Genomic DNA, 115,343 nt, shown 5'->3' on the forward strand with positions numbered 1-115,343 from the left:
CACCCTTTACCAAGTGTATGTTTCCCGAATTTCGCCAGCAATTCTTCCTTCGAAGTGAAATTAGTCGCCATGTAAAGTGTAATTGCATTACTTCGTGGTGAAAACCCGATCAACGGAGCGTCGCCTTCATGTCCACTTTCATACTTATAATGGTAGCTTCCAAATCCCACAATGCCCGGGCCCCACATTTTTGGCTCCTTTCCCGTACATTTCCTCATCATCTCAATGATCTCAAAACTATCGCGCCGCTTAATTTCGTTCGGGACAGCATTGATAAAGTCGGTCACACTTCCGGTTGTTTCGGTTGTTTTATTTTGGGCCATCGACTGTAATGATTAAGTAGTTATGACAAAAGCAAGTTTCAAGCAACTTTACTGATATAGAAATAATTCTATAAACATGTAGCTAATGTACTTAGCGCACCCTTGGCTCTTTAAAATATATTATTTAATGGCATAACATTTTAATTGATTTTAGTAACGTTCTAAAATCTTCAAATTCAATGGTTACGTTAAACTTTGTAAAAGACGACTGGGTGAAGGAAAAGAACGGATCGAGAACAATGAGGGTAGACGAGTACCAAATTGTGGAGACCGTTACTTACGCAAACGGCAATTTATCGATGCCCATAATCAAACGGGCGTATAGTGGTAAAGTTTGGTGCACCTGGATTAATGAAAACAAGGCTGTGGTTACCCAGCCTTTTTGGGAATATGAGCTTGAAGCAGCCATTCCCGAAGCAAGTCAGGGTTGAGATATCCTGACGCAGGTACCGCACACACCCCTTGAAATTTTGACATCCATACACATGTTTACAAAAAAGCCCGGACTAACCGGGTTTTTTCATGCATATTCCTCTCATTTTCGGCATAGTCGCCGGATCAAGGCTGAGTATTTGACGATGTCGTATCGCCTGTTTCAGCAGTTCCTTTTCTATCTTTACGTCTGTTCATCCCATCTTTTTTCCGATCTGCTGAGGGAGTTACAGAGTCATGTATAACTGCCCCGGAACTTCTTTGTCCTTTAATCAACGTATCTTCAGACGGGGTTTGGGGTGATCTGGTAGGTGACTGCGGTGAGTTGAAATCGACTTTCTTATCATCCGTAGTTGCAGGTACGGGCGTTTGTTGTGTAGACGTTTGTGGCACCTGCTGACTTGCCGTAGCAGGGGCTGTTTGTGCAAATGCCGCACTTGTCGCAGCAAGACAAACTAAAATCAGAGTCGCTTTTAATTTTCTCATTTCAGTTTAATTTTAGTTGATGAAATCCTGATAATCGGGTTTTAATACTACTAAAACTATTCCAGAAGCAGAAAATCAAAATTTCCCAAAGGACTGATAATGAGATTGTTTTGAATTATTGAAGTTTTATTTTTAAGATAAAAGCCCGTTGATAGTTCAAGAACGATGGTTATCCACACTATGCGGTAGTGATTACCCAAAAGGGTTAAGTTTTGAACTTCATCAAAAAGAAATAACATGGATAACTAAGATCGAAATATTTCGATGCCATCCCTCCACAGCAATCCATTCCAAATGGAGTTAAGCTCAATTCGAATTTAAAATGTATAAAATTCGTAATTGATTTGCCAAGTAATTTCATGTCCGGGCTGAACTGAAAGTTTGATATACGGTTCTGGGCAAGAGGTTGTCGGGCAGGCCCAGTACACCAGCTTTTCGAGTGGATGATCCCCGTTAATCCGAACACCAGCGCGCGTTTTTGTATTTTCAATCCGGATATCATAGTCTTTTGAAGTTGGCCCAAATCCCTGCAAACCAGCACTAAAAACCTGATCTCCCTTTGTCACTTCCCGACTGTAACTCAATGTCTTCTCTTTTGCATGAATAATAGTCCCAAACCCTCTGCCCTCGCCAGTAACTTCAAAGGGAAAAACTATGCGGATATTTTCATTCGACGGTTCATTGTCGATCATGAAAAAGTTGTGATTGTAGGTACTTGTTGAAATCGCTTTTGTTCCGGTGTTTTTGAGACTGTGCTCCAAAACCAGCTCGGGTTTGCCTTTTGCCAGTTTTAATACCTTTTTATAAATATATGAGTAGCCCATTTCGTCTTTTAATAAATGGGTAAATTCAACCTGATCTTTTCCGGGCTTAACTGTCCATTTGCCCCCGTTTTTCACCGGATAATTGGTGGCGAAAGAATATTTCTTATCGTCCGGTTTTACTAAAACCCCCACTCCTATTTTCACAAATGACTCGCCGGGCTTTGCTTCATCGAAATTTAGAGGTGTAAATTCTTCAACCGGGCCCATGATCGCATCATGCAGTTCCGGATCGTAAGGTGCCTGGTTCCATTCGCCAAAATAGGAATGGCCCTTGTATTCCAGGCTCGCCATTACGCCCGCCCAGTCGAACCGCGCACCTCTGTAATAGCCATTTGAAGAATCGGGCAAAAGCAATTTCGCTTTGATTATTCCATTCGAAATTTCAGTCGCGGGAAAATCCGCAAGCCGGAATGCACTGATGCACAGACTGATTAAAGCAAAAATCAATAGAGCGTTCTTTTTCATTTAGGCATTCAAGTTTAGATGAGGCTGGACAAGCCGAAGAATGTATTTAAACAAAAACAGTAAGGTAAAATGCGTATCACATTTTCACCTTACTGTCTGTTTATTTGTCTCAATCGTTTTAAGAAATCCCTTTAAACGCTTCTTCGTTTATAAAAGGCTGATTACGTAAACGTTGCTTTGTCGCTTTGTAAAATGCATTAGCTGCCGCACCTCCGGCAGGCGGCAATGCAGGTTCTCCAAGGCCAGTTGGCGAAATTCCATTGTCCACAAAGTGGACATCTACCTCAGGAATTTCACTCATTCGGATCAGGCGAAAGCCATTGAAATTGGTTTGGTCGGGAGCTCCGTCTTTGAAAGTCATATTTCCATACGTGGCGTGACCAATTCCATCCACAACACCTCCCCGAACCTGCTGTAATGAACCACTTTTGTTAATTACAATTCCGCAGTCAACAGCTGCAATGACGTTTTTCAGTACAGGTTTACCTTTTTCCATTTTCACCTCGCCCACCTGCGCAACGTAGGACCGGTGAGAGAAATACACGCTAAATCCTTGATAAACATCCTTCTTTTTTCCCCAGTTACTTTTTTCGGCTGCCAGTTTGATCACAGCAATCATCCGATCTATATCATATTTTACTTCCCCGGCAGGTGCTTTTTTAGCTTTCTCCAGAAGTTCCAGCCGGAATTCGATCGGATCTTTGCCGGCGGCTTCGGCAACCTCATCTATAAAGGATTGCTCAGCGTACGCCAGGAAATTCGTAATCGGGGCTCGCCACGGACCAGTGGTAATGGGAGATTTGTGCTCAACTGAATCGATCAGAAGGTTATCTACGGAGCCGGAAGGGAAGTTATCCTCGCGGGTAGAGTTACCGGAATTCATGCCCACGCCTCGCAATTTGTACCCGATCAATGTACCGCTTTTATCCAGCGCAGCCTCAAATCGGTACCGTACAGCCGGGCGATAAATACCTCCTGCCATATCGTCTTCTCGTGTCCAGATCACTTTGACCGGCGCCTTCATCAGCTTGGATACATGGGCCGCCTCGATCACAAAATCAGCAGCCAGCCTTCTTCCAAAACCGCCACCCTGCCTTGTAATCTCAACGGTGATCTTTTCGGGTGCTATACCTGTAATTTTTGCAACTTCTGTACGGGCACGGTCCGGGGTTTGTGTTGGCCCCACCAGTTCAACGCCGTCCTCGCGAACGTGAGCGAAGAAATTCATTGGTTCCAATGGGCTGTGAGGAAGAAATGGGCATTGATATTCAGCCTTAATCACCTTTGCGGCATTTTTAAAAGCTGCTTCAACATCGCCATCTTTTCGGCGCACCGTAGCTTCTCCACCATCCATTAACTGAGAAAAAATCCGGTTATGGTCTGCTGAACTTTCCAGATCTGCAATTTTCTCATATTCGATTTTCAACAAGTCTTTGGCCTTTTTAACCTGCCAGGTAGATTTCCCCACCACTGCGACGCTGTTATCAAATGTTACGACGTCGACAATGCCCGGCATCGCTTTCGCTGCGTCGGAATTAACAGACTTCAGTTTCAGTCCAAATGCTTTCGGTCGTTGGATCAATGCGAACAGCATTCCTTCGCGATAAAAATCAAGGCCGAAGAGAGGTTTGCCGGTAGCTATATTTTTATTATCAACATTTCGGATCGATTGTCCGATCAGTTTGAAATTCTTTTCATTCTTTAATGTGATTTCGGTCGGCGCTTTAAGCTTGGAGGCTGCATCAGCAAGTTGACCGTACGATAGCGATTTTCCGGAAGTTTTATGAATAACCTTGCTGTTCTCCGTACTGCATTCGGCTATCGGCACTTTCCAGGTTGTTGCGGCGGCTTCCACCAATAAATACCTGGCTGTCGCCCCTGCTTTTCTCAAACGTTCCCAGGAATGCGGCACGGCTCCGCTACCACCTGTAACCTGTCTTTCAAAAATAGTTGTATCAAGATTGCCCTGAACCGTTTTCACAAGTTTCCAATCGGCGTCCAGTTCTTCCGCGACTACCATGGGAAAGGCAGTCTTAATTCCCTGGCCAATCTCTGGATTTGGAGAGATGATAGTGATACTATTGTCGGTTCCGATCGAGAGGTAACTATTGAACTTAATTAGCCCTGCAGCGATGTCCTTTGCATCCACTACAACTGGTAATGCATTTGAATTAGACCAATTGAAGCCTAAAAACAATCCACCACCTGCTGTCGCTGCGATCTTCATGAAATCGCGCCTCGAAGTTTGATTCAATGTTTTCATGGTCAGTTGGTTTTTGAGGCTGCTACTTTCACTGCTTCTTTAATGCGATGGTAAGTACCACAGCGGCAAATATTGGCGCTCATCGTCGAAACGATCTCCTCGTCGGTAGGCTTGGGTTTTTCTTTTAATAATGCGGCCGCGGTCATAATCTGCCCGGCCTGGCAGTACCCGCATTGGGCCACATCTACTTCGTCCCACGCCTTTTGAACCGGATGATCTCCCTTTTCCGATAATCCTTCGATTGTAGTCACTTTAGATTTCCCGACAGCTGAGACCGGTACAACACACGATCTTACAGCTTTCCCATCCAAATGAACGGTGCACGCACCGCACTGTGCAATACCGCATCCGTACTTGGTTCCTACCAAACCAAGGTTGTCCCGCAACACCCACAGTAACGGAGTGTCACTCTCCACATCTGCACTGAGCGTGCGGTTATTGATTGAAAGTTTGAATAAAGCCATGGTGAATGATTGAGAATTGAATTTGATGATCGTGTGTATGCACTTCTAAGGTAACGAATTTATCAAACTACTCTGACAATAAGCGGTTTAATTATGCTTCCCCACCGGGTCCGCCGAAGCTGATCGGAAAATTGAAGTTCGGTTCATTGTCCTGCGAACTTGGAATGGGACCATACTGATCCTCGTATTTATCAATATTGTCTTTTAATGCGGCAACCAAACGTTTCGCATGTTCAGGAGTTACGATTATGCGCGCTTTCACTTTTGCTCTGGGAACTCCTGGCATCAGGCGGATGAAATCAAGTATAAACTCGCTGTTTGAATGGGCGATCATTGCCAGATTGGAATAAACTCCTTCTGCCATTTCTTCGGACAACTCTACATTGATTTGCTGTTCGTTTTCTTTGTCTTCTTTCATTTGTTGGTTTTTTAAATAGCAGGGAGCCTAAATGACCGATTTAATAGTCGGGAAATTACTAAAAATAAACAGGATGGAAAAGCAAAGAGCCGGCACTGCAGATGCAGCCCGGCTCTTTTCATATACTATTCATTCTTACACTAACTCTCTCTTCTTACGTGATTGTTTGTCACGCGATTCAGTCAATGCATCGAACTCATCTTTAGATCCAACGATCAGACCTTCGTACTGACGCATACCTGTTCCGGCCGGGATAAGGTGACCAACGATCACGTTTTCTTTCAAGCCTTTCAGTTCATCGCGTTTTCCACGTACTGCCGCCTCGCTAAGTACTTTCGTTGTTTCCTGGAACGAAGCCGCAGAAACGAAACTTTCAGTACCTAATGAAGCTTGTGTGATACCCATCAAAGTAGGTTTCGCGACAGCTGCCTGTGCATCACGTGCAGTAACCAATTTCAAGTCACGACGTTTCAAGCTTGAATTCTCGTCACGCAGACGACGAACGGAAACGATCATACCTGGTTTCAGCGTCTCAGAGCTACCAGCATCTTCAACAACTTTCAGATCCAGGATCTTATCATTTTCTTCACGGAATACAACGCGGTCAACCGGCTGCATTTCGAGGAAGTTCGTGTCACCTGCATCAAGGATCTCCACTTTCTGCATCATCTGACGAACGATACATTCAATGTGTTTATCATTGATTTTTACACCTTGCAGACGGTAAACCTCCTGGATTTCATTCACAAGATATTCCTGAACCGCAGTTGGTCCTTTAATCGACAAGATATCAGCAGGAGTAATTGCTCCGTCCGAAAGTGGATCACCCGCTCTCACGAAGTCACCATCCTGAACCAGAATGTGTTTCGAAAGTGCCACCATATAGCGACGTTGGGTACCATCTCTTGACTCAATGTGAATCTCGCGGTTACCACGTTTTACACCACCATAGGAAACTACTCCGTCGATTTCTGAAACAGTAGCTGGGTTAGACGGGTTACGAGCTTCGAAAAGTTCAGTCACACGTGGCAGACCTCCTGTAATATCGCGTGTCTTACCAACTACACGAGGGATTTTTGCCAAAGGCTGACCTGCTTTAATCGCTACCCCATTTTTCACTACCAGACGAGCTCCAACCGGAAGGTTATATCCTTTTTCTGTCTGGTCTTTCAATAACGTGCTTTTACCTTTTACCACTAATGCAGGGTTTTTGGTTTTATCACGTGTTTCAATGATCACAGATTCCTGGAAACCAGTTTGCTCATCAAATTCTTCACGATATGTAATTCCTTCTTCAATCGCATCGAAAGAAACTGTTCCGGTGAATTCAGAAAGGATTACTGCGTGATATGGATCCCATGTACAGAGTTCTTGTCCTTTAAGAACCTTGTCGCCATCTTTTACTAAAAGGTGTGCACCATAAGGAACGTTGTTTGAGATCAGCAATTGGCCTGTTTCAGGGTTTGTAATTTTAACCTCTCCTGAACGTCCCATTACCACTGTTACGTCATCGCCTTCTGAATTAACAGACTGAACAAGACGAAGATCTTCAAAACCAATGACACCGTCGAATTTCGCCTTGATGTTTGCTTCAACAGAAATGTTAGAAGCGGTACCACCGACGTGGAATGTACGAAGTGTCAACTGCGTTCCTGGCTCACCGATTGACTGAGATGCAATTACACCCACAGCTTCCCCAATGTTAACCATATGCGCAGAAGCAAGTGAACGTCCGTAGCATTTCGCACAAACACCATTACGCGTTTCGCAAGTCAATACCGAACGAATTTCAACTGTTTCAATGCTCGTTTCGTCAATATAAGACGCGATTTCCTCAGTAATTTCCTGACCGGAAGCCAGGATCATTTCATTAGACAAAGGATCAAATACATCGTGAACACTTACACGACCTAAAATACGCTCAGAAAGTGGCTCAACGATATCTTCATTGTCTTTCAAAGCAGAAATTGCAATTCCACGAAGTGATCCGCAATCTGTTTCGATAACAACCACATCCTGCGCAACATCATGCAAACGACGTGTCAGGTAACCAGCATCAGCCGTTTTCAAGGCTGTATCGGCAAGACCTTTACGCGCACCGTGGGTTGAGATAAAGTATTCAAGAACGTCCAAACCTTCTTTAAAGTTAGAAAGGATCGGGTTCTCAATGATTTCACCTGCACCACCGGCGATGTTTTTCTGAGGCTTGGCCATAAGACCCCTCATTCCACCCAGCTGACGGATCTGCTCGCGCGAACCACGTGCACCTGAGTGCATCATCATATAAATTGAGTTAAATCCGCCTTGGTCAGTTTCCAATTGCTTCATCAACGTCTCTGTAATGCGTGAGTTAACACGTGTCCAGATATCAATAACTTGGTTATAACGCTCGTTTTCAGTGATAAGACCCATCAAGTAATTGCTCCAAACATTTTCCACGTCCAGTTTCGCTTGCTCGATCAGTTTCACTTTTTCGTCTGGCACCATTACGTCGTTCAATCCCATTGACAAACCGCCTTTGAAGGCCATTTGGAAACCAAGTTCTTTGATTTCATCCAGGAACTGCGCTGTACGGGCAACACCAGCCAGTTTGAATACAAGACCAATGATCTGCTGCAATTTTTTCTTAGTCAGCAACTCATTAATGTAACCAACTTCCTCAGGAACAGCCTGATTGAAAAGGATACGTCCTGCAACAGTGTCAATCAATTTTGTTTCAAATGTTCCGTCGTCATTACGAACACGCAGACGGCATTTGATATTAGCATGTTTTGAAACTTTGCCTTCGTTGATTGCAATGATCACTTCGTCAGGACCGTAGAAAATCATTCCTTCTCCAATAATCGGATAATGGTCTGTGCTCACGCGGCCTTTTGTAACATAATACAAACCCAAAACCATGTCTTGTGACGGAACCGTAATCGGTGCGCCATTCGCAGGGTTAAGGATGTTATGTGACGAAAGCATCAGCATTGAAGCTTCCAAAACGGCTTCCTGACCCAATGGCACGTGAACGGCCATCTGGTCACCGTCAAAGTCAGCGTTGAATGCAGTACAAACCAATGGGTGCAACTGAATCGCTTTTCCTTCAATCAGCTTAGGTTGGAATGCTTGAATACCCAACCTGTGCAATGTTGGAGCACGGTTAAGCAGAACAGGGTGTCCTTTCAAAACGTTTTCCAAGATATCCCAGATCACAGGATCTTTACGATCTACAATTTTCTTCGCTGATTTTACTGTTTTAACAATTCCACGTTCGATCAGCTTGCGAATGATAAACGGCTTGAATAATTCTGCCGCCATATCTTTTGGCAAACCGCATTCGTGCAATTTCAATTCAGGTCCAACGACAATAACCGAACGACCAGAATAATCGACACGCTTACCAAGCAAGTTTTGACGGAAACGTCCTTGCTTACCTTTCAGCATGTCAGAAAGTGATTTCAATGCACGGTTACCTTCTGAACGCACCGCGTTTACTTTACGGCTGTTATCGAAAAGCGAATCAACCGCTTCCTGCAACATCCGTTTTTCATTACGCAAGATCACCTCAGGTGCTTTAATCTCGATCAGACGCTTCAAACGGTTGTTCCGAATGATCACACGACGATAAAGGTCATTTAAATCGGAAGTCGCAAAACGACCACCATCCAAAGGCACAAGCGGACGAAGTTCTGGCGGAATAACCGGAACCATCTTGATCACCATCCACTCAGGACGGTTTTCAATGCGTGTATTTGCATCGCGGAATGCTTCTACAACTTTCAGACGCTTTAATGCTTCTGCTTTACGTTGCTGCGAAGTGTCCGTTGCTGCCTGGTGACGAAGTTCGTATGAAAGCTCATCCAGTTTGATCCGGTTCAAAAGCATTTCAAGCGCATCAGCACCCATTCTTGCGATAAACTTATTTGGATCCGTGTCCGGAAGCATTTGGTTTTCGCGAGGCAATTTGTCGATGATATCCAGATATTCATCTTCGGTCAAGAAATCAAGATAGCCAACGCCATCTTCTTCCTTGATACCAGCCTGAACAACTGCATATCGCTCGTAATAGATAATTTGATCCAATTTCTTGGTCGATAATCCCAACAGGTAACCGATTTTGTTCGGTAAGCTGCGGAAATACCAGATATGTGCAACAGGAACTACGAGTTCAATGTGACCCATACGCTCACGACGCACCTTTTTTTCAGTAACTTCTACGCCGCAACGGTCGCAGATGATTCCTTTGTAACGGATACGTTTGTATTTCCCACAATGACATTCCCAGTCCTTCACAGGTCCGAAGATTCTTTCGCAGAATAATCCGCCCATCTCCGGCTTGTAAGTCCGGTAGTTGATGGTTTCAGGCTGGGTTACTTCACCGAATGAGCTCTCAAGGATAGACTCAGGTGAAGCCAGACTGATCGTCATTCTGGAAAAATCACTATTAAGTTTTTTGTTCTTTTTGAAAGACATAATTAAAAAGTCGTTTGTCTGTTAGTCGAAACTCAATTGATTTCATTAATGGCGCGGTTTCCCGCGCCAACGACTAAATATTAGTCCAGCGTAATCTCCAATGCTAATCCACGAAGCTCGTGAACAAGTACGTTGAATGACTCCGGAATATTTGGTTTCGGAAGGTTTTCACCTTTTACGATTGCTTCGTATGCTTTGGCGCGGCCAACCACGTCATCGGATTTAACTGTCAGGATTTCTTGAAGAATGTGAGATGCTCCAAACGCTTCAAGCGCCCAAACTTCCATTTCTCCAAAACGCTGACCTCCGAATTGTGCTTTACCACCCAATGGTTGCTGTGTAATGAGCGAGTATGGCCCGATAGAACGCGCGTGCATTTTATCGTCAACCAAGTGACCCAGCTTCATCATGTACATCAAACCAACTGTAATCGGCTGATCAAAACGGTCTCCACTCAATCCATTATAAAGGAATGTACGTCCCCAATCCGGCAATCCGGCTTCTTTCAACTCAGCCGCAACTTCTGCTTCCGTAGCTCCATCGAAGATCGGAGTAGCATAGCGACGACCCAGTTTCAGACCTGCCCATGCAAGAATCGTTTCATATATCTGACCAATGTTCATACGTGAAGGCACCCCAAGTGGGTTCAACACGATATCCATTGGTGTTCCGTCTTCAAGGAATGGCATATCTTCATCACGAACGATACGGGCAACAACCCCTTTGTTACCGTGACGACCTGCCATTTTATCCCCAACTTTCAATTTACGTTTCTTGGCAATGTATACTTTCGCCAATTTCACGATTCCAGCTGGAAGCTCATCACCTACTTCAAGCGCAAAACGATCGCGTTTAAAACGGCCCATGATTTCGCTTCTTGCATTCAGATAGTTTTTCAAAACAAGTGAAACCTGCGCATTAGTATCGGAATCTTCAGTCCATGAATCGGTAAGAACGTCACCGATCAAATTTACCTCTTCCGGTACTGCATACTGGCTTTCGTCGCGATACGGGTTATTGGCAGGGAACAAGTTCTCCGAGATGTTTCTTACGTTGAACTTCATTCCTTTGCTGATCAACTCATCACCGAATTTATGCTTAACACCCTGAGTTGTTTTGCCATCGGTCAATTGGACCAGTTTTTCAATAATTCTCCCACGAAGTGCTGTCAAATCACGCCCATATTTTTTCATTAACAGACGCAGTTCATCTTTATGTTTGGCGCGCTCCTCTTTAGTAGGGCGGGAGAAAAGTTTCGTATCGATAACAACACCTTTCATTGATGGCGGCGCCTTTTTGGAAGCATCCTTAACATCACCAGCCTTATCACCAAAAATGGCACGAAGAAGTTTCTCTTCTGGAGTTGGGTCGGATTCTCCTTTTGGAGTGATCTTACCAATCAGAATATCACCTTCTTTTACTTCTGTTCCAACCTGAACAATTCCATTTTCGTCAAGATTCTTAACTGTTTCCTCGCTTACGTTTGGAATCTCAGCAGTAAGTTCTTCTTCTCCACGTTTCGTGTCACGCACTTCCAGTTCAAATTCTTCAATGTGAATGGAAGTAAAGATGTCATCACGAACTACTTTTTCAGAAATTACAATCGCATCCTCAAAGTTGTATCCTTGCCAAGGCATGAACGCAACCAAAAGATTACGTCCCAGTGCAAGTTCTCCTCCTTCTGTACCATAACCCTGGCAAAGTGCCTCTCCTTTTTTCACCTTTTGTCCTTTAAGAACCATTGGTTGAAGGTTAAGGCAAGTGTCCTGGTTTGTCCGACGGAATTTCACAAGGTCATAAGACACACTATCCTCAATAAAGCTAACGAGACGATCGTCGTCGGTCCTATCATATTTCACGACGATTTTCTTAGCATCAACGTACTCGATCACACCATCGCCTTCTGCAACCACTAGTGCACGAGAATCCATTGCCACACGCTTTTCAAGACCAGTTCCAACAATTGGCGCTTGCGGGCGCAACAAGGGAACACCTTGACGCTGCATGTTAGATCCCATCAAAGCACGGTTTGCATCATCATGCTCAAGGAATGGAATAAGAGAAGCTGCAACAGATACAATTTGATTAGCAGCAACGTCCATAAACGACGCCTGTGAAGGATCCACCATCGGGAAATCACCTTCGAAACGTGTTTTAATTTTATCAACGGTAAAGTTCCCCTTCGAGTCTACTGAGGCATTTGCCTGAGCGATGTACTTAGAATCTTCTTCCTCCGCTGTCATGTAAATCAGCTCATCTGTTAGCTTTCCAGCTCCGTCGATAACGCGGTATGGAGTTTCAATGAAGCCCATTCCATTCACTTTCGCAAATACGCAAAGAGATGAAATCAACCCGATATTTGGCCCCTCAGGAGTTTCAATTGTACAAAGACGGCCGTAGTGTGTGTAGTGAACGTCACGTACCTCGAAACCGGCTCTTTCACGAGAAAGACCACCAGGTCCAAGTGCGGACATACGGCGCTTATGTGTGATTTCAGCCAATGGATTGGTTTGATCCATAAACTGCGACAACTGGTTTGTACCAAAGAATGAGTTGATAACTGACGACAAAGTCCTCGCATTGATCAAATCAACCGGTTTGAAATCTTCGTTATCACGTACATTCATACGTTCTTTAATGGTTCGCGCCATACGGGCTAGACCAACACCGAATTGAGCATAAAGTTGTTCACCAACAGTACGCACCCGACGATTTGACAAGTGGTCAATATCATCGACAACCGCTTTTGCATTAATCAATCCGATCAGGTATTTAACGATCGAAACGATATCGCCGGTTGTTAAAACGCGAACATCAAGACTTGTGTCAGAACCAAGCTTTTTATTAATCCGGTAACGGCCAACATCACCAAGGTCATAGCGCTTATCACTGAAAAACAAGCTCTGAATAACGTCTCTGGCTGTTTGCTCATCAGGTGCTTCTGCATTACGCAGCTGACGATATATCTGCTCAACCGCCTCTTTATCAGAGTTAGAGCTATCTTTTTGCAGCGTATTATAGATAATGTTATAATCCGCCACATTCATGTCTTCCTTATGAAGGATTACTGATTTCTGACCAGATTCAGTAATTACATCGATGTCGTCCGCAGAGATGGTCGAGTCACGCTCCAGCAAAACCTCGTTACGCTGGATAGAAACTACTTCACCTGTATCTTCGTCCACAAAATCCTCTGTCCAAGTACGTAAAACCCTAGCAGCGAGACGACGACCTACCGCTTTTTTCAAGTTGGCAGGGGTAGCACTGATTTCTTCAGACAGTCCGAACAAATCAAGAATGTCTTTGTCTGAACCAAAACCAATCGCTCTTAAAAGTGTGGTAACAGGGAACTTTTTCTTACGATCGATGTATGCATACATCACATTATTCACGTCCGTTGAGAATTCAATCCACGAACCTTTGAACGGAATAATACGTGCAGAATATAATTTTGATCCGTTTGTGTGCTTACTCATAGAGAAGAACACTCCTGGCGAGCGATGAAGTTGCGAAACGATAACACGCTCCGCACCATTGATAACAAATGAGCCTCTTTCAGTCATATAAGGAATGTTTCCAAGGAAAACCTCCTGCTCAATGGTTTCAAATTCCTCATGATCAGCATCATTACAGATCAACCGTAATTTTGCTTTAAGCGGAACTGCATAAGTCAGACCACGATCAATGGACTCATCAACTGAATATTTCGGTGGTTCAAGGAGATAATCAATGAATTCCAAAACAAAATTGTCGCGTGAATCGGCAATTGGAAAGTTTTCAGCGAAAACTTTGTACAGTCCTTCTCCAGAACGATCTTCTACCGATGTGTCCAAACTGAAAAAATCCCGGAACGATTGTACCTGGATTCCTAGCAGATCCGGATAATCAATAATCTGATTAATCCTCGAGAAATTTTTTCTAGGTGTTGCTTTAATTGTAGCCAAGGCTATGTTTGATTTGGGTTAGCAAAAAACCAATCCGTCAAGTGGAACTTAAACGCCTGGTATTAATAATAATAAACCTAATCTATTGCCTCGTAGAGAATAATAACTGTCCCTTTTCTATCTTTTCTACGAGTAAAGAAGTGTTTCGGACAAGTTATTGGAAAGAAGATATGCCATCCAAATGTGGCTGGTGCCTCTAATCCTAACGTCAAACAGGTGTTTTTCGTTTGGCAAAGACACAAAATAAGAAATAGACCCGACGTATGTCGGGCCTATTTCCCTAAGATTATCGGTTGCCGAGATGCAAATTACTTCACTTCAACCTCTGCACCTGCTTCTTCAAGTTGTTTTTTCAAAGCCTCAGCTTCGTCTTTCGCAACTCCTTCTTTAACTGGTTTCGGAGCACCGTCAACTAGTTCTTTTGCTTCTTTCAGTCCAAGACCAGTAAGGTCTTTAACCAATTTCACAACAGCCAGTTTGCTTGCACCAGCTGCTTTCAAAATTACATCGAAAGATGTTTTCTCTTCAACAACAGGAGCATCAGCACCACCGCCAGCAGCAGGACCTGCTACCATTACTGCACCAGCAGCAGCAGGTTCAATACCGTACTCGTCTTTAAGAATTGTAGCCAATTCGTTCACTTCTTTAACCGTAAGGTTAACAAGCTGTTCTGCGAAAGCTTTCAAATCTGCCATTTTTATTTAGATTTTTGATTATACAATAAGATGATTTAAAAGCTCTATTTTATTTAAACCCGGAGAGCTAAAACCTGGCTATTTAACTAGTCTTCTTTTTCAGATAAAGTTTTAAGTATACCGGCCAATTTGTTTCCACCGCTAGAAAGCGCTGAAATAACATTTTTAGCAGGCGACTGCAACAATCCAATTACTTCCCCGATCAATTCTTGTTTCGATTTCAGAGAAATAAGAACGTCAAGCTGGCTTTCACCGACAAAAACAGATGAATCAACAGAAGCTCCTTTGAACTTGAGTTTGTCACTACCTGATTTCTTCTTGAATTCTTTAATTAACTGTGCAGCAACTTTACCAGACTCCGGATGAAACATTACTCCAGAAAACCCTTTTAAAATTTCGTCAAAAGGGGAATAATCTGTATCTAATGTTTCTAGTGCTTTTTTGATCAACGTATTCTTAACCACACGATACTCAATGCCCTTTTCAAAGCATTGCGCTCTTAAGGCATTTACCTCTTTAACGGACATGCCGTTTGCGCTGGTAATGTAGAAGTATGGCGTGTTCGAGAATTTTTGACTTAACTCGTCAATAATTACTGCTTTCTCTTCCCGTGTCATATTATAGTCCTGGAATCGTGTTTTTATCAATAGTAACACCCGGGCTCATCGTGCTTGACAAGTGAATGCTTTTTACGTAAGTACCTTTTGCCGAAGACGGTTTAAGGCGGATCAAGGTGTTAATCACCTCAGTCGCATTCTGTGCAAGCTGGTCCGGCCCGAAAGAAACCTTTCCAACGCTGGTATGTATAATTCCAGTTTTATCAACTTTGAAATCAATTTTACCAGCTTTTACTTCCTTAACAGCTTTAGCTACATCCGGAGTTACAGTTCCTGATTTAGGGTTCGGCATAAGTCCACGTGGGCCTAATACTTTACCTAACCGTCCCACTTTTGCCATAACACTTGGCATCGTGATAATTACGTCAATGTCAGTCCAGCCTTGCTCTATCTTTTGGATATACTCATCAAGACCAACATAATCTGCGCCAGCTTCTTTCGCCTCTGCCTCCTTATCGGGAGTACACAGAACCAAGACGCGAACTTCCTTTCCGGTTCCATGTGGTAAGGTTACCACGCCACGAACCATTTGATCCGCTTTACGGGGATCGACGCCCAAACGGACATCAATATCCACCGAAGAGTCAAACTTCGTGTAAGAAATCGTCTTAAGTACGTCCGCTGCCTGCTCAAGTGAGTAAACTTGGTTTGCGTCGAATTTCGAAAGAGCTTCTTTTTGCTTTTTGGTCAATTTTCCCATGTTCTTTGTTTCTTTGGCGTAATGATTAATCTACGCTCAGTTGTTTTCTTCCCACGGGGCTTTGCCTGCTACGGTAATACCCATACTACGAGCCGTTCCCGCAATCATTTTCATAGCAGAATCAATTGTAAAGCAGTTAAGATCTGGCATTTTAGTCTCAGCGATCGTACGAACCTGATCCCAAGATACTGAACCTACTTTTAAACGGTTTGGCTGAGCCGAACCAACTTTTACTTTTGATGCTTCCAGAAGCAGAATTGCGGCCGGGGGGGTCTTAATGACAAAGTCAAAAGACTTATCCTTATAGTACGTAATTACTACCGGCAATACCACACCCATTTTATCCTGGGTACGGCCATTGAATTGCTTGCAAAACTCCATGATATTCAAACCCTTCGAACCCAATGCAGGTCCAATCGGAGGTGAAGGATTGGCTTGACCACCTTTTACCTGTAGTTTGACGTATCCACCTATTTCTTTTGCCATTGTTTTGGAATTTGTCGGTTCATTAATTGATTAACGGCTCACATGCAAGTGGAAGCTTACCCTGCCCGTTAGTCTCTCAACTATCCTTTTCTACTTGTGCGTAACTGAGTTCCACGGGTGTATTACGCCCGAATATTTTTACAACTACATTGAGTTTTTTCTTCTCATCAAATACCTCTTCAACCAGGCCTATAAATCCGCTGAAAGGGCCGTCTACTACTTTAACCGTTTCTCCTTTAATAAAGGACATGCTTGGAGCTTCTTCATGCTGCTCGGCTTCGTCTACCTTACCAAGAATTCTGTTAATTTCAGATTGTCTTAATGGAACCGGAACTTTGGAATTCCCCTCTGCATTGCCAAGAAAACCAATTACTCCCGGTATACTAGTAATAATGTGTAGAACCTCACCTTTGGACAAGTCAGCCGAAATAATGATATATCCCGGGAAAAAATTCTTTTCCCTAACACGTTTCTTACCATTACGCATCTCATATATTTTCTCAGATGGAATGAGTATCTGCGGGACAAATTCATTAAGCTTTTGGCGTGTTATTTCATTTTCAATGTAGGACTTGATTTTCTTTTCCTGTCCTGACACTGCTCTTAATACAAACCAATTTAGACTACTCATACCATTGGGGGGTTAAAAATAGTCTTAGAAAGACTGATAAAACAGTTTTAATGCGTTTTCAAAAACGAAATCCATAACGCCCACAACAAACGCAAAGATCAGTGACCCAACAAGCACTAATGTTGTATTGGCCTGAAGCTCGTTAAAAGGAGGCCATGTCACATGCTGGGTCATTTCTTCCCAGGAAGCTTTCAAAAAAGAAGTAAATTTTTCCATTTGTCCTTTTATTATGCACGGGTGGAGAGATTCGAACTCCCATCAACGGTTTTGGAGACCGCTATTCTACCCTTGAACTACACCCGTTTATCACACAACCCAAACTTTCGGGCTGCAAAGATACGATTTATTTATAAAAAACAAGTGCACCTCACAGGAAATGCACTTGTTTTAATATTACATTCTTGACTAGTCAAGAATTTCTGTAACCTGACCAGCGCCTACGGTACGTCCACCTTCACGAATCGCGAAACGAAGACCTTTTTCCATAGCAATCTTGTTGATCAATTTTACGTCAATTGTGATGTTATCACCTGGCATAACCATTTCAACACCTGCTGGCAATGAAATCTCACCAGTAACGTCCGTGGTACGGAAGTAAAACTGAGGACGATATTTGTTAAAGAATGGAGTGTGACGTCCACCTTCTTCTTTCGAAAGTACGTAAACCTCGCCTTTGAAAGCAGCATGAGGCTTCACTGAACCTGGCTTGCAGATTACCATTCCGCGACGGATATCTTCTTTGTTGATACCACGAAGCAAAAGACCTACGTTATCACCAGCTTCTCCACGGTCAAGGATCTTACGGAACATCTCAACACCAGTCACTACTGATTTAAGACCCTCTGCACCCATACCAAGGATATCAACTGCTTCGCCAGAGTTGATTACACCTCTTTCGATACGACCAGTTGCAACAGTACCACGACCAGTAATCGAGAATACGTCTTCAACAGGCATTAGGAAAGGAAGATCAGTCATACGTGGAGGAATTGGAATGTAGCTATCAACAGCGTCCATCAATTCTTCAATCGTTTTAACCCATTTTTCTTCACCATTCAAACCACCCAAAGCAGAACCTTGGATTACAGGAATGTTGTCTCCATCGTAATCGTAGAAGCTCAAAAGCTCACGAATTTCCATTTCGACAAGTTCAAGAAGTTCTGGATCATCAACCATATCCACTTTGTTCATGAATACTACAAGCTGAGGAACACCAACCTGGCGTGCCAAAAGAATGTGCTCACGAGTTTGTGGCATTGGTCCATCAGTAGCAGCAACTACGATGATAGCACCGTCCATTTGGGCAGCACCAGTAACCATGTTCTTTACATAATCCGCGTGACCTGGACAGTCAACGTGAGCGTAGTGACGGTTTGCTGTCGCGTACTCAACGTGGGATGTGTTAATTGTGATACCACGCTCTTTCTCTTCAGGAGCATTATCAATTGAGGAGAAATCACGTAGTACAGCTAGACCCTTTTTAGCCAACACAGTTGTGATAGCTGCAGTAAGGGTAGTTTTACCGTGGTCAACGTGCCCGATAGTACCGATATTTACGTGGGGTTTCGAGCGGTCAAACGTCTCTTTTGCCATGACTTAAGTACGCTTAAAATTTAAAAAAGTTATTACGAATTTATTAAACACTATTATTGATCCTGTATGGCTTCAAAATCAAGCCCTCCATAAATCAACTCAACCAAATACAAGAATCAAAAGTCTTCCTGACCATTGAGGGGATTAAACGGCACCAGTCGCCCTGACCTCTTCCTTAACAAGGAAATGCTTCGGCTCAATTCTCAGATCTTTCGAGCCATTGAGGGGATTTGAACCCCTGACCTCTTCCTTACCAAGGAAGTGCTCTACCCCTGAGCTACAACGGCAAAACTCCATTAGAACCAAAAAGCGACTAGCGAAAAAGTTTCTATTGAATGTTTTCGCTAATCGCTTCGATGGTGTTTGTTAATGAGCGGAAGACGAGGTTCGAACTCGCGACCTATAGCTTGGAAGGCTATCGCTCTACCAGCTGAGCTACTTCCGCATTTGTTTTTTGCCTTTCCTGATCTGGTATCACAAGAGTAAATCCGGCATAAACTGTGGGGGCGGATGGATTCGAACCACCGTAGGCATACACCAGCAGATTTACAGTCTGCCCCATTTGGCCGCTCTGGTACACCCCCTAACAACATTTCAACACAACCGTGAAAAGCGCTCTCTTCACTTTTTGGAGTCGCAAAATTATACCCTTTTCTTAAATTCTCAAATTGTTTGAACAAAAAAATAAATAAAAAAATAAGGGTCTAAATGAAAGTCTCATTCAAGCCCTTATAAACAAGCATTTAGCCTTCAAAATAATCTCACTCCAAAACTAAGCATGCGAACCGAAGGCCCTTTTGCATCTTGGTAAAGATTGTTAAGATCGTAATTCACGAATAAATCAGGGAACTTCCTTATTCCGATCTCTGCCGCCAATCCGTATCGCAGGTCTTCCAGGTAAAAATTCTGTCTTACATGATCCACATCCTTACTGCCTTCGCGACGAACTTTTGTATAACTTCCAATTCTATATCCCCCATAAACTCCTGCACTGACATAGGATACAAAAGATCTGGGAAAGCTCAGTGTCGGCATAAATGATAGGTTTACATAAGGGACGACCAGTTTACTTTTTCCCAGATTGACTTCTTTTGCCGCCTCGTCCAACACTGGCGCAAATATTACGCCGTCGACATTCTTTGTAATCGTATTATTACCATCGAACATCATGTTGTACCAGGAGAAATCTGCGCCAAAATCGAGATGTAATCTGGCGTTTTTTCCTCTAATTATTGTGGCGCTTGCAATGTACCCCAAGCTTACGAAACGCGATCCAAACGGTTTTAAGTCATAATCCGCTTTATCGAAACCGGGAGTTGTTTCATTTGCCCCATATGCATTCAGTCCGACAGCAATATTAAACCCTTTTCTCGGGCTGGAATTTCGGGTAGATTTATAAAACCGCTTTCCAGTTCTTCGATAGGTGGAATCTGTCGACACGCTTACTTCATCATCTCTAATCTCTACCCCTTTTGCGTTGATTGTCACTTTAGTATCTCCATCCTTGACATGAATGCCCCTGAGACCAATTCGGACGTAATCTTTTTCATCATCGTCTGACTTCTTTTTAAGATATGCAGTTCCGTTTACTTCTTCTTTTAAGTATGTGGTATCCGCTTGCGTACTGTCGAGGCGTATTTTCAAATCTCTTAACAATGCATTCAAATCGTACTTCATGACTTTTTCAAGTTCTTTCCTATTCTCTCCAAAAATAATCAGGCGAGTTTTGTCACCAAATGTGACAATGATTGAATCTTTGTCTGAGGGATTTTCTGTAACGATTTTGTCCGGAATATTCCCATTCGCACCGGCAAATACAAGCAACAGACTTAGTATAAGATATAATTTTGTTTTCATGGCTAATTATAATTTATTCTTTGTTTCACACTTTGATCCTTTTCATGACCACGATCTTCCTTATTACGCAGGCGGTCATCAACCCTCGCAACCATGCTTTTTGGATTGAAACCTACCTCATCCCAATCTACGCGTTCCCCAGCTCTCGCATTTTTTAACTGACGAAATACACGCGATAATTTTGAAGCCTTAGGCTTTTCTGCAACTTCATTGTCGATTGATTCAACTTCGACCACAATAGTGATCGCTGGCTCAGCTACATTTTGGACTGTCCTAGTCGAAGCCAAAGACTCATTCCCGGGTCTTATAGATTCCACTTTTGGCAATTCCAGCACCTCAACCGATTTAACACTGCTGATCTGGTCGACCGGCTTATTTGTAACAGCTATTTCGATCTCATTTTCAGCCTCAACAATTCTCTGCTTATCAAGGGCATTTACTTCTGATACTTTCTGATTTTTAATGGGAGAATTCGATGGCCTGCTTTTTAAAACTTTGCCCTCGTCTATCGCCAGCATTACTGCATTAGAATCGCTCATCCCCTTTTCGGGCTTTTCCGCAACATTACTTTTTGCGGGCAAAACAGCAACCGTTTCTAATTTTCCAGATTTGGAGAATCGGTCTTCTCTAGTATTTTGCCATACAACATAACCTGCAACGAGGGTAATCGCAACACTTGCAGCTGCATACCAGATCCAACCGCCTCGCCGCCTAGTTTGGGTATTTTGCTGAATTTTAAGCCACGCTTTATCAGACGGTTTCTTGTCTAAATCTGTCAATCTGCGTTTAAAAAGATCATCAACAGGATGCTTCTTCATATGCTACTTTTTTTTTATAATCATTTTCCCAATCTGAAACCATCTTTTGCAACAATGCACGTGCACGGTGTAATTGCGACTTCGATGTACTTTCAGTAATCCCGAGCATTTGCGCGATCTCCATATGTGCGTAACCTTCGATCGCGTACAAATTAAAAACGGTACGATAGCCAACAGGCAATGTTTCGATCAGTTTTAAAAGCTCTTCTGTCTCCAAGTTCTGATCTGCATAAACATAATCCGGAATGTTATTTGCATCGTCAGATAGTGTGTCTTCCAAAATTCTTTTTTGCTTTCTTAGATATCCCAGCGCCTCGTTAACCATAATGCGACGTATCCATCCTTCGAAACTGCCATCACTGTTAAACTGGTCTATCTTGCTAAAAACTTTAAGAAAACCTTCGACCATTACATCCTCGGCCGCCATTTCATCACTTACATAGCGGAAGCATAAACCCAGCATGCGAGCGCTGTATTTATCATAAACTTGTCGTTGCGCTTTCGCGTCCGCTTTTTTTAGCGCTTTTACAAGTTGTCCTTCCTGGCTAAATAATGCTAAAATTCGACCCATTCCATTGGTGGTTTCATTAGCAAGATGCTTATTCTTCCTGACGAGGTTGCACGGGTCATAAATTTTATTTTAGCTTTGAGCAAATACTTGGGAAAAGTATTAATTCTGTACTTATGATTGACTCTTCTGCGCCGATTGGAATATTTGATAGTGGAATTGGCGGAATGACTGTTGCCAGCGCAGTAACCAAGCTTTTACCGCTCGAAAACACGATTTATTTTGGCGATACTGCCCATTTGCCTTATGGCGACAAATCTACTGCTGCCATTCAGGCCTATTCGATCAAGATCTGTAATATGCTTTTGCAGCAAAACTGTAAGCTGATTTTGATTGCCTGTAATTCTGCATCTGCAGCTGCATTTGAGCTTGTTAAAGAATATGTGGGAAGTAAAGCAAAAGTCTTTAATGTGATCGATCCTGTGGTGGATTACATTAAAGAGCATTATAATGGCAAAACGATCGGACTAATCGGAACCAAGCAAACCGTTTCCTCCAATGTTTACAAAAAGAAGGTGGACGCATTGGGAAAGAATGTCGATCTGAAATCACTGGCAACTCCATTGCTTGCTCCGATGATCGAGGAAGGATTTTTTGATAATAACATCAGTGAGAGCATTATTGCGAGCTATTTGTCAGATCCTTCACTCGCTTCGATTGAGGCATTAATTTTGGGCTGCACACATTACCCGCTGATCAAGAATCAGATTGGTAAATATTATGGAGATAAAGTTGAAATACTCGACACCTCCGAAATTGTTGCTAATTCGCTCCGTGCCTGGCTTGAACAACATTACCTGATCAACGAAAAAGGATCCGGTGCTCGACAATTTTATGTTTCCGACTACACTCTTTCATTTGAGCAATCCACGGAGATATTTTTTGGACGACAAATACAGCTGGCGCATTACCCACTTTGGGAATGATCAGTAATAGATAAATCGGATTGGGCCGAGCAGACCAGAAGGCATCGGCTCCCATTTTAGCGCATCAAACTTCTTATATGTAATATCTACGATATTGATATCTTTGAATTTCTTCCAGTCGGGTGTTAGCTTATCTCGCAGACGCATATAATTCGCAGATAAGTTCGTCACTTCAATTTCCAGTATATTATCCTTTTGCTTCAAAATCTCGGAATAAAGAGGCAACTGATATGGAATGCACCAGGCTGTACCTATTTCTCTCCCATTTAATTTAACTTTTGCTGTTTCTCTGACATCTCCAAGATCTAACATTTTCGCGTTTCTGAAAACATCCTCTGGAACATCAAAACGAAGTGAGTAAGATGCTGTTCCGGAAAAATACTCTGCCGAATCCGGTAGTGAGGCCCAGGATTGTAATTTAGAGAATTTAGCGTCTGCAGGAAGCGTGGGCTTTCCATTTAAGAACTTCAATTTCCAATCGCCAGAAATCTCAAAGTACTTTTCAGGCTCATCCGTGAACAAAAACTCTGACGCATCCGCACCATCTTGCAGGAAAACCGATTTTCCAGGCGGTAACGATAAGAAAAATTCATTACCCTTCTTCCCTTTTCGATAACTGAGCAAAGATTCCCCGGTCATGGGATCGTCTTTGGAAAAAGTCCCCGTCGTCCCAAGCCGCAGCCAGCCTTCATTAAATTGATCTCCCAGATTTGTAATGAAGTACATTGTACCACCGTTTCGTATTTTCTTTCGGATAAAGCTCAACCCGTTTTTTGCCAGGTCCGTTTCCCGGACAACACCGTTTGAGGTAAGATCTTTTCCAAGATTGGCGGAGATTCTCACATTGCCTTTTTTTATCAGCGCATTTAATGTCTTATCAAATTGCTGTTGATGTTGTTGGTGATTCCCATAGCCCGTCGCATTCGACGGCGATTTTTCCTCGAAAATGATTTTGCCCCCAGCATCGGCCAGGCGTTTTAGCTCATTTAATGTCTCGGCCGACATGTAAGTGCTGGACGGGATGAGCAAAGTCTTATAGGTAGTGCTACCGGAATTGAGTAATCCATTTTTGTCAAGAGACAATTTCCGTAGCTGTAAGTCGGAGACGTAGTCGAAAGCATATCCCTCCTTCCAAAGTTTTTGGGCTAATTTCCCAAATGGCAAATCCAGTAGCCAGCGATCGACATGATGTACTTCCAGCAAATGCACATCGCCCGAAGACTTCGCTTTTGTAGCCCACAAATCCTGGATGGGGAAATATACCAACACATCATTATCCGGCTTACTGTTTTGCAGCAAAGTTTGGCACCGCTGCACATATTCATTTAGCAGATGAAATTGATCGGCAAAATGGGACGTTTTACCAAAATTGGTTGATGCATAAAATAACCAACCCGGGTAAGCTTCTTTTTCAGGTGAATAGGTGGTGCCATGATAAAAGATATGGTTAATGCCGGCTACAAACAACTCGTCAACCTGCGGCTTGATCTGCGATAGCGAGACTTTAAAATGATTCGCTAACCACGTGCCGGTTTCAGAGCTAACTAATTTTTTCCCGCTGAAATTGGCTGCAGAAGACGCAAACTTCATGGCCAGCGGATTGGGTGTTCCAAATTGATCTATAGAATAATCAGGGTCGACACGCACGCCAGGAATCGGAAAACGGCTGGATCCAAATGACTCTGTTTCGGGAATGTCTGCGGCGTCATACAGATCCAAAAGGTTGCCAGGTGAACCGTGAGCTTGATATCTGGTAAGAAATCCATGTTTCTTACTCCACTTCGTCCAAGGTTTAGCATATCGCTCAAGGAGAAGTTCGGATAAAGTCTGATGATAGTCGATCCGCACCAGTTCGGCAGCAGCATTATTTGTTGAGTCTATTAATAATGCGAATTGTTTATCAAGATCATATCCTCGCATCTCTTTGAACTTTTCGAGAAAGTCATTTGTCCAGTTAGCACCGTAAGCCTCATACGAGTCCATATACATAGATCTTGGTCTGTTCAAAACGCTGGAAAAAGCTGAGTCAAACCTCGTCAGGTATTTCGACATCGCATCCGAGTGAAAAGGATCGAGTACCAGACCTTCGCCACCCGGGGCGGCTCTCTTTACTTTTTGATTTGTAGGGTTGACAAGCATCTGACCATCTTTCAAAATCATATTTCTTGCAGCCAGATCAGCCGTAACATTAGGTCCGCCGAAAGGCCATCCAGTTCCCGTAGTCAAATCCACACCCAGCCCAAGTCGCTGTCCTTCCTTCACTGTAAATTGCATTACATCGAGCCACTGGGGACTCAGGAAACGGATCGATGCTGATTCATTTCCTTTAACACCATAAATGGGAATAATATGAACGCCACCCAGGCCGGACTTTTTAAAAAACTGCAATTGGGCAGAAATATCCTGTTTCGTCACTTCGCTCCCCATCCACCACCAATAAGTCCATGGTTTTGCTGTGGAGATATCCTGTGCAGATAGAAATGCACATTGTAAGAACACAATGGAAAAAAGAAGGCTCCTCTTCATCTTTTATTGTTTTTGAGTAAAGTCCGCAGATTATTTTTCTACGCTTAGATCTTGCATTTTCTTACCGATCATAACCTATAAAAAAAGCGGAACCGGTCTGGTTTCGCTTTTCTGTGATCTGTCAATATCTAAATGCTTATAAAGCCTGCTTCACCCGCGCTGAAATAAAGTTACGTTCCTGCTGATATTTCTTACTGCGACGATACCAAAGATATCCGATAACCGCAACAAGCAGGTATGGCATCACGAAGAGAAACATGATACCTGTATTCAAACCTACGCCTACGTTATTTCTTCCATTACCCATTGAACTTTCTACCGAACCGCGGCACATTGCGCATTGCGCCCACGACTCGCTTCCCAGCATGATGAATCCGAGAATCAAAATTGATATGATCAAAAGCTTTTTCATACGTAATATGGACTAATCATTAAATAAACGACAACTCCGCTAATACTGACATACAGCCAAATTGGCAATGCCCATTTTACGGCCTTTCTGTGCTGACCGATTTGATTCGTATACCCGAAATATACAGCTCTAAGCACAAACCAAACTACTCCAATCGACAATAAGATATGTGATATTAGCAGAAAATAATAAATAGGTCTAAGGAAACCTTCCCCACCAAATGTGGTTGACTCGTTAGAAATGTGATACAGAATGTAACAAACCAAAAACACTGCTCCAAGCAAAAACGCCCCTGTCATTGTCTTTCGGTGGGCGATCACGTTTTTAGTCTTGACAAAATAAAATCCAAGAATGAGTAAAATTGCCGTTAGAGAATTGATTATACCTATCAGATGTGGCAAAACCTTCGTCCATTCTCCCAGATAAATCTTTTGCCGTAATCCTAGCATAACCGCAACTGCCAATGGTATCGCAATTGCAAGAATATTAATTATACGCTCGTATTTTGGCTTTTTTTCGATGATCAATGTCGCCATGACTATTTTTTGCTTGTTTTTGTCTCGTAATCCAGGATTTTGATTTCCGCCATTAACCGGTCCGTTTCCGCCTCAATACTTCCATCATAAAAACCTCTTACAAAACCTTCATTATCAATTAGTACGAGCCTGGAATCTCTCCCAATTTGAACGTTCCCTTCACTTTCCAAACAATCGCTAAGACCTTTCGCCTGAACAATCACTTTCCATCCGTCTTTCCCCATTGAATCCGGTAATTTTCCATTTAGCGTCGGCTCTTTGTCTGTTATAGTCAAAACACCAAGTTGGGGTATTCCCTTTTGCAATGCAACAATTCGTTCCAGCTGGGACAGCACTGCCTGGCAATGATCGTCGCAAGATGCAGGCAGGGTACTAACTACAGTTAGTCTTTTGTCTATTCCAACACCGTTCAATTGCGGACATATACTACCGATTTTTCGAAAAAGCGTATCACCATTTTGGACGATTACATTCCCCTGTAAATCTTTTGACGGGAAAAAATAAGGTAAGATGTAGTGATTTTTAGCGAAAAAATTCAGGTACGCAAAAATCAAAGCCGGAATTACTAATGTGACGATCAGTAATCCGGCTTTGGAAAAGTTCTTCATTTAATGTTAGCCAAAAATCGCGTCAAAAATCGCATTACCTTCCAGCATCAATGCCAGGATCAGCCATGCAACGAAGACGATGGGTACCAATATACTCCAGATTAACGATTTCGTTTCGTGTTTCAAGTGCATGAATTCACCGACGATATAAAACGCTTTGACGATCGTCATTACAATAAACACCGAAACCTTGAGTGTTCCGTGGGGAACTGTAAAGGCAATAACAAATTCCAGTGCTGTTAAAATAAGCAAGATCCAGAATGTTTTCCATATTGCCTTGCGTTGCTCTGCGCCAGCATTAGGATCTTGATTATGAACATGGTGATGGTGTACTTCTGCCATTTTACTTCGTATTTATATGCTGAATAGTTTAAACCAGATAAAAGAATGTAAATACAAATACCCACACCAAATCTACAAAGTGCCAGTAAAGTCCCACTTTTTCCACCATTTCATAGCTTCCTCTTTTATCATAAAACCCGGTAGCTGCACGGAAAAAAATCAGAATATTTAATATTACACCACTAAAAACGTGCGTTCCGTGAAAACCTGTAATAAAGAAAAAGAAATCTGCAAATGCCGGAGGACCATACTGGTTTTCCGTAAGATTGGCTCCAAATATCGTCTTATCTACCCAAGTACCATTCTGCATTACCTTCATAACACTACCTGTATCTGTGCCGTGAATAAAGTGAGCCCATTCCCAAGCCTGGCAACCAAGAAATGTAAAGCCACCAAGAATAGTCCACAACATGTATTTCTCAACATTGGCACGATCCATGCGGTGGCCGGCTTCCACTGCAAGAACCATTGTTACACTACTCGCAATAAGAATGAAGGTCATGATACCTACAAAAACCAATGGCAAGGATATTCCGTGTAAAAACGGTACTGCTTCGTAAACCTTTTCAGGTATCGGCCAATACAAATTTGAAAACGTGAAATCAGCTACTTCTCCTCCAAATGCAGGAAAACTAAACCTTGCTGTGCCATATGCCACCAATAAGGCGGAGAAAGTGAACGTATCTGAGATGAGAAAAAACCACATCATCAGTTTCCCGTAACTCGCTTTCATAGGCTCAATACCCCCCAACCACATTTTGGGTTCTACAGCGCCAGGTGTTGTTACATTTGCAGCCATCAGAAAAAATTATTAATTAAAGGTCAATAAAAAAACAAAAAGGTATATCCAGAGAATATCTAAAAAATGCCAGTATGTAACACAAATCTCAATTCTCCTCAAATTCTTCGAATGAACTCTGGTCCGAAATGCAGCAGTCCATGCCGTAAATAAAACAATCAGCCCTGTAATGATGTGAAAACCGTGTAGTCCGGTAAACACGTAAAAAAAAGAGCCCGAAGGATTACCAACGAAATATACATTCATTTTTACCAGCTCCTTCCACCCCTCAAATTGCATCCAAAGGAAAACCAGGCCAAGTACAAAAGTAATAGAAATTGCTATTTTCAATTGTTTGAACTCATCTTTTTTTGCCGAGTAGAATGCCCATTGCATAGCCGCACTGCTGATTAATAGCACTGCCGTACTATACCAGAAAATCACGGGCATTTCGAATTCCAGCCAATTCCCTTCCGCCCTGCGTACCAGATATGCACTGGTTTGCGATGCGAAAAGCATTATAATGCTTACCAAAAACAACCAAAGGATAAACTTCACTGGATCCATTGCCAGTACTGCCTTAGGTTCTTTCTCTATACTATACTGCTGAACATTTTCCATTTTCACTAATTATTTCTTTTCACAATTTATCCAACAAGAATGCAATCTGTACAATTGGCAAATATAAAAACGAGCCAAACATAAGTTGACGGGCTGTTTTATCTGTACATGTCCGCATCAGGTGAAGCGTTTGCGCTAAAAACAGCACGCCAAAAACAGTTGCTACAAATGCGGAATTGATGCCTGTCATTCCGAGCTTATACGGCAGCCAGCCGATAGGCAGCAGAAATAGCGTGTAAATCATGATGCGGAAGGTAGTATCCAGATCTTTCAATCCGTTTGCCGGCAACAACTTAAAGCCTGCTCTTTTATAGTCTTCATCCAACACCCATGCAATCGCCCAAAAATGCGGGAATTGCCAGAAAAACTGAATTGCGAACAGTATGCCTGGTTCTAACCCAAAGTGGTTCGTAGCAGCAACCCAGCCGATCATTGGCGGGAATGCACCCGGAAACGCTCCAACAAACACTGCAATCGGCCCGACGCGCTTTAACGGTGTATACACAAATCCATATAGAACCAGGGAAAGCAATGATATCAGACCCGTGCTTAAATTAAAGACCAGAACAAAAATTGTGAGTGATATAACTCCCAGCACAACTGCCCACAAAGCCGCTTGTTCAACCGTTATCCTACCACTAGGTAATGGTCTGGCAGCCGTTCTCTTCATCATCTTATCATAATCCTTTTCAAGAATCTGATTGATGATATTCGCTGCCCCAGTTATCCCAATTGAAGCAACTACAAAAAGAATAAGATCGGCCGCGTTCACTTCTTTTGCTCCTAAACAATATCCCATTGCTCCCGAAAACGCAATCAGTGAGGCCAGACGAAATTTAAGAAGTTCAAACAAGATGCCTGCAATCTCTCTAAGTCTGTCGAAACCTGTTATTCTCTCCTCAGCTGATATCATACTTCTTAATTAATTCACACTGTCTGGTGTCCAACCTGAACTCCACCGTCATACTTTAAATACTTACTATCATTCACAACCAGCCAAACGACAAATTGCAGACCGATTAACAGAATGGCAAGCGTCAAATGGAGCGGCTGGGCAAAAGCTGGAACTCCAAAATAGGCCATTGCCAGCCCGGTAATAATTTCCAATATCAAGATCGCCAGGCAGCCAAGGACAATTTTTCCTGCTATTGTCGAACTTCCTTCTACTTTGATCACTCTGTAAATCCAGAGTAGATTAACCACAAATAGCAAAATAGAGAATGACCTGTGCACGTAGAACATCAATCCTAATTGTCTAATCCACAAATCTCTGGCCCCATATCCCAGCTTGGCAATAACCTCATCCATTATTTCCCTCACTTGTGTTCCAAATAAGATCTGCACAAGAGATAAACTCATCACAACCAAACCCAGATTACCAATCGCCTTCCTGCTTTCCTCCTTAATTCGAATGCGTTTTTCAACATATCCAGCCCATGTTACAAGATACAGCAGCATTAACACAATGATAATTGCCACTAACATATGCAACGTTACTACGATCGGCAGTAGCTCAAAGGAAACAACCTTAGCCCCAAGCCACCCTTGAAACCCAACCAGAATAAAAGAAGCAAGACTCAGAAAAAAAATCTTCCTGTTTCCGGACTTCAAAAATGGAATAGAAGCAAGCAGCGTGAAGAATATCATTACTCCTGTAAATGCTCCTAACAAGCGATTCAAGTATTCGATCCAGGTCTTCACAGGATTAAATTCTATCTCTCCCTTCAACTTGGCACCATAAATCGCCTTATAATCAGCTGGCAGTTGAGATGCCTCTGTGGGAGGGACCCATCTTCCGAAACACTTCGGCCAGTCGGGACATCCCATACCTGCTCCCGTGCTTCTCACCACTCCTCCCGCTATAATCAGGAAGTACAATGTGATGACAGTGTTTAAAGCCAGTCGCCGAAAGCGACGACTGGCTTTTGAACTAATGGGATTTGAACTGGTCATTGAAGTTTTGTGACTCAATCGCCTTTTCCGTAGCAATCAGCTCATTTTCATGAGGGAAGTTGGATTCAAGCGTTTGAGAATACGGAACATTCTGAGGAATAAAATCTTCCTTAGCTCCCGGCTTGCTATAATCATATGACCAACGGTAAACCGCAGGGATCTCGCCGACCCAGTTACCATGTCCAGGATTAATAGGAGTTGTCCATTCAAGTGTATTAGACCGCCACGGATTTTGAGGAGCTCTTCTTCCTTTAAAAATGCTATAAAAGAAATTCCAAAGGAATATGAACTGCGCAAGGAATGAAAGTATTGCAGCGATGGAAATGAACATATTCATGTCCAAGAACTTGTTCGTAAAATCATAGCTGGTAAACTGGTAATACCTGCGAGGAAATCCAGCGATACCGACATAGTGCATTGGAATGAACACCAGATAAATACCAATAAAAGTAAACCAGAAGTGTATTTGACCTAATGTCGTATTCATCATTCTACCAAACATTTTTGGGAACCAGTGATATACACCAGCGAAAAGTCCGAAGGCCGATGCAGCTCCCATTACCAGGTGAAAGTGGGCTACAACGAAGTAGGTATCATGTAATTGAATATCCAATGCGCTGTTCCCAAGAATGATACCCGTTAACCCGCCCGACACAAAAAGTGACACAAGGCCGATTGAGAAAAGCATTCCGGGAGTAAAGACGATATTTCCTCTCCACAGCGTCGTGATATAGTTAAAACCTTTCACCGCAGAAGGTACCGCAATGATCAAAGTGAGGAACATGAACACAGAGCCAAGGAATGGGTTCATACCTGTTACAAACATATGGTGAGCCCACACGATGAACGCAAGGAAAGCAATTCCGAGCATGGATGCGATCATCGCACGATAACCGAAAATAGGCTTGCGTGAGTTGGTTGCAATAACTTCGGAAGTGATTCCCAGACCTGGTAACAATACGATATACACTTCAGGGTGTCCCAGGAACCAGAATAAATGTTGGAACAAAATTGGGCTACCACCTACGTTTGGAAGTGCTTCACCATTGATATAGATATCAGATAGATAAAAGCTTGTGCCAAAATGACGATCGAATATCAGAAGGAGAACAGATGACAAAAGAACGGGGAAAGATATCAGACCTAAGACTGCTGTGATCAAAAAAGACCAGATCGTCAAAGGAAGACGGTCAAAAGACATTCCTCTTGTACGCAGGTTAATTACGGTAGTAATGTAGTTGATCCCACCCAAAAGTTGCGAAACGATAAACAGAGCCATACTAGCCAACCAGAGCGTCATACCCATTCCCGAACCTGGATGTGCCTGCGGCAGTGCACTCAGCGGTGGATAAATAACCCAACCACCGGCCGCCGGTCCCTGTTGCAAGAACAATGAAGCGAACATGATCACACTGGCAATGAAGAAGAACCAGTAAGACAACATATTCATGAAGCCAGAGGCCATATCACGGGCACCAATCTGCAGCGGAATCAAGAAATTACTAAAAGTACCACTAAGACCCGCAGTCAAAACGAAGAATACCATGATTGTACCGTGCATGGTTACCAATGCCAGATAGAAATTCGGATCCAGTTTACCAGAATCACTAATCCATCCGCCTAAAATCGGTTTTAACCAGGAGAGGTTTGAATCGGGCAAGCCAAGCTGAATACGGAAGATGACCGACATAGAAATACCGACCACTGCCCACATGATACCGGTAATGAGGTATTGTTTAGCAATTACCTTGTGATCTTCACAAAATATATATTTCTGCCAAAAGTTTTGTGCTTCATGGTGGTGTTCATGCTCGTCTGCGTGATGGTGAGCTGTTTCCAATCCTTCAATAGCTGACATATACTTTTAATGTATTTAAATTATTAATTAGCGTAGACTTGTACTCGTTCCTGCTGCTCCCACAGAACCTGATGAACTATCAGCCGGGGTTGCCGCTTCTGCCGGCACATATTTCATTGCCTTGGCCTTCAAATTCTCAGGTACTTTTGCAAGATATTCAGGGTAAGTCTGGAGGAAAGTAGCTTGCTCCGCACACCATTTTTTATAAGAAGCCTCGTCTTCTACGATCAATCTCATTTTCATGGAAAAATGACCTTGACCACATACCTCTGCACAAGCAATTTCGTAATCAAATTTTGGGTCATTTAATTCAGCTCGCATGTCAGCCGTAGTCTTATCGGGAACGAACCAAAACTTGGTCGGCATACCAGGAACCGCATCCATTTTAACTCTCATGTGCGGAATAAAAACACTATGTAAAACATCCCGGGCCCGGATTCTTAACAAGATAGGCCTGCCAACCGGAATATGCATTTCACTTGGATTGGTAAAGTCATCGAAAGAATTCTCGTCAGACAAGTCAATACCAACCTCATTCTGTGCGTCGATCAGTTTGTAATTATAGTTACCAAGTTTATTGTCACTTACACCAGAATAACGGGCAATCCAGTTGAACTGCTTGCCAGTAATTTCGATCACCTCAGCGTCTCGCGGTGCATCAGACGTAATATCAGACCAAGCCTTCCAACCAGTAAATACCAACAAAGCCATCACAATTGCCGGAACAATCGTCCAGATTAATTCAAGTCGGTGATTTTCAGGATAAAAAGATGCCCGGTGGTCTTTCTTATGCTGATACTTCCAGGCAAAGAAGAAGATCAAAAAGTTTACAATGATGAATGGGATAGTTAAGATTCCCATAGAGAACCAGAACAGGTCATCAGTACGTCTCCCGTGTACGGATGAAGCCTCAGGTAGAAAAAACTCTCTGGCGTGCAGGTACGACCAAGTAATAGAAACCGCGCCCACAATCAGAACCACGATAAACATAGCCCCATTTACCTTATTTCCACTTGTATCAACTTCGGTGGAATCAGACTTATTAATACTCTTAAGTACATTTTGCAACCGGGAAATCACAACACCTGTGAGAACCACGAAAACAAGAGCAACTAATGCGATAATAATATACATGATAATAGACTGGTTTTGCAATTAGGCAATATCGTGGTGCAGAGACTCTTCCAACATTGGATGGTTTCTTGGTATTAAATTCGCCTTTTCCAATTGACTGGCAATGGAGTAGGCAAAGGCACAAAGGAATATCAGGAAAAATCCCCATTCCAAGGCACCGAGCTCAGCTCCGGCTCCCACCGTTCCCGGCATTATATTCGTATAAAAATCCATGTAATGACCAATAATCACACTCCAACAAGCGACTTTAAGAATAGAATGTGTAAACTTAGAGTCCCTCGTCATTAACACCAGGAAAGGAAAAAAGAAATTCAGAAACAGGGTAATAAAGAATGGCGCCTTGTAGAATCCGCCATAGCCCCGGAAACGCTCCAGGTAATAAATCGTCTCTTCAGGAAGGTTGGCATAATAAATTAGGAGAAACTGCGCGAACCAAACATATGTCCAGAAAATACTAAATGCGAAAATGAATTTTCCAAGATCGCGCAAATGACTTGCATTAACGGCACGCAGATATCCGCGTTCTCTCAGCATTACAACTGTTAGCGTGATAACGGCAAGTCCAGCTACATGCCAGCTAGCAAGGGTGTACCATCCAAACATGGTGCTAAACCAGTGGGTATCTATGGACATTATAAAATCCCAGGCTGAGGTAGATGACGTAACCCCAAATACAACCAAAAATGCTGTCCCAAAACGGATAGACTTCTCATAAAATTCAGTACCACCGATCTCGTCCTCTTGTAAAGACAGATTACGTATGACACGCCACAATCCATACCATAATGCGAAGTACAGTACCAATCGGCCAACAAAAAATGGTGTGTTCAGATAGCCTCTTTTACCAGCAATGATTTTATCATACTCAGAACCACCCACTTCATATAGTCCCTCATGAGTCCAGTGGAAAAGATCATGACCGCCAAAGAAAAAAGTAACCAACAAAACGATTCCTGTAAAAGGAAGAAACGCCGGTAAGGCTTCGGGCACTCTTTTGAATACTGCTGACCATCCCGCCTGCGCCAGATAGTTATAAGAAATAAAGAACATTCCAATAACCGAAATTCCGGCAAAGTAAACGCCATTAACCCAAAGGTTTGCCCAAATCCTCGCTACCCAGCTTTTTGCGTGATGTCCTTCCGCGGCAGCAGCAGCCTCATGCCCACTCGCGGCATGTTCTGCTGTGGCGTGCCCGATTGCATTCGCGGCATGTTCGGCACCGTGTGCCGCAGCCTCATGTCCTCCGCCAGTAGCTGCCAGGTAAGCTCCCAATGCAACAAGAGCCAATCCTACGCCGCCACCAATGAGTAAATTCCGTTTAGCTCCTGATGTGAATTCAAACCGTTCTTCAATAGAAGGAATCGAATGTGCTGATGCCATTATTTAAATCAATTTCTCTGTTAATCAAAAATATACTTATGCGCCTTTCTGTAGTTTTTGTACATAATGTACAATCTTCCAGCGTTCCTCAGGATTAATCTGAGAACCGTGAGGCCACATGCGAGCTTTACCGTGCGTAATTACGTGGAAAATATGACCTTCGTTTAAATTCTTGTAAGCATCACTCGCGTAGTTTGGAACACCTTTATACATGGCCCCAACTTTACCGTCACCGGTACCTGTCGCTCCATGACAGTGCTGGCAATATCTGTCATATAAAACTTTTCCTTCGGCTAATGTCGATTCATTAAGCGGAATTGGATTTTTTAAAACTCTTGCGGAAATTGTAATGCTGTCAGCTGGTATATTGTAAACCATTAAGTCAACCGTTGCGGAATCAGTCTGACCAAATGAGGTCTGGTAATTTCTTCTTGCCACTGTACCTTCAACTGGAAGCCTCATTGTCAAACCCATTGGGTTGATCGGATTCGCCTTTTCTTGTTTATAAGGCTCATAACCAACCGGCAAATACATGTTTGGAGCATATTCTTTACCCGGATCGTTTGGATCCTTTTTACAACCGGCAGTAACCAGCAGAACAGCGGCGATTAACAGATATTTATTCAAACTTTTAAATTTCATTGCGTAAAACTCCATTAAAATTGTTTAATGTTTACTTCCTCTGCGCCACTGTCTTTCAAAGCCCGTGATATCTCCTCTTCACTCATTGAGTTTCTTCCCAGATCGATCGCCATGACAAACTTGTTATCGGTAGAGCGAACATCAAATCTGGGATGGAAATGCGTACCTGGCCCAAGTCCATTTGATATAAAAAATGTGATAACCATGCCAAATGCTGTAAACAGTACAGTAAGCTCGAAAGTAATCGGGATATAGTTTGGAATAGAAATCGGATCCTTACCCCCGATAATCATCGGCCAGTCAATGCCCATTGTCCAGATCATCAGCGTTAGAGCTGTAATACATCCTGTCACACCAAACATAAAAGCAGCGATCCCGATTCTTGTTCTTGGGTGGCCTAATGCCTCGTCCAGCCCGTGAATCGGAAATGGAGAATAAACTTCTTTAATTTTCACTCCCGCTTTTCTCAGCCTAGGCACTGCGTGAAGAACGGTGTCGTCATCGTCATAAACTCCGACCAAATATTTACCAGATAAGTCTGCCATACTATTACTTAATTAATATCTGTATATCTCTTTTATTCTTTATCAGAATTGAAAACCGGCTCTGCCGTCCCGCGTTGTCTCACCTTTGCCACCCCGGCAATTTTTGCTGGCAACTGGGCAGAGGTTGAGCGAATAACTGACTTCACTTCAGCCATATTGACCACCGGCAAATATTTAGAGAATAGCAAGAATAAGGTAAAGAACAATCCGAATGAGAAGATGTAGTCACCAATATCGAACATCGTCGGCGAAAACATAGCCCAGCTCGAAGGCAGATAATCTCTGTGCAGAGATGTTACAATAATTACAAATCGCTCGAACCACATTCCAATATTCACAACTACTGAAATAAAGAATGTAAAAGTGATGCTGCGACGTAATCTTCTTGACCAGAATAGCTGTGGAGAAATTACGTTACAAGTCATCATGGCCCAATATGCCCACCAATAAGGTCCGGTCATACGGTTGAAGAATGCGTAATATTCATACTCAACCCCACCATACCAAGCTATAAAGAACTCGGTAATGTAGGCAACACCAACCACCGAACCGGTTAGGGTAATCACCTTGTTCATTGTTTCAATGTGCTCCAGTGTTATGTAATCCTCGAGACGGTAAACTACCCTGGTGATTAACATCAGGTTTTGAACCATTGCAAATCCGGAGAAAATCGCACCGGCAACAAAATACGGAGGGAAGATAGTTGTGTGCCAGCCAGGGATAACGGACGTAGCAAAGTCCATACTTACAATGGTATGAACTGAAAGTACGAGTGGTGTAGAAAGACCAGCCAGGATTAAGCTAATATATTCATATCTGGACCACGTTTTTGCCGATCCGTCCCAACCCATTGCAAATGTTCCGTACATAAGACGAGAAATTTTGCTTGTCGCACGATCACGGATCGTTGCAAGGTCAGGTATTAGACCGATGTACCAGAAAACCAGTGAAACTGAAAAGTAAGTACTAATCGCGAATACGTCCCAAACCAGTGGCGAGTTAAAATTCACCCAAAGAGATCCAAATGCATTAGGTAAAGGCAAAGCCCAATAAGCCATCCATGGACGCCCCATGTGCATTAAAATAAAAGATGCCGCGCAAATTACCGCGAAGATCGTCATCGCCTCAGCTGCACGGTTAATAGAAGTTCTCCATTTCTGACGGAACAGCAAAAGGATGGCAGAAATCAAGGTACCTGCGTGACCGATACCTACCCACCATACGAAATTTGTGATATCCCATGCCCAACCTACCGTCTTATTTAAGCCCCAAACACCAAGACCCTCCCACCAAGTCCAGGCAAGACACACCGATCCATAAGCCAACACAAGCAATGAAATCCCGAATGCAATCTTCCATTCTTTCGTTGGGGCACCCTCAACGTGGCGACATATATCTTCCGTTACGTCTGCGTACGTCTTCCCACCTTGAATCAGGGGCTCTCTTACAGGTGAAGTAACATGCATACTACTAGCTATTTATAATGATTTAATCTTCAAAATTTAGAACTAACGATAATTAAGCGTGCTCTTTTTCTTCGGCCACCTTAACAACAGCATCTTTATTACGGATTTTGGTCAGGTAGGAAACTTGCGGACGAACGTTGATCTCTTCCAACATATGGAATGCACGTCCTTCTCTCTCAACTTCCAGTAACTTAGAAATTCTGCTTTCCGGATCGTTCATATCACCAAATGTGATCGCGTTTGTAGGGCATGAAGATGCGCAGGCAACATTCACCTCGCCATCTACAATACGTCTTCTCTCTTTTTTGGCAGTAAGTTTTGCATCTTGAATTCGGTGCACGCACATCGAGCATTTCTCAATTACTCCCCTTGAACGAACCGTCACGTCCGGATTGATCACCATTTTACCAAGGTCATTGTTAAAATTGTAATCAAAATTGTCGTTGTCAAAATATTTGAACCAGTTGAAACGGCGTACTTTATATGGGCAGTTATTTGCACAATATCTTGTTCCTACACAACGGTTGTAAGCCATTTGGTTCAAACCTTCTGAACTGTGCGTTGTTGCTAATACCGGGCATACCGTTTCGCAAGGTGCATTATTACAATGCTGGCAAAGCATCGGCTGAAAAGTAACTTCAGGATTTTCAGAAGCAATTTCCAAGCCTCTTAAATCTTCCGCGTCAGCATCACTGCTGTAATACCTGTCGATCCTTAACCAGTGCATTTCGCGACTGTTGATAATTTCCTGGCGACCTACAACCGGAATGTTGTTTTCAGCCTGACAGCTTACTACGCAAGAACCACATCCAAAACAGGTATTCAGGTCAATTACCATACCCCACGAATGGTTCTTATATTTATGCCCATTCCAAAGAGACAAGTCGGTAGCGTCCACAGTACCTTCCGAAGTAGGTATTTTTGGAACAAATCTTCCTGCCATCGGATCTTTTTGGAAATGAGCTAAGACAGTTTCCTGCAAAACTGACTTACGGTTCATCACCGTATTATGTGTTTGGGTCTGAGCAATTTCTCTCGTCTCGCCGGTTTTTGAAACAGTTACTTCGCCAGGCGCAAAAGATAGAAATCCGTCCGAGAAAACAGCTAATGGGTACACGTTCTTACCTACTCCATTCGCCGATTTTCCAGCCTTCTCGCGTCCGAATCCAATTGCAATAGCAACTGTTCCATTCGCTTGTCCAGGTTGAATGATAACTGGAACTTCAACTGATTTTCCTTTCATTTCAACCTTTACCACATCACCTTGGGCTAAGCCCAATTCTGTGGCTGTTTTTTGAGAAACACATGCGTGGTTGTCCCAGCAGGCCTTTGTCACTGGTTCAGGAAGTTCCTGTAACCAGGGATTATTTGCCGCAAAACCATTTCCAAGCGCTACGTTCTCAAACAACGTAAGTTCGATAGCGGAAGAGGACGCTTTATATTTTTTTGAAATGCTTGAAACCGCAGCACTTAGATTACCTGAAAATGTTGCACCTGAACTTGCTACGGCACCTGCGGTATCGTAAACGCCATCGTGCAATGACTTAATCCAAAACTGCTCGAAATCTCCGCTGGTAAAAACGTTTTTTCTCCAGTAAGCCTTAACATATTCGTGATAGTCAGACTGAAGTCCTGCCCACTTCAGCAGGCTTGATTGAGCTTGACGGGTATTGAAAATAAGACTGATCGTAGGCTGCGTAAGGCTATATGACCCTGCCACAGGTTCCGCATCGTTCCAAGATTCCAGATAATGAGGCGCAGGGCAGATGTATTTAAATAGGGAAGAAGTTTCATCAGCACGATCATTAAAAGAAACGCTCAATGACACTTGAGGTAAAGCTGCTGCAAGTTCAGCGCCACGTGGATGGTCATAAACGGGATTCGCTCCATACAAAATCAGCGCTGAAACTTTTCCACCTTTAATTTCATCTACCAATTGATTCATCGCAACGTCATTTCCCTGACGGAAATTAGCTGGCTTATCCAGATTGATTGTTGATCCGTAGCTACCTAAAAGACTATTTAGCGCATTGATCACCACCTGTACAGATGGATCGTTGGTACCGCTTACAACCAAGGCCTGACCTTTCGCTGCGATAAGATCAGCAGCGGCTTTATCGAGATTAGAAACCTCGATCGAAGCTGAGGGCACAGACGCTCCACCAAGCTTCGAAGCTACTTTATTGTATAATGCAGCCGCAATAAGTCCAATTTGTGAAGGTTTCACCGCGGTGCGATAATCTGCATTCGAACCTGTCACAGAAAGTGCCGATTCGAACTGGTAATGCCTAGACATTTCCTTTTTGCCACCTTTGTCACTACTAACCCGGCGTGTTTCTGCGAACTGTGCTGAGAAAGTATCCGGTGAAATCCAGGTTCCCAAAAAATCAGCATCAATGCCGACAATTACTTTCGCTTTACTAAAATCATATGAAGGGAAAACAGCCTTTCCGAATGAAAGCTCATTCCCTTTTAATATTGCCGAAGAAGAATTAGCATCATATACAACATGCGTTGTGGTAGGATACTTCGTAGTGAAATCAGCAATGACTGCTTTTGTCGACGGGCTTAATATAGTAGACGACAGTATACGGATTGCACCACCCTTAGCAGCTATTTGAGAGAGCTGTGACTGAATGTCTTTGTCGACCGCCTCCCAGCTCACTTTCGTGTCCTCGCCTTTTTTCGGGCCTTTTAATTTCTCGTTATCATACAGACCCAGAAGCGATGCATGTACACGGGCGCTTATACCAAAAGAAGTTTTAGACAATGAGTTCGGCTCGATTTTCACAGGCCGACCTTCACGCGTCCTCACAAGAATACTTGCATAATCTCCACCCTCAGAATAGGTGGACGCATACCAGTTTGCGATTGTTGGAAACTCGCCTTCTGGTTTATTTACATAGGGTATAGCTTTCTTAACAGGCGTTTCGCAAGCTGCTAGGGAGACAGCTGCCATTCCAAAACCAAGAACTTTCAAAAAATCACGACGGTGTGTACCAACTCCATCGACCAAACTCTCGTATTGGTTTTCAGTTGGTCCGACTCCAAACTCTGAACTAGCTGCTTTTACAAATTTTTCGTCGTTCCGCAACTCTTCAAGTCCCCGCCAGTATCTTTTATTAGTATTTTCCATAAAACTATTCAATACAAATGAGTTGTATTCAGGTATTAATTTCTATTGATCAATAGTGGCACTTCGAGCATTCCAAACCTCCAATATCCGCAACCTTCAGCGCCTCTTTACTTTCAGATGCATGCAACTGCACTAATTTATCGTAATACTGATTATCCTTCGTATTCACTTCTGTTTTACGATGGCAATCGATACACCAACCCATCGTTAGCGACGAGCGCTGTTGTATCACTTCCATTTTCTCCACGTCTCCATGACAGTTCTGGCATTCAAGACCTCCTACGTTTACGTGCTGCGCATGGTTGAAATAAGCTAGATCTGGAAGATTATGCACGCGGACCCATTCAATAGGTTGATTATTCTCAATGGAAGTATAAATCTTCTGAATTTCAGGCGATTCTTTCTTGATAACACCATGACAATTCATACAAATGTTAGCAGATGGAATATGTGCAGATTTACCTCGGTTAACACCGGTATGGCAATAGTTACAGTCGATTTTATATTCGCCTGCATGTAATTTGTGAGAGAATGAGATAGGTTGCTTTGGTGCATATCCCTGCTGAACACCTACACTATACGCACCATCCAAAGTTGCCTTCAAAACTAGCAAAACGAAAATCCACAGTGTCGCAGAACGAATTGCCGGATCAATAGAAATCCGTTTCAACGAATTCCCAAGACTAGTCATAAAATCCGGCTTGGTAGTATCTGTAACTTCGCCACTAACTGCTTTTGAAAGTAATGATACAATGACCACCAAAACTCCCAATACGAGTAGCATCACTACAACCAGTGCAGCGAGAACAATCATAAAGAGATCTGATGGACCTTCTCCTTTTGATTCACCACCAGAAGCACCACCTACTGCTGCTGCGGCAGCGGCAGGAGCCGCCGTTGCGGCCTGATCAACGTAAGCGAAAATAGATTTAATGTCATCATCAGACAAGTTAGGGAAACTTGTCATCTGTGCCTTTGCGTACTCATTGTAGATTTTAACCCCGTAAGGATCACCTGAAGCAATTACAGCCTGTGAATTACGGACCCATTTAGAAAGCCAGCCGAAATCGTGACGCGAACTGGCACCTTTTAAACCCGGGCCTACTACACGTTCATCAGTAACTGCGTGGCATTGCGCACAGTTATTTTTAAAAATTGATTCACCTTTGGCTGCATCACCACCGCCAGCCGGAGCTGCAGCGGTTGCTGTGCTATCTTGAGCAGATACGAAGCTGGGCACACTTAATAGCAAAGCTATTACTATAGCAGTAAAGATTTTTGAGTAACTAAAGTAGGAACAAAACTTGGCGTCCATACGGAATGATATATTCATAATCAACTATTCATTATTCTTCAACAGACAAAACTAGTTCACGATTGGTTATCCACAAAAGTATTTTGGCGATATTTTAAACCGCCTTCTTATTTATAATTTGTCTAATTTATCAGGTATTTTCTGGTTCTATTCTCAGGTAACCTCACCTTGATTATCAGGCATTTAACACAAAAAATACCATTTGGTAACCTACTTTTCAGGTTTATCCAAATGGTATTTTTTGTGTATTTATTTGTGCAGCAAAACAGCCAGATTTGCCTTGCATTGTTGGAGGTTCCGAGCGGATTCGAACCGCTGTACGAGGTTTTGCAGACCTCTGCCTAGCCACTCGGCCACGGAACCAAATTTGGATTAGCTGCTGCCTTTTGGACGGCAGCTAATCCGGGTGCAAAAGTATCAAAAAATTGAACTAGTCAATACTATTACTTACTTTTTTCCTTTCTTTTCGCTTTCCTCCATCTGTTCTTTCAATGCAGATAGTACGCTAAGATCTCCGAATGTAGATTTTTCAGCGTCTTTGTTTGAATTGTCCGAAGAAGGAGTCGATTTAGCAGGAGCCGCTTTCGGAGCTCTTTCTTCTTTCTTCTCGTCCACAGCAGGAGCGGCTTTAGTAACTTTAGAATGCGTCAAAACGATTTTTTTCTCGTCCTTCAAAAATTCAAGTACCGTAAAATCAAGGCTTTCACCTACTTCTGCAAGCGTACCATCTTCTTTTGCAAGGTTTTTAATTGCAGCCACACCTTCAATTCCGTAAGGAAGCTCAAGTGTTGCGAATTTATCACCTTTTGCAACGATTGTAGATTTATGTACAGAACCAACCTCGAAGATGCTTTCGAAAGTATCCCAAGGATTTTCTTCCAATTGTTTGTGACCCAAAGCAAGGCGACGGTTATCAGCATCAAGTTCAAGAACCACAACTTCCAGTTCATCACTCACTTTCACGAAGTCAGATGGATGTTTGATTTTCTTGGTCCATGAAAGATCTGAAACGTGTACAAGACCGTCGATTCCTTCTTCCAGCTCAATGAACAAGCCGAAGTTTGTAAGGTTACGAACAACACCTTTGTGACGTGTTCCGATCGCATATTTCTCTTTCAGAGAACCTTGAGTCCAAGGATCTTCCGTCAATTGCTTGATACCAAGAGACATTTTGCGTTCCTGACGATCAAGTGTCAATACAACTGCACTGATCTCGTCATTCACATTCATGAATTCCTGAGGATTGCGCAGGTGCTGTGACCATGACATTTCAGAAACGTGGATCAAACCTTCAACACCAGGCTTAATTTCAAGGAAAGCGCCGTAATCAGCCACATTTACAATGCGACCAGTCACTTTGGAACCAACCTGAATTTCTTCTGCCAAAGAATCCCATGGATGAGATTGCAGTTGTTTTAAACCAAGTGAAATACGTTTCTTCTCTTCGTCGAAATCCAAAACAACCACGTTCAGTTTCTGGTCTAGCGACAACAGATCTGATGGGTGGTTGATACGTCCCCACGAAATATCAGTAATGTGCAACAGACCATCCACGCCACCCAGGTCGATGAATACACCGAAATTGGTCATGTTTTTGATCACACCTTCAAGTACCTGACCTTTTTCAAGGTTGTTCAGGATTTGCTGGCGCTGTGCTTCAAGATCTTTTTCGATCAGTACTTTGTGAGAAACAACCACGTTATCATTTGCGTAGTTAATTTTCACTACTTTAACCTCCATACGTTTTCCTACAAAAATGTCGAAATCGCGGATTGGTTTAACGTCAATTTGAGAACCTGGCAAGAACGCCTCAATGCCGAAAATATCAACAATAAGACCACCTTTAGTTCTTCTTTTAACGTTTGCATCGATTACAACATCCTCATCAAACGATTTCTGAATGTTATCCCATGCAGTGATTACTTTCGCTTTTTTGCGTGAAAGAACAAGCTGACCTTGCGCATCTTCCTGATTTTCCACGTAAACTTCTACTTCGTCACCGATTTTCATTCCGGGAATATCACGGAACTCATTAGATGATACAATACCATCCGATTTGAAACCGATATTAAGAATCACTTCGCGATCCGTAATACCAACAACAACACCTTTGACTACTTCTTTTTCCTGAACAGGTGAAATAGTGGTTTCATACATTTGTTCCAAACGATCACGGTCAGCATTTGAGTAGCCTGTACCGAAACCTTTGTCTGCTGCTTTATCCCAATCGAAATCAGGAAGTGGTTGACTTTGTTTTTCCTTAGACATAAATAGGAATTATCGCTCTTGTGTACATCAGCTGCCGAGCTAAATAGCTGAAAATTAGTTAAACAAGTATTTTTTGGAAAATAAGAGCGCAAAAGTACCTCTTTCCGAAAAAAATTCCGAAAGAACTCAGAGATTTATTTAAATGGGGAGAGATGAAAGTACCGGTCAGGAAGGGTTCCGGCCAAGGGAGGGTAATGCGGCTTACTTAAAAAGCTCTTTCTTTGCTTCCCAGATATGGAAGCCATTCGTCATCTGCAAGACCGGAAAAATCACGGATAAACATCAGAAAAGATGGGCGAAATGGACGTTGTTTTAATGGCATATCGATTTCCTCTGGCGTGTGGTCTCCTTTTCTCGAATTACATCTTTTACATGCAGTCGCCAGATTGTCCCAGGTAGTCTTACCGCCTCTTGATTTCGGGATGACGTGATCCAATGTAAGATTGTCGTGCGTCCCACAATACTGGCAGCGATTACCGTCCCGCTTAAAAAGATTTTGCCGGGTCATAACCACGCCTCTATATGGGATATGAATATAGCGGTTAAGGCGAATGACAACCGGCATGGGATACTGATCGTTGACGGTGCGCAGGTACTGCCTTCGCGATTCGGCCAGCATTTCGGCCTTATTCATGTAGACTAATAGGAACGCTTTAGGAACCGTGCAAACACTTAGTGCGCTATAATCTTGATTAAGAACCAGTACTTTACCCATGAGTCCTCGAGGTATTTAATTCCCACAATATAGGAATTTTTTACTTGAAAACTTCCTGCGCAAGTTCATTTTACTAGTAGTTAACTCGGTCAGTTTCACGCTTAATGTCCCTCTCTTTAATCGTGTCCCGCTTATCATAAAGCTTCTTACCTTTTGCCAAAGCAATGTGCAATTTTGCCAGTCCACGCTCGCTTGTAAACATCCTGACCGGAATAATGGTAAGCCCCTGATCCTTCAACCCTTCAATCAGCTTTCTGCGCTCTCTTTTTGTAATCAGCAGTTTCCGGTCACGCATGGGTTCGTGATTGTAATGCGTACCCTCTGTGTAAGGTGATATGTGAAGGCTACGGATATAAAGTTCGCCATCCATAAACAAGCAATATGCATCCTGAAAATTGACTTTTCCTTGTCTGATGGACTTTATCTCGGTCCCCGTCAGCGATATTCCTGCCGTTAATTCTTCAAGAAAGAAGTACTCAAATGAGGCACGTCTGTTCTTTATATCTACTTTTTTGACTATTTTTTCAGACATATAATCGCTGGAATTAAGAAAAGGGCTCAAAATTAACCTATTGTTAAAACTATACCAACATGGCCAATACTATACACACCGCAATAGTTCAGTTACTGTTATTTGCACTGCTTTTTTGCGCCACAGACGCATTCTGTCAAAAATACGATCCTGAAATTTTAGAAACAGTAGATTTACTTTTCAATGGAATGCGAGAAGGTGATTCGTCCATGCTGAGAAGAGCTGTACTCCCTACTTGCACACTCACATCCTTTTCAAAAAATTCGGAGGACTCAATAATAATTCGGAAGAGCGAAATTGCCGACTTTATCAAAGCAGTAGGTACTCCTCATAGCGAAAAGTGGGATGAACAATTTACAATACAAAGATTTCGGTCGATTTCACCATGGCTATTGTGTGGGCTCCGTACAAGTTTTACCTCGGTGCAAAATTCTCACACTGCGGAGTGAATGTTTTTACTCTGGTCCAGACCAGATCTGGTTGGAAAATCAGCAACATTACGGATACAAGAAGAAAAGAAAGTTGCCTTTAGTGTCTAGAACCGCACCATTTGCTTCCAGGTACCTTTCATTCGGTTGTATTTGATGGTGCTGGGTAATGCCTTCCACCAATACTTATTTACCTCCACAGCAAACGAAGGCTGCATATAGCAATTGATCGCACACCCCTCACACGCAGGAAGTTTGCCTTCTAATGCGACCAATTTTTGAACTTCGTCGGAATGGTATAGGTCAAAAAGTTTTCCTTCGATGTGGAAATCCTTCAAACCCAAATGATAACAAGGCAGCACAAGCTTATTTTCGGGTGAAATGACAATGGTAGTACTTGCGGCCCTGCAAATGGGATCATCAACGTGATTGCCACCATCTAACCTCAGCTGGATAAATGCATCATTGAGGTAGACGTTCTTCTGTTTCCCCCACCAAAGCAACTCGTTCAAAGCTTCTTTCGAAAGATTTGAGCCGACATTATTATATTCAAAAACCGGATTCAGGATCAATACGAGGTCGTTAGGCAGACAAACTTCTTCCCACAACTTCCTGATCTTATCTACATTATCTTCAAAAACGGTAAAAATGATATCTGGACGTTCCCCAATTGTCCTCGCGATTTCAATGGATTCCATTACCTTATCAAAACACTTCACACCTCTGGACTTATCATGTTCATCCTTATCAGGAGAATCCAGCGAAAAATGAAGCATATCGATCAGGCCTTTTAACTTTTCGGCCTGTTTTGGATAAAGTAATCCATTGCTTGTGACCGTCGTGATCATCCCATGCGCCTTTGCCTCGCGCAACAACACATCCAGCTCACGATGCAACAAAGGCTCGCCACCGGTAAAGTCTATCACCTTTACCCCGAGTGCCTTCAAATCCCGTAAGTTCTCTCTTAGATTGTCAAGTGTAATGTAGGGCGACGGCTTTTCCCAAATATCACAGAAACTGCATGAAGCATTGCAACGGTATGTTACATAGTAATTACACAGAACCGGATGGGAGACCAGACGCATATCAACGGATCATGGTAAGCAGACTTGTTAGTTTATCTTTCAGGTCTTTTCTGTCAACGATGAAATCAAGAAAACCATGTTCCAGGACAAATTCTGCACTTTGAAATCCTTTCGGCAGATCTTTACCAATTGTCTCCCGGATAACCCTAGGGCCAGCAAATCCGATTAATGCTTCCGGCTCTGATATGTTAAAATCTCCCAGCATCGCGTAAGAAGCAGTCACACCGCCAGTGGTTGGATCGGTAAGAAGAGAAATGTATGGAACCTTTGCTTCGGCTAGTTGTGCAAGACGTGCGGACGTTTTGGCCATTTGCATTAATGAAAAGCCAGCTTCCATCATCCGGGCACCACCCGATTTTGAGATCATCAGAAACGGATGTTTATGTTCTAATGCATATACGATCGCCCGGGCAATTTTCTCACCCACAACGGAGCCCATTGAACCGCCAATAAAATTGAAATCCATACAAGCGATCACAATATCAATTTCATTCATTTTTCCATGACCGGTACGCACAGCGTCTTTCAAACTGGTTTTTTGCATGGTAGACTTTATGCGGTCGGGATATGCTTTCGTATCCACAAAATGCAGCGGATCGCCCGAAGTAAGGTTTTCGTCCAGCTCAATGAACTCATTATCATCAAACAACAGATTGAAATATACCTCCGAGCCTACTTTTTCGTGGTAGTTGCAATGCGGGCATGTAAATGCGTTCTGCTTATGTTCTCTGGTAGGGGTAATTTTCTTGCAATTTGAACATTGGTACCACAAACCATCCGGAGCTTCACGCTTCATTTCAGTTGGTGTATTGATACCTTTCTCTTTCCGAATAAACCAGGACATACTGTTTGTGGGTTAATATCTGAATAAAAGACTGTTGAGCAGACTTTTACCAACTTTTCATGATAAAATCAGGCTTCAAATATACTAATAAATGTTATGTATCATGAAAACGGGCCCGAATGCGACTTGTTAGAATCTTCTGCTTTCATTACGCATTCAATCCCGGTTTGAACAATTTCAGCTATAATTTGTTACTAAAACAGCTTGATCTTTATCCGGGCTAATGGAAAAACCCGGATCATTTACCACCTATTCATGACTTCCAGTACCTCTCCCATTGTGATTATAGTTGGAACCAACAGACCCAACTCCATGTCGCGTAAAATCGCCGAATATTATCAGGGTATTCTCACGAATCTGGGAGCTTCCAGCATCATTCTGGATCTGGTTAATCTTCCCCATGATTTTACCGTTTCTGCATTATATGAAAATACGGGCAAAAACGAAGACTTCAATAACCTGAAATCCTTACTTGAGAATACGGACAAATTTGTTTTTGTGGTTCCCGAATACAATGGATCTTACCCGGGTGTACTAAAAGCATTCATCGACGGATTACCTTATCCAAATAGTTTTGCAAATAAAAAGGCTGCATTGGTAGGACTATCATCTAATATGCAGGGGGCAGCAATTGCTTTAAGCCATTTGAATGATGTGTTTAGCTATTTGGGAATGAATACCCTCGCGATGCGTGTCAAACTAGCCCAGATTAAATCGCATTATAGTGATAAGGTTATTTCAAATGCATTATATAAAGAGTTAATTGAAATCCAGGCCGGCCAGATTATTCATTTCTGATCTGAGCCAAAACTAAAAAAGGAAGCTAATGCTTCCCTTTTTGCTATTTCAACCAATGTTGTTCCATTTCTTGTGCTGGAATTGTCGGACGCTTCCATAGCTCGACTTTACTTCTCCGATATGCCGGACCTTCCAGATCAGGGAATTTCACAAGCTTATCTCTAAACGATCTTACCATGATTTCAAGTCGTTCGGTTTCTTCGTCCGACCAATCATCATTTTCGGTTGCGGTTTGCGATTCTCCGGAATTAAAGCCAGGCTCTATAATCAACTCCACTCCTCCGGTTGGTGTATTTCCGTTCAACTCTCCGGTAAGTACCAATTCACCTTCTTCATCTACCTCCTCGACTTCATCTACAAAATCAATTGCAATGGGATCGTCAACCGTTCCACGCAGGTTGGTCATTGGCATACCAGGAATCGGCGATTCAATGCTATCGAACCCCGCTGCCACAATGGTAACCCGTAACTTTTCGGCCAGCGATTCATCTGTGATTGTTCCCAGCTTAAACATCCTTGCTTCTCCACCCACTTGCGAAAGAACGTAACTCCATATCTCCCGCTGCTCCTTCATGGTCGCCTCATTCTTTTTGCTGGTGGCCAATGTAACAAGAATCCGTTTTGCACCCCGAATGTCTCTGTCATTCAATAAAGGCGAATTCAATGCGTCTTTAATTGCTGTCTGAGCACGTTGAGCACCCATCGATTCGGACGTACCCATCACCGACTGCCCCGCACTTTTCAACACCTTTTCAACGTCTTTAAAATCCGTGTTGATGTTTCCGCTTGTCGTGATAATCTCAGAAATACTTTTAACTGCATTCAGCAATATACCGTCTGCTTCCGCAAACGCCTGAGTAATGGTCATGTCTTCGTAAAGCTCTTCCAGCTTATCATTCAAAACCACCAATACTGTATCGCAATATTTTTTTAGTTGGTCAATACCATCCAGCGCCTGCTCTTTTTTATCAAGTCCCTCCCAGGTATATGGAGCTGTTACTACCGCTACGGTAAGTTTTCCCATTTCGCGGGCAAGTTGGGCGATAACCGGAGCTGCCCCAGTCCCCGTTCCTCCGCCCATACCTGCCGTAATGAAAACCATTTGAGTAGAGCCTCCCAGGAGAGCTTTAATCTCTTCAATGGTTTCCAGCGCAGCTTCTTTTCCTTTCACGGCATCCGTACCTGCTCCTAACCCCTGGGTCAAGGTAGCTCCCAGTTGTATCTTGACTGGTACTGGACTTTTCGCGAGCGATTGTCTATCTGTATTACAAACTGCAAACTCTACATCCGTAATCTTTTTTTCGTACATGTAGTTAACAGCGTTGCTGCCACCACCACCAACACCTATCACTTTAATGATAGCCGGTTCTCCATTCCTTCCGTTATTCGGTTGATCTTTGACGATTTCGTTCACTATATAATCCTGGTCTAAAGATTGCAACAAGCTTGTGTTCATAATGCCCGGGGTTGAGTTGTATAACTTCTGCTGATTTTCAATAGTCGTCTAAACTATCGTCCTTTTTACCAATAATGTTGTTGATATTATCCCAGAAGGTTCCGACCTTTTTCACAGGCTCCTTCTTCACTTCCTTGGGTTTATCTTTATGGATTACAGTCGCGCTGGCTACCGTAGCCGGCTTGCAAACTGATTGCACTCTTGGATCAATTGATTTGAGACCTGCCCAGGCAAGTCCGATAGCCGTATTGAAGGATGCATTGCTGACCGCGTCTGCTTTCGCCGTTCTCTCCAGATTCTCAGGATAACCTACCCTTACGGACATGTTGGTCACTTTTTCAAAAAGAGCTTCGATGTTATCAATGTTGGCAGAGCCGCCAGTGAGCACAATACCGCCGATTAATTTATCGAGATAACCTGAATCAATGATTTCGGCAAAAACCATAGCCGCGATTTCTTTCAAACGGGATTCGATGATTAATGCCACGTTTTTCTTCAAAACCTGCTTGGGAGCTCTTCCCGCAAGAAAATTAACCAGGATCTCAATATGCAAAGGAATGTCGGAAGAAATAGCCGAGCCGTATTCCTTCTTCAATTGCTCCGCATTTTCATTTTGAATACCGCATCCAATCGCCAAATCGCTGGTGATATGTCTGCCACCAATAGGAAATGAAGCAATGTGACGGATAATGCGATCCTGATAAATGATTAAATCCGTCGTATGATCCCCAATGTCTACTAATGCGATCCCTGCTTTTATTTCATTATCGGTCAAAACGGCGAGACTGGTTGCCAGCGAGCCTAATACCATTTTATCACATTTCAAACCTTGGTCCGCATCAGCCAGGCTTTTCTTAGTCCGCATAATGGACTGGTTATTCGCAGATACGATCAGAAAATTACCACCAAGTTTAATACCGGTCCTGCCGACGGGTTCTTTCACACCCATTGAATTGTCTACGACAAAGTCCATGGGCAAAACATGCAATACATCGTAATTGGGCTCTATTTTGGCACGATACATGTCATCAACCAACTGATCTACATCACGTTGTGTAACTTCTTCGCCGGATGAAGCCGATGGACGGATAACGCCATCACTTTGCGCAGTTACTTTTACAAGCGAGCCGCCAAAACTTACATTCACCACCCCAATGTCAAGATCCGAACGCGAAGAAGCTTCTTGTAAAGCTTCACGGATTGCACTGCCAACCTGTTTTATATTTTCTACAGAACCATTTACTACGGCACCTTGAGGAAGCGGAACTTCACTAAAACCCAGGATTTCAATATTTTTCTGACGAGAGCCCGAAGAGACGCCTTGCGCTGCAACGACCGCAATTTTTGTACTGCCTATATCTACTCCTACTACAATTTTTTCGTGTGCCATGTTGATGGTGAATTGCTATTCACAGACGATTTGATCCTGAAACTTAACACTTATTCTTTTATACCTGCTCCAATCCCGGCTCAGGACTTTATCATAAAATAACCTTAGCTTTTCAAACTTGGCCTGATAGTCATCTGCCATTCCAAATTCGATCTTTTGATCTCCTAAAACAGTCATCAGGCTGATTTCACCATCTTTGTCTGCATTAAGTTGTGCCACCTGAGCTTTCCAAAACGGATCTGTATTCAGGAAACGCAGTAATTCCATAACAGAAGATCCTGTTGCGGTCTGCATCTTTTTGGAATCATTGAAAAACGATCCCGAAACCAGTAATGCCCTTGCTGAATAACTTTCTGACAGAGGGAAGATATTTCCCTCATAATTGATATAGTACCCTGATGTGTTCCGCAATTCCCCATTTTCCGAAGCATTAATCCAGCGCGCCAGCGGCTTCTCCTGTTCTACTTCTACCACTATATTTCCTCTCAGATCACGAAAGACCTGGCATTTTCTGATGAGCCTATTTCGTGTTACCCGTTTTTCGAGATCATGAAGTGCTACATCACTTAACTTACTTCCAAGCAATGGATCGCTTCCATTTTCAGTCAGCAGCATCCGTACATCCATTTGATTCAAAAACCGAGCCCCGGAATCATTTTTAATCTCAATTACCAGATTGTTACACCGCTGCAGATTAAGTCTGCTTTCGGCCATACCAATTCCCGCAATTGGCAAAATGAGCCACAAACTACGTTTCAACAAAAGCCATGAATAATCAAATTTACGTAACATCTTAGTAATATTAAAAATGCTTTTGCTAATTATTCGCAAACCGTTTTAGGAGCAGGTTCTTTACCGGCCCAACCAGCGTGTCAATATCTCCAGCCCCGATTGTGACGATAATATCGGTATCCAGATGCTCTAAAACACTCAGTACATTCTCTTTAGCTACCAGTTGTTTGTCGGCTGATTTCACCATTTTCAGGATCATTTCTGAGTTAACCCCTTCAATGGGCAATTCCCTCGCCGGATAAATTTCCATCAAAAGTAGCCGGTCTGCTAATGACAGGCTCTCCGCGAACCCCTCCGCAAAATCTCTGGTACGCGTAAACAAGTGAGGCTGAAATATCGCTGTAACATGTCTTCCCGGGTACAATCCTTTCACCGATGAAAGAAAAGCCTCAATCTCAGTCGGGTGATGTGCATAGTCATCAATGTACACGTGGTCATCCTGCTCGACCTGGTATTCAAAGCGTCTCTTCACTCCTCTATAACTTTCCAGGGCTTCTTTTATTTTTTGGCCCGAAATCCCAATATATAATGCAACTGCGCTGGCAGCAATAGAATTTTCAATGTTATGGTAGCCGGGAATTCTCATTGCGATCTCTTCGATCACCCCATCAGGATGCACCAGATCAAAAACGAAGCGTGCATTTTCAATGTGTAAGTTGGACGAATGATAGTCCCCGCTATTGAGTGAATAAGTAAAGACATCCGCATTCGTTTTATCCGCCAGTGTCAGCCCTTCTCTCATAAACAATACCCCATTGTCGTCAATTTGACTTACATAATCGCCAAACGATTCCAAAACAGCTTCATGCTTTCCGTAAATGTCCAGGTGGTCGGCGTCCGTCGACGTGACAATCGCTATTTCGGGAAAAAGCGTCAGAAATGAACGGTCGAATTCATCTGCTTCCACCACACAGAAAACCTCTTCCAGATTGGCCGTGGGTTCGTTCAGCAGCAGGTTAGTGCCATAATTTTGCGTGATCCCACCCAAAAATGCCGTACTATTAACCCCGGCGTATTTCAAAATGTGTGCAACAAGTGATGACGTTGTCGTTTTTCCGTGGGTACCGGCAACCCCGATCGTTCTTAAATTTTTGGTAAGAATTCCAAGAACCTGTGATCTTTTCAAAATCAGGAAATTCTCCTGTTTAAAATGGTACATCTGCTTATGCTGCACTGGCACGGCCGGCGTATAAATGATAAGCGTTTTGTCAGAATCTTCTAAAAACGACGGTGGTATTACATTTACCGAATCTTCCAGGGTTACTTCAATGCCTTCCTCAATGAGCTTTTCAACAAGTGGAGTCATCGTTTTATCGTAACCCGCAACGAAAAATCCATTCGCATTGAACCAACGCGCCAGCGCGCTCATCCCAATCCCACCGATTCCAACAAAGTAAACATTATTCCAGCTAGTCATGGAAGATGACATATAAATCTAATTTTGAGGCAATTACCTGATTAATTTTAAAACTTCCGCGGCAATATCATCTGCTGCGCCGGGTCTGGCAAGCTTGCGAATATTCACTTTCAGATTTTCCTGCTGCTCAATGTTTCCCAGCAATTCCAGCGCTCTGGTAACCAGATCATCCTTCGCATTCGAATCCTTAATCAGCAAAGCCGCGTCTTGTTCTACCAAAGTCAATGCATTTTTAGTCTGATGATCTTCCGATGCGGCCGGAAACGGCACCAAAATGGATGGTTTCGCCGCCAGGCATAATTCAGAAACTGACAATGCACCGGCACGGGAAACTACCACGTCTGCCATCGCGTAAGCCAAATCCATGGTGTAGATGAAATCAAAAGCTTTCACCTGTTTCGTCCCTATTCGCGCAATACTAGCCTGGGCAGTGTCAATATAATTTCTTCCCGTTTGCCATAGCACCTGGTAACCTGCATTTGTCAATCGTTCAAGCCCTGCATCTATACTTTCATTGATCGATTTCGCTCCAAGGCTCCCACCCATGACAAACAAAGTGGTTTTCTCAGGATCCAGACCAAACTCCGTCAGTGCCTCTTTCTTCTTCAATGAAACATCGACAATATCACTCCGCACCGGATTCCCGAGCAATGCTATTTTTTCTTTTGGGAAGAAAGCCTCCATTCCCGGATACGCCACGCAGATTTTCGAAGCTTTTTTGCCTAAAAATTTATTAGTAATGCCTGCGTAGGAGTTTTGTTCCTGTATTAACGTAGGTATTTCTGCCAGGGAAGCCATCATTAACAATGGCCCGCTCGCAAAACCACCGACACCCACCGCGACATCAGGTTTGAAATCTTTAATTATAGCCTTCGCCTTCAATAAACTGTTCAAAAGCTTAAATGGAAGTGCAAGATTATCGATCGAAATCGCTCGCTTAATTCCGGCAATAGGCAATCCCACAATATTATAACCCGCTCTGGGTACCTTTTCCATTTCCATTTTCCCTAATGCACCTACAAAAAGTACTTCGAGATCGGGCTCTCTCCGTTGCAATGCATTGGCAATGGCGATGGCCGGATAAATATGTCCGCCGGTACCACCGCCACTAATGATCACTTTTTTTGACATTTTTAAATGCGTTTCTCTTCTGCGATTTCGCCACGGCTAACACTCAGTATCATTCCCATGGCAATGCCGGTAAATATCAGCGACGTCCCGCCCTGACTAAAAAACGGCAGCGTTTGCCCCGTTACAGGTACCAGGCCCACAGTCACGGCCATTGCCGAAAAAGCCTGACTGACCACAATGAATGTAAGCCCGGCGGAAAGTAACCCGCCAAATGGACGCTTCGTAGCCTCGATCGCCTTGAGTCCCCGATATAGCAGAATGAGATAGAAAACAATCAGAATGGTGCCTCCCAGCGTTCCGTACTCTTCCACGGCTACCGCGAAAATGAAGTCTTTTTGAGGTTCAGGCAGAAACCTTCGTTGGCGGCTTTTAGAAACCCCTTCGCCATACAATCCGCCGCGGGCCATCGCCATATAAGATTGCTGAGATTGATACACAACGACATCTTTATCAAAAAATGCAGAAATACGATTTTGTGCGGTACCGGCTCTTTGGGTAGAATTAAGAAGAATTGCGATGGTAGCGAAAAAAACCAGCCCTAATGCCGTAAAAAACAGATAATGCATCGGTACCTTGCCCACAAACATCAGCAAAAAACAGATTCCAGCCAGCATCACTGCCGTTGAAACGTTACTGACGAAAATCAACCCGCAAACCACTCCAACAAGCGAGAGCGGTTCCATAAACAACTCCCGCGTGTTCCAGCCACCTTTGATATGCCGCGCTAAAATCAGCGATAGATGCGCTATTAATGCTACCTTGGCCCATTCAGAAGGTTGAAAACGTTGTCCGATAACCGGAATCTCGATCCATCTGGCTGCATCATTCACCGACGTTCCGAAAAACATGGTGAAAATCAATAACAATATCGAACTCCACACTGCCAGCCGGGTCACATATACAAACTTGATATACGGAATGCGATGGACGAAGTACATGACCACCAGGGAAATGAAGCACAGCAGCACGTGTTTGTACAAATAGTATTCGGTATTACCATCCATTTGGCTATATGCATCTTTCACGCTGGCGCTGTAAACAACGACAATGCTCCACAAAAGCATGATGATGCAGATTCCCCAGATCCAGGGATCGCCTTTGAGGTTTTTCACAAACCAAACCTGCGTGTCTTCCCTTGCTTTTTGCAAGAAATCCATGTTGGTAACCGCTGACAATGTATTTAGGATTATGGGTGGCTGATAAGATTTCTGACCGCAGCTTTAAATTTGTCTCCTCTGTCCTCATAGTTTTGAAACAAATCAAAGCTCGCACAGGCAGGCGACAACAATACAATGTCCTCCGGTTCACTCCATTCTTTTCCTTTATTTACAGCATCCTGAATGTCCTGGGTCGTGTAAATTTGGGGAACGATATTTGAAAAATAGTCCCGGAGCTTGTCGACACTTTTACCTAAAACTATTAAACCTTTTACTTTATTACGCACCAATTCTTCAATTTGGCTGTAATCATTGCCTTTATCAACACCTCCGGCAATGAGAATTACGCCTTTTTCAAAGCTGCCCAATGCATAAAAAACAGAATCTACATTCGTTGCTTTGGAGTCGTTCACATAAGTGACACCCTGAATCACTTCTACGATTTCGAGTCGGTGTGGCGCGTTTTTGAATGATATTAATCCTTCTGATATTTTTTCGTCTGACAATCCAACCAGTTTTGCTACTGAAATTGCTGCCATCGCATTGACGGCATTATGCGGACCTTTAATCGGCAATTCCGAAAAATCCTGTTCGAAAGATTTGCCCTCGATTTTAACGACCAGTTTCCCATTTTCCAGGTAGGCTCCTTCTTTTAAACTTTGATTTAAAGAGATACCAATCATGGAAACTGCCGGCTTTCTCTTCTCAAATTCAGCCAGTATCTCCGGACTATCCTCAAAATAGATCAGATAATCTTCGGCCGTCTGATTTCGAATGATATTGAATTTTGAATCGATGTAGTTTTGAAAATCATACCCATACCGATCCAGATGATCGGGTGTAATATTGAGAATAACTGAAACGGACGGGTGAAAATCTATAATATTATCAAGCTGAAAGCTGCTGATTTCCAGCACGTAGTGATCGAATTCCTTTTCAGCCACCTGCCAGGCGAAGCTTTCGCCAATATTACCGGCAAGTCCCACATTCACTCCTGCATTTTTCAATAAATGATATGTGAGCAGCGTCGTGGTTGTCTTTCCGTTACTCCCGGTTATGGCAATTAGTTTTGCATTCGTATAACGTGATGCGAATTCGATCTCAGAAATGATCTGAACTCCTCTTTTTTTTAATGCGACGATCAATGGAACTGTATCCGGAATACCCGGACTTTTGATGACCAGATCGCATTCTAAAATTGCATTCTCGGAATGCTGACCTTGCTCAAATGCAATGTTTTGATCGGTCAGAACGTCAATATATTTTTGGTGAAGCTGGCCTTTGTCTGATAAAAAAACATCAAATCCTTTGGATTTAGCCAGGATAGCTGCTCCGGTACCGCTTTCTCCGCCTCCCAAAATGACAACTTTCTTTTGCACAAAAATGAATTTAAACGTTGAAAATCGCGCGTTAACTACGAAGGTAAATTATTTGACCAAAACTTTTTTGACTAAAACTTCAATAAAGCTTAATAAAAAAAGAGGCATATCAGATATACCTCTTTCACAACCTTTTACTATGCGATAAACCTATTCCTTTTTAAGTGACTCAGAAAATCTCAATCGGTTAGCGAGTTTCACAACCATGAAAATCACCCAGGCGATTATGATGAATTGAATCAATACCTGAATGAAATTGCCATATTTTATGGCTACTTCCGGAGTTTCTCCGACTGCTTCTTTTAGCACGATTTTAAGTTGTGTAAAGTCTACGCCACCGATCAACAAACCGAGCACTGGATTGATAATGTCTTCTACCAATGAAGTGGTAATTTTTCCGAAAGAAGCACCGATAACAACACCGACGGCCAAATCCAGGACATTACCTTTGGCAATAAAAATCTTGAATTCCTGAAGCATAACAAGTTGAGGTTAGTTGAATGAAATTAAAAAGCATATAAAAATCCGATACTGAGAGCCTGGGCGAATTGTACATCCTTGCTCTGATCCTGATCATAAACCAGTATACCTCCAAGGTTTACATTCACATATTTATTGACCTTCGCAGTCAGCATCGCATCCAAACGGTTATCGATATTCAATGGATGCTGGAAGCTTGAAAACAGTAAATACCGAAACTTCAGATTGACGTCTTTTGCAATGTCTTTATCAAAATTCGCAACCAACTGTATCAATGCAGCTTCGGTCCTGACACGCTTTCCAATTGGCACGCCGTAATTTTTCTGGTCCGGCGTATTTACATATAAGTTTGTATCAATCACAATGGTTTGACGAAGTGCGCCGGGAGCTAAATCAATGAAAAAATAGGGTACCGGTCGGTACTCGATACCGATAGCCTCGGTTAAATAAGCCGGGGCTAAAATGCCGGAAACCTTGTTTCTGACCATCGCAGAGTCTCCATTCTCCACGTAATTGTAGCCATTACCGAATTGAGACAGGAAGTTAACATTGGCAAAAAGGCTCCATTTGCCACTCAACGCCCGGTTATATTTTGTATCGAAAAATAAACGATCCGCATTCTTACGGCTTTGCTGCCCTTTATTCCGGACAACACCATACTGTGACTGGAAGTCATTTCTCCACGAATTTTTGCCTTTTTTCTTTTCGTTCAGCGCATTAAAAAACAACCCGAGTGCGACTGAATTTACCCCGCCACCGGTCCAGTTAGAACTGAATGATCCCTGGTTCAGGTTAGCGCCAAACTCGATTTTCTTCCAGACAGTATCACTTTCAGTTTTTAGCTTGCCTGCATTAAGCGGGTTGGCAAAATCGAATTTCTGGGCGTATGCCGCTGATGTTTTTAAGAGAATTAGAACAAGAAACGTGAGGTATTTAACGAGATTTTTACGGCTCATCATCATTGGAGTTGGTTATTCAAATCATTGGGCTTCTACTTTGTAACTTAAATCGAAGCAAGGAGTGAACGGTAAGGTAACGTATTTTTTAAAACTTTAAAAAATCAGGCATTCAGAAATGCCTCCAGGTATCTCTTGCGAAGTTTCTCTCTGGCGCGCATCAGTCTCATTTTCACCGCACTTTCGGTAAGACTGAAAATGGTTGAAATTTCCCGCGTGCTGCGGCCCTCAAGATATTTAAGGTAGAGTAATGCCTTTTCTTCAAGATTTAGCTGGCTTAATGCTGTTCTGAGACCAATGGTATCAACTTCTTCAATCTCAAATATCTTATTGATGTCAAAATCGTCTTGCATTTCGATCTCTTCTCCGTGTACGGTAATGATGTTTTTCTTGCCGGATCTTATGAAATCCATGCAATGATTATAGCTTACTTTAAAGAGCCACGTTGAGAATTTTGCTTCTATTTTGAAGGTGTTCAGCTTCGTTATCAGCTTTAAAAAGATGTCATGCATCAAATCTTCTGCCAGGGAGGCATCCTTCGTTACGGAAACGCACGTCTTATAAACTTTGTATGCGTACCTATCGTACAGCTTTTCGAAATGACGATTGTCGTTTGACTTCAAAAAAAGTACTACTAATTCTTCGTCCGATGCAGTTTGTGTTGAACAACTACCTACTAATTTGTCAATCATTCCGAATTAGAAAATCACTGATAGTGTGTGAAAAAAAATTTGACTAGCACTTATTTTTCGTAAATATTAAAAAACAACGCCTGGTATACAAATACATACCAGGCGTTGTCAACATTATTTTATTACGAAAATTACTATCCGCCAATCGATATACGCTTAAAGGACTTCACAGTTAATCCTTTGGCCGTTTTTTCCAAAAGCTGGCGAATTGTCAGCGAAGAATCTTTTACGAATTCCTGATTCAAAAGTGTATTGTCCTTATAAAATTTCTGAAGTTTGCCTTGTGCGATTTTCTCTAGCATAGCTTCAGGCTTACCTTCTGCTCTGGCTTGTTCCTTGCCAACTTCGATCTCACGTTCAACTGTCGCAGAATCAACTTCGTCTTTATCAAGAGCGATTGGCTTCATGGCAGCGATCTGCATAGCAACGTCTTTACCAAGCTCATTCACGTCCGCTCCATTAACGCCATTAAACGCAACCAGCACGCCCAATTTTCCATTCGAGTGAATGTATGGAACCACCTGATCAGCCGTAATGCTTTCGTAAGCAGTGATTTCAAGCTTTTCACCTAATTTACCTACCAAATCAACGATATGCTCGCTCACCGGACGGCCATCAGCCAAAGTTGCGGCGAGTAATGCTTCTTTATCAGAAATATCATCTGCCACGGCTTTGTCCAGGATGCTTTGTGCAAGATTTTTAAAATCTTCCACATTCGAAACTGGTTCTGTTTCGCATGCAAGTGCAACGAGTTTACCATTCGTTCCGTCTGCACTGATTTTAACTACAACGGTTCCTTCAGAAACAGCGTTATCTGCACGTTTTGCAGCTACTTTTTGTCCTTGTTTACGAAGAATATCAACGGCTTTGTCAAAATCGCCATCAGCTTCCTGAAGCGCTTTTTTGCAATCCATCATCCCCGCGCCAGTCATTTGGCGGAGTTTGTTTACATCTTGTGCGGTAATTGCCATGATTTGATTTAATATGAATTAATATTCCTTAAAAAAATGATAGCCCATAGCAAAATGGCTATGGGCTATTTTTATCAATCAGATACACACGTGGATTGTGAAACCCAAGCCATATCGCCCTAATTTTTATTCTTCTCCACCATCAGCAACTGCCTCTTCAGCTACTTCTGCGCGTGGTGCAGCAGGAGCAGCTTCCTCTGTGCCTTTGTCAACCTGACGTTTGGCTTCTTCTTCTTCAACCAGGCGCTGATCGTCTTTATCTTGTTTGCGTTCCATCAAACCTTCTTCGATTGCTTTTCCAATTGCCAGCGTGATCAATGAGATTGCTTTGTAAGCATCATCATTACTTGGGATTGGGAAATCAACTAATTCGGGGTTTGAGTTGGTGTCGCAGATAGCAAAAATGGGGATGTTCAATCTTTTTGCTTCTGAAACTGCAATGTGCTCGCGTTTTACATCAACGATGAAAAGGGCAGCAGGAAGACGGGTAAGGTCAGCTACACCACCTAACACTCTTTCCAGTTTATCCTTTTCACGTGTAAGCATCAGGCGTTCTCTTTTCGCAATATTGCTAACCGTGGTTTCGTCTTTTAGCATCTTCTCAAGAGTCTGCATTTTTTTCAAAGACTTGCGAATTGTGCCGAAGTTTGTAAGCATACCACCCAACCAGCGATCAGTTACGTAAGGCATTTTAAGGCGTTTCGCCTCTTCTGTTACGATTTCCTGAGCTTGTTTTTTAGTAGCAACAAACATGATCTTACGTCCTGAACGAACGATCTGCTTTAATGCAGCCTCAGCGTCATTAATGCAGCTCAAAGTTTTATTCAGGTCAATGATGTGGATCCCGTTCTTCTCCATGAAGATATATGGAGCCATGCGTGGATCCCACTTGCGGGTAAGGTGACCAAAATGGACACCTGCATCCAATAGTTCTTTATATTCTATTTGTGCCATTGCAGATTAAATGTTAGAATGTTTTTCAAATTACGCAGCACAGCACATCGGGCACGATAAGTACTGTCTGGACAACTTTGGTCATTGATTGCGGTCCGCCGCGCGGTCATTTGCTGTCATTGATAGTCATTTGTTGTTTAAAATATAGAATAACAATAAATGACCCAGTAACTATAAATGACCACGAATGACCATTTCTATTAACGTTTCGAGAACTGGAATCTCTTACGAGCCTTAGCGCGTCCGTATTTCTTACGTTCAACCATACGAGGGTCACGTGTAAGAAATCCTTCTTTTTTCAACGCGCCACGGAACTCTCCGTTGTATTCGCAAAGTGCGCGGGAAACAGCCATACGGATCGCTTCCGCCTGACCTGTAATTCCACCACCTCTTACGTTTACTTTAAGATCATAACCATTGCCTCCGCTGATAACAGCAAAAGGTTGCTGAAGAACGATCTGGTGCACTTCGAATGGAAAGTATTCTTTGTAATCGCGGCCGTTTACTTTAATATCTCCTTTGCCCGGCGTCATATAAATACGGGCCACGGCTGTTTTTCTTCTGCCTATTGTGTTGATCACTTCCATGAATTACAACTGGATTTCTTTAGGTTGCTGAGCGCTGTGAGGGTGTTCTGCAGCAGCGTAAACAAACAGGTTTGTAAATAAACGACGTCCCAAACGGTTCTTTGGAAGCATACCTTTTACGGCTTTCTCGATTACACGCTCCGGGTGTTTCTCGAGCAACTCACGGGGAGTTTGAAAACGTTGACCTCCTGGGTAGCCTGTATGACGAACATAAATTTTGTCGGTCATCTTTTTACCTGTCAACTTAATTTTGTCGGCGTTGATAATGATAACATTATCACCACAATCCACATGAGGAGTGTAACTGGCCTTGTGTTTGCCCCTGATAATTTTAGCAACTTCACTGGCCAAACGACCAAGAATTGCATTCTGAGCATCCACAACAACCCACTCCTTGTTTACTGTGTTTTTGTTCGCCGAGATGGTTTTGTAGCTTAACGTATCCACGATTAACAAAAAATTTAATTGATTTTCAATAATTTACACTGTAACAAGACAGTCCCATCGCAAAATGGGAGTGCAAATATAGAGTTTAACAAATTGAATTACAAGTTCGTTTGAGAATTTAGCAAGCTGCAGTCGGCAGCAAGTAATCCCATACTTATGCCAAATGCAATGCACTGGCAGGTTATTAATTAGCAATGTGGAAAGTCAGGGCGACGTATGGAACTCCATAGTTGTCAGAAAAACGGCGTTGCCGGTTATCCAGCAAAACCTTCTTACCGTCCGACTTTTTAGTTAAATAAGCCAGCTGGCCATACACATAGCCGAGTTTTATTCCCAGCCTTTTTGCCACAAAAATCCGTGCATAAAGCTCGGACTGGCCATTATTATTCTTAAAAGCCAGTGGCAGCACATTCAAAATCACCGGAGATGTCGCCAGCCATTGATTATAATTCTGTTGTCCCACACCGGGATTAATCGTCGTTGTCTTTTCATAAAACCCATGTCTTTGCGTACCAAATGCCAAACCAGCCAGATCGGTATTCACGCCCAGATCGATTCGCCAAAATTTAATGTTGGCTCCAACAACAAAGCTCAGCCCATTTGCTGCCACGGTTCGGTATTCCATATAATCCTGTGGGTTCGCGGTTTTTGTATATAGGTTGGTCCTGTTTGCGTAGTAGCCCCAGGCTCGGATCCCAAGTGAAAATTGAAGCCAGTTTGCTCGTGGAATACCAATTGCCTCATAGTAAAGTACCGACGGTGCAAACGAATTATCCGTTGCTCCGGCCCCTACATCGAAGCCCGCATTTATCGGAGCTCCATATTGAGCGTAACCGACAGAAGCATTCATAATTATCCCCGCCAGCACCATTAATTTTATAAGTCTCATTAAACCGTCAGATTGATTTGTAACAAAAAGATATGCTATTTAGACACGGATTTATGTAAAAGTAACTGTCCGTATTTCATTTTTATTTATCCTGAACCATTAACAATTTTCAATGAAAAAGATCTTGCTACCCCTCAACCGGCTGTCGCAAACCGCATTTCTTACATTTTTGCTTCTGTATTGCATTAACATCCAGGCTCAGGATTTTGAAATGCTTTCATTTAAACCCCTGTTTAACGGCAAAAATCTGAATGGCTGGGTAGATGTTAATACTTCAAAAGAAACCTGGAAAGTGAAGAATGGAACGCTGATCTGCTCCGGTAAACCGATTGGAGTTATGCGGAGTGATCGCCAGTACGAAAATTTCATTCTGGAAGTCGAGTGGAAACACATGGAGGCGGGTGGAAACTCCGGCGTATTTATATGGAGCGAAGGCACTCCCCAGGAGCACGATCCGCTGACAAAAGCCATTGAGGTTCAGATGCTGGAGCTCGATTATGCTAAACTACACAATGTAACCGACGATTACGTACACGGCGAGCTGTTCCCGACGATGGGAATGACGGCAATACCGGATAACCCACGTGGTATAAGAAGCAAATCTTTAGAAAAACGCGCCAAAGGAAAAGGCGAATGGAATAAATATGTGGTCGTTTGTGTGGACGGAACCGTGAAACTGTCGGTTAATGGAAAGTTTGTTAACGGATTGCGGGCCTCCGAGCGCAAGCGTGGCTATATCTGCCTGGAAGCCGAAGGTGCCGAGATACATTTCCGCAATATCCGTATCCTGGAACTTCCGGATGGAATCACCTCAGCAGCGCAAACGGCTCCATTAGTACCGTGATTTGCTTAGTTGCCTTTCAACCAATAACTTACTGCATGATCAATTTTTCTGCATGAAAATCTCCTTCATTGGTTCCGGAAATGTGGCATGGCATCTTGCCCAGGCATTTGAGGATGCCGGTCACTGGATTTGTGAAGTTTACAGCCGTGACACCCAAAAGGCGCGCCAGCTGGCGTCAACCTTATACGATACCAACATTCAGCCGGACCTGAATTTCTCGGATAGCGAAGCCGAGATCATCGTGATCGCCGTGAGTGACGACGCCATTGAAACGGTTCTTGAACGTGTCGTTCTGCCAGAAGGAGTTATTCTCGTACACACCTCGGGCACGAAATCGCTGGCTGAATTTCAGAACCTGGTGGAAATTTATTCCGACGTATACGTGCATACCGGCGTTTTTTATCCACTTCAGACTTTTACCAAAGAAGTCGAAATGGATTATAAAGAATTACCTTTTTGTATCGAGTCGAAAAATGAGCTGATTGAGAATAAGCTGATCCAGCTGGGTCAAAGTGTGAGTGATAATGTAAACAGAATGGATTCCGATGAACGGTTCATTCTGCATGTCGCGGCAGTTTTTGCCAGTAATTTCACCAATTACATGCTTACCATTTCCCACGATCTGCTTGATCGCGAGCAGCTAAGTTTTGATCTACTCAAACCATTAATCCAAACCACCATTTACAAAGCCATGCTTTCCAACGACCCGGCTCTCGGACAAACCGGCCCGGCCCGGCGGGGAGACTGGAAAACGACGGGCAGACATCTCGAATACCTGCAGGAAACAAATGAAGACTGGACGGAGATTTACAGGCTTATGACGGACAAGATCCGCAACTTCTATATTTCAAAATAATGAGAACCCGCGCCGACCGGGAAAAAGTTAGCCTATATTTGCAGGATTCACTATATATCAACCTATGGATTCTGAATTAACTCAGCGCTTCGAACGCATTACTACCTTTATCTTCGACATTGACGGCGTCATGACCGACGGGAGTGTGATTGCTTTGGAAAGTGGCGAGCAACCGCGCATTTTCAATGTAAGAGATGGTTATGGCATAAACCGGGCCGTGAAAATGGGCTACCGGGTTGCTATTATTTCCGCTCAGAATCAGTTAGGAGTCCGCAAAAGACTTGAATACCTGGGAGTTAGCGATATTTTCATCGGCACTTCCCCGGACGGAAAACTGCCCGTTTTTAAAAAATACCTAGCAGAAACCAATCTCACCGAAGACGAAATTGTGTTCATGGGCGACGATCTTCCCGATTATGAAGTGATGCGTACCAACGTCCTGGCTGCATGTCCCGCCGATTCAGCGGAGGAAATTCTTGCGTTATCGGATTACATTTCACCAAAAAACGGTGGCCGTGGCGCAGTTCGCGATCTGATCGAGCAAGTGATGAAGGCGCAGGGAAAATGGATGGCGTGGTTCGAATAATCGAAGGTATTAGGTGGAAAAAAAGCGTTACTTCCCAAATCTGAATGGCATTCGTTGCATTGCGGCACTTCTGGTTATTTTTCATCACCTTGAACAGGCCAAACATGCCTTAGGAATTGCAAACCTGTACGAATCTCCAATCATACAGCATGCCGGCCGACTTGGGGTTGGCCTTTTCTTTGTACTGAGCGGTTTTCTGATCACTTACTTATTACTGGAAGAACGGGGGCTGTTTGGAAATGTAGATACCAAAAAATTCTATCTGCGAAGGATCTTTCGGATCTGGCCGATTTACTTCCTCATTATCGGCTTATCGTTTTTCGTTTTTCCTCATTTCAGCATTTTCGATTACCCCGGAACCGAAGAGAAGCTGCACGTTAATCTGGCTGAAAGGCTTACACTGCTCATTCTTGTCCTGCCCAACTACGCTTTCGTATTATACGATTTACCTTATTGGTGCGCGCAAACCTGGTCGATCGGCGTCGAGGAACAGTTCTATTACCTCTGGCCCTGGCTGATTAAATATCCTAAAAGACGCATTCCGATCATCCTTTTCTTCCTTGCATTAACTGCCGGACTTCTCTTTTTGGGCATCCATTTCATCAATCCTTCCGAAGAAATCAAGGAAGCGATGATCTCCACTTTTTTGGGACAGTTCCGGATCCAAACCATGGCGCTCGGGGGATTTTGCGCGTGGCTGGTTTATAAAAACAAAACACGGGTACTCGAAGTGATCTTCCGAAAAGATCTCCAAATCGCTGCCTATCTGGTATTAATCGCATTGTTTTTCTCCGGCGTGCATTTCACTGGTTTTCTGGAAGTATATGCGGTTTTCTTCGCCTTTTTTGTTTTGAACGTTTCCTGCAACCCCAATACCATTATTAGTCTCGCAAATCCCATTATAGACCATCTTGGGAAAATATCGTACGGACTTTACCTCTACCATGTGGCCGTGATTGTGGTGGTGATTAATTTGCTAACCGCATACTCACCGAAATGGGAAGGACCCGTGTACCAAATTGCTCTTTACTCACTCAGTGTCGCGGGCTCCGTGCTGGTGGCATCACTCTCCTACTCGTACTTCGAAAAACCGTTGCTTGCTTTCAAGGACAGGAAATTTGGCAGGTAATCGTACATAAGCTATTTTGTTTCAACCAACTCCGACATCGTGTAGAATTTTAGCTTCTGGCGATTTGCTTCTTTAAGTATCTTTTCAAGAAATGCCACGCTAAATCCATATTCGCCGTTTTCCGGAGCTTTATACAATGGTTCGTGCCCAAACAGCATGAGTGTAGTATTCGTATTTTTAGCTTTTCCGATGGCTTCATTCATTTCCGCATTAGAGAGCCCCGCATCCGTATCGATCAGCAAAGCATCCACATTTTTTTCTCCATCAAAAGAATAGTAGATCCAGTTCATTAGCCTCGGAGCTAATGCATAAATCTGGTAACCAAATAGTTGCCTTCTCGAAACAGCGACATCCCGCAGCATTTTAAATCCATTTGCAAATAGTACCGAATCTACCTGATCATTATGATTGCCGCCCGGATGTGCATACGACCGAGGTTTAAAACCTGCCGCCGCCATATATTTCATTCCAGGTTCCAATTCCATTTCCGCATATTTCGCCGGCCCGAACGCTCCGATCAATTCCGTCGATTTCCCATGGTTCGTACTGTGGAAACCGATTTCATGGCCATCTTTTTCAAGTTGTTTTAATTTAGAAATTTCATCCTTCGACAAGCTGTCCGGACACGTAATGAAAAAAGTGACTTTTGCCTGATATTTTTGAAAAAGTGGCCTTAATGCATACCATTCATCGATAAAATGATCATCAAAAGAAATGGCGATCCCGCTTTTTTCGTGATTTTCCACGTCTTGCACACAACCTGTAAATGCGAGCGCAAACAGTACAAAAGCAAATGGAGCTGAGAGAAAAAGGACGGATCTTAACGACAGGTATTTCAATACTTCCGGGCTGAAAATGTTATTTTCGCTAAATTAATCACACAAAAATGAAAATCCTCCATACCGCCGATTGGCATATTGGTAAAAAACTCGATCTCCATTCCCGGCTCGATGAGCAGCGAGAAGTATTGGAAGAGATTTGTGAAATAGCCGAACGCGAAGCAGTGGATGCAGTCGTGATCGCGGGGGATCTGTTCGATAATTTTAATCCATCCTCCGAAGCTACCGAGCTTTTATACAGCACATTATACCGACTTTCGGCAAATGGGACCCGGGCAGTGATAGCCATTGCAGGAAACCACGATTCTCCCGAACGCATTCAGGTACCCGACGCATTAGCGAAAGTTTGCGGGATTCTGTTTGTGGGTTTTCCAAATACCGAAGTCAAACCTTTCTGCACGCAAGGCCAGGTTGAGATTGTAACAACGGCCAGAGGTTTCATCGAAATCAAACTTCCAAAAAGCGATTTTCCATTGCGGATCTTACATACACCTTATGCAAATGAGCAACGGCTGAAAACGTTTCTAGGCGTGGAAGATTCGGAAGAAGCATTGCGTTTGCATTTGCAGGCACACTGGCAGGAACTCGCGGACATGTACCTGGACGACAAGGGTTTTAATATGCTGGCTACCCATTTGTATGTCATGCAAAAAGGCGGTCCGATGCCGGAGGAACCGGACGATGAACGACCGATCCTGCATGTGGGCGGGGCTCAGGCCATTTACACCGAAAATTTCCCAAAACAGGTGCATTACATTGCGCTGGGCCATTTACACCGGTATCAGGTTATTGATAAAAATCCTGCGCCGACAGTCTATTCCAGCAGTCCGCTGGCTTATAGTTTTTCAGAAGCAAACCAGACGAAATTCGTTGTGCTAATCGAGGCGGAGGCGGGAAAACTGCAAAGCTATCGTCCAATTGAACTTTTGAAAGGCAAAAAACTAAGAAGAAAAAGCTTTCACAACATCGACGAAGCGATATCCTGGCTGCACGAGCACGCCGATGACCTGATCGAGCTCACGATTGTCTCTGACAATTACCTCGAAGCAACGGATAAAAAACGGTTGATGGAAGCGCACCCGGGCATTATTCAAATCATCCCTCAAATTAAAAAACAGCAGGATGCCGAAAATGCTGCCGAAATCGATCTTTCGCTCAGTATGGAAAAGCTGTTTCAGGAATATTTCAAATCCAAAAACAAAGGTCAGGAACCTTCCGAAGGCTTGATGGATGTTTTCCGGGAAGTTTTGGGAACCGAATCTGAATAAAAGCAAAAGGCAGACATTAATAAAATGCCTGCCTTTTCTCTCACCTAAATTTCTTAGCTAGCTCTTCTCAACTTTGCCTCAATAGTCTGCTGCGTGTGTGGTACAATGCGAAGACGTTCTTTCGGGATCAGTTTGCCAGTATCAATGCAAATGCCGTAAGTTCCGTTTTTAATGCGAACCAGCGCATTTTCCAGCTGAATGGAGTACTTCTGTAAACGCGCCGCCAATTGGCTCAAATTCTCGCGCTCACTTGCATCTGCACCATCTTCAACCAGCTTTGCGGAACCAGCGGTAATGTCAGTCCCACTGTCGTTTTTCTTGCTGAGTCCTCCTTTAATATAATTAAGCTCACTCATTGTTGCGTCTAGCTTTCCACGAATAAGCTCTTCAAATTCCCTCAATTCCTCCTCCGAGTATCTTGTGCGTTCTTCCTGCATAATCTAGATTGAATTTTGTTATTATCAAGGAGCGTTTTAAAGTACAAAAGTACTAGTATTCTGCCTATTTGTGAATAATATAATGTCAATAAACACTTTATTTAAAGAACTAATTATCGCAGATCCCGGAGAGTATAATGTAACAAAGCCACTACCCGATTTAGGAAATGGCTTTGTTTTTAGGTATTTCGCACTTATTTGTAAAGAACAGATTTGACAGCTTCCACAACGCGTTTCACGTTTGGCAAGATTTCTTCGATCAGCGTCGGTGCATAAGGAAGCGGCACATCGCGGTTCGTAACCCGGATCACCGGCGCATCCATATAATCGAACGCATGACGCTGAATGTGATAAGTCACCTCCGTCGAAATCGACGCCAGCGGCCACGCTTCTTCAACGATTACGCAACGATTGGTTTTCTTAACCGATTCAATGACAGCAGGATAGTCGATCGGACGAACTGTTCTCAAATCGACAACTTCTACATCAATGCCTTCTTTTTCCAATTGCAGAACGGCCGGCATAACCACGCGCGGGATCATTTTACCAAAGGAAACAATGGTAACATCCTTACCCTGACGTTTCACATCCGCTTTTCCGAGCGGAATGAGATATTCTTCTTCCGGAACCAGCATTTTATCTCCATACATCACCTCCGATTCCATGAAAATAACCGGGTTATTGTCACGGATCGCAGACTTCAAAAGTCCTTTTGCATCGTATGGATTGGCCGGTACAACTACTTTTAAACCAGGTGTATTGGCATACCAGTTTTCAAAGTTCTGAGAATGTTGCGCACCAAGCTGGCCTGCATTACCCGTTGGCCCGCGAAAAACGATCGGACAACCGTACTGGCCCGCCGACATCGAAAGAATTTTGGCAGCGCTGTTGATGATCTGGTCGATCGCAACGAGAGAGAAGTTGAAAGTCATGAATTCAACGATCGGGCGAAGTCCGTTTCCGGCAGCTCCCACCGCAATCCCCGCAAAACCAAGTTCTGCAATGGGCGTATCAATCACACGTTCAGGACCAAATTCGTCCAGCATTCCCTGGCTGGCTTTGTATGCACCGTTATATTCGGCAACTTCTTCACCCATCAAAAAAATACTCTTGTCAAGGCGCATCTCTTCCGACATTGCGTCGCGAATGGCATCTCTGAATGCTAATTCTTTCATTCGTAATTTTATAATATTTAAATCTTAGAAGAAACCACCGCAAAACGCTGAATCTGTTAACCGCGCGGTTACATTAAAAGAGGTTATGTATACTAATTTAAAAACGTCAGGTAAAATTAGAGAAACACGGTCAATTCTCAAATTCTTTCAAAAAACCATTCTCTTAAAAAACCCGTTCAAATCTTCCCGTTATCAGGCATTAGATTGGGATTACATCTACTTCTACCTTTAATGTATGCTTTCCGTAACTGAATATGATGCCTTTCAATGGCGGCACATCGCTATAATCTCGCCCCCAGGCAGTTACAATGTGCCTTTCTCCGGGTACAACGTTATTTGTAGGATCAAAATCACACCACCCGTAATCCGGGATGAAAACCGAGATCCAGGCGTGCGAGGCGTCTGAACCCTGCAACTTGGATTTTCCAGGAGGTGGTAAAGTTTCCAGGTAACCGCTCACATACCTGGCTGCAAATCCAAAACTGCGGATACACGCGATCGCCAAATGTGAAAAATCCTGACAAACACCCTTTCTGGCCGCCAGTACTTCTTTTATCGGCGTATTCACGGTCGTAAAGTCAGGCACAAAATCGAACTCCGTGTAAATCTTCGTACAAAGCAACCTCACGCATTCATAAAGCGGCAACTGATCCTGAAAACAGGCTTCGGCAAAAGCAGTGATCTCCGTATCCCACCGCACCTGCGGACTTGGCAGCATGTATTCCAGTAAAGAGATTTTGAGATTGCGATCCGTCAGAAGCCTGCGCCGTGCCGCCTCACAGGTTATTTCAGAAGGCATAAATAACGATCCGGTATTTTCAGCAAACCTCTCCACAATGCCCGTTGTTAAAACGGTTAGGTTTTTGTGTGGCGAATGAAGCGAAAAATAATGCGTTGTATTTCCGTAAAAATCGGTTCGTTTTACGATCTGCGATGGTTCCGGCGTAATGTTTATTGTAAATTCCTGGCAGATCTGGTTAGGCAGCGTTCGAGGCGCCAGACAAAGCAGGCTCTGATAATTGTTCACCGCCTGCGCGTATTTATACTCCGTCTTATGGACAAGCCTATATCTCATCGGTATCGTATTCCACAGGTTCAAAAAGGGAGTGTTGCATCAGCGTGTGGCTGAAATACATGTTGGTAAGATTGGTCGAAACGGCGCTGGTCAGTTTTGACACTTCTGATAAAAGATCAAAAAGCTCCTCTCTTTCAGAATCCGCATTGCATTTATTTAAATTGGAGACATTGGCCAGCTTAACCAGCGTCACCGCTTTCATCACCAGTTTTTCAGCTTCATTAAGTCGCTCGCCACGCGTGGTGGCAGGTAATTTCCCGAGATTTTTCTTTAATTCATCGAGCATGTAAACCAGCGAGTAAGGCAATGTTTTTTCCAAAAGCACCATATCCAGCATCGCCTCCACACTTAAATGCGACTTATAGATCTGGCGGTACTGTACCAGTGAATGGTGATTGATCAATGTCGCCTCGATCAGTTCATTCTCGACCGCAGTCGCATTTTTTACACCAAAATTAGACTGTATCACACTGATCCTCGAAAGAATGCGCTCGATCAGTTTTCCCGTTTCAAGTAACAGATAACTGTTATCCCGCGGCATACTTTCCGCGATTACGCCCAGGAACGTAAACATGTTGTTGAAAAGTCCGTCCAGCGTTTTTTGAATGTCGTTACTGTTCATACTCGACGCATTCCGGATCTCATGAAACCCATTATCGATCAAATCCACAATCCGCCATATTTCCAAATCCCATTGATTCCTGACCGCACTCACTGCATTCAGCAACGCGCCGATATTGGTCGAAATGGAGCCGGGCCGCGTTCCGTTCGAAATCAGGTCGATAATTTCTGTATAAGGATCTGAAAACCGGTCTTCCTCATCCAGAAATCCGGGGTAAGTAGCCGACACGTGGGTCAGCGATTGAAGTAATACTTTGATATGCTCCTGTTTGGCAGAACCGCCAAAATTCCGGTCCAGGTTCAGAACATTGATGGTAATGTTCATAAACTTGATGATCGCCATCGCACGTTCGCAATATCTTCCCACCCAAAACAAATTTTCCGCACTCCTGCTGGGCAGCGAAACGTGCTTATTAACTGTGCCAAATGAAGGCAATGAGATTTTTTCCGGAATATCCTCCGTTTTATCCGATACGATCCAGGTGTCTTTCGATAAACCTCCGTGTTGATTCGAGACGACGAACCGGTCTTTCACTGCCGAACTCCGGGTAAGCCCACCCTGCATGACGTGATAACCCGTCTCGTCAGCGACCATAAATGCGCGCAATACTGCATAACGCGGCTCAATTGCGCCATTAACAAAAGAAGGTGTGGTGGACAAACTGACTTCTTGCTGAGCAATAAATTCATGCGGCTTTTTGGAGATCATTTGTTTCAAATCCTCCTTTTCAATGTGTGTGAGCAGTCTGCCGTAGATGGAGCGAAATTTGGATTTCCGGTTCGCTTTTTTAATAATTAACTCATCGATGTGATCAAGAACGTAGTTGAGTTCTTTCGAATGTCCGCACCACCAGGTTGCCACGGACGGCATAATGAGCTTTTGCTGCAAAAAATACTGACTGATATTTTCCATAAAAGCCAGGAAAGCATGATTTTCCAATACACTCGACCCCGGCGCATTCATCACCTGCACATTCCCCATTCGGATCGCCTGCAATAAACCCGGCACGCCTAGTCTCGAATCTTCCCGCAATTCCAGCGGATCGCACCAATCGTCATCGATCCGGCGGATGATCACATCTACTTTTTGCAAACCGTCAATGGATTTGAGCCAGACACACCCATTTCGCACGAGCAGATCGTCCCCCTGCGCAAGCGTATAGCCTAGAAACGAGGCCAGATAGGCATGCTCGAAATATGCTTCGTTGCTTGGACCGGGAGTGAGATAAACGATATTCGGAGCGTCTTTGCTTTTATCCGAAAGTTTTAAAACCGTGTTCTGAACACTGTTGAAATAAGGCGCCAGCTTGCTAACATACATTCCGTCCGCGAGTTCGGGCAGTAACTTACTCATTACCACCCGGTTTTCCAGCGTGTAACCCGAGCCGGACGGAGCTTGCGTACGATTATCGACAACCCACATTTGCCCGTCCGGGCCGCGCGCCATATCGGCCGCGAATAATGTCAGCTGTTTATTTCCGGGAAGTTTTATATCATTACACGGCCTGAAAAACCCGCTGTTATCGAAGACGAGCTCGGCAGGAATAATGCCATCTTTCACCAGATTCCGGGGGCCATACAGATCTTTCAGCATGAGGTCGAGCAGGACAGCGCGCTGCTGCAGACCACTTGCAATTGTATTCCATTCTTTTTGTTCAATCAAAAAAGGGATCGGATCAAGCTGCCAGGGCCGGTTCATGCCGTCGGGTGTGCCATATACATTATAAGTCACCCCGTTTTCCCGCAACTTGCTGACAATCTCCTGGTTCCTGCTTTTGAGTTCCTCAATACCTAGCTTTTCCAGGCTTGCAAAAAGCGCTTTCCAATGCGCCTTTACGGTTCCGTCTGCATTCAGTACCTCATCGTAAGAACTCAGTCCGCTTTTATACGATTCTAAAAGATCCACGGAAACCTCGGTAAACATCATTCAAAGTAGGGTTAGGACTGAAATCTATTTTGATTTCCAGTATTTACGTAAATCTAAAGTATTCGGATACTCCGGATTAATTAATTCAATGGGCGTATCCGCTTTCATTTCCTTCTTTGTCTCAGCAACAAACCGCGAAACCGTACCCGTATTATCTTCCTTGATCTGAACTTCCTGTCTCGAAGAAGGAGTATGCCCAAAACCCTGGAACAAGCTGATCTTCCTCGATTCTGCTTCAAATGAGTTAACCGGATAGGTGTCAAAACTACGGCCGCCGGGGTGCGAAACGAAATAAGTACATCCGCCCAAGATACGGTTATTCCAGGTATCGACAATGTCAAAAACGAGCGGTGCATCTGCCCCGATCGTGGGGTGCAAAGCCGACGGCGGGTTCCAGGCTTTATACCGGATACCTGATACATACTCGCCTTTAATCCCTGAACTGCGCAAAGGAACGCGGCAACCATTACAAACCAGAATGTGCCTTCCTTCTACAAAACCACTGATCTTAACCTGTAACCTTTCCAGCGAAGAATCCACAAAACGGGCGGTACCCGAGTTGGATAACTCTTCGCCCAGTACATGCCACGGTTCAATTCCCAGTCGCAGGTCCAGTTGAATGTTATCCACTTTTATTCCACCATAATGCGGAAAACGGAATTCGAAGAATGGATCAAACCAGCTGATATCAAAGTTATAACCCGATTCTTTCAGATCATTTACCACATCCACCATATCCAGATATGCGAAATGCGGCAGCAGGAAACGGTCGTGCAATTCGGTACCCCAGCGAATCAGTTTATGTTTGTAAGGTTCTTTCCAGAATTTCGCGATCAATGCACGGATCAATAAAGTTTGCACCAGATTCATGTGCTTGTGCGGCGGCATATCAAATGCACGGAATTCCAGTAAGCCTAATCTTCCTGTCGAAGAATCCGGGGAATACAGCTTATCCATACAAAACTCCGAACGGTGCGTATTTCCGGTGATATCCACCAGCAAATTCCTGAAAATCCGGTCGACCATCCAGAATGGGACTTCTCCGTCTTCGGGAATTTGTTCAAATGCGATTTCAACTTCGTAAAGCCTCTCGTCCCGACCTTCATCAATCCGCGGCGCCTGACTGGTAGGCCCGATAAACGGACCGGCGAACAGGTAACTCAATGCAGGATGATGCTGCCAGTAGGTTAGCAAGCTGCGGAGCAGATCGGGCCTGCGAAGAATCGGACTATCTGCAGGTTTGGCACCTCCGATCGTCACGTGGTTTCCACCTCCCGTGCCGGTATGGCGGCCATCGACCATGAATTTATCAGTTCCCAATCTCGAAAAGAAAGCTTCCTCGTAAAGTGCGCTGATGTTGTCGACCAACTCCCGCCAGTTTTTAGCCGGATGAATATTCACTTCGATCACGCCCGGATCTGGCGTAACGATCAGTTTTTGTAACCTATAATCGGAAGGTGCGGGATAACCCTCAATCCGGACCGGCATTTTAAGTTTATCGGCTGTCGCCTCAATGGAAGCAATGAGGTCGAGATAATGTTCCAAATAATCTGTCGGTGGCAGGAATATGTAAATAATGCCTTCCCGTTCTTCAACACAAATCGCGGTTTTGATAATCGGGACATCAAAAAGAAGCTGATCTTCTTCTTTCTTCGTCTTTACATCCTCATCTTCCGTTGTCGGATTAAATGGCAGATTATACGCCGGCGCAACCGAACCGTATCGATCCTGAACAATGGGCTTGTAATCAGCCAAAGCAGGCAAATCTTCAAATGGACTTCGTTCAATGGGTTGCTCGCGTCTCTCTTTCGAAACTTCCGGAAGTGATTTTAGCGGAAGCCGGTAACCCATCGCTGAATTTCCCGCAACCAGAAAGCAGTTATTCCTCCGGAACTGCCATGCGCTGCTCGCCCAGTGACTTCCTTTTTCATCCCATTTAATTGGTAAAATAAACCCGGCAGGATTGTTAAGCCCCTTTTCCAGCAATTTTGCCAGCGTCCGTCTCTCGATCGAATCTTTGAGGTTGACTTTTAAAGGATCAACATTCACCGGAATTTTACCTTCTTCCAGAGCCCAGAAAATCGGGTCTTCATAGGCGGGGGTAATGTTATTTATATCAATTCCCAGGTATTTGCTGAGTTCGGTCGTAAACTGCTCGGCCTCCCGGAATGTATATTTCGTCTGACCTTCTTTGGTAACCAGGTCATCGTTGTGCCACATTGGCACGCCATCGGTTCTCCAGTACAATGCATATTGCCACCTTGGAAACGGCTCGCCCGGGTACCATTTACCCTGACCAAAATGCAGCAGTCCGCCATGAGCAAAACGCTTTTTCAGACGCAATGCAAGATCGTAAGCCAGCTGTCTTTTCATCGGACCGTCGGCCGCGGTGATCCATTCCGGCGATTCGAAATCATCGATGGAAATAAAAGTCGGCTCGCCTCCCATGGTAAGCCGGACATCGCCTTCCTGCAAATCCTTCTCGACGTCATCACCCACCTGCATCACTGCCGACCACTGTTCTTCGGTATAAGGCTTGGTCACCCGCGGGTCTTCATGAATGCGGAAAACCTTATTATCAAACTCAAACGTAACCTCCGCAACATCGGTCGCGCCCGAAACCGGCGCGGCACTCGCATAATCGGGGGTGGCGCACAGTGGAATATGGCCCTCGCTCGCAAAAAGCCCGGAAGTAGGATCCAGACCGATCCAGCCGGCGCCCGGCACATACGCTTCCGTCCAGGCATGCAAATCCGTAAAATCTTCCTCAGGCCCCGAAGGTCCGTCCAGCGATTTGACATCCGAAGTAAGCTGCACCAGATAACCCGAAACAAACCTCGCGGCCAGACCTAAATGCCTCAAAACCTGCACAAGCAGCCAAGCCGAGTCGCGGCAGGAACCACTTTGAATGTTGAGTGTATCCTCGCAGGTTTGCACGCCGGCTTCCATCCGGATGTTATAATGAATGGCTTTGTAAAGTTCCTGGTTGAGATGCACCAGGAAATCGACCGTCTTAATTTTCCGGTCAATACTCACTTTTGACACAAAATCCATCAGTTTCGGCCCAAATTCCCTGGGTTCGAGATACGGTCCCAGTTCCTTCTTCAAAGTCTGCTCGTAGCTGAATGGAAACATGTCCGCGTAATCCTCTACGAAAAAATCAAATGGATTGATCACCTGCATTTTAGCGATCACTTCCACGTCTATGCTTAGTTCAGTAGTCTTTTCCGGAAATACAACCCGGGCCTGATAATTCCCGAAAGGATCCTGCTGCCAGTTGATGAAGTGATTTTCAGGAGTGATTTTTAATGAATAACCTTCAATGGGCGTCCGAGAATGGGGTGCGGGACGAAGCCGGAAAATGTGCGGCGACAGTGAAACACTCCGGTCAAATTTGTACTTGGTTTTATGAGAAATAGCAACTTTTATAGCCATAATAGGAGTATTACGATAATCTGGAAGAATTTGGTATGCAGGAAAATACGTGAGCCTAAAAAAACGGATATTACTAATTTTTCAAAATATATCCTGGCATTAAATAATTTATACAAAATATAATTTCACGATTGCCATTTATTCGACAATTCGATATAACATGAGTGGTTTTATCTGCTGTAAAGCTAACGCGGCACTTTTACATTTCATTCCAAAAAGAAATACCAGTAAGCTGAAATCCCGCGCCGATTATTCTTTAAAAGTTACGTAATTCGCCACATTCCTGACATTACCTACTTCTACAAAATGAAAATTGCAATCATTGGCTGCGGCAACATGGGAATGGCTTTTGCCCGCGCCTTCCTGAAATTTGACCTGGTGAAAAAAGAGGATTTCCTGATGGTCGAAAAAAGCATCGACCGCATGGATAGTCTCAATGCGTTCCAGCCAGGCGTCATTACCGGCGTGGTCGGACCGCAGATCAGTGCTTATGATCTCATTATACTTTCTGTAAAACCGCAGGATTTCGCGTCGGTTTCCGAGGCATTGAAAGCGGTGATTAAGCCAAATCAGGTCGTGCTGTCCATCATGGCAGGGATTACGATCCAGATTATTCAAAATGCGCTGGACCATAAAGCGGTGATCCGCGCGATGCCGAATACGCCCGCCATGCTAGGAATGGGCATTACTGCCTACTCAGCTTCACCGGCAGTGGATATCAATCAGTTGAGAAAAATTGAAAACCTGATCAATGCGACCGGAAGATCTGTTTTTCTGGAAGATGAGGATCAATTGAATGCAGTAACCGCATTGAGCGGCAGCGGCCCTGCTTATTTTTTCTACGTTGTAAAAGCGATGATCGAAGCCGGAAAACAAATGGGTTTTGAAGAATCCGTCGCTGCATTGCTCGTAAAACAAACCATGCTGGGTTCTTATCATTTGATCAATACCGCAGATAAATCGCTCGACGAGCTGATCAAAGCCGTAGCTTCAAAAGGCGGAACTACCGAGGCTGCATTGAAGCAATTTGATGCTGGGAACCTGGATCAGACGCTGATTGATGGCATAATTGCTGCACAGACACGGTCAGCTGAACTTTCGAAGGGTAGTTAACGCAGTAGGCGGGAAGCTTAGCTTCGCGATTAGTATTCGTAGGCCTCCGGCCGGTCATCGGCGCACGAAAGACCGGCCAGAGGCCTGCGAATATCCGGCACGAACGAGGACGTTCGTGCCAACTCCTAGTTCACAATCACTTCATCAACAAAAACCCACGCCTTTTCCCCTTTCCCCGGATGCCATGCCGGCAGTTTGCCAAGTGGTTTCGCAATGATCTTAATACAGCTGATATCCTGCTTTTGAAAATCGGCCTCAAAAACCAGGTCATCGACGTTCTTAGTCTCTTTGTCCGGCATGGTCGGAGTAATGACTTTCAGTAGCTTAACCGATTTTTCATTAGCCCCACCCCAAACTTCAATGCGCGTTGGCGGGAAAATAAAGCCGCCAACATTTCGTAACATACTCACCGTAATGCTGCTGGCATTTACCGGTTTATTAAAGAAAAAATAAGACTGGAAATCGCTATCCCGATAGCCAAGCCAGTTGCCACTTCCCTGTTCCCGCGCACTTTTGACACCATCCGACAACGTCACATTCCCTTTTCCTTTATACTTCGGATCAGGCTGGGTCAGAAGATGGACGCTATCAATACGGAAAGCCGACTTAAAGAAAAACTTATCCACAGGCTTGCTACCATACCAACCATTTTTGAAGGCTTTTGCGGTGATTTTTGTGTTTTTTGTGATTGTTAATGGTTTGTTATAAACCGGGGAACTGGTGCTGTCGGGCATCGTTCCATCCAAGGTATAACGGATTGTCGTTCCCGGGATCTGGTGCTTCATGGTAATGGGTGTATTTCCTTTCAGGATCTGCTCCTCATTTTCAATCAGCGGCGGTGTTAAAGCCAAAATCACTGTATCGCTGCGGAAACCTGTTTCGTAACTGATTTTCTTCACTTTACGTAATTCGGCCAATTCTTCGGTAGACAAGCCTGTGCTCCACACATATACCTTTTTTAATGATGGAATCTTGTCCAGTTCTTTTACCTGTGCCAGTTTTACGCCCGTCCCACTAAGTGAAAGCTCATGAAGTTTGGTGAGCTTTTTCAATTCACCTAATGTATTCCCCTGAATATCCGTGAAATTCAACAGTAATTTCCTTAGTTCCGGAAACTGAGCGATCGTTTTCAGATCCTCATCTTTCACCGGCATTTTACTCAGGTCCATTGAAACGAGTTGTTCTTTTAATGGAAGCAAATCGCTGATATCGCTGCTTTTGAATGCGGCCTTATTATAAAAATTCGCAAACAATGCCGGAGATTCTGCGGAAATCGGTTTGATAAGCCGGTAAGTTGTATTCAGTTCTTTGACCTTTTCCGGGTCGGCGGCGGTAAACTCGTAGATCTCCTCATTTCGCTTGCCGCCGAGCATGTTTTGTGCGTAACTGTAAATGGGACTAGCCGGCGAAAGCGTATTTACTTTCTGCTCAAAATCCGATCCTGATTTGACCCATTCGGCCAGTAATATAATTTCCTCATCCGTCAATTGCACCTTACCACGCGGCGGCATATGCTTTTTATCATCGAGCGGCAAATGAACGCGGGAAAGCATCAGCCCGAGATCTGCTTTTGTCGTATCCCATAACATCCCGCTTTTTCCTCCTTTCACCAATAATTCCTTCGTCTGCATCTGCAGATCGCCTTTTGACTTTTCGGCATTGTGACATGCATAACATTTTTGCTGCAAAACAGGCTGCACCAGATCGGCATAAACCGCTGCATCTTCAAAAGCGACCGTATTTTCGTCCGCAGGTTCCGTTTGCAGAGGTGAGACCAGAAAATCTTCTCCATGGGTGAGATTACCACCCAAATGTCCGCCGGTTGAAAGCAGTATGATAAATGATATGGCGATTGCCTTTGCCGGGATTTTCCAGGGATCGAGGTTTTTTACAAAGCTGTACCAAACAATGCTGACAACGGAAATAGCAACCCCTAACCATTTGTGCCAGAACAAAGTATCCGATTCATACCCATCTTCTTTGGACAGAATAAAGCCCGAAAATGCGGCGATCACTGCTGTAAATGTCCCGATCAACAAAAGCGTTTCGGCCAGTTCCGCATTCCAACGCGCCGATTCTGGTTTTTCTATAATGATGATCCAGAATGCATATAACAAAAGCACGACCAACGGGAAATGCAGCACCAGCGGATGCATTCTGCCGATCGCCTGCATCCAGTATGGAACCGTCAGCCGACTTTCGAAAATCAATAAAAAGATGAGAAGTCCATTCAGGAAAAAAGCCAGATTGTAGACCAGTTTTTTCCAGTCAAACGACGAACGGGACGAAGGTTTTAAATGTAAATCCATTAAGCAATAATCCCTTTCACGAGTTTACCCGCAACATCTGTGAGACGGTAACGCCGGCCCTGATGCTTGAAAACCAGTTTTTCATGGTCAAGTCCAAGCTGGTTCAAAATAGTCGCGTGGAAATCATGAACGTGTACCGGATCTTTTACAATGTTGTATCCAAAATCATCCGTTTCGCCATACACAATGCCCGCCTTGATCCCGCCGCCCGCCATCCAGACCGTGAATGCGCGTGGGTGATGGTCGCGGCCGTAATTATCTTTGGTTAATGTACCCTGGCAATAGTTCGTCCGGCCAAATTCCCCGCCCCAGATCACCAGCGTTTCATCCAGTAACCCTCTCTGTTTCAAATCAGTAATCAATGCCGCCGACGATTGGTCCACATCCAGACATTGTCCTTTAATTTCATTTGGTAACCCACCGTGACTATCCCAACCCTGATGATAAAGCTGGATAAACCGTACACCTTGTTCGGATAATTTTCTTGCTAATAAACAGTTAGCAGCATAAGTCCCCGGAACCAGACATTCAGGCCCGTACATTTTCACAATGGATTCCGGTTCTTTGCTCATATCAGTAATTTCCGGAACGGCAGTCTGCATCCGGAATGCCATTTCATATTGCTGCACTTTGGCCGTGATTTCGGGATCGCCAAATTCGGCGTAGGTATTTTGGTTTAGCTCAGAAAGCTTGTCCAGCATTTTACGACGCTGCGCCCGATCCATTCCTTCCGGGTCGTTCAGATAAAGTACCGGATTTTCACCGCTGCTGAACTGAACTCCCTGATGCACCGAATCGAGAAACCCATTTGTCCACAATTTGGAATAAACACCCTGCCCATTTCCTTTTCCTCTCGAAAGCAAAACACAAAATCCGGGAAGATTCTGATTTTCGCTTCCCAACCCGTAACTCAGCCACGAGCCCATACTCGGACGATTACCCACCTGCGCTCCTGTTTGGAAGAACGTCAATGCAGGATCGTGATTAATCGCCTCCGTATTAAGCGATCTTATAATGCAGAGATCATCTGAAATGCTGGCCATATGTGGTAGCAGTTCACTCATCCACGCCCCGGATTTCCCGTGTTGTTTAAAGTTAAAAACCGACCCCGCGAGCGGAAATTTCGCCTGATTCGCCGTCATACCCGTCAAACGCTGACCGCCGCGTATCGACTCCGGCAGATCTTCACCATGCATTTTATTCAGCATTGGCTTGTAGTCAAACAAGTCGAGCTGCGACGGGGCGCCATTTTGAAAAAGGTAAATGACGCGTTTTGCTTTCGGGGCAAAATGCGGGAGCCCGGCGACAATGTCGTCCATACTGCTATCTCCGCTGCCTTTAAATATATCGGGGATCAGCAACGAACCCAATGCAGCACTCCCCAGCCCAAGACTCAGCTTGGACAGAAAATGCCTCCGGGTAGTATTCATTCCGTGATCAAAAACCTGTTTTTCCATTTTTAGCTGTTGGCCATTAGCTGTTAGCTATTAGCCTTTTTTAATTATCTCAGTAAAACATCCGCTACTCAATCAAAAAAAAGCTAATAGCTAAAGGCTAACAGCTAAGAGCTCCTAAGACTTCACAATCGTCTCCTCCATATTATACAATGTACTAATCACCCGCATTAATGCCGCCGCCTGATCTTCGGCAACTTTCTCTTCGTGCGGATGTTCGCCTACATTCAATACTTTATGTGCTTCCTTTTTATTTTTTGAAAAAATCCCCGCTTCATCCTGATAATATTCGGTCAGAAGCTTCAATTCTTTTTCCGTCGGTTTGCGGCACACAATGCGCTGGAACGATTCGGTAATGCGTTCGTTTACATTCTGCGATTTTAATGTCAGCCTTTCCGCCAGCACGCGCGATGCTTCGAGCACGGTCGGATCGTTCAGCATTACCAATGCCTGCAATGGCGTATTGGTTTTTGAGCGTTTTACTTCACAATGGTCGCGGTTACTTGCGTCGAAAATGATCATCGACGGCGGCGGGACGGTTAGTTTGATAAACGTGTACATGCCCCGGCGATAAAGTGCTTCCCCACGATCCTGACGGTATTTCGCCAGCTGCCCGCGACCGGATGTAGCTGCTTCCCACAATCCTTTCGGCTGGTACGGTTTCACACTCGGCCCGCCAATCTTCGGAATCAGTAATCCGCTGCTGGACAATACCATATCCCGCACAAACTCCGCCGGCAGACGGTAACGTGGCCCGCGCGACAGATATACATTGTCCGGATCTGCTTTCAACTTTTCATCCGTGATCTTCGCAGATTGCCGGTATGTGGCAGATGTTACAATCTGCTTCACCAGTCTTTTAATATTCCAGCCATTTTCCATAAAATCCACTGCGAGCCAATCGAGCAATGCCGGATTGGTAGGAAGCTCACCCTGCATTCCAAAATCACCTGTACTTTTTACGATACCACGGCCAAAGAATTCCTGCCAAACCTGGTTTACAAAAACACGTGCAGTCAATGGATTTTTCTTGTCAATCGTCCATTTAGCAAGTCCAAGGCGGGTTTGAGGAAGTTTTGTTGTGTCAAATTTCATCACCGCCGGAAGTCCGGACGCAGTAACAACCCGGCCCGGCGCATCGTAAACGCCGCGGTTCAGAATGTGCGTCGGCCTTAAAGTGTCCAGGTCGCCAAGTACCGAAACAATCAAACGATTGGTGTCGGGTCGATTAATAAAGGTTAGCAACGATTTCGCTTCTTCGTCCGAAATACTCATGATCGGATTTTTGGCTGGTTTCGATTGCGACACGTCACCTTCATATCCCACTTCTTTCGAGTTGTTAAAAAACGCAAAAAGCCGGTAGTAATCTTCCTGGGAAACAGGATCGTACTTATGGTCGTGACATTGAGCGCATTCCACAGATAGGCCCAGTACGCCCATGCTGTATGTTTTTGTCTTATCAATATTGTATTCAATGCGATATTCTTCCGGGATCACGCCGCCTTCCTCGGTATATTTATGGTTTCGGAAAAATGCAGTTGCCAGAACCTGTTCCTTCGTAGCATTGGGCAGCATATCTCCGGCAATCTGCCAGGTAAGGAATTTATCGTAAGAAAGGTTTTTGTTAAATGCGCTGATCAGCCAGTCGCGCCATGGCCATTGCGTTCGGATCTCATCATCCTGATATCCGTAAGAATCGGCGTAACGGGCAACATCCAGCCAGTAAACCGCCATTTTTTCTCCATATGCTTTCTGAGCGAGCAGTTCATCGATGATCTTTTCATAAGCCTTGTCACTATTGTCGGCTTCAAACTTATTCTGCATTTCCACAGTCGGCGGTAAGCCGGTGAGATCGAGCGAGGCTCTTTTCAGCAAATGACTTTTATCCGCTTCTTCGTTTGGTTTAAGATTTTGAGCCTCCATTTTGGCCAAAACAAAATGATCAATTTCATTTCTTGGCCATTTTTCCTGTTCAACCTCAGGCAATGCAGATTTGGCTGGCGGGATAAACGCCCAATGTTTTTCGTATTTCCCACCCTGCTCGATCCACTTTTTTATCGTACCAATTTCATCCTCATTGAGAAGCCCCAAATGCGATTCCGGCGTAGGCATCTGGTATTCAGGATCGACCGAAGTTATTCTTTTATAAAGTTCCGATTTCTCAGGATCGCCGGGAAAAATGGCAACACCTTTTCCGTCTTTTAGCTTCGCATATGCACTTTCTGCCATATCGAGGCGTAACCCCGCCTCACGCTTTTTGGAGTCGGGCCCGTGGCAGGCGAAGCATTTGTCCGAGAGGATCGGCCTCACATTAAAGTTATAGCTGATCGCGTCCCTGGACTTACTGCTTTTCAGAGTACCATTCTTTTGAAAGCAGGACACGACCATAATCAGAATGGCGAGCAAAATCCCTGCTGAAAAGAAAAGTTGTTTTTTCATAGTTACAAACTTCGGTTACTTATACTATTTCCCGCTATATTATAACAAATTATGATCGCAATAATTTGAAGAGCTTCGCATTTATTTAAAATCTTAATTTTACGTTTTCTATCCATTCTGACATATAATTTAATACTTACCTTTTTAATTACCTGATAATGAGCATCTCATCAGACAAACTTAAAACTTTGGACATTGTTCTCGGCGGATTAATGCGTCGATACAAAGAGCGGGTCCCCGATGTGGGTATAATACTCGATGCAATGGTCAGGGAGAATATAGTCGGCGATGTCCAGGATATTGAAAACGACCATATTGCATTCCGAACCATGGGAGTACCTAAACTGGGAGTAAAGTCATTTGAAAAGATTTTCCTGTATTACGGCTATGAGAAGCGTGAGCACTATTTTTTTGAAGGAAAAAAGTTGGATGCCTGGTGGTATAGTCCTCCACGGGACACTGATCCACGCATTTTTGTAAGCGAACTTCGCGTAGGCGACCTTTCTGAGGCAAGTCAGCAAATCATTAAAAGTTATACGGATGAAGTCAAAAGCGACCCGGTCGATTCACTGGATCTGGATAATGGCGCTGAGATAGATGCGTTTTTACACCGACCGCTGTGGCGAACACCTTCGGTAACGGATTATCAGACTCTTTTGAAAGAAAGCGAATATGCGGCCTGGGTGATTTATAACCGATATTACCTTAATCATTTCACCATCAGCGTGCATAACCTGCCCGATAATTATGATACCGTTGCAGCATTCAATGCATTTTTGGAAAAGAATGGGATTAAGCTGAATACCTCCGGCGGGAAAGTGAAAATCAGTCCCGATGGCGGTTTGCTGCAAAGCTCGACGGTTGCGGAAATGATCGATGCGGAATTTGCAAATGGCGAACATTTACATATTTCGGGTTCTTACGTAGAATTCGCTGAAAGGAAAGTCTTACGTGAATTCCAAAATTTACCTGCTGATCAGATCAAAAGAAAACATCGACGGGATGGTTTTGAGGCTGTAAATGCGGACAAGATTTTTGAGAGTACGTATACAACGCAGACGTTGAAGTGATCAGGAAACTAATTGTGATTGTTCAAAAAGTACATCCGGGCAGAAATCCAGCGGCGCATCAATCAGGGTTCCATCGTAATCTTTCATTTTGGCAATATTATCCCAATAGATCGTTCTACCATCCGTTTTCGCATTGACGAAAGTTTCAGGTTGAAGGATTCTGAAAAATAAACTGTCCTTTTTTTCGAAATAGTCGCGGAGAAAAGTAGCAAAATCAATTGACCTAACCCTGTCGTCACTCCATAAAGCTGTGATAACGAAAGGATTTGCTGACAATATCTCTTTAACTCTCGGATTCATCATTGTAATGGTCTTATTTTTCTTAACTGTCCATTATCACGCAGCGACTCTTCATAATTAATGTTCAAGTCGTCACGATAAATTTCTACCCAGGCTTGAATTAGGCGAATTTGCTTTCTTGGAAGATCTCCGACAATGATATTACCTGTTTCGATGGAAAATTGAGCTTCCTGACCGCCATACTCCGCATGAAAATGTGGGGGCAAATGGTCTTTGAAATACATATAGATAGTAATTCCGAAAAAACGCGAAATCTCGGGCATAGGTTTCCGATTTAGTGTGTGAATAGAACAACATTATAAATATGGTAAACTGTTATTCATTAACCAAAAAATGAACAACCCGACACGCATTCCCAACACTCTTTTCATTCTTCCCCGAATCAATGGTTAAATGCAGCTTGTGTTTTCCGGGACTTAGTTCGTCGGCGAGCATGAGGTACCAGGGTAAATGCAGCTGGTCACTCCAGCGGGTGAATAAGTCGAGCGTTTGTGGTTTCTTACCGTCTATCGAATAGGTAATCGTTCCTGCGTCGGGCCCGGAGATAATGGCAATACCGACGCCGCGGCCTTTAAATTCGAGACCAAACGATGCATTCGCCTTCTCACCGACCAGCATGGGAACATTCACAAAACCTGCCCGCGTCGACACTTTATCAGCCGGTTTCCAATCATTTACCAAAGTGAAATCTTTTAGATTCCTGGCCTCATTGAGTGCGTGATAATGTGCTTTTTCATACGAAAACTTGTCGATTGGTGACGGCATTTTCATCAAACCCGACGGCGCTACCTCCATTTTCAACAGCTCTTTAATGGTTTGAAAATACACTTCCTGCCCGTAAGGCGACGGATGTAGATCTTTAAAATCATACTTCCAGGAAAACTCTCCGGCAGTAATGCGATCGTACACTTCTTTTGCCAGGTTAATGTATGCTGCGCCGTAATGTTTAGCCACTTTTTCGTGAACTGCAACCTCCACCGGCTCTTTGCCGTTTTCATAATCTGTATTCTTAAATGGCTCTGCAAATGCCATCATCACCACATTCGCAGAAGGATTTTTGTAATACATCTGACGAAGAATTCCTTCCAGTCCGCGTATCTGCGCTTTTTCACTAAACCCATTCCCACGATCATTCACCGCTGCCTCTACAAAAAGCAGATCGGGCGTACCGTGCGCGAGCACATCGCGGCTGAACCGAAATGCATGCGGCGTACTTCCCAGCGAAGGAATGCCCGCAGTGATGAATGTAAATTCCGTTTCGGGAAAATGTTCCTTCAGGTACTGGGCTGTTTTGTTCCGCCAGCCTGGATTATGGGTAATTGACCCGCCGAGAAATGCGACTGTTCCTTTTTTGGTAGTCCTGAATTTTTCAAATGCATTTCCCAACCCTTTATTTGTCTCAATATAGGGTTGGTGCGAGAGTGGTTCTGCAACCGGAACGCTGTTTTTTTCAATGAAATTGGCAAAGATTTCGGGGTGCTCGATCGGGAAATGATGGCCTTCCAACGTCTGCTCGCCGCGCGTCATGGCATACACGCTCACCGGCCCGCCCAATTGCTGGTAATTCTTTATCAGAATATCGCTGTTTTCAGCTGGCGGAACCAGTTTGTCCTGTAAACCAATCACATGCAAAACAGGCACCTTGAATGACGCTAATCCGGCCAGGTCATTGATTGGAATATCTTTAAATTCCGCAACCTGATCTTCCTTCACATTGAACAATTTCAGCCATTCAGCCCAATCCTTTTCAGAACCTTTTCCCTTTCCTTTGCCTCCCGGCCAGCTTTTAGGATCACAAACCGGCGCCTCGGCGTAAATGCAGCTCACTTTGTCGGGGTTACGTTTCGCCCAGCCATAGACATACAAGCCGCCCCTGCTCACTCCTTCCAATGCAACTTTCGGCGCAAACTGCTTTTTAGTTACCAGGTAATCGTAAAAATTGTCCCAAACCTGCATGGCTTTGGGATGGGCAAACATGTCGTTGGTGTTCACATAAGCCACATGAAAGCCGCGTGAAAGCAAGATACTGTCCATTTCGGTATGCCATGTGGGGAAATGTGCCCGCCAAATCCACGGGTTCCCAGGGATTGCTTTATGAGGTTTGACATACCAGGCATCGCGGTCTTCAAACTTGAATTCTACCTTATCAAAACCTTTCCAGGATGTTGCTTTTTCAGACGTTTGCGCGAAAACAGGAACGATTTGCAAACATAAAATGCCCATCATCAGGCATCCAATAAATCTCTTTTTCATAGCTGATAAAGGGATTTATAGGATGAATTTACCGATACGCGCCATCCGTTTGGTATGATATTTTAACCTTCAACATCAAACAACACAAACGGACTTATGGATAAGATCGAGAAGTTTAAGACAATGGAGAAGATTCTCCGTGAGATTGAAGATCTGAAAAATAGTGAGACTGCGGTCATCAAAAAGATCGGCCAGATCGAAACTGAAAATATGAATGTCAATGTAGAGAACCTTGACAAATCATTGAATGAAATATACGATGGCGTTTACAAAAATCTTGAAATCGTAGAAACACTTCATACCTCTTTTACTGAAACCGTTTCGGACTTCAAAGAGAAGAATAATATAACTGATGAGATGTTAATGGAGATCAGGGAGTAGTCCCTGCATCATCGGATGCTCCCATTGCAAGTGCGCCCCAGTCCAGGTTTTCTCTTCCTTTTGCGAGTGCAGAGATGAACCGATTACGGATCAGGTCGGCCATTGGCATGGGAGCATTTACATTTGAAGACGCCTGTAAAGTGAGGTTAATGTCTTTCAAACCAAGCGGTAACCGGAACGCAGCAGGCTCGTAAGCATGACTGGCCACAACTTTCCCATAGTTTTGGAAAATAGGCGCCGCAAACAAAGTCTGAGTTAGCATTTCATAAATCGCTTGTCTGGAAATACCGCGTTTTTCCGCGAATGTGAAAGCTTCTCCCATCATTTCCAGGCTCGCACCAATCATAAAATTCCCGGCTAGCTTTATTACATTGGCCGCACCGGCGTCATCCCCAAAATCGAAAATACCTTTGACGAACGTTTGAAGAATGGGCTTAACCGATTCTCTTGCGGCTGCCTTACCGGAAATGGCGATGTTACCAATTCCTGCGCTCACAGCTTCTGGTCGGGCAAATATAGGGGCGGCTACATAAGATGCCTCATACCAGTCATGTATCTGGCTCAGCTGGCGGGACGTTTCAGGCCCGATGGTACTCATCGAGATATGTATCCCACCTTTTCCCAGTTTTTCAATCAGTTCCATTGAAAACAGTTCTTCCAATGCGGCATCATCGGCAACTACTGAAATCACTATTGCACCTGGCGTAATGGCATCGATCGCCGTTTCAGCCACTTTTGCACCCAGTTTTAGGAGAGGATCGGCTTTGGAAGCGGTCCTGTTCCAGACAGTAAGGTCGTAACCTGCGTTGATCAGGCTTTCGGCTATGGGAAAACCAAGGTTTCCAAGACCCAAAAAGGCTATTTGTTCAGACATGATATTCGAATTAAGGTTTTAGTTAAACTTGAATGACACCTACATTGAATTGCTTTTCAATGGGTGACTGATCTGCGGCTTCAATGCCAACTGAGATAATCCGGCGTGTTTCCACCGGATCGATAATCCCATCTACCCAGAGGCGGGCAGCTGCGTAATATGGGGACAATTCCTGGTTATAACGATCTGTGATTTGATCCAAAAGTTCTTTTTCTGCTGCTTCCGTTAATACTTCGCCTCTGGCTTTCAATGTTGCTGTTTGAACCTGTAAAAGCGTTTTAGCAGCGGTTGCGCCGCTCATCACCGCCATTTGTGCAGTGGGCCAGGCGAAGATCAGTCGCGGATCGTACGCTTTTCCGCACATCGCGTAATTGCCCGCGCCGTACGAGTTTCCGATGATAAATGTGAATTTCGGCACCACCGAATTGGCGACTGCATTCACCATTTTGGCGCCATCCTTTGTAATCCCACCCTGCTCCGCCCGACTACCCACCATGAAGCCGGTAACATCGTGAAAGAAAAGCAGCGGTATCTTTTTCTGATTGCAGTTCATGATGAACCGGGCTGCTTTATCGGCAGATTCTCCATAAATCACGCCGCCCATTTGCATTTCACCTTTTCCGGATTTAACAATTTTTCGCTGGTTGGCCACAATCCCTACCGCCCAGCCATCCACTCTGGCGTAGGCGCAAATGAGCGTTTTACCATAATCCGGTTTGTATTCGTCCAGTTCCGAATTGTCGACAATGCATTCCAGGATCGGTTTTACATCATACGGTTTCAGTCGATCGGTCGGTAGCAGTGTGTAAATTTCTTCTGCATTGCGAATCGGGGCAACAGCCGTTTTTCTGTTGAAACCCGCTGATAATGGGTTACCTATTTTATCGATATGTCTTTTAATGGCGTCTAGGCAGGATTTATCATCCGGAAATTTATTATCTGTCACTCCGGAGATTTCACAATGCATCGTGGCGCCACCGAGGGATTCGGTATCGGCATCTTCGCCCACCGAGGATTTGACAAGATAAGGTCCGGCAAGGAAAAGCGATCCGGTACCTTCTACAATAAAGGCTTCGTCGGACATGATTGGCAGGTATGCCCCGCCGGCGACGCAACTGCCCATGATCGCGGCGATCTGGATAATGCCCATCGCGGACATTTGCGCATTGTTCCTGAAAATCCGCCCGAAATGCTCCTTATCTGCAAAAACTTCGGCTTGCAGCGGCAGGTACACGCCGGCACTGTCCACCAGGTAAATGACAGGTAGCCGGTTTTCCATGGCGATTTCCTGCGCACGCAAGTTCTTTTTTGCCGCAATCGGAAACCAGGCTCCGGCTTTTACAGTAGCGTCGTTGGCAACGATTACGCATTGCTTTCCCGTGACATAACCGATTCCTGCTACCACGCCGCCTGATGGGCAGCCGCCTTCTTCTTCGTACATGCCGTCTGCCACGAATGCACCAATTTCCACGAAATACGAATCCGCATCGATCAGGTACGAAATCCTTTCTCTTGCTGTCAGTTTCCCTTTTTTGTGCTGCGCCTCGATCTTCTTAACACCACCGCCGAGTTTTACCTGCTCATACTTTTCATTGAGTTTTTCCAGCAGTTGGGGTAAAGTTTTCTGACTAGTCATGAGTTGCGATGAAGTGGATGGGAAGCTAAAATAAAAAGTCGTTCACCGGGAAGCAAACGACTTGGATATTAATTTAAAGATCAGCAATTAACTACCTTCAGTTGATTTTGGTTGCAGTATCCAGAGGTGATTCAGACGGGCCTTTGTCTTTTTTACCAAAAACCGAAATGTTGATGTACCGTTTCGGATGTTCACGCAGGTTGGTCAAAAGTTTGTTCAGACTCACGATCGTACGGTCGATGTTGTTATATAAGGTTTCGTCTTTGATCAATTTACCGGCAGTTCCGTTTCCGGCCTCCACACTCGCCAGAAGCGTATGCAGCTCACCGATGGTGCGGTTTGCATTGTTAACCGTTTCGCCAAGTTTCAATGCATTAAGCGAATCGGCCAATGTCCCGGTTTTGACAAGAAGCGGTTTGAGTTCTTTTTCCGTTTCGATCAGTGATGTCGAAAGTTTATTCAGGTTGGTCGTCATAGCCAGCAGGTTGGTGCGATTTTCATTCAATAACCCCTGCAAATTGCTTCCCGTCTGATTGTAATTTTTAAGAACCTGGTTTAATATCAAACCTGTCTCTTTGAAACCTGCAACCACGATATCCAGATTTTTGATCAAAGAATCGGCGTGTGTAACCAAAGGCAAAGCCTGCTGCTGCAAAACGGCCGAAATACCGGATTCTTTCTTCGCGAGAAGTGTGTCTCCATCCTGCATCGCCGCACCTGAGCCAAAGATCAAATGCACCACTTTACCTCCGAGCAATCCGCCGTCAGCCAGGACTGCCGAACTTCCTTTCGGAACAACAATCCCTTTTTGAATATCCAGCGATACCAGCAAATGGTTTTTTTGATTCTGAAGTAGTTTAATTTCCTGAACCCTGCCGACATTCAGCCCATTGAGTAACACGGGATTTGAGGCGGTGAGTCCATCGATATTGTCGTAAACCACGTAATATTTATAGGTTCTGGAAAAAACGTCGGAGCCTTTTAGGATGTGAAAGCCGAAATACAACATGACGAGTGCGCACACGCCCATGAGGCCGACTTTTGCTTCTTTTGATAATTTCATGGACTAAATTTAATTGAATTCACTTACTCACCGGTCCATATCTTTTTTGTAGGCCATAAATGCCTGATGAATGGATTCGGCCACTTCTGCCTGCCCGTCTTCCGAACTCAGATAATCTTCCTCATCGGGTGATGACAAAAAGCCGGTTTCAATCAACACGCTCGGCATCGCACATCGCCACAAAACAAGGAACCCGGCCTGTTTCACTCCCCTGCTTTCCCGCTCCGATACCGACTGAAACTTCTTTTCGATCAGATCGGCCAGACGGAGACTGCTTGAAATAAAGGCACTCTGGTAGTTGGCAAGCATAATGTGCGCCAACGGAGAGTTTGGGTCAAAACCCTTATACTTCTGTTTATAGTTCGTTTCCTGCAAAATAACTGAGTTTTCCCTTTTCGCAACTTCCAGGTTACCTTCTGTTTTGTGCAAACCCATCACAAATGTCTCGGTACCATGAACCGTTTTGGATCTTGGCGTAGCATTGCAATGAACAGAAATGAAAAGGTCTGCATTATTGCGGTTAGCAAATGCGGAACGTTCCCCGAGCTCAATAAAAACGTCGGTTGAACGGGTATATAAAACCTTGACCTCAGGAGTACTTTCTTTGATCTTCCGGCCAAGTTCCAGGGCCACGGCCAGGGCAACATCCTTTTCTTTGGTATTTCGCCCCCTCGTTCCCGGATCTTTGCCCCCATGGCCGGCATCTATAACGACCGTATTAACTCTACTGGATTTTGAAACTTCGGGGTGTTGCCGAATAACGAAAGAAACGCATGTGAGCAGGAAAATTGCGACAATTACTAAATTAAGAACTTTTAACATTATTTTTTAATTGGGGCGTTACTCGTTAGAGGTTTCTCTGCTAATTTTGAAATTCGTATGCAAAAATACTCTATTTGTTAAAACTGAAAAGAAAGGCGATTATTATATCGTCAGTGGTTGCAGCGTTTCTCCTGTTCAGCACATTAGCATGTGTGCAGCAACGCTCAAAGAGGTCCGGGAAAAATCAGGGTAAGCAACGTGTTTCAACTTCTGAAAAGCAATCATCGGATTCTCTTCTTACTGCCAAAAAACAGTCTGGTATCGACACTTCTGGTACCGGTAATCCTCGTACGTCCCTGAATGCAGCAAATGGCGACACTACATCAGCTAACAAAGCTTTGGCGGCCGGTGATTCTACGGCTGCTGATTCGCTGTCAAACCCCGACGATCTTGAAAATGTAGTTCAATATACGGCCGAGGATTCGACCATAATGGATGCTGTACTCAAACAGGTGCATTTGTATGGAAATGCAGAAGTGAATTATGGTACGATCAATTTAAAGGCGAATTACATCCGGCTCAACTGGGTTACCAATGAAATTTACGCCATCGGAACGTATGATTCCACAGCCAAGAAAATGGCTGGCGAGCCGATTTTCCAGGATGGGCCGGAAACGTACAATACCAAAGAAATCAGGTATAACTTCAAATCCAAAAAAGCACTGATCCAGGGCATTGTGACGCAGGAAGGCGACGGGAATATCCGGGGAGAAAAGGTTAAGAAGGATGCCGATGGTAATTTTTACATCCGTCACTCCATTTACACAACCTGTAACCTCACGCACCCGCATTACTTTATCAATGCGCCCAAGATCAAAATGGTCAACAAGAAACAGGTGATTTCAGGGCCATTTAACCTCGTGATCAGCGATGTTCCGTTACCGATTGCATTGCCTTTCGGATTTTTCCCTTTTCCCAAGAAAAAAGAGAGCGGAACCAGCGGGATTATTTTCCCGACTTACGGGGAAGAACCCAATGGACGCGGATTTTACCTTCGGGAAGGCGGCTACTACTTTGCAATCAGTGAATTTGTGAATGCAGCTCTAACCGGACAGATCTATTCCACCGGAAGCTGGGGGCTGGGATTGACGTCCACTTACATTAAACGTTACCAGTACAGTGGAAATCTTGCTTTGCGTTTTAACAAAAACAAGTCGAGTGATGAGATTGACCGGCTCGTGGGGAGAGGCGTAACAAATGATTTTAGCGTGGTTTGGTCGCATGCACCAAAGCCCCGCGGCAATTCCCAGTTCTCCGCAAATGTGAATGTCAGCAGTAACAGCTACAACCAGTTTCAGGAATTTGATACTCAAAAATACATTTCGAACGTGGCGAGTTCGTCCGTTCAATATAACCGGACTTTTGGCCAATATGCACGTGCAGCTGCCAGTTTACGTGTCAACCAGAATTTTGGGCAAGCTGATGAGGAAGATGGAAATAAACGGAAAAATGGTAAGACAAACGTTTCTTCGGATTTCAGTTTTGGTATAAATCAAATCGCGCCATTTGCATTGAAAGGCGGTCGCGGCCGCTGGTACGAAAGCTTCCGCCTCGGTCTGGATTTTAGTGGAAATTATACGCTGACCAACTCATTGTCCGCCATTGATACTTCATATTCGCGGTTAGGATTTATCGTCGATAATACCATTGACAGTCTCCGGGCACTCGGCGCAAAAACGGTGGCTTTCAACGCTGCAAACCTTCCTGAAATGTTGCGGGACGCACAGTTTACGGGCAGATATAGTCTTCCCATTTCGCTGCCCAACTTCAAGATTTTACGGTTTGTGAACGTCACCCCAAGCCTATCGCTTTCGGGTGAGGTTTTTACCAAACAATATCAATATACGGTTACCAAGGAAAACACAGTCCGGATCGATACGCTAAAACAAGTGGGCAGCGAATATTCCTACAATTTCGGGGCGGGAATGAATACGCGTTTCTACGGGACATTTTTTGTGCGGGGCAAGCGACTGGAAGCCATCCGGCATACTGTAATTCCTTCCCTATCATTTACTTACACCCCTGACTTCACTGGAGATGCATTTGGTTTTTATCAAAAAATCAATGTCCGGGACCGCGAGGGCGAGTTGAAGGAATATTCACTTTCGCGGTTCAGAGGAATTGGTTCAGGTGTTGGCAATGGCCGGGCTTCCAGTGTTGTGTCATTCAGTTTGAACAATTCATTTGAGATGAAACTGAAAGCAAAAAGCGATACTGCGGCGACACAGTTCGAGAAAGTATCTCTGCTCGACAATTTGAGTCTGGGCGGAAGCTACAACCTGCTCGCGGATTCGCTGAACCTGTCCAATATCTCTGTGAATGCAAATGCAAGGATCGGCAAAAATCTGAACCTGAACTTCAATATGAACCTGGACCCATACGCATATGAAGCAAATCCCAGGATCTTGACAAACCAAATCGGGACAAAAATCAATAAGTACGCATTGACGCAGGGGCAGGGTCTTGCAAATCTGCAAAGTATGGGCTTTACACTCGGTACTAGTTTCTCACCGAAAAGTTCGGACAAAACGCCCCCAACTTCGACGAACAGCAATAACTCAGCCGCTACACAGGAGCAAAAAGAGTTTATCCAACAAAACCCTGAGCTTTACGTCGACTTCAATATCCCCTGGAATGTCTCGCTGAATTATAACTTCGGACTAAGCAAACCAGGTTTGTCCAAAGCGACGCTCATTCAGGCGGTGCAGGCAACCGGTGATTTGAGTTTATCCAAAAACTTCAAGATCAGTATCAATACCGGTTTCGATTTTACTGCGTTTTCACCCACCATTACCTCACTGACTTTGTACCGCGACCTGCATTGCTGGGATATGAGTTTCAGCTGGACGCCATTTGCGGGTAGTGCCTCGCGGGTAAGTAACTACAATTTTACATTGAAGGTCAAGTCTTCGATCCTGCAGGATTTGAAGGTCACACGCCGCCGGTCCTTCTACGACAGATCAGCTTATTAATCTTTAAATTACCTCACAAAAAAAGGCCAACCCGCAATGGGCTGGCCTCGTAAGATCTTTGGCGGAAATTACTTTGAAGAAGGTTTAGCTGCAGCTTTTGGAACTACTTCACCGTTCAGATATAATGTGATTGAACCACCTTCAGTGTTGCTGAAAACAGTTACCGGCTTGTTGAAAGGACCTGATGCAGCCGCATTAAAAGTCGCCTTTACAGAACCTGTTTTTCCTGGAAGCACGGGCGCTTTCGACCATACCGGAGTTGTACATCCGCAAGAAACGGTAACATTTGAAAGAACGATAGGATCAGTACCTGCGTTAACAAACGTGAATTCGTGTGTAACAGGAGTTCCTTGTGGCACTTTACCAAATTTGTGTGTTTCTTCTTTGAACTTCAACACACCTTTTTGAGCAAAACTTACGGTGGTCAAACCAATTAGTAAAACCAACGCTGAAAAGAAAACTTTCATAATTGTGACTGGACATTTAGTGGTGAAAAAAAATATTAGCAAACAAGATTAATGCTTTAATGAGAAATTTAATAATTGTTAACCAATATTAACACAACCTACTAAAGTTATCCGGTAGGTTGAGTCGATTATTATTTTCCTGCATAATTTTGGCGTGCATTCAAAAAAACGTAATTTAACTACGGATTCAAACCCGTAAATTTTGCTTATGCTTGAAAATGATAGCTTGACAGGTTCCAATGTCCTGAGTAAAGAAACCATCATCAATGATTATCGTTTAGCTTGCGAAAGTCGTCAGGTGAGCTTGCTGGGAAGGAAGGATACAATGGGCGGTCGTTCTAAATTTGGCATTTTCGGAGACGGCAAGGAAGTGGCCCAGATCGCACTCGCGAGGGCTTTTAAGCCCGGGGATTTCCGCTCGGGGTATTACAGGGACCAAACTATCGAAGCGGCATTAGGTAACCTTACCTGGCAGCAATTTTTTGCTCAAATGTACGCCCACGCGGATTTGGAGCACGAGCCGAGTACTGGTGGCAGATCGATGAACGGCCATTTTTCCACACGCTGGCTGGATGAGAACGGGCAGTGGCTGGACCAGACAAAATTGTATAATTCCGTTTGCGATATTTCTTCAACGGCTGGTCAGATCCCACGTGCAGTCGGGCTGGCCTATGCTTCCAAACTGTACCGGGAAAACAAGGAACTACATTACCTGAATACTTTTTCGCGTCAGGGAAATGAGATCGTTTTTGCGACGATCGGCGATGCTTCTACTTCTCAGGGAATGTTCTGGGAGGCAATGAATGCATCCGGCGTTTTGCAGATCCCGATGCTCACTTCGGTTTGGGATGATGGTTATGGAATTTCTGTTCCGATTGAATATCAAACAACGAAGGGTAGCATTTCAAAAGCATTGGCGGGTCTTCAAAGGAATGAAGATGAGCCTGGTATTGAGATTATTACGGTTAGTGGGTGGGATTATCCGGCATTGATCGAGACTTATCAGAAAGCTGCGAAACTTTGCAGGGAAGAGCAAGTGCCGGTGGTGATCCATGTTACCGAACTGACGCAGCCGCAAGGCCATTCCACTTCCGGTTCACACGAGCGCTACAAATCCAAACAGAGGCTGAATTGGGAAACAGAACGGGATTGCAATATCCGCTTTCGTGACTGGATTCTGAAAAACGGGTATGCCACGGATGAAGAACTGGAGCAGATCGAAACTGAAGCCAAAGAAAAAGCATCGCAATCCCGCAACCTGGCCTGGCAGGCTTATCGAAGAGAATTAGACAAGGAATTCCTTGAAACCATACAACTGATTCAGGAGGCAGGTGCGGATAGTAAGGTGACCGGTGAGCTGAGTAATGTGGTACACGAATTATCAAAAACATATTTGCCGGTCAGGCGTGATATGGTTTCCAGTATACGCAAGGCATTACGGATACTTGGCAAAGAAGAATCGATCGCTAAATACGCTTTGCAGGATTTTCTTAAAACAAACCTTAAAGCAAATGCAACCCGCTTCAATACCCATCTGTATAGTGAAACTGCGGAATCTCCCCTGCATGTAACTGCTGTCGCCCCTATTTATTCGGAACAAAGTCCGACGGTTGACGGCCGGGAAGTAATCCGTTCTTTTTTCAATGCGCTTTTTGAAAAAGATCCGCGGGTAGTTGCTCTCGGTGAAGATTTGGGTATGATCGGCGATGTAAATCAGGGTTTTGCCGGTTTGCAGGAAAAATACGGTGAAGTACGGATCACCGATACAGGAATTCGTGAAGCCACCATTGTTGGTCAGGGAATCGGAATGGCGATGCGCGGATTAAGGCCCATTGTTGAAATACAATACTTCGATTACATTTATTATGCATTGGCGACGCTCACGGACGACCTGGCATCACTGCGTTACCGTACGGCCGGCGGGCAAAAAGCGCCACTCATTGTTCGCACCCGCGGCCACAGGCTTGAAGGGATCTGGCATTCCGGTTCTCCGATGGGAACGATGGTCAGCTCACTTCGCGGAATGCATATCATCGTTCCGAGGAACTTCACACAGGCAGCCGGATTTTACAATACACTCATGAAAGGCGATGACCCGGCACTGATCGTGGAGCCTTTAAATTCATACCGGCAAAAAGAAATCCTTCCTGATAATATCGGAGAAATCTGCGTCCCACTGGGCATTCCTGAAATAATTCGCGAAGGAAGTGACATTACCATCGTTACTTATGGCTCCATGTGCCGTATTATAATGGAGGCCGCTTCTCAATTGGAAAGTTCAGGCATAGACGTCGAAGTGATCGATGTGCAGACACTTTTACCATTTGATATAAACAGCATCATTCTTGAATCCATAAAAAAAACCAACCGGGTCGTTTTCGCTGATGAAGACATGCCGGGAAGTGCATCGGGATATATGATGCAACAGGTTTTGGAAAAGCAAAATGCATATCGCTGGCTTGATTCGCCACCGGTAACGATTTCTGCAAAAGACCACCGCCCACCTTATGGGTCCGATGGGGACTATTTTTCGAAACCGAATATGGATGATATTTTTGATACTGTATATCAAATCATGCGCGAAGCAGAGCCCGATCGTTATCCGGAACTGTTTTAGCTAATTGATTTTCATGTATCAAAAATCAGGAAAAAGAATTTTTGACATTGTTGCAGCGGTAATAGGATTGATCATCCTGTTACCGCTTTTTGTTTTGATAACCGTGGTGTTATGGTTTCATTTCAAAGGCAAGCCGTTTTTTATACAGCCCAGGCCGGGCTTAAATGCAGCCGTTTTCAGGCTGATCAAATTTCGGACGATGTATTTGCCGGGAGATTCCGTTTCCGGTATCGGACAATTTTTGCGGAAAACATCGCTCGACGAAATACCACAGCTCTGGAATGTATTACGTGGCGATATGAGCCTGGTTGGGCCAAGACCATTGCTCGTCGAATACTTGCCGCTGTACACTGCTTCCCAAAATCTCCGGCACTCGGTACTGCCCGGAATTACCGGATTGGCGCAGATTAGCGGACGAAATGCGATTAACTGGGACCAAAAATTTCGCTTCGATTTATACTATATCAAAAACCAATCACTTGCGCTCGATCTGAAAATCCTCCTTTTAACCATAAAAAAGGTTATCCTACGAGAAGGCATCGAATTAGAGGATCAGAAATTTAATGGCCCATTATCAAGATGATTATATATGGAGCAGGCGGACATGCAAAAGTGATATCGGGTATTCTCGCAGCTTGCGGCGAAACTCTTCTACTCGTTTTTGACGACGATATTACCAGAAACTCGTTTTCCAATTCGGTGGAGGTCGTATCCTATATTCCGGAATTATTTCCCGATGAAAACCTGATCATTGCGATCGGAGATAATTTGGTCAGAAGATCGATTGCGTCGAAGGTTTCACATCAATTCGGAAACGCCATTCATCCCAGTGCGCTGATTGACACTGAGGTTTGCAAAAACAGCGGAATTGTAATCATGCAAAATGTGGTCATTCAGGCGGGATCAAGCATTGGAACTCATGTGATCGTAAATACCTCGGCCGTTGTCGATCACGATTGCGCATTGGGTGATTTTGTACATGTAGGCCCGGGAGCTACCTTGTGCGGGAATGTGGTCGTAGGTGAAAACACGCTGGTTGGAGCTGGCAGTACGGTTATTCCAAATATACAAATTGGCAAAAATTGCAAAATTGGCGCCGGAACCGTCGTAACGAAAGACATTCCGGACAACGTAACCGTTTACGGTAATCCAGGTAAAATCATTCTATAAAGGCACACTATGAACACTAAGATCTGGCTTTCTCCCCCACAGATGAGCGGAGAAGAAATGAAGTATATCGAGGAAGCATTTGCCACAAACTGGATTGCCCCAGTAGGCGCAAATGTCGGTGAGTTTGAAAATGATTTGTGTAAATACACGGGTAGTAAACACGCTCTTGCATTATCGTCGGGAACTGCGGCCATACACGTGGCTTTGGATGTTTTAGGAGTGACGAAAGATGACATTGTTCTTTGCCAATCCCTGACATTCGTCGCCAGCGCCAACCCGATCGTTTATCTCGGAGCAAACCCAGTTTTCATTGATAGCGAACCCACAACCTGGAATATGTGTCCGGAGGCATTGGAAACCGCCATTAAGCACTTTGTAAATCTTGGTAAAAAGCCGAAAGCAGTGATTGTCGTCCATCTTTACGGGATGCCAGCCAGGCTCAGGGAGATTATATATGTATGCAGAAAATACGGTATTCCGATGGTGGAAGATGCAGCTGAAGCACTTGGCTCCGAATACTTCGGACAGAAACTCGGGACGCTCGGAGACCTCGGCATTCTTTCGTTTAATGGAAATAAAATCATCACCACTTCGGGAGGCGGCGCGGTACTTTCCGGCAGGGAAGAATATATTAAAAAAGCCAGGCACCTGTCGACGCAGGCCAGGGACGAAGCCGCACATTATGAGCATTCTGAAATTGGCTACAATTACCGACTGAGTAACGTTTGCGCAGGCATTGGCAGAGGACAAATGGAAGTTGTAGCAAATCGGGTATCCGGCCGGCGTTCCAATTTTAGTTTGTATAAAAATTTCTTAGTACAAATTCCAGGGATCACATTTCAGGAAGAACCGGAGCGTTTCTCATCGAACCGATGGTTAACCGTTGTCCTTTTCGATGAAGGTAAATCAACATTATCCGCCATTGAAATCAAGTCTCACTTTGACAAAATGAATATCGAAACCCGGCTGATCTGGAAACCGATGCATTTGCAACCCGTATTTAGAAAAGCGTATTACTTTGGCGGAAAATGTTCCGAAAAATTATTCGCTACCGGTTTATGCCTGCCTTCCGGATCTGATTTGAGAGAAGCAGAAATCTTCCGCATTTGCACTCAGATTGTTGACCTGCACAAAAGCAAAAGAGGCTGAATGTGACGATTTTCACATTCAGCCCCCATTCAATTTTAGTTATTTCTTACGGCAATACTTCAAGTTCAAATTGCAGCGGTGTAAACGGTGGTACTGACCCGTAACCAGTTGCTTTATAGCCGAGAGACGACGGGAAAATCACAATTGTTTTCTCCGTTTTTCTCATTTTCTGAACAGCGGAGTCGAAGCCTTCTATCACATTATTTGTGCCGGTTGTGATGTTTAGTGTGCCCTCATCAAATTTATTTCCGTTTAAGAAAGTGCCTTTATATTTCACACTAACAGATTTCCCGGTTCCAAGTTTGTCGCCAGTAACTGTGTTTGTTCGCACGATCACCAGATTACCCGCTGTTCTCTCGGCAACCTCAAATTTCTTTTGCAGTAGGTATTCATCGATTTGCTGAACTTCTGTGCGGGTTTTTAGAAATTCAACTTCAAGCCTGATTGGTGAATAGGCGGGAATGTTAACTCGCTCTACATTGCCGAAAGCCAGGTAATATGGAAGCAGGAAAGTCGTCTTCTCACCTGTTTTCATTAAAAATATAGCTCTCTCCAATCCTGCAAAACCAGTCCAATACCCTTCCGCTGGAAAACTGTAAGTAGAATCGCCGGGACTTGACAATACTTTTGAACCATTAAGAAGATATCCCGTGAATTTCACTGAGGCTGCATCGCCTTTTTTAGCCCGTTCACCCGCCGGGTTCGTTTTTCTGGTAATGTAGTACAATCCAGAACTATCTTTCGCCGCCTTCGTACCAAGACTATCTGTCTTGATATATGCCTGAATGGCAGTCTCATTTTCTACAATTTTTTCCTCATCCTGATTGCCATCCTTATCCATACAGCCTGTGAGACCGACAATCATGGACATCATTAAATAAACTACTGGAATAATACGCTTCATTTCGTTGCTTTCTTTACTTTAACTAAATGTGATACTGATAATTTAAATCAAGACTACTGGCAAGTTTCATTGGTTGTAATCATAGGTGCAAAACATTGATTTTTACATTTTTTTCAAAGAATTTACAAAAACCGGTCAGCGGACACTGCAAACACTTTGGACTCCGGGCTACACAAATGTACCGTCCATGCAAAATAAGCCAGTGATGCGCCTTGTGAACGAGTTCCGATGGAATATATTTTACCAGCTCTCTTTCCACGGCCAATGGGGTGGTTGCAGTTGCAGGTACTAATCCCAAACGATGCGAAACCCGGAAAACATGCGTGTCCACCGCCATCGCTGGCTGATTGAAAATCACTGACGCAATTACATTCGCTGTTTTGCGGCCAACACCCGGTAATTTCTGCAGGTCATCTACGGAAGCCGGCACCTCGGAGGCAAACTGCTCTACCAGCATTCTGGCCATTCCAACCAGGTGCTTACTCTTGTTATTTGGGTAAGAAATAGATCGGATGTATGTGAAAACCTCCTCGGCATTGGATGCTGCGAGGGATTCGGGGTCCGGGAACCGCTCAAATAGAGGGGGCGTTACTATATTCACTCGTTTGTCCGTGCACTGGGCGGATAGAATTACAGAAACCAGGAGCTCGTACGGATTGGAATAATGCAGCTCGGTTTCAGGTTCGGGAAAGTTTTGGGTAAAGTAATTTAGAAATAAATTAAAACGCTCTTGTCTTTGCATACACGCTATACTGGCTGGAAAGTAACAACAAAACCCAGCTACTCACGAGAATAGCTGGCACAAAAAAACCTGCTGCTTCCTAATTCAGAAGTGCAGCAGGTCTGTTATAAGAAAATTGTCTTGAATAATTAAAAACCTCAGAAATGGATTTCTCTGACGGAGTCCTGACAATTTTATTCATCTGGCCCTGTATTTCAAGAGAATCCAGATAAAAGTTCATCAAGTTATCGTCAAGCGCGAGAGCTTCAACAATCAGTTCATTTTCATTCTCTGTTGTCTCGGCATATAAATACCTTACAACATCATCGTAAGTAAAAGTTTTTGTCATACTGTGGGGCACGTTGGTTAAATTGCTTACGCAGATTAATTAACGCGTAACGCATTCTCCCCAATGCCGTATTAATACTCACACCTGTTGCATCCGCAATTTCCTGAAAGCTCATGTCCTCATAATGGCGCATGATCAGAACTTGCTTCTGAACGTCGGGTAACCGCTGGATCATCTCCCGCAGCTGCTCATGTGTCTCCTGACGAATCTGGATCGACTCTACGGAATCTTCCGAAAAATCCAATGTATTAAAAACACTGCTTCCATCTTCGAACACTACATTGGGGTAGCGTTTATCGCGTCTGAAATAATCAATGGCAAGGTTGTGAGCGATACGTATAATCCATGGCAGGAATTTGCCCTCATCGTTATATCTACCCCCTTTTATCGTATCGACAGCCTTTATAAATGTATCCTGTAATAAATCTTCGGCTACATATTGGTCTTTTACAATCAGATAAATAGTGGTGTAAATTCTGGATTTATGACGCTGAACAAGCTTTTCAAAAGCCTTTTCATTACCACGGATATACAATGTTACCAACTCACTGTCGCTAACTAGGACTTTCTCCATTTTACTATTCGATTTAGTTAACGTAGAGCGGTTCGTCGATATTGTTTCTCCTTTCTGTTTGATGAAAAATTTGAAGAGGTACTAGGTACTTCGAATTATATAAATCAAAGAAATAGATTTGAAAAATAATTTGCAAATCTTTAGGTTTCTTTTTTAAGTAAAATATTTTTCATTAACACATGTTAACAAGTAACGCACATTTTTAAGAATATTCATTCATTCACTCGACTCTCTTTTCCTTTTGTAATATAAAATAGAACTTATCGTATAATATACGATGTAAACGGTCTATCCGGATTGATTTGCCGGTAGAACTTTTACTTTTATTGTGTTTTAACGGAAATTTAACTTTTTTAATAAATATTGAACTTTTCCTAGATATGAAGTATAAACATATCTTTTTCGATCTTGACCACACATTATGGGATTTTGAGAAAAATTCTTCGGAGTCATTAACGGAAATCTTCCATCAGCTGACCCTAAACCTGTACGGCATTGCGTCCCTGGAAGCATTCATTAATTCCTTTCTGCGGATCAACACTGAACTTTGGGATGCTTTCGATCGGGGAAAAGTGCACCATACCTATATACGTGAAAACCGGTTTAAGATGGTGTTTGATGAATTGGGTGTGATGTGCCCCGACAATCACACTGAAATAGGGGAACTATACCTTCGTGCCCTGCCTGATAAAAAACATTTGCTGGAAGGTGCGCTCGATCTACTGACATATACCCACTCAGCCGGCTATCGGTTGCATATTATAACAAATGGATTCAACGAAATTCAGGCAAAGAAAATCGCCAGTTCAGAAATCGGTCACTTTTTTGAGAATGTGGTCACTTTTGAGACAGCGAGCGCAAAAAAACCGGATCCAAGAATCTTCGAATATGCCCTGGAAATTGCAGGCGCATCACCAGAGGAATGCATCATGGTGGGAGACAACTGGATCGCCGATATCCTTGGGGCTAAAAAAGTAGGAATCGACACCGCCTACCTGAATCCTGCTGGCCTGAAATTCGACGAATCTCCTACTTACGATATCAATCGGCTGGAAGAATTGATGTTGATTCTTTAAATGGCCTTAATATTCAAACAGGAGCGGATTCAGTTCGCTTGCCGCCGGGCCACCTATCGGATCAGACAAAAGCCAGGTTTCCCAGTCAGCTTGCTGATATTCATTTTTTGGCTGTACGATCTTTTGATCCTGGTCCATGTAAATCATGGTCATAACCTTTCTTGGCCGGCCCGATACATTTGCGCCCGCCCTGTGAAAAAGCCAGCCCGCGTGAAAGCTCACTTCCCCCAATTCAAAAGGTGTCTCATTGAGTTTGAATTGTTTCAGTTGCTCCGCCATGAGCGCCTCGCTTTCGTCACTAATCTCCAGGTCCCTGCCTATTTCGACCTCATGACTTTTTTCAGCAAAGGCCAGCGGGCCCATTTCTATGTACGTTTCCTGCAGGGGAATCCATACGGTAACAGTTTTCGGAGAAGATAGAGGCCAGTAGAACTGGTCGGCATGCCAGGGCGTAATGCCCCCGGAAGACTCTTTATATAGTGCCTGATCGTGATATAACCTGACCCCATTTACCTGCAAAAGGTCCGTAGCGATCTTCGCCAGCCTTTTTGAGAAGACAAATTCTTTCACCTCTTCACTTTCCCGCCACAAATTCATCACCTGAAGAAACGCCCGCTCATAGGTAGACCGCTCTTCCATTGGCTTCGTAAGCTTGTTTAGCTTGAATACCAGATTCGTAATCAGAGAATCGTAGTGAGCGAGAAGCTCCGGGCTAAGCACATTTTTCAATTTAACATACCCATATGTATTAAACTTCTCAACCGCGGATTCAGGAAGTTCATACGGTGTATTCAGTTCATTTTGAATGGTATCAGTCGCCGATTTTGTCATTTTGGAAAGGTCTTTAACTGAAAAAAGAAACCAGGGAATGGAAACTACCTGCCTAGCTGGCTTCGTAGAAAGCAATTTTTTTCTCCCGTAAAAAATGCTTGATCACATCTACGTGCACGCATTGGCCAACATTTAAGAAAGGATAATTTGAAACGCGTTTTCTGTGCCCATTGGAAATTACTTCCTTGTTTACCTGGTCAAACCCTAAATGCAAATGCCGGGTCGCGCATTGCATTCCGTAAATCACACCATCCCGATCAAACAGCGGCCCGCCGCTCTGGCCTAAAAGTCCAGGTGTACTCATTTCAATTCCTGTGACTTCGGAAGCCTCGCCGATGTGCCTGGTGATAATGCCATCGATCGGGAAGCTTGGGGTCTTGATCTTACCTTCTTTGATCCATTCAATATCGCCGGTATTCCTGTTGTATCGATAATTAGTGAATTCAGGAAACGGATAACCTAACCTGCATAGATAACGACCCTTTCGGACCATTTTAGAATCTTTCAAAAATCGCGCATATCCCTGGTATTGCCTTGAATCAAATTCCCGAAACTGGATGATCGCCAAATCCTGAGAGGGATGTAAATGAATGGCCAATCCTTTGTATGCGGAGACACATTGTATGAAATTGAATAAAATCCGGATCGGATTTTCAGAGTCAATTTTATACTTCGATTCCAGAAATTGCTTTTGTGTCTCATATCCCGGATCTTTTTCAAAAGGCCTGAGCTCACTTCTGAATTTGAGATAATTCTCATAGATCGAATTAGCATACAGGATTTGTTTCGCGATATGTTTGCAGGTTACGGCAAAACCATCTTCATTCACGAAAAACAAGGTACCCGTTCCAGGGACAATGTCGCTTCCGGTGTAATAACGAAATATAAAATGAATGGGACGTGTGAATTGATCCACGTTCTCTATTGCATCGACGAACATTTAGAAGGATTTTAGCAGCCGATCCGGCTTTACTTACTTGTAAAAGGCACCACAGCTTCAATTTGGTCCCAGCTCAAAATCATATCGACGCCATTGGACTGTTCTTCAAAATAAATGGTGAACTGTTCCTGGACCGAAGGCCGGATGCGAATGGGAACCTGCACTCTGAGGACGTCCCGACCGTCATTATATTCAGTGCCCCACTGACCTGTCTCCGAATTGAGGATTATTTTCCAGCTACCTTGATCAGGAACTGAATAAAGAGAATATTGACCGGCCTTGACTGGCTTTCCGGCCAATACAACATCTTTTGCAAACTCGATCAACGTGGCCTCATTAGCACCGGTTCTCCACACCTTTCCGTAAGGTAGCAATGCTTTGTCCTGCTCCCTTCCGAAAATCAACCTGCCTTTTTTACTGGGCTTACTATAAGTTACCTGGATGTCGAGCCCATTTATGTGAGATTCCGCAATGGTCTCCGGGCTGAATGATTTGGTGTACAGCCGGATCCCGACAAATCCGACAAGAGCAATGATGACAAGGGATAAAATGATTAGAAGAGGTTTCTTCATACTCAAGGGCACACGATTTTATAAAAAGTATAACTGACCGAGATTCGAAGATAAAAGTAATTATCCTTTAATGACGGGTCTCCCTGCATTTTATCGGTTGTTACAGGCTCACCGCCCAGGTTGTCAAGAAAATCGGTGAAGGTTTTTCTCGCGCCATATTCCACGCCGATATTCCAGGGCCGTTTTACCTGATACTTAATTCCTACTCCATAGGGAAGTACAAAAGTCGACGTTTTGTATGGTGCGGTCTGGATGTCCGGATTAAATTTCAAATAACCTATCCCGCCAAACAAATACGGGCTCCAGTTAACGGCGAACCTGCGCTCCTGGAAATTCAGAAAGTTGTATTCAGCTACTGCGCTACCTTCCAGAATGGTAGTACGAAAAGACAAATTTCTTACTTGCTGAAATGGGTCATTGCTATGCTTATCATCTGCTCCGATCACCCCACCAGCAAATTCGGCCCGTAGTGACAATACCTGACTGGGGTTATATCGAAAAAACAGACTACCTCCCGGCTTAAAAAATCGCAGTCTTGTAGACGGTGAGATATCACCTTTGTAATTAAATCCACCAACACCCGCTCCTATCTCTATTTTCTGGGCCATTAACCCATGACTGATCGCTAAAAAAAAACAGATACTTGCTCCAATTATACGAAGCAAGCATCTGCTATTCATGTTATTAAGAATATAATTCAACGGTATTAAGCGATTATCTTAGTGGTGGACATTTAATCTGAGATGGGAGCATATAGTGAATATGGATCATCCCAAAAAGATAATTGTCAGTATAAGTTGGGCTGTTACCCCTGGGAGTTCCCGGAGCTCCGAATCCCGTGGTAGGTAATGCTGCAAGTGGATCGTTGGTGTCGAGCGTATAATTAACCTGTAAAAATTTTCTCAGAGACTCCGTACGGTCCGCTCCTTTTCTTGCTGCAAATTGCTCGGTGGTTCTGTTAGAAAGTGTCATTGCCAGCGGATTATCTGCAAACAAAGCGGGATCCGCGTAGTTTCCATGCGCATCGTCCAGGTAATCTGTAAATGTTTTCCTGTAACCAAGTTCAGCGGATATATCAAACTTGGAATTGATCTTGTACCGGACGCCAATACCAAACGGAATCGCAAACTGCACGAGAGAATAAGGTTTCGCATACCCCTCGTTTCCCTGTCCCTCAGTACCCAGAGGTTGTAACTTAATCCAGTCTCCTTCAAGCGAATCCAATGCTTTTGGATTGTGCGCTGTTAATGCAACACCTGCAAATAAATAAGCCCCTAACTGCGGTCTGCGATCATAACTTCTGTTATCTGGTGTTAACTTAAAAATACCTTGTACAGAAAATTCTTTAAGGTCATTTCGGAAGTGAAGGTTGCGGGCGTAAAAAATATTTGCCTCATGCTTTGAACCGCGGTTCATAATATAGTCATCCCCGGCAATTCTTGCATAAATGAAACTGGCTCTTGCCGCCAAACGCGGAGTAAAATGGCGTGTGTAATTACCCCCCACACTCCATCGCATCATAGCAAAGGTAGACGCGGGAAGCCTTCGGTATGGAGCCATGTCGCCGTAGTAGTTGGATGTTCCAATACCAAAACCAACAGTAGAATAGGGAACAAAGATACCGCGACTCTGTGCGCTGGTTTCATTGCTTGTCAGAACCAACCCAAATGTCAAAATCAACGCCAGCGCTCCGGATACCCTTTTCAGTTCAAAATTTCTACGCATGTTAGATCGATTTTTTTGCAAAAATAGAATAGTTGTCGGTTTTCTTGAGATTGTATCACCATTTGAACGTATTTCCGGATGATTTATTTGTGCCGTCTAAATTTTTAAAATCATGTCGCTCGCGGCACATTCGCGCAGCATTTACCGGGCAGGCTTGTAAAACTTCGTTATCATTGCACTTTCAAAAGCATTCGAAAATGATTACAGGTCAAAATCTTCACTTTTCGTATTCAAGTCAAAAAAAATTCATCTTCCCGGATATCAGTTGCAAAGACCGGGAAACTTTACTGATCCTAGGTCAGTCGGGCCGGGGAAAAACCACATTACTGCATTTGCTGGCTCTACTTCTAAAGCCCGATTCAGGAGAGATTACGATTGCCGGGAAGCCGGCGGCGGGCCTTTCTCCGGAGCAAATCACAGATGTCCGGGCGAAACACATCGGCATCATTTATCAGCGTCCACATTTCGTGAGTTCGTTAACCGTACTCGATAATATCCTGCTTTCCAATTATCTGGCAAATCAGAAACAAGACAAGGAAAAAGCTTCCCATTTGGCCCAGCAGCTCGGATTTGCGGATCATTTATCCAAAAAAACTTCCCAGCTAAGTCAGGGAGAGCAGCAGCGTGTCAGCATCGCAAGATCTTTAATGAATAACCCGAATGTAATTCTGGCCGACGAACCTACCTCTAACCTGGATGATACTAACTGTCAGAAAGTGATTGATTTGCTGAAAAGACAGTCTGCATCGATCGGCGCGAGCCTGGTTGTGGTAACCCACGACCAACGTCTGAAAGATGAGTTTTCCAATCAGGTTATTTTATAAAAGACGTTTTCTTCGTTTGATTTTCAATCTCCGGTCCGAATGAATCTTTTTAAAATCAGCATTGCCAACATCCTGGAAAAGAAGCTTAACAGCTTTCTCAGTGCGATGCTCCTTACTTTGGGAATTGGAATGATTTCCCTGCTTTTACTGCTCAACAAACAATTGGATGAGCAATTCAGGAGAAATATACGGGGCATTGATATGGTCGTCGGAGCGAAAGGAAGCCCGTTACAACTGATACTTTCAAGTATTTATCAAATAGACGCGCCCACTGGAAATGTTCCGTTAGCAGAAATTAATTCCCTGAGACGCAATCCCTTTGTAAAAAACGTAATTCCGCTTTCCATGGGGGATAATTACCAGGGATTTCGCATTCTGGGCACTACACCCAAATATGTAGAGCATTTTCAGGCCAAAATTGCCGGTGGGCAACCACATAATGCCTCCATGGAAGTGACGATAGGAAGCAAGGTCGCCAAGGTATTAAATCTCAAAGTAGGAGATCAATTCGCCAGTTCACATGGACTGGATTCAGAAGGAGAAAAACATGGTGAGAAAAAGTACAAAGTCACCGGCATATTCGAACCGAATGGCAGTGTAGTGGACCAACTGATTATAACCCGGTTATCGAGTATCTGGGACATTCATGACCACGAGGAAGATCATGAAAAAGCGATAGAAAAAAAGCATTCTGAAGACAATGCCGGGGACGAAGAAAATAAGCAGGTAACAAGCGCATTGATCCAGTTCCGGAATCCAATGGGCCTGTTGACCATTCCCAGACAAATTAATGAAAACACGTCGATGCAAGCCGCATTACCCAGCATCGAAATCAATCGTCTGTTCTCGCTCCTTGGTATTGGAATTGACACATTACGGGCTCTCGCGATGATCATTATCAGCATTGCCGGTATCAGCGTGCTCATTTCGCTTTACAATTCATTAAAAGAAAGAAAATACGAAATGGCGCTCATGTTATCCATGGGAGCCACACGCACAAGATTATTTTTAATGCTACTGATCGAAGGTTTGTCGCTCGCAGTAATCGGCTATTTTTCAGGTATCATTTTGAGCAGGCTTGGGTTGTGGATCTTTTCCAGGCAGGCCGAGCAGGGTTTCCATTATTCTCTTAAATCGTTTACCATATTACCCGAGGAGATCTATCTGTTTTTTGCCGCGCTGGCGGTCGGCGCCATTGCAGCTGCGTTACCTTCGCTCGGTATTTATAAGCTTAATATATCCCGCACGCTGGCAGAGGAATGATAATGTGTGTAAATTTGTTAGTCTGACTTAATGCTGTTAACCCAAATCAAGAACGGATGAAATCTTTAAAAGCGGTCCTATTTCTTTTCTGTATTTCAATGCTAATGGCTTTCAAACCGAGCGTTGAGCCGACCAAGATTACCTGGGAAATTTTGCGGGATGTGACTTTCAAGAAAAAATGGTATGCCGAAGAATCCATTTATATGCTGCATCCAACCTTTGGGCCAAGTGTCCAAAAACTGAAAAACCAGCCAGTAACGATCACAGGTTATATTTTACCAGTCGATCTGGATGCTAATTTATATGTACTTTCTGCATTTCCATTTAGTGCCTGCTTTTTCTGCGGAGGAGCTGGCCCTGAGACGGTTATGACTTTAAATTTCAAGAAGAAAGATGGCCGGAAGTTCAAAACAGACGAGCGTCTGACCTTTGTAGGAACTTTGAAATTGAATGCAGATGACATTTATCAGATGAACTACATTCTGGACGGCGCCGAAATTGCAAATTAAGCCTGAATACTGATCAGTCTCCAAACCCCGGAAATGAAGAAAAGTACCAAACCAACCGGGGTTAACACTTTCCAGCCCAAATACATAAGCTGATCTACCCGTAGCCGGGGTAAAGTCCATCGTGCCCACATTTGGACCAAAATACCAAACATCGCCTTGCTTAAAATCCAGAATATCCCCGAAACGTAGCCAAACCAGGTTCCAGGTTCTCCGCTTGTCCAGTCCGCAAGCCTGATCGGCCCGATATTAGGAAATGGAGTATTCCAGCTTCCCAGAAAAAGAATGGCACCCAGCAGCGATACGAGCAGCATCATGCCGTACTCGGACAACATAAAAAGTGCCCAGCGCATCCCGGAATATTCCGTGTGAAAACCGGCAACAAGTTCAGATTCACCTTCCGGTAAGTCAAATGGAGCACGGTTACATTCAGCCAGAGAAGCAATAAAAAAGACGATATAGGCAAGAAGCAAAAACGGGTTCCGGACAATATTCCAGGATAAAAATCCGCCCACCGCGGTGACATCAATGCCCAGTCTTTTCATTCCAAAAAGGTAAACCGTATCGGAAGAATAAATGCCCTGTTGATAACTAATAATTTGAAGATCAAAGGTTTGAGTGAGCATGATTACACACAGAATGGAAAGTCCCAGTGGGATTTCGTAGGAAATGATCTGGGCAACCGCACGCATCGCACCAAATAAAGCAAACTTGTTATTGGATCCCCAACCCGCCATCAACAATCCCACCACATCGACGGATACAATGGCTAGCAAAAAGAAAATACCTACCGCGGCACCGGAACCAGCTAACTCCGGCGCTAATGGAACTACTGCAAAACCGGTGAAAATAGAAACGAAAATGACGAATGGAGCAACCAGAAAAAGATTCCGGTCTGCAGCTTTGGGAACAATATCTTCTTTTTGAAGTAGCTTAAGTAAATCTGCAAAAAGCTGTAACAAACCCCATTTCCCTACCTCCATCGGTCCCATCCGATCCTGAATAAATGCGGACACTTTTCTTTCCAGGTAAACGCCGATTACCACAAATCCGGGAACGAAAAGCAGGAAAAAGATAAATGTAAATGGCATTAACGCGATTTTTTGGAGAAACGGTTGCGACAAAAGTAAGTAAAAAAGTTACTCGTCTTCGTCCGGCTCACCTTTATATCCCGAGTCCTGCAAGATCCTGCCTGCATTATCAATATCCATCAACTGCACCAACGTGATATCAGGATTTGAAGCCATGAATTTGCTGGTAATGCGCCATCCGAGCCAACGCGCGATCGCTCCTGGCACCTTCTCCCCTATTTCCGTGGTGAATGGTCTTTCCTCAATGAATTTTCGCTTTTTCAAATCACTCTTTTCGTATAATAGCTTGCTGGCAATAAAGTAACTCCAGATCTGCTGCTGGCTGTTATAGGTTCTCCTCAGATTCTCCTCAGAATATCCAACAACCAGGCTATCAGGCACATTAGGCAATATTTGTTTCACAAACTCATATCCTTTCCCGTATCCGATCATGTCCGAAAGCAGGCTCTGATCACCGGGGTTCATTCGGTTGAAATGGTTTGACTCGAAGAAAATAATGGAGGGAACAATGTACTCCTTTTGATAGCGGCGCAATTGATAATCAAAGACATTCGGGCGATATAGTGCTTTTGGCCCCCCAAAATAATCCAGGCCAATTACAATCAGCGAGTCGGAAATGTACAGATCGGTGCCTGTGAAACCGGTAACAATAAACTGGATTTTTGGGATAATAAAACCAGGATAATGTACCTTAATGCGTTTAAAAGCGTCAGTGAGCGGGGCGACAATTTCGGTTTGCCGATCTCCAATTAAAGAATCAAGCTGCGTGCGAAAAGTTTGAAAATCAGGATTTTGAGAGATATTGAAAAGATGCGCCGCGAGCTGACTGGAATCTACCGAAGTATCGGCAAAATAAAACTTTGTGAGAGAAGGATATTTTTTCAAGAAAGTTTGCACTTCTTGGACAGATTTGCATTTGAAAAGCGCTTGATCCAGATTTTCAGAAGTCACATTAATATGAACCGAGCTCGTGTCCACTTCTTGTTTTCTGTCTGTTTTACAGGACAATAGGGTTATTGAGAAAAAACAGATGACAGAAAGTATTCTGAATAAAATCATTTGATTAAAAGAAAGTACCATGATCGATAATGACTCAAAAATAGAGAAAAAACGAATAAGCATTCTGGGCTGCGGGTGGCTCGGTTTCCCGCTAGCTCAACGTTTACGCGAGAAGCATAGTACATGGGAAATCAAAGGCAGCACAACTTCATTCGGGAAAATTAACGTTTTCGTGCAACATGGAATCCAAGCTTATCTTTTTGACCTCAATCCAGGCTTTCCCGATGATAAAGTTTGGGTTGACTCCTTCTTTGACAGCGACTTGCTGATTATTTCGTTGCCCCCACGACTTACCAAAAGGGACGAGGGTTTTTACATGAAGCAAATGGAGGAAGTAATGAGCCGGGTTGAGAACTCGCCGGTCAAGGAAATCATTTTTATAAGTTCCACCGGAATTTACCCGGAACTGAACCGGGTAGTCGTTGAAGAAGATGTGGTAACGCCCGAACAATCTGCTTCTCGGGAAATGGTCGCAGCAGAAAATCTAGTGCAATCTCTCCGCCCCGAAAAATTGGTCACTATCCTGAGATTGGGCGGATTACTTGGCTATAACCGAAACCCCGGCAAGTACGTAGCAGGCAAAAAAGACATGGAAACCGGCTCGATTCCAGTTAATTACATTCACCCGGACGATGTTATCGGAATTGTTCTGACAATGCTGGAAAAAGGATTTCAGAACGAGACTTTCAACATTGTTGCCCCAATGCATCCGACCCGAAAAGAAATCTATGAAGATTCGTGCGGACGTTTCGGCTGGGAGGTGCCTACTTTCGCAGAACCTGACCAGTCGCCGGATTTTAAGGTCATTTCCAATGAAAAATTCAACCGTCATTACGATTACGACTTCAAATACCCGGATCCTTTAAAGTTTTATTACACGGAAGAATGAGCCTTTTACGCACAAAAAAATCCGTAAGACGGTCTCACGGATTTTAGTATTATTTAACCAAAAGTGAAATTATTGCGCTCCGAGCAGCTCAGTCAGCTTCGTTTCCAAAGCCGGGCCTCGTAAGTTTTTGGCAATGATCTTGCCATCTTT

Annotated in this window: 105 protein-coding genes and 5 tRNA genes (2 of these 110 running past the window's edge); 21 read left to right on the top strand and 89 right to left on the bottom strand. The window is 43.9% G+C overall.

Annotated elements, in window-relative coordinates:
* Positions 1–323, bottom strand: the 5' portion of a protein-coding gene (locus LZG72_RS06580; RefSeq protein ID WP_233869166.1) for a DUF1801 domain-containing protein. The gene continues 109 nt to the left of window position 1, outside the view; the window shows 323 of its 432 coding nt (coding positions 1–323); its start codon is at positions 321–323; its stop codon lies beyond the left edge, outside the window.
* Positions 324–502: 179 nt separating this feature from the next.
* Here LZG72_RS06580 and LZG72_RS06585 point away from each other — a divergent pair, with 179 nt between their 5' ends.
* Positions 503–754, top strand: a complete 252-nt coding sequence (locus tag LZG72_RS06585; RefSeq protein ID WP_233869169.1) for a hypothetical protein — start codon at positions 503–505, stop codon at positions 752–754.
* A 127-nt stretch (positions 755–881) separates the two neighbouring features.
* Here the strand turns inward: LZG72_RS06585 and LZG72_RS06590 are convergent, their stop codons facing one another.
* The 21 genes from LZG72_RS06590 to LZG72_RS06690 all read right to left on the bottom strand — a co-directional run bounded on the left by LZG72_RS06590 (position 882) and on the right by LZG72_RS06690 (position 22,045).
* Positions 882–1,241, bottom strand: a complete 360-nt coding sequence (locus LZG72_RS06590) for a hypothetical protein (RefSeq protein WP_233869172.1) — start codon at positions 1,239–1,241, stop codon at positions 882–884.
* Positions 1,242–1,558: 317 nt separating this feature from the next.
* On the bottom strand, positions 1,559–2,530 hold the full coding sequence (locus LZG72_RS06595; RefSeq protein ID WP_233869175.1) for a hypothetical protein: 972 nt from the start codon (positions 2,528–2,530) through the stop codon (positions 1,559–1,561).
* Between the two features lie 118 nt (positions 2,531–2,648).
* On the bottom strand, positions 2,649–4,793 hold the full coding sequence (locus tag LZG72_RS06600; RefSeq protein ID WP_233869178.1) for a molybdopterin cofactor-binding domain-containing protein: 2,145 nt from the start codon (positions 4,791–4,793) through the stop codon (positions 2,649–2,651).
* A 2-nt stretch (positions 4,794–4,795) separates the two neighbouring features.
* On the bottom strand, positions 4,796–5,257 hold the full coding sequence (locus LZG72_RS06605) for a (2Fe-2S)-binding protein (protein WP_233869181.1): 462 nt from the start codon (positions 5,255–5,257) through the stop codon (positions 4,796–4,798).
* A 91-nt stretch (positions 5,258–5,348) separates the two neighbouring features.
* Positions 5,349–5,675: a DUF3467 domain-containing protein gene (locus LZG72_RS06610; RefSeq protein WP_233869184.1), complete on the bottom strand. Its 327-nt coding sequence runs from the start codon at positions 5,673–5,675 to the stop codon at positions 5,349–5,351.
* A 135-nt stretch (positions 5,676–5,810) separates the two neighbouring features.
* Positions 5,811–10,133, bottom strand: a complete 4,323-nt coding sequence (gene rpoC / locus LZG72_RS06615; protein WP_233869186.1) for a DNA-directed RNA polymerase subunit beta' — start codon at positions 10,131–10,133, stop codon at positions 5,811–5,813.
* A gap of 80 nt (positions 10,134–10,213) precedes the next feature.
* Positions 10,214–14,077 carry a DNA-directed RNA polymerase subunit beta gene (rpoB, locus tag LZG72_RS06620; RefSeq protein ID WP_233869188.1) on the bottom strand — a complete coding sequence of 1,288 codons (3,864 nt, stop codon included), beginning with the start codon at positions 14,075–14,077 and terminating at the stop codon, positions 10,214–10,216.
* Between the two features lie 308 nt (positions 14,078–14,385).
* Positions 14,386–14,772, bottom strand: a complete 387-nt coding sequence (rplL, locus tag LZG72_RS06625; RefSeq protein WP_233869191.1) for a 50S ribosomal protein L7/L12 — start codon at positions 14,770–14,772, stop codon at positions 14,386–14,388.
* A gap of 86 nt (positions 14,773–14,858) precedes the next feature.
* Entirely contained in the window at positions 14,859–15,389 is a 531-nt protein-coding gene (gene rplJ, locus LZG72_RS06630; RefSeq protein WP_233869194.1) for a 50S ribosomal protein L10, read from the bottom strand.
* 1 nt (position 15,390) lies between these two features.
* Entirely contained in the window at positions 15,391–16,089 is a 699-nt protein-coding gene (gene rplA, locus LZG72_RS06635; RefSeq protein ID WP_233869197.1) for a 50S ribosomal protein L1, read from the bottom strand.
* Positions 16,090–16,125: 36 nt separating this feature from the next.
* Positions 16,126–16,575: a 50S ribosomal protein L11 gene (gene rplK, locus LZG72_RS06640; RefSeq protein ID WP_138368218.1), complete on the bottom strand. Its 450-nt coding sequence runs from the start codon at positions 16,573–16,575 to the stop codon at positions 16,126–16,128.
* Between the two features lie 76 nt (positions 16,576–16,651).
* Positions 16,652–17,206: a transcription termination/antitermination protein NusG gene (gene nusG, locus LZG72_RS06645; RefSeq protein ID WP_015812908.1), complete on the bottom strand. Its 555-nt coding sequence runs from the start codon at positions 17,204–17,206 to the stop codon at positions 16,652–16,654.
* A gap of 24 nt (positions 17,207–17,230) precedes the next feature.
* On the bottom strand, positions 17,231–17,422 hold the full coding sequence (secE, locus tag LZG72_RS06650; protein ID WP_138368217.1) for a preprotein translocase subunit SecE: 192 nt from the start codon (positions 17,420–17,422) through the stop codon (positions 17,231–17,233).
* Positions 17,423–17,438: 16 nt separating this feature from the next.
* Positions 17,439–17,509: transfer RNA gene (locus LZG72_RS06655), tRNA-Trp, on the bottom strand.
* A 102-nt stretch (positions 17,510–17,611) separates the two neighbouring features.
* Entirely contained in the window at positions 17,612–18,799 is a 1,188-nt protein-coding gene (gene tuf, locus LZG72_RS06660; RefSeq protein WP_215236353.1) for an elongation factor Tu, read from the bottom strand.
* A gap of 215 nt (positions 18,800–19,014) precedes the next feature.
* A tRNA-Thr gene (locus LZG72_RS06665) sits at positions 19,015–19,086 on the bottom strand.
* An 85-nt stretch (positions 19,087–19,171) separates the two neighbouring features.
* Positions 19,172–19,244: transfer RNA gene (locus LZG72_RS06670), tRNA-Gly, on the bottom strand.
* A 56-nt stretch (positions 19,245–19,300) separates the two neighbouring features.
* Positions 19,301–19,383, bottom strand: a tRNA-Tyr gene (locus tag LZG72_RS06675).
* Between the two features lie 166 nt (positions 19,384–19,549).
* Entirely contained in the window at positions 19,550–20,656 is a 1,107-nt protein-coding gene (locus tag LZG72_RS06680; RefSeq protein WP_233869200.1) for a PorT family protein, read from the bottom strand.
* 2 nt (positions 20,657–20,658) lie between these two features.
* The gene (locus LZG72_RS06685) at positions 20,659–21,474 is read right to left on the bottom strand and encodes a hypothetical protein (protein ID WP_233869203.1); all 816 of its coding nucleotides are present in this window, start codon (positions 21,472–21,474) and stop codon (positions 20,659–20,661) included.
* Positions 21,455–22,045 carry an RNA polymerase sigma factor gene (locus tag LZG72_RS06690; RefSeq protein WP_233869205.1) on the bottom strand — a complete coding sequence of 197 codons (591 nt, stop codon included), beginning with the start codon at positions 22,043–22,045 and terminating at the stop codon, positions 21,455–21,457. Before LZG72_RS06690 ends, LZG72_RS06685 begins: the two co-directional genes overlap by 20 nt.
* A gap of 113 nt (positions 22,046–22,158) precedes the next feature.
* Here LZG72_RS06690 and murI point away from each other — a divergent pair, with 113 nt between their 5' ends.
* Complete coding sequence (murI, locus tag LZG72_RS06695; RefSeq protein ID WP_233869208.1) at positions 22,159–22,968, top strand: glutamate racemase; 810 nt, start codon at positions 22,159–22,161, stop codon at positions 22,966–22,968.
* Here murI and LZG72_RS06700 read toward each other — a convergent pair whose 3' ends face one another.
* From LZG72_RS06700 to accD, 23 genes are all read right to left on the bottom strand, one after another.
* Positions 22,969–25,494, bottom strand: coding sequence for a glycosyl hydrolase (locus tag LZG72_RS06700; RefSeq protein ID WP_233869211.1), 2,526 nt, complete (start codon positions 25,492–25,494; stop codon positions 22,969–22,971).
* A gap of 136 nt (positions 25,495–25,630) precedes the next feature.
* On the bottom strand, positions 25,631–25,906 hold the full coding sequence (locus tag LZG72_RS06705) for a hypothetical protein (protein WP_233869214.1): 276 nt from the start codon (positions 25,904–25,906) through the stop codon (positions 25,631–25,633).
* Positions 25,903–26,442 carry a DUF420 domain-containing protein gene (locus LZG72_RS06710; RefSeq protein ID WP_233869217.1) on the bottom strand — a complete coding sequence of 180 codons (540 nt, stop codon included), beginning with the start codon at positions 26,440–26,442 and terminating at the stop codon, positions 25,903–25,905. The genes LZG72_RS06705 and LZG72_RS06710 overlap by 4 nt, the downstream gene beginning before the upstream one ends.
* Before the next feature lie 2 nt (positions 26,443–26,444).
* Positions 26,445–27,050, bottom strand: coding sequence for a hypothetical protein (locus LZG72_RS06715; RefSeq protein ID WP_233869220.1), 606 nt, complete (start codon positions 27,048–27,050; stop codon positions 26,445–26,447).
* Between the two features lie 6 nt (positions 27,051–27,056).
* Positions 27,057–27,392, bottom strand: coding sequence for a cytochrome C oxidase subunit IV family protein (locus LZG72_RS06720; RefSeq protein WP_233869222.1), 336 nt, complete (start codon positions 27,390–27,392; stop codon positions 27,057–27,059).
* A gap of 28 nt (positions 27,393–27,420) precedes the next feature.
* Positions 27,421–28,191 carry a cytochrome c oxidase subunit 3 gene (locus LZG72_RS06725; RefSeq protein ID WP_233869225.1) on the bottom strand — a complete coding sequence of 257 codons (771 nt, stop codon included), beginning with the start codon at positions 28,189–28,191 and terminating at the stop codon, positions 27,421–27,423.
* Between the two features lie 12 nt (positions 28,192–28,203).
* Positions 28,204–28,791: a cytochrome c oxidase subunit 3 gene (locus LZG72_RS06730; RefSeq protein ID WP_233869228.1), complete on the bottom strand. Its 588-nt coding sequence runs from the start codon at positions 28,789–28,791 to the stop codon at positions 28,204–28,206.
* Positions 28,792–28,810: 19 nt separating this feature from the next.
* On the bottom strand, positions 28,811–29,704 hold the full coding sequence (cyoE, locus tag LZG72_RS06735) for a heme o synthase (protein ID WP_233869231.1): 894 nt from the start codon (positions 29,702–29,704) through the stop codon (positions 28,811–28,813).
* Between the two features lie 14 nt (positions 29,705–29,718).
* Positions 29,719–30,744 (bottom strand): heme A synthase, encoded by a 1,026-nt coding sequence (locus LZG72_RS06740; RefSeq protein ID WP_233869234.1) that lies wholly within the window; start codon positions 30,742–30,744, stop codon positions 29,719–29,721.
* Positions 30,722–32,602, bottom strand: coding sequence for a cbb3-type cytochrome c oxidase subunit I (locus LZG72_RS06745; RefSeq protein WP_233869236.1), 1,881 nt, complete (start codon positions 32,600–32,602; stop codon positions 30,722–30,724). Before LZG72_RS06745 ends, LZG72_RS06740 begins: the two co-directional genes overlap by 23 nt.
* Before the next feature lie 27 nt (positions 32,603–32,629).
* Positions 32,630–33,736, bottom strand: coding sequence for a cytochrome c oxidase subunit II (locus LZG72_RS06750; RefSeq protein WP_233869239.1), 1,107 nt, complete (start codon positions 33,734–33,736; stop codon positions 32,630–32,632).
* Between the two features lie 21 nt (positions 33,737–33,757).
* Positions 33,758–35,116, bottom strand: coding sequence for a quinol:cytochrome C oxidoreductase (locus tag LZG72_RS06755; protein ID WP_233869241.1), 1,359 nt, complete (start codon positions 35,114–35,116; stop codon positions 33,758–33,760).
* 36 nt (positions 35,117–35,152) lie between these two features.
* Positions 35,153–35,773, bottom strand: coding sequence for a cytochrome c (locus LZG72_RS06760; RefSeq protein WP_233869244.1), 621 nt, complete (start codon positions 35,771–35,773; stop codon positions 35,153–35,155).
* On the bottom strand, positions 35,773–36,303 hold the full coding sequence (locus LZG72_RS06765) for a DUF3341 domain-containing protein (RefSeq protein ID WP_233869247.1): 531 nt from the start codon (positions 36,301–36,303) through the stop codon (positions 35,773–35,775). Before LZG72_RS06765 ends, LZG72_RS06760 begins: the two co-directional genes overlap by 1 nt.
* A 32-nt stretch (positions 36,304–36,335) precedes the next feature.
* Entirely contained in the window at positions 36,336–37,769 is a 1,434-nt protein-coding gene (nrfD, locus tag LZG72_RS06770; RefSeq protein ID WP_233869250.1) for an NrfD/PsrC family molybdoenzyme membrane anchor subunit, read from the bottom strand.
* 52 nt (positions 37,770–37,821) lie between these two features.
* A complete protein-coding gene (locus tag LZG72_RS06775) occupies positions 37,822–40,905 on the bottom strand; it encodes a TAT-variant-translocated molybdopterin oxidoreductase (RefSeq protein WP_233869255.1) in 3,084 nt (1,027 codons plus the stop codon).
* 49 nt (positions 40,906–40,954) lie between these two features.
* Complete coding sequence (locus tag LZG72_RS06780; protein WP_233869258.1) at positions 40,955–42,238, bottom strand: c-type cytochrome; 1,284 nt, start codon at positions 42,236–42,238, stop codon at positions 40,955–40,957.
* 271 nt (positions 42,239–42,509) lie between these two features.
* Positions 42,510–42,583, bottom strand: a tRNA-Cys gene (locus tag LZG72_RS06785).
* Positions 42,584–42,667: 84 nt separating this feature from the next.
* A complete protein-coding gene (gene rpsA / locus LZG72_RS06790; protein WP_233869262.1) occupies positions 42,668–44,488 on the bottom strand; it encodes a 30S ribosomal protein S1 in 1,821 nt (606 codons plus the stop codon).
* Between the two features lie 205 nt (positions 44,489–44,693).
* On the bottom strand, positions 44,694–45,203 hold the full coding sequence (locus LZG72_RS06795; RefSeq protein WP_233869265.1) for an HNH endonuclease: 510 nt from the start codon (positions 45,201–45,203) through the stop codon (positions 44,694–44,696).
* A gap of 73 nt (positions 45,204–45,276) precedes the next feature.
* Entirely contained in the window at positions 45,277–45,735 is a 459-nt protein-coding gene (gene smpB, locus LZG72_RS06800) for an SsrA-binding protein SmpB (protein WP_233869268.1), read from the bottom strand.
* Positions 45,736–46,270: 535 nt separating this feature from the next.
* Complete coding sequence (locus LZG72_RS06805; protein WP_233869270.1) at positions 46,271–47,248, bottom strand: radical SAM protein; 978 nt, start codon at positions 47,246–47,248, stop codon at positions 46,271–46,273.
* A gap of 1 nt (position 47,249) precedes the next feature.
* Complete coding sequence (accD, locus tag LZG72_RS06810) at positions 47,250–48,092, bottom strand: acetyl-CoA carboxylase, carboxyltransferase subunit beta (RefSeq protein ID WP_233869272.1); 843 nt, start codon at positions 48,090–48,092, stop codon at positions 47,250–47,252.
* A gap of 255 nt (positions 48,093–48,347) precedes the next feature.
* Here accD and LZG72_RS06815 point away from each other — a divergent pair, with 255 nt between their 5' ends.
* The gene (locus LZG72_RS06815; RefSeq protein ID WP_255700941.1) at positions 48,348–48,890 is read left to right on the top strand and encodes an NADPH-dependent FMN reductase; all 543 of its coding nucleotides are present in this window, start codon (positions 48,348–48,350) and stop codon (positions 48,888–48,890) included.
* A 43-nt stretch (positions 48,891–48,933) separates the two neighbouring features.
* Here LZG72_RS06815 and ftsZ read toward each other — a convergent pair whose 3' ends face one another.
* The 15 genes from ftsZ to LZG72_RS06890 all read right to left on the bottom strand — a co-directional run bounded on the left by ftsZ (position 48,934) and on the right by LZG72_RS06890 (position 63,588).
* Entirely contained in the window at positions 48,934–50,346 is a 1,413-nt protein-coding gene (gene ftsZ / locus LZG72_RS06820; protein WP_233869275.1) for a cell division protein FtsZ, read from the bottom strand.
* 37 nt (positions 50,347–50,383) lie between these two features.
* Positions 50,384–51,736, bottom strand: coding sequence for a cell division protein FtsA (ftsA, locus tag LZG72_RS06825; RefSeq protein ID WP_233869278.1), 1,353 nt, complete (start codon positions 51,734–51,736; stop codon positions 50,384–50,386).
* 15 nt (positions 51,737–51,751) lie between these two features.
* Complete coding sequence (locus LZG72_RS06830; protein ID WP_233869281.1) at positions 51,752–52,528, bottom strand: cell division protein FtsQ/DivIB; 777 nt, start codon at positions 52,526–52,528, stop codon at positions 51,752–51,754.
* A gap of 25 nt (positions 52,529–52,553) precedes the next feature.
* A complete protein-coding gene (gene murC / locus LZG72_RS06835) occupies positions 52,554–53,957 on the bottom strand; it encodes a UDP-N-acetylmuramate--L-alanine ligase (RefSeq protein WP_233869284.1) in 1,404 nt (467 codons plus the stop codon).
* A 21-nt stretch (positions 53,958–53,978) separates the two neighbouring features.
* Complete coding sequence (murG, locus tag LZG72_RS06840; protein ID WP_233869287.1) at positions 53,979–55,076, bottom strand: undecaprenyldiphospho-muramoylpentapeptide beta-N-acetylglucosaminyltransferase; 1,098 nt, start codon at positions 55,074–55,076, stop codon at positions 53,979–53,981.
* 2 nt (positions 55,077–55,078) lie between these two features.
* Complete coding sequence (locus LZG72_RS06845; protein WP_233869290.1) at positions 55,079–56,233, bottom strand: FtsW/RodA/SpoVE family cell cycle protein; 1,155 nt, start codon at positions 56,231–56,233, stop codon at positions 55,079–55,081.
* Between the two features lie 29 nt (positions 56,234–56,262).
* Complete coding sequence (gene murD / locus LZG72_RS06850) at positions 56,263–57,612, bottom strand: UDP-N-acetylmuramoyl-L-alanine--D-glutamate ligase (protein WP_233869293.1); 1,350 nt, start codon at positions 57,610–57,612, stop codon at positions 56,263–56,265.
* A gap of 150 nt (positions 57,613–57,762) precedes the next feature.
* Positions 57,763–58,092 (bottom strand): large-conductance mechanosensitive channel protein MscL, encoded by a 330-nt coding sequence (gene mscL / locus LZG72_RS06855; RefSeq protein WP_233869296.1) that lies wholly within the window; start codon positions 58,090–58,092, stop codon positions 57,763–57,765.
* A 26-nt stretch (positions 58,093–58,118) separates the two neighbouring features.
* Positions 58,119–59,048, bottom strand: coding sequence for a DUF3078 domain-containing protein (locus LZG72_RS06860; RefSeq protein WP_233869299.1), 930 nt, complete (start codon positions 59,046–59,048; stop codon positions 58,119–58,121).
* Between the two features lie 104 nt (positions 59,049–59,152).
* A complete protein-coding gene (locus tag LZG72_RS06865) occupies positions 59,153–59,740 on the bottom strand; it encodes an RNA polymerase sigma factor (RefSeq protein WP_233869302.1) in 588 nt (195 codons plus the stop codon).
* A 134-nt stretch (positions 59,741–59,874) separates the two neighbouring features.
* On the bottom strand, positions 59,875–60,711 hold the full coding sequence (gene tsf / locus LZG72_RS06870) for a translation elongation factor Ts (protein WP_233869305.1): 837 nt from the start codon (positions 60,709–60,711) through the stop codon (positions 59,875–59,877).
* Between the two features lie 126 nt (positions 60,712–60,837).
* Entirely contained in the window at positions 60,838–61,665 is an 828-nt protein-coding gene (rpsB, locus tag LZG72_RS06875; RefSeq protein ID WP_233869308.1) for a 30S ribosomal protein S2, read from the bottom strand.
* Positions 61,666–61,865: 200 nt separating this feature from the next.
* Positions 61,866–62,252, bottom strand: coding sequence for a 30S ribosomal protein S9 (gene rpsI, locus LZG72_RS06880; protein WP_138283237.1), 387 nt, complete (start codon positions 62,250–62,252; stop codon positions 61,866–61,868).
* A 3-nt stretch (positions 62,253–62,255) separates the two neighbouring features.
* On the bottom strand, positions 62,256–62,699 hold the full coding sequence (rplM, locus tag LZG72_RS06885; RefSeq protein WP_233869311.1) for a 50S ribosomal protein L13: 444 nt from the start codon (positions 62,697–62,699) through the stop codon (positions 62,256–62,258).
* Between the two features lie 184 nt (positions 62,700–62,883).
* Positions 62,884–63,588 (bottom strand): hypothetical protein, encoded by a 705-nt coding sequence (locus LZG72_RS06890; RefSeq protein ID WP_233869314.1) that lies wholly within the window; start codon positions 63,586–63,588, stop codon positions 62,884–62,886.
* Between the two features lie 112 nt (positions 63,589–63,700).
* Here LZG72_RS06890 and LZG72_RS06895 point away from each other — a divergent pair, with 112 nt between their 5' ends.
* From LZG72_RS06895 to LZG72_RS06910, 4 genes are all read left to right on the top strand, one after another.
* On the top strand, positions 63,701–64,432 hold the full coding sequence (locus LZG72_RS06895; protein ID WP_233869317.1) for a DUF1080 domain-containing protein: 732 nt from the start codon (positions 63,701–63,703) through the stop codon (positions 64,430–64,432).
* A 52-nt stretch (positions 64,433–64,484) separates the two neighbouring features.
* Complete coding sequence (locus tag LZG72_RS06900; protein WP_233869320.1) at positions 64,485–65,288, top strand: Rossmann-like and DUF2520 domain-containing protein; 804 nt, start codon at positions 64,485–64,487, stop codon at positions 65,286–65,288.
* A gap of 64 nt (positions 65,289–65,352) precedes the next feature.
* Positions 65,353–65,874: an HAD family hydrolase gene (locus tag LZG72_RS06905; protein ID WP_233869323.1), complete on the top strand. Its 522-nt coding sequence runs from the start codon at positions 65,353–65,355 to the stop codon at positions 65,872–65,874.
* 13 nt (positions 65,875–65,887) lie between these two features.
* Positions 65,888–67,003: an acyltransferase gene (locus LZG72_RS06910; RefSeq protein ID WP_233869326.1), complete on the top strand. Its 1,116-nt coding sequence runs from the start codon at positions 65,888–65,890 to the stop codon at positions 67,001–67,003.
* Between the two features lie 11 nt (positions 67,004–67,014).
* Here the strand turns inward: LZG72_RS06910 and LZG72_RS06915 are convergent, their stop codons facing one another.
* Positions 67,015–67,842 (bottom strand): polysaccharide deacetylase family protein, encoded by an 828-nt coding sequence (locus LZG72_RS06915; RefSeq protein WP_233869329.1) that lies wholly within the window; start codon positions 67,840–67,842, stop codon positions 67,015–67,017.
* A gap of 47 nt (positions 67,843–67,889) precedes the next feature.
* On the opposite strand from LZG72_RS06915, the gene LZG72_RS06920 reads away from it, so the two are divergent.
* The gene (locus LZG72_RS06920) at positions 67,890–69,110 is read left to right on the top strand and encodes an exonuclease subunit SbcD (protein ID WP_233869332.1); all 1,221 of its coding nucleotides are present in this window, start codon (positions 67,890–67,892) and stop codon (positions 69,108–69,110) included.
* Between the two features lie 53 nt (positions 69,111–69,163).
* Here the strand turns inward: LZG72_RS06920 and LZG72_RS06925 are convergent, their stop codons facing one another.
* The 5 genes from LZG72_RS06925 to LZG72_RS06945 all read right to left on the bottom strand — a co-directional run bounded on the left by LZG72_RS06925 (position 69,164) and on the right by LZG72_RS06945 (position 77,780).
* Positions 69,164–69,550 carry a TraR/DksA C4-type zinc finger protein gene (locus tag LZG72_RS06925; RefSeq protein WP_138368170.1) on the bottom strand — a complete coding sequence of 129 codons (387 nt, stop codon included), beginning with the start codon at positions 69,548–69,550 and terminating at the stop codon, positions 69,164–69,166.
* 191 nt (positions 69,551–69,741) lie between these two features.
* A complete protein-coding gene (locus tag LZG72_RS06930; RefSeq protein ID WP_233869335.1) occupies positions 69,742–70,722 on the bottom strand; it encodes a pyruvate dehydrogenase complex E1 component subunit beta in 981 nt (326 codons plus the stop codon).
* 199 nt (positions 70,723–70,921) lie between these two features.
* Complete coding sequence (locus LZG72_RS06935) at positions 70,922–71,797, bottom strand: transglutaminase family protein (RefSeq protein ID WP_233869338.1); 876 nt, start codon at positions 71,795–71,797, stop codon at positions 70,922–70,924.
* The gene (locus LZG72_RS06940; protein ID WP_233869341.1) at positions 71,787–74,345 is read right to left on the bottom strand and encodes a circularly permuted type 2 ATP-grasp protein; all 2,559 of its coding nucleotides are present in this window, start codon (positions 74,343–74,345) and stop codon (positions 71,787–71,789) included. The genes LZG72_RS06935 and LZG72_RS06940 overlap by 11 nt, the downstream gene beginning before the upstream one ends.
* Positions 74,346–74,369: 24 nt before the next feature.
* Positions 74,370–77,780 (bottom strand): DUF2126 domain-containing protein, encoded by a 3,411-nt coding sequence (locus LZG72_RS06945; protein ID WP_233869344.1) that lies wholly within the window; start codon positions 77,778–77,780, stop codon positions 74,370–74,372.
* Between the two features lie 306 nt (positions 77,781–78,086).
* Between LZG72_RS06945 and proC the strand changes: the two genes are divergently transcribed.
* Positions 78,087–78,893: a pyrroline-5-carboxylate reductase gene (gene proC / locus LZG72_RS06950; RefSeq protein WP_233869347.1), complete on the top strand. Its 807-nt coding sequence runs from the start codon at positions 78,087–78,089 to the stop codon at positions 78,891–78,893.
* A 125-nt stretch (positions 78,894–79,018) separates the two neighbouring features.
* Here proC and LZG72_RS06955 read toward each other — a convergent pair whose 3' ends face one another.
* The 3 genes from LZG72_RS06955 to LZG72_RS06965 form a co-directional block, all read right to left on the bottom strand.
* The gene (locus tag LZG72_RS06955) at positions 79,019–81,202 is read right to left on the bottom strand and encodes a chitobiase/beta-hexosaminidase C-terminal domain-containing protein (protein WP_233869350.1); all 2,184 of its coding nucleotides are present in this window, start codon (positions 81,200–81,202) and stop codon (positions 79,019–79,021) included.
* Positions 81,202–82,659 (bottom strand): DUF1501 domain-containing protein, encoded by a 1,458-nt coding sequence (locus LZG72_RS06960; protein ID WP_233869353.1) that lies wholly within the window; start codon positions 82,657–82,659, stop codon positions 81,202–81,204. Before LZG72_RS06960 ends, LZG72_RS06955 begins: the two co-directional genes overlap by 1 nt.
* Positions 82,660–82,773: 114 nt before the next feature.
* Positions 82,774–85,095: a PSD1 and planctomycete cytochrome C domain-containing protein gene (locus LZG72_RS06965; RefSeq protein WP_409017669.1), complete on the bottom strand. Its 2,322-nt coding sequence runs from the start codon at positions 85,093–85,095 to the stop codon at positions 82,774–82,776.
* A gap of 158 nt (positions 85,096–85,253) precedes the next feature.
* On the opposite strand from LZG72_RS06965, the gene LZG72_RS06970 reads away from it, so the two are divergent.
* Entirely contained in the window at positions 85,254–86,165 is a 912-nt protein-coding gene (locus LZG72_RS06970) for a DUF1338 domain-containing protein (RefSeq protein ID WP_233869356.1), read from the top strand.
* Here the strand turns inward: LZG72_RS06970 and LZG72_RS06975 are convergent, their stop codons facing one another.
* Genes LZG72_RS06975 through LZG72_RS06985 form a run of 3 tightly spaced genes read right to left on the bottom strand, consistent with a single transcriptional unit; the run spans position 86,166 to position 88,718 of the window.
* The gene (locus tag LZG72_RS06975) at positions 86,166–86,468 is read right to left on the bottom strand and encodes a hypothetical protein (protein ID WP_233869359.1); all 303 of its coding nucleotides are present in this window, start codon (positions 86,466–86,468) and stop codon (positions 86,166–86,168) included.
* Positions 86,465–86,728, bottom strand: a complete 264-nt coding sequence (locus tag LZG72_RS06980) for a DUF4160 domain-containing protein (RefSeq protein WP_233869362.1) — start codon at positions 86,726–86,728, stop codon at positions 86,465–86,467. The genes LZG72_RS06975 and LZG72_RS06980 overlap by 4 nt, the downstream gene beginning before the upstream one ends.
* Positions 86,729–86,780: 52 nt before the next feature.
* On the bottom strand, positions 86,781–88,718 hold the full coding sequence (locus tag LZG72_RS06985; RefSeq protein ID WP_233869365.1) for an SGNH/GDSL hydrolase family protein: 1,938 nt from the start codon (positions 88,716–88,718) through the stop codon (positions 86,781–86,783).
* Positions 88,719–88,814: 96 nt separating this feature from the next.
* Here LZG72_RS06985 and LZG72_RS06990 point away from each other — a divergent pair, with 96 nt between their 5' ends.
* A complete protein-coding gene (locus LZG72_RS06990; protein ID WP_233869368.1) occupies positions 88,815–89,099 on the top strand; it encodes a hypothetical protein in 285 nt (94 codons plus the stop codon).
* Here the strand turns inward: LZG72_RS06990 and LZG72_RS06995 are convergent.
* The 4 genes from LZG72_RS06995 to LZG72_RS07010 form a co-directional block, all read right to left on the bottom strand.
* Complete coding sequence (locus tag LZG72_RS06995; protein ID WP_233869371.1) at positions 89,089–89,973, bottom strand: NAD(P)-dependent oxidoreductase; 885 nt, start codon at positions 89,971–89,973, stop codon at positions 89,089–89,091. The genes LZG72_RS06990 and LZG72_RS06995 overlap by 11 nt on opposite strands.
* Before the next feature lie 22 nt (positions 89,974–89,995).
* Positions 89,996–91,609: an acyl-CoA carboxylase subunit beta gene (locus LZG72_RS07000; protein WP_233869374.1), complete on the bottom strand. Its 1,614-nt coding sequence runs from the start codon at positions 91,607–91,609 to the stop codon at positions 89,996–89,998.
* A gap of 97 nt (positions 91,610–91,706) precedes the next feature.
* The gene (locus tag LZG72_RS07005; RefSeq protein WP_233869377.1) at positions 91,707–92,672 is read right to left on the bottom strand and encodes an MlaD family protein; all 966 of its coding nucleotides are present in this window, start codon (positions 92,670–92,672) and stop codon (positions 91,707–91,709) included.
* 27 nt (positions 92,673–92,699) lie between these two features.
* A complete protein-coding gene (locus LZG72_RS07010; protein ID WP_233869380.1) occupies positions 92,700–93,494 on the bottom strand; it encodes an N-acetylmuramoyl-L-alanine amidase in 795 nt (264 codons plus the stop codon).
* A gap of 74 nt (positions 93,495–93,568) precedes the next feature.
* On the opposite strand from LZG72_RS07010, the gene LZG72_RS07015 reads away from it, so the two are divergent.
* The gene (locus LZG72_RS07015; RefSeq protein WP_233869383.1) at positions 93,569–96,466 is read left to right on the top strand and encodes a putative LPS assembly protein LptD; all 2,898 of its coding nucleotides are present in this window, start codon (positions 93,569–93,571) and stop codon (positions 96,464–96,466) included.
* 68 nt (positions 96,467–96,534) lie between these two features.
* Here the strand turns inward: LZG72_RS07015 and LZG72_RS07020 are convergent, their stop codons facing one another.
* Positions 96,535–96,933, bottom strand: a complete 399-nt coding sequence (locus LZG72_RS07020) for a DUF1573 domain-containing protein (protein ID WP_233869385.1) — start codon at positions 96,931–96,933, stop codon at positions 96,535–96,537.
* A 208-nt stretch (positions 96,934–97,141) separates the two neighbouring features.
* Between LZG72_RS07020 and LZG72_RS07025 the strand changes: the two genes are divergently transcribed.
* Genes LZG72_RS07025 through LZG72_RS07040 form a run of 4 tightly spaced genes read left to right on the top strand, consistent with a single transcriptional unit; the run spans position 97,142 to position 101,869 of the window.
* A complete protein-coding gene (locus tag LZG72_RS07025; protein ID WP_233869388.1) occupies positions 97,142–99,550 on the top strand; it encodes a thiamine pyrophosphate-dependent enzyme in 2,409 nt (802 codons plus the stop codon).
* Positions 99,551–99,563: 13 nt separating this feature from the next.
* Complete coding sequence (locus LZG72_RS07030) at positions 99,564–100,133, top strand: sugar transferase (protein ID WP_233869391.1); 570 nt, start codon at positions 99,564–99,566, stop codon at positions 100,131–100,133.
* Positions 100,130–100,720: an acetyltransferase gene (locus LZG72_RS07035; protein ID WP_233869394.1), complete on the top strand. Its 591-nt coding sequence runs from the start codon at positions 100,130–100,132 to the stop codon at positions 100,718–100,720. Before LZG72_RS07030 ends, LZG72_RS07035 begins: the two co-directional genes overlap by 4 nt.
* A gap of 9 nt (positions 100,721–100,729) precedes the next feature.
* Entirely contained in the window at positions 100,730–101,869 is a 1,140-nt protein-coding gene (locus tag LZG72_RS07040; protein WP_233869397.1) for an aminotransferase class I/II-fold pyridoxal phosphate-dependent enzyme, read from the top strand.
* A gap of 46 nt (positions 101,870–101,915) precedes the next feature.
* On the opposite strand, the gene LZG72_RS07045 is transcribed toward LZG72_RS07040, so the two are convergent.
* The 4 genes from LZG72_RS07045 to LZG72_RS07060 form a co-directional block, all read right to left on the bottom strand.
* Entirely contained in the window at positions 101,916–102,773 is an 858-nt protein-coding gene (locus LZG72_RS07045; protein ID WP_233869400.1) for an FKBP-type peptidyl-prolyl cis-trans isomerase, read from the bottom strand.
* 79 nt (positions 102,774–102,852) lie between these two features.
* Entirely contained in the window at positions 102,853–103,515 is a 663-nt protein-coding gene (nth, locus tag LZG72_RS07050) for an endonuclease III (RefSeq protein WP_233869403.1), read from the bottom strand.
* Positions 103,516–103,594: 79 nt separating this feature from the next.
* Positions 103,595–103,843, bottom strand: coding sequence for a hypothetical protein (locus LZG72_RS07055; protein WP_233869406.1), 249 nt, complete (start codon positions 103,841–103,843; stop codon positions 103,595–103,597).
* A complete protein-coding gene (locus LZG72_RS07060; RefSeq protein WP_149639748.1) occupies positions 103,818–104,417 on the bottom strand; it encodes an RNA polymerase sigma factor in 600 nt (199 codons plus the stop codon). The genes LZG72_RS07055 and LZG72_RS07060 overlap by 26 nt, the downstream gene beginning before the upstream one ends.
* 380 nt (positions 104,418–104,797) lie before the next feature.
* Here LZG72_RS07060 and LZG72_RS07065 point away from each other — a divergent pair, with 380 nt between their 5' ends.
* Positions 104,798–105,493, top strand: coding sequence for a YjjG family noncanonical pyrimidine nucleotidase (locus LZG72_RS07065; protein WP_233869408.1), 696 nt, complete (start codon positions 104,798–104,800; stop codon positions 105,491–105,493).
* 6 nt (positions 105,494–105,499) lie between these two features.
* Here the strand turns inward: LZG72_RS07065 and LZG72_RS07070 are convergent, their stop codons facing one another.
* The 5 genes from LZG72_RS07070 to LZG72_RS07090 are packed head-to-tail and all read right to left on the bottom strand — an operon-like array spanning position 105,500 to position 109,561.
* Positions 105,500–106,324: a phytanoyl-CoA dioxygenase family protein gene (locus LZG72_RS07070; protein ID WP_233869411.1), complete on the bottom strand. Its 825-nt coding sequence runs from the start codon at positions 106,322–106,324 to the stop codon at positions 105,500–105,502.
* A 52-nt stretch (positions 106,325–106,376) separates the two neighbouring features.
* A complete protein-coding gene (locus LZG72_RS07075; protein ID WP_233869414.1) occupies positions 106,377–107,264 on the bottom strand; it encodes a trypsin-like peptidase domain-containing protein in 888 nt (295 codons plus the stop codon).
* A 29-nt stretch (positions 107,265–107,293) separates the two neighbouring features.
* Positions 107,294–107,836: a DUF2911 domain-containing protein gene (locus tag LZG72_RS07080; RefSeq protein ID WP_233869416.1), complete on the bottom strand. Its 543-nt coding sequence runs from the start codon at positions 107,834–107,836 to the stop codon at positions 107,294–107,296.
* 2 nt (positions 107,837–107,838) lie between these two features.
* Positions 107,839–108,516: a DUF6089 family protein gene (locus LZG72_RS07085; RefSeq protein WP_255700949.1), complete on the bottom strand. Its 678-nt coding sequence runs from the start codon at positions 108,514–108,516 to the stop codon at positions 107,839–107,841.
* 34 nt (positions 108,517–108,550) lie between these two features.
* The gene (locus LZG72_RS07090) at positions 108,551–109,561 is read right to left on the bottom strand and encodes a DUF6089 family protein (RefSeq protein WP_233869422.1); all 1,011 of its coding nucleotides are present in this window, start codon (positions 109,559–109,561) and stop codon (positions 108,551–108,553) included.
* Positions 109,562–109,758: 197 nt separating this feature from the next.
* On the opposite strand from LZG72_RS07090, the gene LZG72_RS07095 reads away from it, so the two are divergent.
* From LZG72_RS07095 to LZG72_RS07105, 3 genes are all read left to right on the top strand, one after another.
* Entirely contained in the window at positions 109,759–110,385 is a 627-nt protein-coding gene (locus LZG72_RS07095) for an ABC transporter ATP-binding protein (protein WP_233869425.1), read from the top strand.
* Positions 110,386–110,424: 39 nt separating this feature from the next.
* A complete protein-coding gene (locus LZG72_RS07100; RefSeq protein WP_233869428.1) occupies positions 110,425–111,648 on the top strand; it encodes an ABC transporter permease in 1,224 nt (407 codons plus the stop codon).
* A gap of 104 nt (positions 111,649–111,752) precedes the next feature.
* Positions 111,753–112,157 carry a DUF3299 domain-containing protein gene (locus LZG72_RS07105; RefSeq protein ID WP_409017671.1) on the top strand — a complete coding sequence of 135 codons (405 nt, stop codon included), beginning with the start codon at positions 111,753–111,755 and terminating at the stop codon, positions 112,155–112,157.
* On the opposite strand, the gene LZG72_RS07110 is transcribed toward LZG72_RS07105, so the two are convergent.
* Positions 112,154–113,245, bottom strand: coding sequence for a complex I subunit 1 family protein (locus LZG72_RS07110; RefSeq protein WP_233869434.1), 1,092 nt, complete (start codon positions 113,243–113,245; stop codon positions 112,154–112,156). The genes LZG72_RS07105 and LZG72_RS07110 overlap by 4 nt on opposite strands.
* Before the next feature lie 48 nt (positions 113,246–113,293).
* Positions 113,294–114,130 carry a gliding motility protein gene (locus LZG72_RS07115; protein ID WP_233869437.1) on the bottom strand — a complete coding sequence of 279 codons (837 nt, stop codon included), beginning with the start codon at positions 114,128–114,130 and terminating at the stop codon, positions 113,294–113,296.
* A 193-nt stretch (positions 114,131–114,323) separates the two neighbouring features.
* Between LZG72_RS07115 and LZG72_RS07120 the strand changes: the two genes are divergently transcribed.
* A complete protein-coding gene (locus tag LZG72_RS07120) occupies positions 114,324–115,193 on the top strand; it encodes an NAD-dependent dehydratase (RefSeq protein ID WP_233869440.1) in 870 nt (289 codons plus the stop codon).
* Between the two features lie 69 nt (positions 115,194–115,262).
* Here the strand turns inward: LZG72_RS07120 and LZG72_RS07125 are convergent, their stop codons facing one another.
* Positions 115,263–115,343: the 3' portion of a TlpA disulfide reductase family protein gene (locus LZG72_RS07125; RefSeq protein ID WP_233869443.1), read on the bottom strand. 1,071 nt of this gene lie beyond the right edge of the window; the window shows 81 of its 1,152 coding nt (coding positions 1,072–1,152); its start codon lies off the right edge, out of view; its stop codon occupies positions 115,263–115,265.

The sequence above is a fragment of the Dyadobacter sp. CY323 genome, from assembly GCF_021390245.1.
GTDB lineage: Bacteria > Bacteroidota > Bacteroidia > Cytophagales > Spirosomataceae > Dyadobacter.

Bases quoted from the DNA above. Each gene is read 5' to 3' on its own strand.
- LZG72_RS06585 (WP_233869169.1), top strand. From the start codon at position 503: ATGGTTACGTTAAACTTTGTAAAAGACGACTGGGTGAAGGAAAAGAAC.
- LZG72_RS06590 (WP_233869172.1), bottom strand. From the start codon at position 1,241: ATGAGAAAATTAAAAGCGACTCTGATTTTAGTTTGTCTTGCTGCGACA.
- LZG72_RS06595 (WP_233869175.1), bottom strand. From the start codon at position 2,530: ATGAAAAAGAACGCTCTATTGATTTTTGCTTTAATCAGTCTGTGCATC.
- LZG72_RS06600 (WP_233869178.1), bottom strand. From the start codon at position 4,793: ATGAAAACATTGAATCAAACTTCGAGGCGCGATTTCATGAAGATCGCA.
- LZG72_RS06605 (WP_233869181.1), bottom strand. From the start codon at position 5,257: ATGGCTTTATTCAAACTTTCAATCAATAACCGCACGCTCAGTGCAGAT.
- LZG72_RS06610 (WP_233869184.1), bottom strand. From the start codon at position 5,675: ATGAAAGAAGACAAAGAAAACGAACAGCAAATCAATGTAGAGTTGTCC.
- rpoC (WP_233869186.1), bottom strand. From the start codon at position 10,133: ATGTCTTTCAAAAAGAACAAAAAACTTAATAGTGATTTTTCCAGAATG.
- rplL (WP_233869191.1), bottom strand. From the start codon at position 14,772: ATGGCAGATTTGAAAGCTTTCGCAGAACAGCTTGTTAACCTTACGGTT.
- rplJ (WP_233869194.1), bottom strand. From the start codon at position 15,389: ATGACACGGGAAGAGAAAGCAGTAATTATTGACGAGTTAAGTCAAAAA.
- rplA (WP_233869197.1), bottom strand. From the start codon at position 16,089: ATGGGAAAATTGACCAAAAAGCAAAAAGAAGCTCTTTCGAAATTCGAC.
- rplK (WP_138368218.1), bottom strand. From the start codon at position 16,575: ATGGCAAAAGAAATAGGTGGATACGTCAAACTACAGGTAAAAGGTGGT.
- nusG (WP_015812908.1), bottom strand. From the start codon at position 17,206: ATGAGTAGTCTAAATTGGTTTGTATTAAGAGCAGTGTCAGGACAGGAA.
- secE (WP_138368217.1), bottom strand. From the start codon at position 17,422: ATGGAAAAATTTACTTCTTTTTTGAAAGCTTCCTGGGAAGAAATGACC.
- tuf (WP_215236353.1), bottom strand. From the start codon at position 18,799: ATGGCAAAAGAGACGTTTGACCGCTCGAAACCCCACGTAAATATCGGT.
- LZG72_RS06680 (WP_233869200.1), bottom strand. From the start codon at position 20,656: ATGAAAACAAAATTATATCTTATACTAAGTCTGTTGCTTGTATTTGCC.
- LZG72_RS06685 (WP_233869203.1), bottom strand. From the start codon at position 21,474: ATGAAGAAGCATCCTGTTGATGATCTTTTTAAACGCAGATTGACAGAT.
- LZG72_RS06690 (WP_233869205.1), bottom strand. From the start codon at position 22,045: ATGGGTCGAATTTTAGCATTATTTAGCCAGGAAGGACAACTTGTAAAA.
- murI (WP_233869208.1), top strand. From the start codon at position 22,159: ATGATTGACTCTTCTGCGCCGATTGGAATATTTGATAGTGGAATTGGC.
- LZG72_RS06700 (WP_233869211.1), bottom strand. From the start codon at position 25,494: ATGAAGAGGAGCCTTCTTTTTTCCATTGTGTTCTTACAATGTGCATTT.
- LZG72_RS06705 (WP_233869214.1), bottom strand. From the start codon at position 25,906: ATGAAAAAGCTTTTGATCATATCAATTTTGATTCTCGGATTCATCATG.
- LZG72_RS06710 (WP_233869217.1), bottom strand. From the start codon at position 26,442: ATGGCGACATTGATCATCGAAAAAAAGCCAAAATACGAGCGTATAATT.
- LZG72_RS06715 (WP_233869220.1), bottom strand. From the start codon at position 27,050: ATGAAGAACTTTTCCAAAGCCGGATTACTGATCGTCACATTAGTAATT.
- LZG72_RS06720 (WP_233869222.1), bottom strand. From the start codon at position 27,392: ATGGCAGAAGTACACCATCACCATGTTCATAATCAAGATCCTAATGCT.
- LZG72_RS06725 (WP_233869225.1), bottom strand. From the start codon at position 28,191: ATGGCTGCAAATGTAACAACACCTGGCGCTGTAGAACCCAAAATGTGG.
- LZG72_RS06730 (WP_233869228.1), bottom strand. From the start codon at position 28,791: ATGGAAAATGTTCAGCAGTATAGTATAGAGAAAGAACCTAAGGCAGTA.
- cyoE (WP_233869231.1), bottom strand. From the start codon at position 29,704: ATGATATCAGCTGAGGAGAGAATAACAGGTTTCGACAGACTTAGAGAG.
- LZG72_RS06740 (WP_233869234.1), bottom strand. From the start codon at position 30,744: ATGACCAGTTCAAATCCCATTAGTTCAAAAGCCAGTCGTCGCTTTCGG.
- LZG72_RS06745 (WP_233869236.1), bottom strand. From the start codon at position 32,602: ATGTCAGCTATTGAAGGATTGGAAACAGCTCACCATCACGCAGACGAG.
- LZG72_RS06750 (WP_233869239.1), bottom strand. From the start codon at position 33,736: ATGTATATTATTATCGCATTAGTTGCTCTTGTTTTCGTGGTTCTCACA.
- LZG72_RS06755 (WP_233869241.1), bottom strand. From the start codon at position 35,116: ATGGCATCAGCACATTCGATTCCTTCTATTGAAGAACGGTTTGAATTC.
- LZG72_RS06760 (WP_233869244.1), bottom strand. From the start codon at position 35,773: ATGGAGTTTTACGCAATGAAATTTAAAAGTTTGAATAAATATCTGTTA.
- LZG72_RS06765 (WP_233869247.1), bottom strand. From the start codon at position 36,303: ATGGCAGACTTATCTGGTAAATATTTGGTCGGAGTTTATGACGATGAC.
- nrfD (WP_233869250.1), bottom strand. From the start codon at position 37,769: ATGCATGTTACTTCACCTGTAAGAGAGCCCCTGATTCAAGGTGGGAAG.
- LZG72_RS06775 (WP_233869255.1), bottom strand. From the start codon at position 40,905: ATGGAAAATACTAATAAAAGATACTGGCGGGGACTTGAAGAGTTGCGG.
- LZG72_RS06780 (WP_233869258.1), bottom strand. From the start codon at position 42,238: ATGAATATATCATTCCGTATGGACGCCAAGTTTTGTTCCTACTTTAGT.
- rpsA (WP_233869262.1), bottom strand. From the start codon at position 44,488: ATGTCTAAGGAAAAACAAAGTCAACCACTTCCTGATTTCGATTGGGAT.
- LZG72_RS06795 (WP_233869265.1), bottom strand. From the start codon at position 45,203: ATGGGTAAAGTACTGGTTCTTAATCAAGATTATAGCGCACTAAGTGTT.
- smpB (WP_233869268.1), bottom strand. From the start codon at position 45,735: ATGTCTGAAAAAATAGTCAAAAAAGTAGATATAAAGAACAGACGTGCC.
- LZG72_RS06805 (WP_233869270.1), bottom strand. From the start codon at position 47,248: ATGCGTCTGGTCTCCCATCCGGTTCTGTGTAATTACTATGTAACATAC.
- accD (WP_233869272.1), bottom strand. From the start codon at position 48,092: ATGTCCTGGTTTATTCGGAAAGAGAAAGGTATCAATACACCAACTGAA.
- LZG72_RS06815 (WP_255700941.1), top strand. From the start codon at position 48,348: ATGACTTCCAGTACCTCTCCCATTGTGATTATAGTTGGAACCAACAGA.
- ftsZ (WP_233869275.1), bottom strand. From the start codon at position 50,346: ATGAACACAAGCTTGTTGCAATCTTTAGACCAGGATTATATAGTGAAC.
- ftsA (WP_233869278.1), bottom strand. From the start codon at position 51,736: ATGGCACACGAAAAAATTGTAGTAGGAGTAGATATAGGCAGTACAAAA.
- LZG72_RS06830 (WP_233869281.1), bottom strand. From the start codon at position 52,528: ATGTTACGTAAATTTGATTATTCATGGCTTTTGTTGAAACGTAGTTTG.
- murC (WP_233869284.1), bottom strand. From the start codon at position 53,957: ATGTCATCTTCCATGACTAGCTGGAATAATGTTTACTTTGTTGGAATC.
- murG (WP_233869287.1), bottom strand. From the start codon at position 55,076: ATGTCAAAAAAAGTGATCATTAGTGGCGGTGGTACCGGCGGACATATT.
- LZG72_RS06845 (WP_233869290.1), bottom strand. From the start codon at position 56,233: ATGGATTTCTTGCAAAAAGCAAGGGAAGACACGCAGGTTTGGTTTGTG.
- mscL (WP_233869296.1), bottom strand. From the start codon at position 58,092: ATGCTTCAGGAATTCAAGATTTTTATTGCCAAAGGTAATGTCCTGGAT.
- LZG72_RS06860 (WP_233869299.1), bottom strand. From the start codon at position 59,048: ATGAGCCGTAAAAATCTCGTTAAATACCTCACGTTTCTTGTTCTAATT.
- LZG72_RS06865 (WP_233869302.1), bottom strand. From the start codon at position 59,740: ATGATTGACAAATTAGTAGGTAGTTGTTCAACACAAACTGCATCGGAC.
- tsf (WP_233869305.1), bottom strand. From the start codon at position 60,711: ATGGCAATTACCGCACAAGATGTAAACAAACTCCGCCAAATGACTGGC.
- rpsB (WP_233869308.1), bottom strand. From the start codon at position 61,665: ATGGCACAAATAGAATATAAAGAACTATTGGATGCAGGTGTCCATTTT.
- rpsI (WP_138283237.1), bottom strand. From the start codon at position 62,252: ATGGAAGTGATCAACACAATAGGCAGAAGAAAAACAGCCGTGGCCCGT.
- LZG72_RS06890 (WP_233869314.1), bottom strand. From the start codon at position 63,588: ATGAGACTTATAAAATTAATGGTGCTGGCGGGGATAATTATGAATGCT.
- LZG72_RS06895 (WP_233869317.1), top strand. From the start codon at position 63,701: ATGAAAAAGATCTTGCTACCCCTCAACCGGCTGTCGCAAACCGCATTT.
- LZG72_RS06900 (WP_233869320.1), top strand. From the start codon at position 64,485: ATGAAAATCTCCTTCATTGGTTCCGGAAATGTGGCATGGCATCTTGCC.
- LZG72_RS06905 (WP_233869323.1), top strand. From the start codon at position 65,353: ATGGATTCTGAATTAACTCAGCGCTTCGAACGCATTACTACCTTTATC.
- LZG72_RS06920 (WP_233869332.1), top strand. From the start codon at position 67,890: ATGAAAATCCTCCATACCGCCGATTGGCATATTGGTAAAAAACTCGAT.
- LZG72_RS06930 (WP_233869335.1), bottom strand. From the start codon at position 70,722: ATGAAAGAATTAGCATTCAGAGATGCCATTCGCGACGCAATGTCGGAA.
- LZG72_RS06935 (WP_233869338.1), bottom strand. From the start codon at position 71,797: ATGAGATATAGGCTTGTCCATAAGACGGAGTATAAATACGCGCAGGCG.
- LZG72_RS06940 (WP_233869341.1), bottom strand. From the start codon at position 74,345: ATGATGTTTACCGAGGTTTCCGTGGATCTTTTAGAATCGTATAAAAGC.
- LZG72_RS06945 (WP_233869344.1), bottom strand. From the start codon at position 77,780: ATGGCTATAAAAGTTGCTATTTCTCATAAAACCAAGTACAAATTTGAC.
- proC (WP_233869347.1), top strand. From the start codon at position 78,087: ATGAAAATTGCAATCATTGGCTGCGGCAACATGGGAATGGCTTTTGCC.
- LZG72_RS06955 (WP_233869350.1), bottom strand. From the start codon at position 81,202: ATGGATTTACATTTAAAACCTTCGTCCCGTTCGTCGTTTGACTGGAAA.
- LZG72_RS06960 (WP_233869353.1), bottom strand. From the start codon at position 82,659: ATGGAAAAACAGGTTTTTGATCACGGAATGAATACTACCCGGAGGCAT.
- LZG72_RS06965 (WP_409017669.1), bottom strand. From the start codon at position 85,095: ATGAAAAAACAACTTTTCTTTTCAGCAGGGATTTTGCTCGCCATTCTG.
- LZG72_RS06970 (WP_233869356.1), top strand. From the start codon at position 85,254: ATGAGCATCTCATCAGACAAACTTAAAACTTTGGACATTGTTCTCGGC.
- LZG72_RS06975 (WP_233869359.1), bottom strand. From the start codon at position 86,468: ATGATGAATCCGAGAGTTAAAGAGATATTGTCAGCAAATCCTTTCGTT.
- LZG72_RS06980 (WP_233869362.1), bottom strand. From the start codon at position 86,728: ATGCCCGAGATTTCGCGTTTTTTCGGAATTACTATCTATATGTATTTC.
- LZG72_RS06985 (WP_233869365.1), bottom strand. From the start codon at position 88,718: ATGAAAAAGAGATTTATTGGATGCCTGATGATGGGCATTTTATGTTTG.
- LZG72_RS06990 (WP_233869368.1), top strand. From the start codon at position 88,815: ATGGATAAGATCGAGAAGTTTAAGACAATGGAGAAGATTCTCCGTGAG.
- LZG72_RS06995 (WP_233869371.1), bottom strand. From the start codon at position 89,973: ATGTCTGAACAAATAGCCTTTTTGGGTCTTGGAAACCTTGGTTTTCCC.
- LZG72_RS07000 (WP_233869374.1), bottom strand. From the start codon at position 91,609: ATGACTAGTCAGAAAACTTTACCCCAACTGCTGGAAAAACTCAATGAA.
- LZG72_RS07005 (WP_233869377.1), bottom strand. From the start codon at position 92,672: ATGAAATTATCAAAAGAAGCAAAAGTCGGCCTCATGGGCGTGTGCGCA.
- LZG72_RS07010 (WP_233869380.1), bottom strand. From the start codon at position 93,494: ATGTTAAAAGTTCTTAATTTAGTAATTGTCGCAATTTTCCTGCTCACA.
- LZG72_RS07020 (WP_233869385.1), bottom strand. From the start codon at position 96,933: ATGAAAGTTTTCTTTTCAGCGTTGGTTTTACTAATTGGTTTGACCACC.
- LZG72_RS07025 (WP_233869388.1), top strand. From the start codon at position 97,142: ATGCTTGAAAATGATAGCTTGACAGGTTCCAATGTCCTGAGTAAAGAA.
- LZG72_RS07030 (WP_233869391.1), top strand. From the start codon at position 99,564: ATGTATCAAAAATCAGGAAAAAGAATTTTTGACATTGTTGCAGCGGTA.
- LZG72_RS07035 (WP_233869394.1), top strand. From the start codon at position 100,130: ATGATTATATATGGAGCAGGCGGACATGCAAAAGTGATATCGGGTATT.
- LZG72_RS07040 (WP_233869397.1), top strand. From the start codon at position 100,730: ATGAACACTAAGATCTGGCTTTCTCCCCCACAGATGAGCGGAGAAGAA.
- LZG72_RS07045 (WP_233869400.1), bottom strand. From the start codon at position 102,773: ATGAAGCGTATTATTCCAGTAGTTTATTTAATGATGTCCATGATTGTC.
- nth (WP_233869403.1), bottom strand. From the start codon at position 103,515: ATGCAAAGACAAGAGCGTTTTAATTTATTTCTAAATTACTTTACCCAA.
- LZG72_RS07055 (WP_233869406.1), bottom strand. From the start codon at position 103,843: ATGACAAAAACTTTTACTTACGATGATGTTGTAAGGTATTTATATGCC.
- LZG72_RS07060 (WP_149639748.1), bottom strand. From the start codon at position 104,417: ATGGAGAAAGTCCTAGTTAGCGACAGTGAGTTGGTAACATTGTATATC.
- LZG72_RS07065 (WP_233869408.1), top strand. From the start codon at position 104,798: ATGAAGTATAAACATATCTTTTTCGATCTTGACCACACATTATGGGAT.
- LZG72_RS07070 (WP_233869411.1), bottom strand. From the start codon at position 106,324: ATGACAAAATCGGCGACTGATACCATTCAAAATGAACTGAATACACCG.
- LZG72_RS07075 (WP_233869414.1), bottom strand. From the start codon at position 107,264: ATGTTCGTCGATGCAATAGAGAACGTGGATCAATTCACACGTCCCATT.
- LZG72_RS07080 (WP_233869416.1), bottom strand. From the start codon at position 107,836: ATGAAGAAACCTCTTCTAATCATTTTATCCCTTGTCATCATTGCTCTT.
- LZG72_RS07085 (WP_255700949.1), bottom strand. From the start codon at position 108,516: ATGAATAGCAGATGCTTGCTTCGTATAATTGGAGCAAGTATCTGTTTT.
- LZG72_RS07090 (WP_233869422.1), bottom strand. From the start codon at position 109,561: ATGCGTAGAAATTTTGAACTGAAAAGGGTATCCGGAGCGCTGGCGTTG.
- LZG72_RS07095 (WP_233869425.1), top strand. From the start codon at position 109,759: ATGATTACAGGTCAAAATCTTCACTTTTCGTATTCAAGTCAAAAAAAA.
- LZG72_RS07100 (WP_233869428.1), top strand. From the start codon at position 110,425: ATGAATCTTTTTAAAATCAGCATTGCCAACATCCTGGAAAAGAAGCTT.
- LZG72_RS07105 (WP_409017671.1), top strand. From the start codon at position 111,753: ATGGCTTTCAAACCGAGCGTTGAGCCGACCAAGATTACCTGGGAAATT.
- LZG72_RS07110 (WP_233869434.1), bottom strand. From the start codon at position 113,245: ATGCCATTTACATTTATCTTTTTCCTGCTTTTCGTTCCCGGATTTGTG.
- LZG72_RS07120 (WP_233869440.1), top strand. From the start codon at position 114,324: ATGATCGATAATGACTCAAAAATAGAGAAAAAACGAATAAGCATTCTG.